This is a genomic window from Bacteroidales bacterium (assembly GCA_029210725.1).
In the GTDB taxonomy this organism is placed as follows: Bacteria; Bacteroidota; Bacteroidia; order Bacteroidales.
This window is the reverse complement of the sequence record JARGFM010000014.1, coordinates 1-110,464: the sequence shown is the minus strand read 5'-3', so window position 1 is coordinate 110,464 and position 110,464 is coordinate 1. Positions and strand designations below refer to the sequence as shown.

Genomic DNA, 110,464 nt, shown 5'->3' with positions numbered 1-110,464 from the left:
AAGCTGAAAACTGAAAGCAAGATTTTTATGAATGTGATCAAGATGATATGTTACAGGGCCGAAACTGCTGTAGCTTCTATTATAGCACCATACCTGGCCAATGCAGAAAAAGAAAAAAGGATGGTAGTCAAACAAATCATACAGGCCAATGCAGATGTAGTCCCGGACTATAAGAACAAGACCCTCCAGGTAATACTCTATTCTTTATCGGCTAATCGATATAATCGTGCAGCTGCTGAACTTGCAGACCTATTGAACCAAACAGAAACCACATTTCCAGGATCAGATTTACGGATGGTTTTCAAAATTTCCGCTAATTTAGATTGCGACAAGTAAGGAGTTCTGAAATTATTCTTTATCATTGTATATAAGGGGGTTGTTCTGAACAACTTGAATTTACTGACTTTTCAGCATTTTCAATGAACAATTCCCTTTTATTTATGAATAATCCAGGTTAGAATAAGCTTGATTTAACAATTAATTTTAAGATCATCAGTGAAGAACTAAAAATAACTATGGTATGAAAAATCGCAGAACAAAAAATTTACTTGCATTATCGGCATTTGGCATGGTACTTATCACGATGATAGGATGTTCGGGCACCACCAAAAAGACCGAAGCAGAATCTGATTACGCCGGGGTACAAATCGGTGTAATTACTTATAGCTGGCGCAGCATGCCGAGCAGTCCCGAAGATATCATCAAATACTGCGGGCAGACCGGGATCTCCTCGCTGGAACTGATGGGAAATATAGCGGAAGAGTTTGCTGGTGCGCCGGCCGGACCGGAATTCCCACCGAACTTCAGGGAAATGAGTGAGGAAGAGAGAGAAGAATTCAGGAAACAAATGGAGGCCTATGGAGAGGAAATGGCCAACTGGAGAATCAACGAAGCCTCCCCGGAGAAATACCGGGAGCTGAAAGCCATGTTTGATGAGGCCGGAATCCATATCCACACAGTAAAATTCTCCCCGGCCACCTGGAGCGACGCAGAAATTGACTACGCATTTGAATCTGCCAGGATCCTGGGAGCCAGGGCCGTCACCAATGAAATTGGCCACGAGGCAGCCCGGCGCCTGGGACCCTTCGCAGAAAAACACGATATGTATGCCGTTTTCCACAACCATGGCCAGCCCGGCGATACGGCCTTTAATTTTGAAGATTACCTGGCATACTCCCCCAACAACATGCTGAACCTGGATGTGGGGCATTATTTCGGAGCAACGGGCCTGCATCCCAATGAACTGATCAGTAAGCTGCACAAGCGGATCTACAGCATCCACCTGAAAGACAAAACCGGTAAAGACGGCTATCCGCCCGACACCAATGCCAGGTGGGGACAGGGCGATACTCCCCTTGGAGATATCCTGAAACTGATTGAAGCAAACCAGTGGGATATCTACTGCGATATTGAGCTGGAATATGAGATCCCTGAAGGTTCGGATGCAGTGATTGAAACCGGTAAATGCGTGGACTATGCCCGGAAACTTCTGGCCGGTCCAGTCGAATAGCACGCCGTTTTTTTTGAGTAGGTATATTTTAAATCACATAATTAAATAGTGGATACAATGAAATACTTCATAACCATCATTCTGTTCTTTGCCACCTGCCTGGCAGGCTATTCCCAGCAGGGACAGAGAAGATCAGACAACGAACGGATGAAACAGGACGGATACAGACCCGGGGAGGATTCACTTCTGAGGATGAACCATTTTATGACAGAAATATGGGATCCGGAAGTCCCCCTTGTTCAGGCGGCTCAAAACCCCGGTGATGCACCCTCGGATGCGATAATTCTGTTTGACGGAACAGACATCCACCAGGAATGGGAAGAGACTGCCGGATGGGGACCCAACAGTGGGTTCAAAGCTGCCACCTGGATCATTGAAAACGGAGCCATGCAATCTACCCGGGGATCAGGATCACTCAGTACCAAAAGAACCTTTAGTGATTTTCAGTTACATATTGAATGGAAAACACCTTCCGAGATTACAGGGAGCGGACAGGGCAGAGGAAACAGCGGTGTCTATCTTCAGGGTTTATATGAACTTCAGATTCTGGATAGTTATAAGAACCGCACCTACCGGAACGGGCAGGCCGGCAGCCTTTATAAACAGTATGCCCCCCTGGTAAATGCAAGCAGAAAACCGGGAGAATGGCAATCCTACGATATTGTGTATACGGCTCCACGCTTCGCTGCGGACAGCACCAGCTATTTTGCTCCTCCCCGGGTTACCGTATTTCATAACGGGGTGCTTATCCAGAACAATGTGGCACTGAGGGGGCCTACTACCTATGTCGGAATTCCCGAATACCTGGTGAGAAAACATGGCCCGGGACGGATTATGTTGCAGCAACACGGGAATCCGGTTGCTTTCCGGAACATCTGGATACGGGAATTGTAGAATTCTTCTGAAGGAGAACCCTTCGCAAGGATCTGCATTTCTCCATATAATGCTTCCATGTAAGCGATAAACATTATCTTGCATGGTAAATCATCTAAGTTATGTTTACCCGGCGGATTTTCCTGCTCCTTATTCTTAGCCTGGCAAGCTATTTGCTTAGAGCTCAGCCCAGTCTTTTCGGACTGCAGTACATCCAGAACTATCATTACGCAGAAACCGGGGGAGGAGAACAAAACTGGGGCATCGCCAGGGACCAGCGGGGCCTGATTTACGTTGCGAATAACGACAATGGCATTCTGGAATTTGACGGCAGCTCCTGGAGAACCATACCGGTTCCCGGAAGTGCCGCAGTCAGGTCAGTGGTGGCCGGGAATGACGGGTTCATTTATGCAGGCCTGGATGGGGATTTCGGCAGGCTTGAGCCCGACCGCAGGGGACATCTGCAATACAGATCCCTGCTGGATTCGGCCGGGAGAGAGATGTACTCGGAGGTCGCATTCTGGAGGACTTATTACAGGGAAGATCAGGTATATTTCTGCGGCATGCAGTCCATCCTGGTCTACGCTCCAGCCCTGGAGGAGATCTCTGTCATTGACCCCCCTCCCAATGCCTTTCTTACCTTCTTCCTGGGTCCTCAGATGTATAGCTCCAATTATGAAAGCGGACTGATGAAATTCGCCGGGGAGGGATTTTTACCGGTTAAGGGGGGCGGCCAGTTCAGAGGAAAAAACATCTCTGGCCTGGTTGCCATGGATTCGGGACAACTCCTGGTCAGCACCTTTTTCCATAAGTTGTATCTGCTCGACACCCTTCAGGGAACCGTCGACAGTACCTTTTTGGAGCCTGCCCTGATGGAGGAGCTTATTTCTGCCCAGATGATATTTTTGCAAAACCGCGAAAAAGATGTTTATATAGGCACCAGGGCAAACGGTTTATACATTCTGAACGACAGGTGGGAATTGAAGAAGAGGATATCTGAGAATGAAGGCTTGCTCGACAATGCCATTCCCTATTTTATTTTTGATGAGGATCCGGGAGGTGAACAGGCTCTCTGGATAGCACACTGGAAAGGGGTCAGCAGGGTGAACCTCCACTGCCCCTTCCACTCCGTTTCCGTGGGGCAGAGCAGCAGGGGCATGTACGGAAGAGGCAGGGGCGAGCTGATCACTGATCTGGATCAATTCGCCGGAGATTTTTTTGTTTCAACTCTGGACGGACTCCAACAGCAGCTGCATGATCAGTTGCGATTCAGACCCATACGGGGAGTCCGGGGAGAAATATACGACCTTCAGGTGATGGAACCTTCACCGGGAATTGAATACCTGCTAGCCATCGGCACAGACAGGACCTATTTGCTTGACAATAAAATGCAGATCAGTACGATTCCGGCAGGAGGACGAAAGCTTCTGGCTGACAGGAATAATCCCGGAATATTCTATACAGGGAGTGATCCCTTCAAAGCCTTCCAGTTTATAAACGGTCAGTGGAAAGAGGTCCTGAATGTTGAAATTAACCGGGAGATATTAAATATGAGCCAGGACCGCCAGGGTTTCATCTGGATCTCCAGCCGCCGGGGATTGCTCCGCCTGGAGCTAAAGGGGGAAAAAGAACCGGAACTCCGGAATTTTGGTGCAGCAAATGGATTACCGGCAGGAAGCCTGGAAGTATTCACCGATCCGGTTAGCCGGGAACTTCTGGTGGGCAGCAAAGAGGGGTTTTTCCGCTTCGATTATATGCAGGATACCCTGCTTTACGATTCTTTGTACAACAGCCTTCTTCCAGACGGGAAAAACAATATCAAGCTGATTCACAAAGGAGCCGACAATCTCTTCTGGTTCTCTTTCGAGAATGAAGATAGCGGCTGGAACATACTGGCAGCCAGGCAGAAAGATACAGGTTTTCAACAGGTTCACGAGCGGATCTTACGGGTTCTTTCCTCCAGGGTACCTACCGATGTGTTCTATACAGATTCTGAAAAACAACTGTGGTTTTCCAAAGCGGCCGAGCTTATTCATTTTGATGAAAGCCAGGTGGTCGACAGCATGCAAAGTTACCAGGTCCTGATGCGGAATGTCAAAATAAACGGGGACTCTTTGTTGTTCGACGGAACCTACTTCTCCACCAGCGCTTCGGGCCAGTTACTTCCGGAGACAGAACAAACCGGGGAGAGCCGTCCCAGGCTGAAACATGATTTCCGGGATATTGAATTCCTGTGGTCTGCCTTATACTTCCAGAACCAGAGACAAATGCAATACAGCTATTACCTGGAAGGATTCAGCAGGGATTGGTCTGAATGGAGCCGAGAAAGATCTGCAAAATACACCAATCTGCCCTATGGGAGATATGAAATGAAGGTTAAGGCCAGAAATGTTTTTGGTGATGAGAGTCCTTTATCCGTATACGAATTCAGCATCCTGAAACCCTGGTATGTAACCTTTGCAGCTGTTTTCCTGTATTTTATCCTGATCGCTTCCCTGGTCATTTTTGTAATTCTTTACACCCGTAAGCTCAAAACCAGGGCTGAGCTCCTTGAAAAGCAGAATAGAGAGATTGAGCTACAGAAACAGGAACTGGAGCTTTTGAATGAGGAGACAACCGCTCAGCGCGATGAGATTGAGAGACAGAGGGATTCCCTGTCGGAACAAAAAGAACTGATCGACCGGCAAAACAGTGCCATGACCGACAGTATTATTTATGCCAGGAGAATTCAGGATGCGGTGCTGCCCGCCAATGAAGTGATGCGCTTCCTGCTGCCAAAACATTTTGTATTTTACCTGCCCCGGGACATCGTAAGCGGAGACTTCTTCTGGGTGGATAAACGGGACGAAACCATTCTGGTTGCGGTAGCCGATTGTACCGGACACGGTGTACCGGGCGCATTTATGAGTATGCTGGGCATCTCTCTTCTGAATGAAATCTCCAGCAAGTTTACCGATAGCCCCACCAACGAAATCATGGATGAACTCCGCGACCTGGTAATTGCGGCCCTGGGGCAGACCGGGGACAGGTATGAAACCAAGGATGGCATTGAAATGAGCCTGGTGGCCATCAATACAAAAACCAGGGAGGTCCAGTTCACGGGAGCAAACCATAATCTGTATACCTTTCAGAAGGGAGAACTGGTCATTCTCAAAGGGGATCGCATGCCCGTGGGCATCCATTCCGAAAGCAGCACGCTTTTCTCGGTTAGCAATCTCCGGCTGAACCGGGGAGATACCCTTTACATGCTTTCAGATGGTTTCATCGACCAGTTCGGGGGAAAGCACAGGAAAAAATATGGAACACAACGTTTTAAAACCCTGCTTTCCCAGCTGCAAAACAGCATCATGCTTGATCAGAAAGCGGCCGTCGAAAAGGCCTATGAAGAATGGAAGGGGGTCAATGAACAGATCGACGATGTTTTGATGATCGGGATCAAGCTCTGAGGTAAAAAAAACCAAAAGCTGTTGTTATATAAACACTTGCTTTTGGCTTGGACTGTGCCCAGGACAAGAATCGAACTTGCACGACCAAAATCGGTCACTAGGCCCTCAACCTAGCGCGTCTACCAGTTCCGCCACCTGGGCAAAAAGAAATCAATAATGAAAAAGTGCCCAGAACAGGACTCGAACCTGCACGTACTTGCGTACACTAGTCCCTGAAACTAGCGCGTCTACCAATTCCGCCATCTGGGCAAGATGACTGTTAAATACAAAAAGAACCAAATAAGCACCCCCGGAAATTCTCGTTTCGGGGGTGCAAATATATTAAATTTTAATTTCTGCAGGAAAACTTATTACATTTTTATCTTTTTTCTCCCTCTGCAGTGGATTTATTCTCCTTGAACGGACGGTCCTGACCCGCGGCCTTAAGCTGCCCGGCTGCCCGGGAAGCAGGGATTCTTCCCTTGCGCTCTTCTTCAACCGCTGCCGCTTTCTTCTTATCGAAGGAGACATACTCCACGTAGGCTGTAAAGTAATGGTCGATACTGGGACCTGCTGAAAGGAGCTGTGTCTCAATCCAGTATTCATCTTCTTCACCCAGGAGCCAGTTTACATAGCCCGTATTCCCGTAACTGATATAGGCATCCACATAGTACTTTTGGTAGCTCAGGCCATCAATGGTAACCACTCCGAAGCTATTGGTATAAAAAGGTCCGAAGGCCAGATCCAGATTCCCGGTATCCCAGTCGGCCAGACTGCGAAACAGGTAAATCTCCGTTTCAGGAATATAAGTACCCTCATTATCAATGTCCTCCACCGTGATGGTAATTGCTGAACCAATCACTTCCATCGGAATCACGGCTGTGCTGATGTCTCCCTTAACGCCATAGGCACTTAGCCGGACATCGTAATAGCCGGGATCAACGAAGTAATGATCCACTACGGAAGTATTGTAAATAAAGCCATCATCCATATCCCACTCCACGCTTTCGGCATTGGTGGAATAACTAGTAAAACGCACCATTTCTCCCACATAGGCGGGGTTCAGGTCCACGGTCGCGTCGGCTAAAGGTTCTCTGTTGCAGCTTATCACCATCAGTGAAAGCAATGGTAGTATGTATATTAAACGTTTCATGGCAATTGGTTTTCTGGTTGTTGCTTTGGTAATTCCAAATAGCATGCCAAACTTGGATATTTGTAAGTGAAAGGTGTTTCCTTTCCAGCTGCAAAATAACTAAAACCCAAGGATCCCGGACCAATAAATTAAATTTTTTATCCATATTGTTTTCGTATCTTTGCGCTGTTTTTTAAAACGAAAATTTCAATGATCAACATCACTTTTCCCGACGGCTCTGTACGGCAGTATGAGCAGGGTGTGTCGGGACTCGATATAGCCAGAAGCCTTAGCAACAGCCTGGCACGGGAGGTGCTCTCCATCAATGTGAACGACGAGCTATGGGACCTGAACCGTCCCATCCGGAAAGATTCCACCATCAAACTTAACAAGTTTGACGATCCCGACGGGAAGCATGCCTTCTGGCACTCCTCTGCCCACCTGATGGCTGAAGCCATCGAGTCGCTTTATCCGGGCACCATGTTTGGTATCGGTCCTGCCATCGAAAACGGATTCTATTATGATGTGGATCCGGGGGAGGATGTGGTGATCACCGATGCCGACCTGCCAAAAATTGAAAAGAAGATGAAGGAACTGGCCTCTCAGAAACAGGAATATGCCAGAAAAGAGGTAAGCAAGCAGGAGGCCCTGCAATTTTTTGAGGATAAAGGTGATAAGTATAAGACTGAACTAATCAGCGAGCTGGAGGACGGGACCATCTCCTTTTACCACCAGGGTAGCTTCACAGACCTCTGCCGGGGACCGCACCTGGCCGACACCTCCCCCATCAAGGCGATTAAATTACTAAGTGTGGCCGGCGCTTACTGGAGAGGAGATGAAACCCGGAAACAACTGACCAGGATTTACGGGATAAGCTTCCCCAAAGCCCAAATGCTGGAAGAGTACCTGGAGTTTCTGGAACAGGCCAGGTTGCGTGACCACCGGAAACTGGGCAAGGAGCTAGAGCTCTTTACTTTTTCCCAGCGAGTGGGACCTGGTTTGCCGCTCTGGCTGCCAAAAGGGGCACAATTGAGGGAACGGCTGGAGAACTTCCTGAAAAAGGTTCAGCGGGAAACAGGTTACGAACAGGTGATCACTCCCCATATTGGCCAGAAAGAGTTATGGGTTACCTCCGGCCACTATGCCAAGTATGGGAAAGATAGTTTTCAACCCATCCGCACTCCCCAGGAAGGAGAAGAATTTCTGCTGAAGCCCATGAACTGCCCGGCCCACTGTGAGATCTACAAGGCAAAACCCCGGTCTTACAAGGATCTGCCCCTTCGCCTGGCTGAATTTGGAACTGTTTACCGCTATGAACAGAGCGGGGAGTTGCACGGACTTACCAGGGTACGCGGATTTACACAGGACGACGCACATATTTTCTGCCGTCCCGATCAGCTGAAAGAGGAGTTCCTGAAGGTGATCGATATCATTCTTTACATATTTAAAACCCTGGATTTTAAAGACTTTGTTACCCAGGTCTCACTCAGGGACCCGGAGGATAAAGAGAAATATATCGGCTCGGATGAAAATTGGGAGAAAGCTGAACAGGCTATTATCGAAGCCGTGGAAGCCAAGGGTATGAAAAATGTAGTGGTGGAATATGGCGAAGCTGCCTTTTACGGACCCAAACTGGACTTTATGGTGAAGGACGCCCTGGGCAGGAAATGGCAGCTGGGAACCATACAGGTAGACTACAATCTCCCCGAACGTTTTGAACTGGAGTATATCGGCGCTGATAATCATAAACATCAGCCTGTGATGATCCACCGTGCGCCTTTTGGTTCCATGGAGCGTTTTGTAGCAGTGCTCATCGAACATACTGCAGGAAAATTTCCTCTCTGGCTCACACCCGATCAGGCTGTCATATTGCCCATTAGTGAAAAATTTCATGATTATGCTGAAAAAGTTTCAAAGTTCCTTAAAAATTACGATATTCGCACCCTGATTGACGAGAGGAGTGAAAAGATAGGTAAGAAGATCAGGGATAACGAGTTAAAGCGCATTCCATATCTGCTTATCATAGGCGAAAAGGAACAGGAAAATGGTACAGTTTCCGTTCGAAGACAGGGAGAAGGTGATCAGGGAGAGATGAAACTGGAAGAATTTGCAAAATTCTTGCAGGCTGAGGTTAAAAATCAGTTAGAGTCCGTGGAGACCAATGTTTAACAAAAGATAGGAGGAACAAGCCATAGCAGGACCAAGCCATTATCGCAGACGCAGCAACGATAACCGCAATAAGGATAAGATTTCCTTTAGAACAAATCAGCAGATACGTGTCGCCTCAGTTCGACTTGTTGGTGATAATATTGAAAATCCAGGGGTTGTCTCCTTAGCGGAAGCCCTTAAGATTGCTGATTCGCTGGATCTCGACCTGGTTGAGATTTCACCCAAGGCCGATCCGCCTGTTTGCAGGGCCATCGACTATCAGAAGTTTCTCTACCAGCAAAAGAAGAAGCAGAAGGAAATGAAAGCCAAAACCACAAAGGTGGTGGTGAAGGAGATCCGGTTCGGTCCGAATACCGATGAACATGATTACAGTTTTAAACTGAAGCACGCTCATAAGTTTCTGGAAGAGGGTGCCAAACTGAAGGCTTTTGTATTCTTTAAAGGGAGATCTATTTTATATAAGGAAAAAGGTGAGATCCTGTTATTAAAGCTTGCCCAGGACCTGGAAGAGGTTGGGAAAGTTGAACAGCTCCCCAAACTCGAAGGGAAACGGATGACCATGTTTATGGCACCCAAAGTGTTGAAAAAGAAGTAGTTATTATAGATAAAGATAGGAACAATGCCAAAAATGAAGACGAATCCGGGAGCAAAGAAGCGATTCACGCTCACCGGAACCGGTAAAATCAAGAGGAAACATGCTTACAAGAGCCATATTCTTACCAAGAAGTCGAAGAAGCGCAAGCGGAACCTGACCTATTTTGGTGAAGTACATAAAGCTGATGAAGATAATATCAAGCGTTTGCTTGCTATGAAGTAAGATATGACCTGTTGATAGTGGTAATTTAGTTTAACCAGGATGTGGAGCCAGAAAGTGTCGTACCGACCGCCTGCATCCAAAAAGTAAAAAAAATGCCTAGAGTAAACAATGCTGTCGCGTCAAGACAGAAGAGAAAAAAAGTGATGAAGCAGACCAAGGGTTACTTTGGTCGCAGAAAAAATGTCTGGACAGTTTCCAAAAATGCATTTGAGAAGGGACTCAGCTATGCTTACAGGGACCGTCGAAAAAAGAAAGCGGAATTCAGAGCCCTCTGGATTCAGCGGATCAATGCAGCCGTGCGAGAGCATGACATGTCCTACTCCGAATTTATGGGTAAACTAAGTAGCGCCGGCATCGAGATCAACCGGAAAGTACTTGCCGATCTGGCCATGAATGATCCTAAAGCATTTGAGGCCATTGTAAAGAAAGTAAAATAATATACCTGCTTAAAAAAGAAGCCGTTCCTTAAAATGGGAGCGGCTTTTTTTGTTAGTGTCTTACTATGTTAGTATGTTCGTGTGTCAGAAAACTCCGGGGCTATGAATATTGCATTGATCGGATATGGAAAAATGGGCAGGACCGTGGAGGCCCTGGGGCTTGATCAGGGTTACTCCTTCCCGGTAATCATCGACGAAGATAATCGTTCTCTGCTCAAGCCTGATCACCTGCGGGGCATCGATGCCGCCATTGAGTTTTCCACTCCGTCGGCTGCACCGGCCAATATTTTGGAATGCATCCGCATGGGTGTGCCGGTAGTCTCCGGTACTACCGGATGGAACGAAAAAATCCCCGAGATAGAGGCATTTTGCCGGAAGAAGAACGGCACCTTCTTTTATGCCAGTAATTTCAGCATCGGGGTCCATATTCTTTTTGCACTGAACCGGAAACTTGCAGAGATCATGGATCAGTTTCCTGAATATGCGGTGTCCATGAGCGAAGTGCACCATGTACATAAAAAAGATGCTCCCAGCGGTACGGCGCTGACACTTGCACAGCAGATCATAAAAGCAAACAGTCATATCCAGGGCTGGTACCTGAAGGGATCGCCGGATGATGTGAATGGCCTGAAAGGCAGGCTGAGCATTGAAGCGATCAGGAAAGGAGAGGTCAAGGGGAAACACAGCATTCATTACGAGTCACCCGTCGACTCTCTTACGCTCAGTCATAATGCGATCACCCGGGATGCTTTCGCTTCCGGAGTGCTTCTTGCTGCCAGCTTTATCAAAGGAAAAAAGGGAGTTTTCGGAATGCATGATCTGTTAAACCTCTAAGGAGATGGACCGGGTGGCAAAGAGTTACCTGGGATTTTTCCTCTCCGGCCTGTGCTGGTCAATGCTGGTCATATGGATTGGACTGCTCTTCCTGCTTCCGCTTAACTTTGTTCTTTTCGATGTTTTTGTGAGCAGAAAGATCAACTGGTCCCTTGGTTTTCTCAGATTGCCCAGGACACTGATAACGATCCTGGAGTGGTTTTCGGTCTTCCTTCTTGCCCTGTTCAGCTCCCTGATTATCAAATTCCTTTTCCTGGAGGCTTACAAGATTCCTACTCCCTCTATGGAGGAGACACTCCTGGCCGGAGATTACATCTTTGTAAGTAAACTTGCCTATGGGCCCAGGCTTCCTGAAACCCCGCTGGCCATTCCTTTTTACCATAATAAGCTTCCTTCGGGAAAGAAATCCTATTCCGAAAAACTCAAAATGCCCCATAAACGATTAAAAGGCTTCTCCAGGGTAAAAAGAGAAGATATTATCGTCTTCAATTTCCCGGAAGGCGACAGTATGGTGGTCGAGTATCCGGGACAGAACTACTACTCCCTTGTCCGACAGTATGGCAGGGATTATATCCAGTCGGAATTCGATATAATTTCTCACCCGGTGGACAAACGGGAAAACTACATCAAAAGATGCATCGCCCTGCCGGGAGATACCCTGCTGATCTCCGGGGGACGAGTCAGGGTGAATGGTAAAATAAGACCGGAATTACCTCTCCAGAAGTATAAATACTATGTAACTACCTGGGGCGAACCCCTTCCCGATCAACTGCTTGATTCGTTAAAAATCCTTAAAAACTCCGTCACGTACAATCCGGTCAACTCCCTGCACGTTTTGTATTTGGCGAAGGAGAATGTGGCATCATTGAGATCTTTCCCCGAAGTGAGAAGCATCAGCAGATATACAGAACCCACCCTTTCTTTCCAGAACCAGGAGATCTTTCCACACAGTGGAACTTACAGATGGACCGGCGATAATTTTGGGCCTGTCCGGATTCCGGCCCGCGGCGACACCATCCGGCTTAATCTGCTAAACCTGCCCCTCTACCGTCGGATTATTGATGTATATGAACAGAACGATCTCAAAATTATGGACGAAGTGATTTATATCAACGGCAAACCCTCAGATACCTATAGAATACAGATGGATTACTACTTTGTATTGGGCGACAATCACCACAATTCAGCCGACTCCAGGTACTGGGGTTTTGTCCCCGAGGATCATCTCCTGGGCAAAGCAGTAGCGGTCCTGTTCTCCATCAAACCAGATACCCCGCTCATTGGTGGTTTAAGAAAAGAACGTATCTTTAGGTCCATTAAATAAACAGCGTAATGAATATTAGTAAATTACTGAAACACAAATATTTCAAGTTCGGACTGGCCCTCACGATTTACATCCTTTTTGTGATCTGGCTGAAAAACTACTGGTTCCTGTTTGGCATCCCTGTGGTATACGATATCTATGTAAGTAAAAAGGTTAACTGGTCCTTCTGGAAAAGCAGGAAGAAAAAGAACAATGTGATTGTTGAATGGCTCGATGCCCTGATCTTTGCAGTGGTTGCAGTTTCACTGATCAATATCTTCCTGTTTCAGAACTATAAGATTCCCACCCCTTCCATGGAGGGCAGCCTGCTGGTAGGGGACCACCTCTATGTCAGCAAAACTGCTTACGGACCCCGGACCCCTAACACCCCCCTGGCTATCCCCTTTCTTCCAAATACAGTACTTGGCGGAAAATCCTACCTGGAATGGATCGAGCGCCCGTATAAACGACTGAAAGGATTCAGCACTGTCAAAAGGGACGATATCGTAGTGTTCAATTTCCCTGCTTCCGATACAGTTGCCCTGGAGAAAGGAGATCACACACTATATGCCAGGGGCAATTTTGACTATTACGACCTGGTTCGTGATGAAGCATACAAGCTGATGCAGGCAGACCAGGCACAGAACAACCGTACACGGCCCATGAGGGTGTATGAAGATTATGTACGCAAACAAATTGCCGAAAAATATGATGTGGAAACCAGGCCCGTTGACCGGCGCGATAATTACATCAAGCGCTGCGTGGCCATTCCGGGGGAAACCCTCCAGGTGATCAACAACGAAGTTTATGTAAATGGGGAAAAGCAGAAATCTCATGAGGGAATCCAGCGCTGGTACAGGGTAAGAACCAATGGCACCCCTATCAATCCGCGTTCGCTGGAACCCTTTGGTGTTGGAAGGGATGCCGCAGATGTCAGAAACAATCCCAATTATACCTTCCCCCTGAGCAGTAATAATGCCGCGGAAATAGGGGCCCTGCCCGGTGTTATCAGTGTGGAAGCCGTCAATATGTTCACAGACGGGCAATACGACCGGGATATCTTTCCCCACGACCAAAGATATCCCTGGAACCTGGAGTTTTTCGGACCCCTGACCGTTCCTCAGAAAGGAATGTCTGTTGATCTGAACACGGAAACCCTTCCACTCTACCGGCGAATCATGGAGGCCTATGAGAAGAACAAGCTGGAGATCATTGGTGAACAGATTTACATCAACGGGGAACCAGCATCCACTTACACCTTCCAGATGGACTATTACTTCATGATGGGAGATAACCGGCACAATTCGGCCGATTCCCGTTTCTGGGGATTTGTGCCGGAAGACCATGTGATTGGAAAACCGCGCCTGATCTGGCTCAGTGTGGATAAAGAGTATGGAGGGGTCCGCTGGAACCGGATGTTCCGCATCGTCAGGGCCAGCAGGTAAATACCCTTCCATTGGTTTTTCCGGCTCTCTATAACGGACCCGTTAACTATTATGCCCGCCTTGTCAGGCAGAAGGAGATTGTGCTGGAACAGCACGAAAACTATAGCAAGCAAACCTACCGGAACCGTTGTTTGATCATGGGACCCAATGGAGTGATCCCTCTATCGATCCCGGTAAAACGGAAAAGTGGAATCAAAACCCTGTTTCGCGACATCCGGATCGACTACGACACCCCCTGGAACCAGATCCACTGGCGCAGCCTGGTTGCTTCCTATGCCTCTTCGCCTTTCTTTGAGTTTCTGGCCGATGAGATCCGTCCCTTTTACCAGAAGAAATCTGAGTTTCTGATAGACCTTAATCTTCAGCTTGTGGAACAATCCCTGAACATCCTGGGGCTGGATATCCCGCTAAGCTGTTCAGATAGCTTTAGCCCCATCTCTGCAGAGCATGACCCCAGGGATTTTATCCATCCTAAAAAAGACCAGGCGACCGAAGACCCCGCTTTCCATCCTCCGGAATATCACCAGGTCTTCTCGGACCGCCTGGGCTTCTGTCCCAACCTGAGTATCCTTGATCTGATCTTCAACCTGGGTCCGGATGCATTATCATACCTGCAACGCAGTCTCAGAACTTGAATCCTACAGTGAACATCAGGTTATTGCCATTGATGTCGTTGACAGAAATCTCATTGGCACCCGGCTCATAGGCGTACATGCCATATACTTCGGTCGTGGCAGAGTGGGTGTAGCTCAAGTCAAAAAAGACTCTGGGTGTCCTGACTCCAAGACCTCCCGAATAGACCCAGCTCTCTGCATTGTTCCTGCTATCTGTAAAGGGACTCATCAAATACTGCCCACCGGCACGCACATACAGGGTACCGAGCCTGATTTCAGCCCCGGCCTTCAGGTTATGGACTGCCTGGAAGGCCTGGCGAATCTCGTCGTTTTCATCAATAAACGGATAGTCATAGGCGCTCAGACGAGCCGCAGAATAGTCTGCATATTCATAGCCGGCCGAAACCGTGGCAAGTTTAAAAAGGATCAGGGAAACATGGGCGCTGGTCCTGAACGGAGTTTTCAGCTTGTAGTCGTAGATCCCGTTGGGCGATCCTTCTGAGGCATCCTGAATCCCCGAAGCACTGTCCCAGTAAGAGTCCATATCCGTGTACTTCTCATCGGTAAGCCGGTAATAGGTGGGCAGCTGAAAAGAAGCTCCGATCCTGAGCATCTGTATAGGCCTGAAAATCATACCGAAACGTGCTGTATAGCCCCATCCGTTTGTACTGTTATACTCTCTGAACCTGAAACTGTCAAAATCCAGAACGTGATTATCCTGATCAGTTTCGCTATGGTAGATATCTTCATAAAAGCGTACGGAATGAAATCCCACGGTTCCTCCAAAATAGAGAAGATTGCTGAAATTAAATGCCCCGGAAATGGAATACTCCCCAATATATCCCGATTGCAGAGAGGAACGATAGAGTTGCTGACCATAGCCGTCAAGCTGCATATCGTGCCAGTAGCTCTCAGAGGTCTCATCATAGGGCATCAGATAAGTGTCAAATGCCAGCTGTTCGTAAAAGGGGCTCAGGTTATCCGGGTCTGCATTGGCATGCCAGGTAAAATCGTCCAGCATAGAGCTGTACCGGCTGATCCCCCGGATGGTGGTGCTGTTGGTGAAGTTAACCAGGGTATTGTAGCCCAGTGCAAATGCCGCCCCCACAATTCCGCTGCTGCGGTCACGGGTCATGGCATTGACCATCCCGATGCTCCCCAGGTTAAATTTCAGGCGTGATTCATCGGCCACGGCTCCCTGGAAATCTGAGCTGGTATTCACCCAGTAAAAGGATGGGGAAAAAGAGAATTCAGAAGAACGGTAAAGCCCAAGCCCGGCCGGGTTGGTCAGCACCGAAGTGAAATCGCCACCCAGCGCACCAATGGCACCTCCCTGTGCAGCATACCTGGCTGTTCCAAAAGGATTGAACTGGGAAAATCTCAGGGCCTGCATCTCATTCTGGGCATTCACTGTAAGGATGGAACCCAGAAACAGCAAGGCCATATATGATAGTTTTTTCATAGCAATATCTGTTTTAATTCATAGGAAACCAGGAACCTTTGGGGGATCCCGGATTTGACTGACAGTTTAACGTCTGGACGAACCTGAAGACCTGGAAGATCCACCTGAACTCCGGCTGACTGAGCCGCTGGAAGAGCTGGCGCCTGAACTCCGGCTGACTGAGCCGCTGGAACGGCTGGCACCCGAACTAGGGCTGTAAGAGCTGGAGCTGCGGCTGGTACTGCTCGGACGGCTGTAAGAGCTGGAGCTGCGGCTGGTACTGCTCGGACGGCTGTAAGAGCTGCTGCTGCGGCTGGTACTGCTCGGACGGCTGATCGTGCTGCTCCGGCTGGGCGTGGTAACTGAGCGGTTTACGGCCGGGGTACGGCTCGGAACAGTGGACGGTGAATAATTCCTGTTTGGTACAGCACTCCGGTTATAGGTCGAAGTAGCACTGGTGCGGGGCTTGCTGTAGCTTGGGGTATAGGTTCCCCTTGTCGCAGCATTGCTGTTACGCTGCTGGGCATTGACCGACTGAGGCGTCCTGGTGGTCCGGACCGTATTGGCAGTCCCCCTCTGTACAGCCGTGGACGTATTGGTTCTCACCTGCCTCTGAGTCGCAGTGGCAGAAGATCTGCTTACCTGCCTGGGGGTAGTGGCGGACACTCTGGTATTGCTTCGTGTGGCAGTGGCTTCCCTTGTTGAGGACGTCGCGGTGCGGCTCCTGTACCTGGGATCGCCGGTTGTAGAGACCTTTGCACTGCCGGTGCTTACATCAGATCGTCTTGAATATCCGTAGTAGTGCCTGTTATCCATTCTGCCATAGCGGTAGCTGGCACCGTAAAGGTCACTGCTTCCATAGTAATATCCATGATAAAACCCATGGTTGTACCCACTCCAGTAGGAACCGCCATAATATGGATAATAACCGCCATAGTAGCCGCCCCAACCATAGGAATAGAAAGGATCATAATATCCGTAATAGGAGGGATAGTAAGGGTATCCGTAGGAGTATCTCATTCCCCATCCCGGGTATCCCCATCCCATGCTGATTCCCCAGCTGAACGGACTTCCGGTATACCAGTACATATCTGTGTAATAGGGATCATAGTAGTTCCAGCCATAGTAATTATCTGAGAACCTTCTCAGGCTGGATGAATAGTAATAGTCGGTGGGATCGGTATAATAATTGTAGTTATTAACCACTACCGGAGCACTCTCCTGGCCATACTGCCCCAGGGTATCGAATTCGCTGTATTGCTCGGCATAGAGTGCTTCGCTGCCCTCCGGTGTATAAGACTCGCCAAGCATCTCGGCTTCCTGTTGCAGCTTATATCTTTCGTAATCACTCAGGTTATCTCCGGCTGCTTCCGCTGATTTGCTGTAGTCCGGCTCCTGGTAAACGGGCTGTGCACTTATCGCCTCCTGAGCTGTCACTGCAGGCTCATCTGCAAGCACAGCGCTCGCCTGCCTCTCTGTACTATTGGGATTATAATAGATATCATCATATTCCGAAGTAGCGGCATATTTCGCTGAACTGCAGGATGCCAGAATAATAGCGGAACTGATTATGGCAAATGTTATAGTTTTCATGACGTTTCCTCCCGGTATTTTTGCCTCTGGTGTTTTGCCGTATACAAAACAAAGTTCGTGCCAAAAAAGAATAATACAGAACGATTATTTGCAATATACAAAATAATAAGAAGCTGCCGCCAAAGCTACCACTCCGGCGCAGAACGGTACATCTGGTGCATGGAGTGATTATAGAGAGGGGTGCGGCGTGGCTCGTAAGTATTGCCCATGCGGGGATTATCATATTGCGTATAAATCCAGAGCTCCCTGGAATTCCAAAGAATGATCTCATCCCGGGCATCCCCTGTAAGGTCTGTGGCCAGGTAACAGGAGACCGGGTGCCCATCCGGTGGGAAGGCCACTGACAGCTGTCCGTGCCCATCATACATCCCTCCTCTGACGGAGTCGGCTGAAGTGATGAAAAACTCCTCCCCATCCCCTTTCCAGTTAACACTCTGACATCTGAATTCACCCGATTCCGGGAGGAACCCGGTATGCAGCGTTCCATTTGCATCCAATACATGAGCCAGCCCCCGGCTGCCCCAGCCATTAGAGGTGACCACTTCCAGTCCGGGCGATTCCAGATTCAACTCAGCCACCCCCAGGTGACTTACATGACCCAGTATATGCTGCTTTAAAAGATGATCTTCAAAGTCATAATAGAGCAGTCCCCAGTCGCCTGCCGCATAAACCAGGCAGGGTATCCGCTGGTCGCCGTCTACCATTTCATAAACAGTAACCCCGTTACAGCGGTCGCCTATATGCACCCCCACATCATGGATCTGCTCTCCTTCGGAGCTGAGGACTGAATATCCCATCAGGACCTCGTGCCGGCCATCCCCGTCCATATCATATACCATCGGCTGGGATCCCGAGCTGGTATGCTGCTCCCAAATCAGATCTCCCTTTTCGTTCAGGGCCTTCAGAAGATGCTCGCGATCAGAAAGCAAGATGCAATTGTCCCTGCCGGAACCCAGCAGATCTGCAAAAATCAGTGAGTTAACATTCCCGGATCCGGGAATCATGATACGACGGGTCAGTTTTCCGGTATGACCCTCAAGGATATAGATCCGTCCCCTGCTAACAAAAATTACTTCGCGCGATCCGTCTCCGTCCAGATCATGAATCTGAACCGGTAACTCCACACCGGAACAGTCCTCATCTTTCAGAAGACTGCCGTATTGCCACATCAATTCGCCATCCAGGTTTATCACAGAAACTGATCCTACTCCCGATCCGGTAGCATCGGGCCTGACAAACACAATCTCCTTGTTTCCGTCCCCATCCAGGTCACCCAAACGGATATTCTGGTTGATACCGTAATCGCCCGTATCAAATCTCTTCCAGCGCACCATCTCCGGAAAATCACTCTGGTTCAGTTCCAGCCGCCTGTCGAGCTGCCTCTTTTTCCTTGACAGTTTTCGCAGCTCGCCACTGAGCAATTTCACCTCTACCCTGTGGAACCTGGCAGGCAGATCCGAAATCAGACCGATCTTGCCGGAAAGGGCCAGTCCCTCGGCATGCATATTGATAGAATCGTTCAGGATGGTGGAGACCTTGTTCCTGCGAACCGTGATGGTGGCATTCAACTCTTCTCCCGGACTCCAGACAAGCGGTCTGATATCCAGAATCCGCTCAATGGGCCTCAAAGGGGTTACTGATTGCTGCACATGTTTCAAAGTGACTGTATTCCCTTCAACACCAAAAAAAAAGAAATCGGCCGGGTGTTTGTAGCCAAATACTACGCCGCATTTATCAAACTTGGCCAGAGGAGTGAATTCGACCCGGATCGTATAGTCGCTCCATAATTCTTCTCCGGCCACAATTAAGGGATGAGTGACCAGACTCAATGGAGAATTCTTGTTGTTCAGATTGGTAAAGGTCTGAGCCAGATAGTTCTCTCCGTCTTCGTTGCGGATGACCCACGCCCTGTCAAACCCATCCTGCCTGAGGCTTGTGGCAACACTCCATTTACCAATATTTCCCCTTCGTTCATCATAACATATAGCCGGATCGGATGAATCAAAGTTAGGCCTGTTGCCTGGCTCAAGTTCCTGGAAGCCATCCGTAAAAACAGTAGTCTGGATCACATTACCGGAACAGGAGGAAATCAATATCAGAATGGCAATTTGTATAAACCTTGTTTTAATAAGGTCTCTATTCATTCCTTAGATAAACTTTTTGTAAATATACATTATATTTGACATTGGAAGGAAAAAACCGGAATGCGCTTTAGTCTTGCTCCAATATTTCTGATAGTCTGCCAATTACTTGCTGCACAGAAACCAGTGATTCTGTCCGATTTTGTACAGGAGCTAAGTATTTCTGATATGCAGCTGCAGTTTCTGGCAGATCCTCATTGCTCGGTCCTTCCCGCGGAACTGTTTTCAGGGATGATGGACCAGCAGTTCAAACCAGTTGATTACAATAACCCGGATCCTGCTCTGGTAAACAGTGCGACCGGAAGTTGCATCTGGTTCCGATTCTATTTTGTAAACCGGTCCACCCGTCAGTTCGCCTTTCACCTGCAGCGAAACGATATCTCTGAATTTGATGAGTATAAACTGTACCAGAAGTTCGACAACGGCATGGTGACGGTGCGCAACTCAGGCAACAAGCTTCATCCCAGGAAAAAAGATGTGAATATCAGCGGATCGGATGACCTTCGCCTCTATCTTCCACCGGGCCAGAACGATACTCTGTATCTGAGCGTAACCCTGGGGCCGGAATCTGTGCTTTCAGATCTTATATTTACCATTTCGACCCAACATAGTGTTCTTGCCCATGACCGTTCCAAACGTCTTGTTTTTGGAATCTTCACCGGGATTCTTCTGATTATGATCCTTTATCATATCCCTCTTTTTGTCCGGGGGCGTGAAAACTCCTACCTCTACTATATTCTCTATATCCTGGCCTTCTTTTTCTTTTTCATCAATAAGGAGGGTTATATATACGAGTTAATCCCCCGGTTGATTACCGCACCTATTACCATCTTCCTGCTGGAGATATTCCTCCTCTTTTATCTTTTATTCGGACGCGCCTATCTGGATACCCGGAATACCCTGCAATCCTGGGATACGATTCTTCTGATCGCGGTCTGGTTTACGGTGGGGGGGCTTATTCTTAACTTTGCCATAATCCTGCTCCAGGGACTGGGTGTGGATGTGCCCTTTGTGATAGAACTGGGCGGATTTGCCATTATGATCGTCTCGGCCATCGGCTGCCTCTTCCTGGCAGTGGTACCTGCCATGATCCTTACCAGGGAGAATTTCCAGCCCGCCAGGTACTTTCTGTTTGCCAATCTCTTCCTGATACTGGGAATTGCCACCAACTATGCACTGGCCGATTATGCCATAGGAAAACACAGCCTGGAATTTGGCGTCACCCTTCAAATTCTTGCCTTTTCCATTGGTTTGAGTGAACGCATCAACCTCCTGAAAAAAAGCCGGGAGGTGGCTCAGCGCAGAATCATTGATCAGCTCAAGGAAAATGCAGCGCTGAAAGACAAGGTGAACCGCGAACTGGAGGATAAGGTACAGGAACGCACCTTTGAAATACAGGCACAGAAGGAGCATATCGAAAAACAGAATAAAGAGATCAAATACAGCTTCGACTATGCCAAGAAAATTCAAAATACCGTTTTGCCGGGAGACGAAGTTTTTGAAACTCTTTTTAGCGAACATTTTATTTTTTTCAAACCCCGGGATATCGTAAGCGGTGATTTTTACTGGATCTCCCAGAGTGGACACCGGATAGTGCTTACAGCTGCCGACTGCACCGGGCATGGAGTCCCCGGGTCTTTAATGAGTATGCTTGGAATCACCATGTTGCATGAGATTGTAAATGAGAAGGGAGTGATGAACTCCGATATGATTCTGAACCAGCTCCGTCTGAGCATAGCACGCACCCTGAAGCAGGAAGGAAGAATCGGGGAGCAGAAAGACGGCATCGATATGGCTCTGGTTATATATGATATGCAGACCAGGAAACTGGAGTTCTCCGGGGCCAACAACCCCGTATATATTGTCAGAAATGGGGAAATGTTAGAGTATAAGGGAAACAATATGCCGGTGGCATACTATGAAAAGATGTCGGATTTCACGAGGCACACTATCGACATGAAACAGGGCGACCGGGTCTACATGTTCACCGACGGTTTCCCTGATCAGTTTGGAGGTCCGCAGGGAAAGAAATTCAAATACAGACCTTTCAAGGACCTGTTGCTGGAAGTGCATGAACGCCCCATGGAAGAGCAGCACCGGATCCTTAGCCTGATTTTTGAGGAGTGGAAAGGAGACCTGAGTCAGATTGATGATGTACTGGTGATCGGTTTACGGCTGTAAGACTTCAGCAGCTCGCCTTTTTTTCTTTTCTTTGTAGCTCTAAAAAAGCAAGATAATGGCCAAAGTATTAACCAGCAGGGAAGAGAATTACGCGCAGTGGTATAACGATCTGGTATTAAAGTCAGGACTCGCCGAGAACTCGGCAGTGAGGGGTTGTATGGTGATCAAACCTTACGGATATGCCATCTGGGAGAAGATGAAGGCCGAACTGGACCGGAAGTTTAAAGCAACCGGGCACGAGAACGCCTATTTTCCTCTGTTTATACCAAAGTCATTTTTCAGCAGGGAAGCCGACCATGTGGAGGGTTTTGCCAAGGAATGTGCCGTAGTCACACACTATCGACTGAAAGCCGATGAGAAAAATGGCGGACTTATGGTGGACCCCGAAGCAAAGCTGGAAGAGGAACTGATCGTCAGGCCTACCTCCGAGACCATTATATGGAACACCTATAAGAACTGGGTTCAATCGTACCGGGACCTGCCCATCCTGATTAACCAGTGGGCCAACGTGGTCCGGTGGGAGATGCGCACCCGGCTTTTTCTCCGAACGTCCGAGTTTCTGTGGCAGGAAGGCCATACGGCACATGCCACCCGGGAAGAGGCTGAAGAGGAGACCCTCCGGATGGTGAATATCTATGCCGAATTCTCGGAAAAATTCCTGGGCATTCCCGTACTGCTTGGGAGCAAAACCGAGTCAGAAAAATTTGCAGGAGCTGTTGAGACCCTGACCATTGAAGCACTGATGCAGGACGGGAAGGCCCTGCAGGCCGGTACCTCTCATTTCCTGGGACAAAACTTTGCCAAAGCCTTTGATGTGCAGTTTACGAACAGGGAGGGAAAACTGGACCACGTATGGGCTACTTCATGGGGAATGACTACCCGGATGATCGGAGCGCTGATCATGGCACATTCTGATAACCATGGTCTGGTACTTCCCCCCAGGGTGGCTCCAATTCAAGTGGTTATTGTGCCTATCTACCGGGGCAATGAGGAGCTGCCTTCCATAACAGAGGTGGCTAATAAGATCAAAAATGACCTTACGGTACTTGGTATCGAAGTGAAGTATGATGACCGCGATACACAGAAACCGGGCTGGAAATTTGCCGAATATGAATTGAAAGGGGTACCGGTGCGAATTGCCATTGGTCCTCGCGATATTGAAAACGGAACCGTGGAGCTCGCCCGCAGGGATACCCTGGAGAAGAAAGTGCTTCCCCAGGAAGGACTTGCCACCTATATCAAAGCACTGCTGGAGGATATCCAGGAGCATATCTATAACAAAGCGCTGGAATTCAGGAATGCCCATACACATCGCGTGGATACCTGGGATGAGCTTGTGGACGTGCTTGAAAACAAGGGTGGCTTTGCCCTGGCCCATTGGGACGGGAGCCCCGAGTCGGAAGAACGGATCAAGGAAACCAAGGCAACCATTCGTTGCCTGCCGCTGAACGCTGTAGAGGAAGAGGGCCGGTGCGTTGTTAGTGGCAAGCCTTCCAGGAAGAGGGTTGTCATTGCGAAAGCCTACTAACTTTTTTTACCAAATAAAAATCGCTCCCATGAAACTACATGCATTTGTCCCGCTCCTGTCTGCCACATTTATTCTGCTTTTCCAGGGGTGTAACCAGGAAAAAGGACTGTTCGAACTTTTTTCAGGCACCCTGCCCCGCTTTGAGATTGAAGATGAGGATGGAAGCAGGTACACGGATCCCCAATCTCTTTTTTTTACTTTGAAAGGCGATGTGGTCGAGCTGGAAGGCGAAGTCTACTCGATTCAGCAAAGTTCAGAAAATGAGGAGCAAATCAGCTACACCACCACTATTCCCATTCATAGTGAACTTACGGTGAGCGCTCTTACTTACCTTAAAACGGAAAAGAAACTGCTCCTCCGTTTTACTGAAACTGAAAAAGAACTCAGTCTCGAAAAATTCAGCGACCTCATGGAACGCAAAGCGAAAGAGTTTGCAGAGGTGGAGTTAAAAACCGACCTCTCTCATCTCTCAGATAATCAAAGAGAAATGATCGGATTGCTCTTCCAGGTTGCCGATATCATGGATGATATTTACTGGGCGCAGGTATTTCCCGACAGGGATGCCGCACTGGCCTCCATGGTGGATGAGCATGTGGCCCGTTTCTTTCAGATCAATTACGGGCCCTGGGAGCGTCTTAACGGAAACCTCCCCTTTCTCCCGGGTTACGGACCAAAACCCAGGGGTTCAGGATACTATCCGGCCGACATGAGCAAGGAGGAATTTGAATCCCTGGATGATCCTGAAAAAAGCAGCCTCTATACCCTGATCACCAGGGACCCGGATGGTTCCTTACAGGTGGTCCCCTACCATGAAGCCTATGCCGGGCAGCTAAAACAGGCCTCTGAATTACTGAAACAGGCCGCGGATTTAGCTGAAGATAAGGGGTTTAAGAAATACCTGAAACTCAGGGCCGATGCCTTGCTGACCGACGACTATTACCCCTCGGATATGGCCTGGATGGATATGAAGGAGAATGACATAGATTTTGTGGTGGGACCCATAGAAAACTATGAGGATGCACTCTACAATTACAAGGCAGCTCATGAATCCTTCATCCTTATAAAAGACAAAAGCTGGAGCGAAAAGCTGGCCTATATCAGCTCGGTTCTTCCACAAATGCAGAAGAGCCTGCCTGTTCCGGAGGTTTACAAACAGGAGGTTCCGGGCAGTCAATCCGATCTGGGAGCCTACGACGTGATCTATTATGCCGGCGATTGCAATGCAGGCAGCAAAACCATTGCCATAAACCTTCCCAATGACGAACGGGTGCAGGCCGGTAAAGGCTCCAGGAAACTTCAGCTGAAAAATGCCATCCGGTACAAGTTCGAGGAAATCCTCCTGCCCATCAGCAATGTATTGATTGCAGAGGAGCAGCGCGAACACGTCACCTTTGATGCATTTTTCGAGAATGTGATGTTCCATGAGGTGGCTCACGGACTGGGACTGAACCAGACCATCCATGGTTCAGGAACGGTTCGGTCGGCCCTGAAAGAGCAGTACAGTGCCCTGGAAGAGGGAAAAGCAGATATTCTCTCTTTGTTCCTGATCACCAAAATGTACGAAGAGGGTATGCTCGGTGAACGGGACCTGATGGATACCTATGTGACCTTTATGGCCAGTATCTTCCGCAGTATCCGTTTTGGAGTGGCCAGTTCACACGGCAAAGCGAATATGATCCGTTTCTACTATTTCCAGGAGATGGGGGCCTTCGCGAGGGATCTGAACGGTACTTACAGCATCAATTTTGAAGCGATGCAGCAGGCTATGTACGAACTGACGAATCTGATTCTGACCACCCAGGGCGATGGCGATTATGAACTGGCTAAAAGACTGGTGGAAGAGAAAGGCTTTATCCGTGAGGAGCTGCAATCGGACCTGGAGAGACTTGAATTGCTTCATATTCCTGTAGATATTGTTTTTAAACAGGGCCCCGGTGTAGTCGGCCTGCAGTAAAATCATGCTTGAGGGATTCAACAGCTTTCTGAGTGAACTGGATCTTTGCAGACCGGATCACCGGATTCTCCTGGCGGTAAGCGGAGGTATCGATTCGGTGGTGATGGCCCACCTTTTTAAAGTCTCAGGATATGAATGCAGCATTGCCCACTGCAACTTTCAGCTCAGGGGAGAGGATTCAGATCTGGATGAAATGCTGGTCCGTTCACTGGCCAGTTCTCTGGAAATCCCGATTAAGGTCAAACGATTTGATGTCCGGAAGGAAATGCAGCAAGAGGGCATCTCCCTGCAAATGGCCGCCAGGGATCTGCGTTATGCCTGGTTTGAAGAGTTGTTGACCGAACACGGCCTGGACCGCCTGGCTGCGGCTCACAACAAAAACGATGCAGTGGAAACCTTCTTCCTGAACCTGTCCCGGGGTTCGGGATTAAGAGGTTTAAAAGGCATCTCACCAAGACGCGGAAACATCATCAGACCGCTTCTCTTTGCCTCGCGTTCCCAGATTGAATCTTATCAGCAGCAGCATGCCATTGAATTCAGGGAAGATGCCAGTAACCAGGAGAGCAGGTACCAGAGAAACAAGATCAGGCACGGGGTACTTCCTGTGATGGAACAGATCAATCCGGGCTTTATGGAAACCATGGAGGGGAATATGAAACGGCTGGGTGAGATCTACGAGATCTTTCAAAACTCCGTTGAAAAGGTCCGGCGGGAACTCTTTAAGGGGAAGCATGGAAAGATCAGCATCGATACGGAAAAACTCAGGGCCCTGACCCCTCCGGAGACCTGGATATATGAACTTTTCTCTCCCTATGGATTTACACGTTCTCAGTGTGAGGGGATCAGGAAAATTATGGACTCCGGACCGGGCCGCCTGTCGATCTCCACGACTCACCGGCTCTATAAGGACCGTAATCTGATGATCCTGGTGCCATCGGACAGCGCTTCCTTCGAACGATATTACCTGGACGATCCGGAAAAACACTCCTCCCTGCCCTTTCCCATGGATATGGAGGTACTGGACCGGTCGGAGCTTCCGCTTATTCCGGACGATCCCGGGACAGCCTGCCTGGATCTGGACCTGATACAGTTTCCCCTCACCATCCGGCGCTGGCAGCACGGAGACTATTTCTTTCCGCTCGGCATGAACCAGATGAAGAAGCTCAGCGATTTCTTTGTGGACACAAAAGTCCCGGTCCCTGAAAAAGAACGCATATGGATCATGGCCTCCGGAAAAAAAATCGTATGGATCATGGGGCACCGAATCGACCATCGCTTCCGGATCACTCCTTCCACCAGCCGGGTGCTCCTTCTACGATTCCAGACCTAGATTATGCCTCAGGCCCTGGAAAAAAACCTTTAACTGCTCCGTGTCACGAGCTTTGATCATTTCTATCAAACGATCCATCTGTTCACTGATCCGTTCCACCTGTTTCAGGCTGTGGGGACTGAGCAGAATCTCGGTGAGCAGGAAATCGTCCTCCGAAAGCAATCCTTCAGCGATGCTGAAGTGTTTTTTAAAGGTGGTTCCCGGTGCCTCCTGCTCCTTCATGCAGGCAGCAAATACCATGGTGGATGAGAAAGGAATGGAGAGTGAATAGGCAATGGTCTTATCATGCTCCTCAAAGGAGTATTCATGAACCCTAATTTTCAGACTGCTGTAAAACTCCCTGAAAAAAGCCTTCCCTTCCTCATCCGATTCCTTGATAATTATGGCATTTTCATTGCTCAGGTCCTTTACATTTCCAAAAGTGGGACCAAACATGGGGTGGGTGGAAACAAAGCGCCGGTTCAGTTTTTTGTAATACTCAGCCAGTCCGCTCTTTACCGAAGTGATATCAGCCACAATACAGTCTTTGGGAAGATAGGAGACAATATCATCAAAAACGGAGAGGGTCTTATCCAGACTCACTGCATTGATCAGCAGGTCTGGTGAAAAGTCCATGATCTCCTCATAGTATAAAAATTTCCTGGAATTGAAGAAGTATTTCAGTTTACTTCGATCCACATCATAGATGCCCACCTCATCATCGAGGCAGAGCGACTCCACCAGCCACGAACCCATGTTTCCGGCTCCAATAATTGCTATTCGCATTCCGTTCTATTCAGATTTGTGTTTAAAAATTCGTTCAGCTTCCTGTGCCTGCAGCAAAAAATCGGCCATCACCAGCGCGGCAGCCGCCTCTACGACCACCGGAACCCTCAGCGCAATGCAGGTATCGTGTCTTCCTTCAATGCTGAGATCCTCCATTTGGCCCGTAGCCATATTCATAGTACGCTGGGTCCGGTGTGTGCTGGAGGTTGGTTTTACGGCCACCCTGAAATAAATCTCATTGCCGTTGGATATTCCCCCGTTGATTCCTCCTGCACGGTTGGTCCCGGTGGTTCCGCTGGTAGATATAAAATTATCATTATGTTCACTTCCGGTCATCTTTGCAGCCCGGAATCCGGCACCAAACTCAATTCCCTTTATAGCTGGAATGGAAAAGATCATATGACTCATCACTGCCTCCACCGAGTCAAAGAAGGGTTCTCCCAGTCCGGGCGGAACTCCGGATATCCTGCACTCCACAATCCCCCCGATGGAATCCTGGTTCTCGATGGCCCGGTTCAGGGCGGATTCAATATCGCTGCTGCCACCTGCCTCCAGGAGCGCGGATCTTACCTCCATGGGAGCAAGAATCTTTTTTGCCAGCACACCTGCAGCTACCAGTCCCAGGGTCAGACGTCCCGAAAAATGTCCGCCCCCCCGATAATCCTGGTACCCTCCGAATTTATGATGCGCGGTAAAATCTGCATGCCCGGGCCTGGGAATATCCTTCAGCTGGCTGTAGTCTCTCGACCGGGTGTTTGTATTTTCAAAAAGGACCATTAAGGGAGCACCGGTAGTATGGCCGTTAAAGACACCGCTTTTGATCCCCGGAATGTCAGGTTCCTGCCTGGGAGTGGTTCCTTTTGCACCGCTTTTCCTCCTGGAAAAATCCTCTTCAAAATCCGATGGTTTCAGTGGAATTCCTGCAGGAACCCCGTCCATCACAATACCCACAGACTCTCCGTGCGATTCGCCAAAAATACTGACTCTGAATAATCTACCGAATGTATTCATGAGTTATCAATCACTTTATATAGTTCATTTAACTGTTTTATACTGAGCTGTCCCGGAGCGGTCTCATCTGCTTCAGTGGTGGAGGCAAAGGTAAATACAGCGCCCAGATAGGGGGCCACTACCCGGGTAATCCTTCCCAGGGGCCCCATTCCAAGAATCACCTTCTTGCCAGGAAAGTCATAGAGACTCAGCAGCTTACGGATATCCTCCGGGGCGTTCACCCAGGTGGCAATTTTCGCGATCTCCGCTCCCTTTTCGTAACAGGCTTTCATCAATGATTCCAGGTCTTCCCGGTCTGCCGTCCTGATAAAATCGTGATGGGAAATAATCACCCTGGTTCCCGTCGTGCCGGCAGTGCCAATCAACTGCTCCATCGCTCCGCGATCCGACTCGAGCTCAATATCCACATAGTCGGCACCCAGCTTCATACCCGCCTGCAAAAGTCCTGTCCGCTCCGGATCACTGTAGACTCCGGGACGACAGGTAACAATGGTTTCCATGTTTTTTGGCATCAGAGGAAAGAGCCTCGACGGAGACTCTTTAATCAGGTCGAGTCTCAACTCTATCAGTCCGGCTCCCGATTTGATGGCCTCATCCAGACCGGATATATGGGCAACACTAGCACAGATCATTGACCTGGGATTTAAGTTCCGACAGTGCCATGGGCCTGATGATGGTATTCCCTAATCCTTTCAGCAGAACCAGATGTACATCCTCTCCGCTCTTTTTCTTGTCCTTCCTGATATTCTCGTAGATTTCACCAGGATCCAGCTTCATGCGGGCAGGCAGTCCGGCCGAAAGAACCATCTGCTCGACCCGGTCCACCTCCGGCGCCGACAGCAGGCCCTGCAGGTGAGAAAGCCTGGCTGCCAGGATCATCCCCACCCCCACCGCTTCGCCGTGCAATACGCCCTTGTGACGCTCAATGGCATGCCCGAAGGTATGCCCGAAATTAAGAATCTTCCGCAGACCAGATTCTCGTTCATCCTTCTGAACCACCTCACTTTTTATAGTAACTGAAGTACTCACCACATGTTCAAGCACTTCTCCCTTCTGGCCCAGCAGGGCTTCCATATGCTCCCCGAGGTAGTCCAGAAACCGGATATCCCGGATAAGTCCGTATTTGATCACTTCGGCAATCCCGGAGACATACTGCCTGGTTTCCAGGCTGGTCAGCAGGGAAAGGTCGCACCACACAAAAGAAGGTTGCCGGATATTTCCAATCATGTTCTTATAGCCATCGAGATTCACCCCGTTCTTGCCTCCTATGCTGGCATCCACCTGACCCAGCAGAGTGGTGGAGATAAATCCAAAAGGCATTCCTCTAAGAAAAGTGGAAGCCACAAAACCAGCCACGTCCGTGGCCAATCCACCCCCCACCCCAATCATCAGTGTGGAGCGGTCGGCCTCCAGAGTCACCAGCTGCCTGTAGATGGCCTCCACGCTTTGCAGGGTCTTGTGCGACTCTCCGGAAGGAATGGTAAGCGACCTGTAAGGCTCAAAAATATCGTGGTGATGAAGCAGCACAAGCTCATCTATCAGCAAAATGGGTTCCATCTCCAGCGCCTGAAGCCGGGAAGAAAGAAGCTCTCCAACAAGGATCTCGGAGGCCCCTCCGGATGTGGTCAGTCTTAGCTGATGCATGATCTTACTCTTGGTTCATCACCCTGGTCTGGTGATTGATAGACTCCTGGTGAATGGAACGGTACAATTTAATAATAAACTCTTCACTAAGCCCTTTTCTGTCACCAAGTTTTAACCTGGTTTTCAACATATCATCCCATCGTTTGGTCTGCAGAATGGTAATATTATTATCCTTCTTATAGCTTCCGATCTTCTCTGAAATTCCCATTCTCTCCTCCAGCAGATTAATGATCCTGTCGTCCAGCTTATCGATTTGATCGCGCAGTTCGGCCAGGGTAAGCATTAACTCCTCGTTGACCTCCGGATCCCGGAATACCAGACGGTCGAGGATCTGTTTCAATCCGTCGGGGGTTACCTGCTGCTTCGCATCGCTCAGGGCCTTATCCGGATTGCAGTGCGTTTCGATGATCAGTCCGTCGAAGTTCAGATCCATCGCCTTCTGGGAGATATCATACAGAAATTCCCGGTTTCCGCAGATGTGACTGGGATCTGTGATGATGGGCATCTCCGGGATCCTCCTGCGCAATTCAATGGGCACCTGCCACTGGGGAACATTCCGATACAGGGTTTTGTCATAGCTGGAAAACCCCCGGTGTATGGCAGCCATTTGTTTAATACCCGCGTTGTTGATCCGTTCAATAGCTCCGATCCAGAGATCCACATCCGGATTTACAGGATTCTTGATCATTACCGGAATATTCACTCCGCGAAGGGAGTCGGCAATATCCTGGACTGCAAAGGGATTTGCCGATGTACGGGCTCCGATCCAGATGATATCCACTCCGAACTTCAGGGCTTCATATACATGCTTTACATTGGCCACCTCGGTTGCAACCAGCATTCCGGTTTCCCGCTTTACCGTCTGTAACCATTTTAATCCAATGGAACCAACTCCTTCAAAGGCATTGGGCCTGGTACGGGGTTTCCATATTCCTGCCCTGAATATCTTAATTCCCATTTCTGCCAGGGGAACTGCTGTGTTCATCAACTGCTCCTCGGTTTCTGCACTACAGGGGCCTGCCATAATCACAGGCTTTTTAAATATTTCCCCATCCAAGGAAATGGGTTCAAGCGCTACATCAACTACCATAATTCCTGCTTATTCAATGACTGTTTTTCCTTTTCTATATTCACCCAGGATTCCAATGGACGGGGTAAAGGGTCCGATGGCCTCCAGGGATCTTTTATACATATCGTAATCATTTATCTCCACATCCACAAAGAACATGTATTCCCAATCCTTTCCAACTATGGGCATGGACTGTATTTTGGCCAGGTTGATCTCATAATAGGACAGGATGGATAGGATCTTTGAAAGGGATCCGAATTTATGCGCAACGGTAAAGAAAACGGAGGCCTTATTTACCTCCCCCGGCGGCGTACGCGTTCCGTTCTCTGAAAGGATCAGGAAGCGGGTATAGTTCATTTTATTGGTCTCGATGCTCCCGGCAATGATCTCCAATCCATATTTTTCAGCTGCCAGCCTGCTGGATATAGCTCCCAGGTCCCTGGCTCCCGTATCGGCAACCTCCTTCGCACTCAGGGCCGTATCCATACTTTCGATCAGGCGGATGTGGGGGTGCTTATCAAAAAAGTCCTGGCACTGCAATATGGCCATGGGATGGGAATAGACCTCCCTGATCTCCGAAATATTCACACCCGGAAGGGCCACGAGGTTCTGTTTTATTCTCAGGTAGATCTCCCCGGTAATATGCATGCTGGTGTTGATAATCAGGTTGTAGTTGGGGATAATACTGCCTGCCAGTGAATTTTCTATGGCCATGATTCCAAAATCACATTGCTGATCTTTCAAAGTGCTCACCATATCCCTGAAAGTATTTCTGGGAAGAATATCTATCTCCTCATTTTCAAAATAATGATGCGCAGCAATCTCGTGGAATGCCCCATAACCGCCCTGTATCGCTATTTTCTTCATTGGTCTAAAACAAAAAACCCGACTCAACAGCCGGGTATCGCAAGCATAAAAGAGTCCCGACCAGCTATCTGCAGGTAAAAAAGTAAAAATAATATACGGTACTTCTGAATGCCATGTAGCTTACAATCGGATGCAAACTTAAACAATTATTAGCAAATTAGCAAACTACCTTCCAAACTGTAAGGAGTAAGGAGCAAAACTAAAGTTTTATTAATATTGTCCTTGTGAAAACAGCGGAGAGATTTGAAAAAGTGATCGACTATTTTTTCAGGGAGATGCCGGTGGCAGAAACCGAACTGGAATATTCGGATCCCTATGAACTCCTGGTGGCGGTCATCCTCTCTGCCCAGTGTACCGATAAGCGGGTCAATCTGATTACCCCCTCCTTCTTCAGAATCTTTCCCGATGCGGCATCCCTGGCGGCTGCCAGGCAGGAGCAGGTACTGGAGTTAATAAAGACTTGTTCCTACCCCAACAACAAAGCCAGGCACCTGCTGGGAATGGCCCGCGTGCTGGATCAGAAGTTCCGGGGAATGGTCCCCGATACCCTGGAAGAACTGCAGGAATTGCCCGGTGTGGGACGCAAAACGGCCAATGTGATACTCTCTGTGGTTTTCCGGAAACCGGCCATGGCTGTGGATACGCATGTCTTCCGGGTAGCGGCGCGAATCGGACTCACCCGCAGGGCCAGGAACCCCTATGAAGCCGAGATGCAACTTGTCAGGTACATTCCCGAAGATAAGATTCCGCTGGCTCACCACTGGCTGATCCTTCATGGCCGTTATGTCTGTACCGCACGCAATCCGGCCTGTGATACATGTGGCATTCGCCAGATTTGCCGCTATGTTAATAAGAAGAAGAAACCCTGACCTAACTTTTACGTACATTTACTATGGCAAAAGCTCCGGTTATATATCAAAAAAGTATTATTTTTACTTAATAAGCATGCTTCTAACAAAGAAAAACAACCCTGCAAATAAAACCACTAAGCTATGAACCGTAACCTATTATCATCGGGTAGATTCTTCCTTCTTTTCCTGGTCGCCCTCGGACTTTTTCTGAGCGGATGTAAGCGGGGACCAAAAAGTGAAGGTGATGGCTCCGGGGAATTTGAAGCCACTGGTACGCTTGATGCAGAAACTCAGAAACAGTTGAATACAGCAAAGAGGATCTTCTATTCACTTCCTTCCCCTCTGGAGACTGCCATGTTAATAAAAAATGCCGGGGCGGAGTACAATGAGGAGTTAATGAATCCGACTTCCAATACCTCCAGGTACATCACCTCCAAAAGCAAAGCGCTGAACCTGGGGATTTACTCTACAGACTTAAGCTATGCCAGCCTCTTCGACCAGAGCCAGGCAACTCTGGACTATATCGGGGCGGCCAAGGAGATGGCAGACGGGCTAAATATCCTCGATGCCATCGACGAAGAGACAGTGACACGGCTGGAGGAGCAAATCAATAACCGGGATGCCATCATCGATATCATCTCCGAGACACTGATGAACTCCAGCTCCTTTCTTGAAGAGAATGATCTGGAAGGAACTGCATCGGTGATCCTGGTCGGAGGATGGGTGGAAGGGCTTTACATTGCCACCAGCCTGGTAAATGAAAATGACTTGGATGGTAATAAACTGGTTGAACGTATCGTAGATCAGAAACTATCGCTGGATATCATGGTCAACCTGCTGGAATCTTCACCGGAAGATAAAGATGCTCAGGAGGTCCTGGAAGATGTGAAAGCACTTAAGAGCATCTTCGATAAAATCACCATGAACCAGGGTGAGATCACCACCGTTGAAGATCCTGAAACCAACATAACCACGATCAAGTCAGAATCATCTTATAAGGTCACTCAACGGGTTTTTACTGAGTTGAAGGAAAAAGTTATTGAACTAAGAAGTAGCTATATATCTTAACACCATATATCATGACGAAGAAAGGCATACTCTTTATATCCCTGCTTGCTTGCATGATCTTTTTGCCAGTAGCAATGAATGCACAGTGCAAACAGTTCGCCAAAAATACCTGCAAGGCCAGCCTCGAACCTTATCAGCATGACGGAAATTACCATGCTGCCCTGTTGATCGAAGGTGAAGAAGCGGAGCTTTACAAGACCTTCTATTCGGACAGGGAATACAGGATCGGCGTGTGTGGTGCGAATAACCTGGAGCTTGTTGAATTCAAGGTACTCGATACAAGAAACGGCAAAGTTCTTTATGACAACAGCCTGAATGACTATGACTGGAAATGGGATTTTAACCTGGAATCGAGTCAGCAACTGAAGATCATGGTCAAAGTGCCTGTTCCTGAAGGAAATGTGGATGAACCGGAGGAGGGTTGTGTGGCCATCATGTTCGGATCCAAAGATGACTGACATTGCGCCACAAATGCTTTAAAAAAAATTACCTGAATGAGGGTTGACCGCGGAAACGGTCAACCTTTTTTTTTATATTGTCACTGCATAAACCAGCAATCCATTTTACCAAGCCAACAACTTTCTAACTAACACCCCAACTTTCCTATGAATCCCTCAGAGAATGATTATCACATGAGTTTCTTCAAGCCCAGCACTGAAAGTGCCAGACATAACAGAAACATGGTGGTACAGCTCGTTTTAATATGGGCTGTGGCCATCTTTGGTTTCCAGATCCTTTTGAAAATCCTGGAAAAACCAGTTCCGGAACCTTCCTATACCCAGTTTGAATCAAGCTGGCAGGCCATTGAAGCCGGAACAGCTACTGTGTCAGATTACCAGGAAGCCGGACAGGCGGTGCTTTCTGTACTGGGAAAAATAGCCCTGGATCCCGGTGATAAACTGCTCCTGAATCAAGCTTTGAGTCATTTTGCCTTCCAGATATCAGATCAGAAAGAGGATCTGAAGATGACTTTATCAGATTTTGAATCTTATGCCGGATCCATTACCGATATATCGGATGAAGCCTACGTGGCCATGAAAGATGAACTCATCCCTGTTCTGGCAGAACTCTTTGCTCTCAATGAACTGGATGTGCGTTCCAGGATCGCACCTCTCGAAGTAAAATCCGCACTGATGGAATCTTTTGAAGATACCGGCAGGGAACGGATGGTGGAAACCATGGGACTCTACCTGATACACAACAGGTCGGCCCTCACAGATACAAAATTTCTGGGTTTTCCCTTCCATTACTTCTATACCGCAGTATTTCTGTTGATACTTTTTGTGGGCTTATGCTGGCTCTACTGTGTAAGAACAGATATGTATAACAAAAGGTACGGTGTAGAAGACTGATCAACCGGTATTCATTTAAAAAAGATTCCAAACATGAAAAAAATTATATTACCCCTTGTTTTGCTCTCCTTTCCTGCCCTGCTTCAGGCAGCTACAGCTGCCACACAGCTGGAAGGCGGATTTAAGGTTGGACCTGCCATTATTTTAATAACCATACTGATCCTGTTCGTTTTGGTGGGAATTATCTTCCGTGCCAAGGACACCACCGATTTTTATGCGGCCGGACGAGGCATTTCCAAAGTTGGTTCGGGGATGGCCATTGCCTCCAACTGGATGAGTGCCGCTTCGTTTCTGGGAATGGCTGCTCTGATGTACGGTTCAGGATACCATGGCCTCTCCTATGTGGTGGGTTGGACCGGCGGCTATGTATTATTGCTGATCATGATGGCCGGTCAGATACGGAAATACGGAAAATATACCGCAGCCGATTTTATTGGTGACCGCTACTATTCAAAAAGCCTTCGGGCCGTTGGTGCCATTATTGCCATCCTGATATCCATCTCATACTGTGTGGGGCAGTTTGGCGGAATCGGTCTGATGTTCAAGTGGATCCTGGGAATCCAGTATCCTCTGGCTGTGATCATTGGTGGTACTGTAGTGCTGACCTATACCCTGATATCCGGGATGCTGGGAGTCACCAAGAATATGCAGATCCAGTATGTCATCATTATTATTTCTTTCCTGATCCCTCTCTTTATTCTGACCGCCAAGTTTGACTATTTCTGGCTGCTGCCTCAGATTGGGTACGGATCGGTGGTCTCCGATGCCATCACAGGCCTGCCCGTCAACGAGACCAAGGCACTGATTAACTCCCTGGGCCATGATTATGCCGTGGTTCCTGTGCCTGAATTTGCCATGCCCTGGGATCCGGCCACCGGTAAAACCTTTTTCCAGTGGATCGCCATTGCCTTTTCCCTGATGATCGGGACAGCCGGCCTTCCCCATGTAATCCAGAGGTTTTACGTGGTACCCAAGGCAAAGGATGCCAGATGGTCGGTGGTCTGGGGACTTTTCTTTATCTGCATTCTCTACTGGAGTGCACCGGCTTACGCCGCCTTTGGCAAGATCCTTTCCGCACACCCTGAAGTGGGAACGCTGGCCAAAGATGCCATTGTGGTCTACACGGCCCAGCTCGGTAATGTTCATCCGCTGATTGTGGGACTTCTGGCTGCCGGAGGTGTATCTGCCGCCTTCTCTACGGTATCGGGGCTGCTGGTGGCGGGTTCTTCAGCCTTTGCCCACGACCTCTATGTAAAAGTGATCAATCCTCAGGCAAGTCCCGGGAAACAGCTGCTTTACGCTCGGCTTGGGACCATACTGATGGCCATTATCGTCACCCTGATTGCTCTGAAGAATTTTGCACTGATCGGTCAGCTCGTAGCCGTAGCATTCTCACTGGCCGGCTGTACCATATTCCCTCTTTTCCTGCTGGGAATCTGGTGGAGCGGATCCAACAGGTCGGGTGCCATTGCCGGTCTGATTACCGGCGGGACCGTGTCCATCATAGCCATTACCTATTTTATTGCAGGAAAATCGGGAGTAACTCTTCCAGCTCACGAATTCATTTCTTACTGGCTCGAAGCCTGGTATTTTGCCTGGTTCGGTGCTCCGCTGGCCATCATCGTACATATCATTGTATCACGAATGACCAAAGAAACACCCATTGAGATCAGGAAGTTCCTTATCGAACAGGTTCATAGTTAACAAAAGATGAACGCTGCTGCTCAACGCTCCACTGGCAGGCTCGTTGGGATCATGGCCGTCATTGTGGTGGCTGGGATCCTTGTGGCCCGGGCCTACTATGGGAACCTGAACCGCAATGTGGATCCGAGGATCCTTCATGCCAGAGAGCTTTACGAACAATATGACAGCGATGCCCGGTCGGGCGACTACTTCCGTATTTTCGTTCTGCTGGACTCCATCGCCGCCATCTACCGGGAAACCCCGCATTATGCCGGATCATTTGAACTGGGAGTCCTGCATAACAACAGAGCCGCTGCCCTGCTGACCATTGCCCTCTACCGGGACAGTATACCGGATGCGGTAAATCCCTTCACGGACCTGCCGCCCGACTCCCTGGTGTCCATGGCAGAAACCAACATCCGGACAGCCATGGACATCTACCGGGGATGGAACGAACGTTTCGAAGGAAAAGAGGAAGAAGAAATCAGGCAGATGATCGGGGAAGAATTCATGCAGGGAATGGAGCAAAGACATACGGGCCAGGCGGATAAATACCTCGATAACAGGGTGAAAGAGATCAGCAATGCCCTGCTTGAGAACCAGAGAAGACTTTCAGTTTGTTACACCAACCTGGGTCTGGTAAACCGTATCCGGAAAGACTATACCGAAGCTGTGACACAATATGAACAAGCCATCGATTTGTGGGACCGGAACCTGGATGCCGAAAACAACCTGAATAAACTGCTTGGCAGGCCTGTGAAAAAACGAAACCTGATTCAAAAAATGTTCCCTCCGAAAAAAGAGATATCAAGCAAATAACTAAACCTGACAGCATGAAACGATATACCCTTATCGCGATGGCTCTTCTCACCACCCTGGCCGTGAACGCCCAGGAAAAGGAAGAAGCTGCATTTGGCATCAAATTATCCGGATTTGTAAAAAACGATTTCTTCTGGGATTCCAGACAGACCGTCGCAGCCAGGGAGGGACACTTCCTGCTGTGGCCCTCCCCCCTGGATCGGGATGAAGCGGGAAATGATATCAACGGGAAAGCCAATTTCAACTTTCTGGCCATCCAGTCCCGGCTGAGCGGAAAAATCACCGGGCCCGACGCTTTCGGGGCGAAAACCTCCGGCCTGATTGAAGGGGATTTCTTTGCCCAGGCCAACGACAATATAAACCTTCTCAGGCTTCGTCACGCTCTTATCAAACTCAACTGGGAGCATCTGGAAGTTTTGGCGGGCCAGTTCTGGAACCCGCTCTTCGTAAACAGCTGTTTCCCGGGGACCGTCTCCTTCAATACGGGAACCCCGCTCCAGTCCTTTGCCCGGAATCCCCAGCTCAGGGTCACCTATCAGACAGGCGGACTAAGTTTCCTAGCTGCCGCTCTTTCCCAGCGCGACTTTACTTCCCTGGGGGAAAACGGGGCAAGCTCCGAGTATCTCAGAAACAGTGCGGTACCAGATATGCACCTGCAGGTTCATTTCGCTGCCGGCCATGAATCAAAAGTGAGCTTCCTGGCTGGTGCGGGCGCCGCCTATAAGACCATTGTGCCACGCCTGTCCAGTACATCGCTGAGCGGGGTGAGCTACCGGGTCGACGAGAAGGTCGGAGGTCTTACCGCCATGGCCTTTACAAAAGTGGTGACCGGCCCACTTACTGCCAAATTGCAGGTCCGCTATGGGGAGAATATCTCAGACGTGCTGGCCATCAGTGGTTTTGCCATCACCGGAATTAATGATATTACCACCGGGGAGCGCTCCTACTCCCCCCTTAGAAGCATGACATTCTGGGGAGAGTTACATAGTAACGGGAACCCTCAGGTGGGTATTTTCGGCGGACTCACCAGCAATAACGGAAGCAAAGAGAGCATCCTGTTCCCGACGGCCGTTTATGGCAGGGCCACAAATATCCGAAGCCTTTACAGGATCGCTCCCCGTGTTATCTATAATGCCGGGAAGGTCAGATTAGCCATGGAGGTGGAATATACCTCTGCAGCCTATGGAGAAAACTATGATGAATTTTATATCCCCGCAGAAACAAGCCGTGCCGATAATCTGAGAATCCTGGCTGCCATCTACTATTTCTTCTAGTTCAGTTTAGACTTCAGGTAGGCTCCGGTATGGGAAGCTTTTTCGGGGATGTTCTCCGGAACTCCTTCATATACGACCGATCCGCCCCGGTCACCCCCTTCGGGTCCCAGGTCGATGATCCAGTCGGCATATTTGATTACTTCCAGATTATGCTCTATAACCAGGACCGTATGCCCCTTTTTGAGCAGTGACTCCAGAGAACGAAGCAGGAGGGATATATCGTGCATATGAAGTCCGGTGGTAGGCTCATCAAAAATGAACAGGATCTTCTCTTCGCTGGACTCCTTGCTCAGGAAGTAAGCCAGTTTGATGCGCTGACTCTCGCCACCGCTAAGGGTACTGGACGACTGACCAAGCTTCACATAGCCCAGTCCAACCTGCTGCAGTGGATTAAGCTTTTTAATGATTCTCTTCTCGGTGGATCCTGAAGCCTGATTGAAAAATTCGATGGCTTCATTAATGGTCATCTCCAGAAGGTCATAAATACTTTTTTCCCTGTACTTCACCTGGAGGATCTCCTCCTTGAAGCGCCTGCCCTGGCAACTCTCGCATACCAGACGAACATCTGCCATAAACTGCATCTCCACCTTGATCTCTCCCTCGCCCTGGCACTCTTCACACCTTCCTCCGTCAATATTGAAGGAGAAATGCGAAGCATTATATCCATGTATTTTTGAAGCCTGTTGGACTGCAAAAAGTTTTCTGATTTCGTCAAAAGCCTTCAGATAGGTGACCGGATTGGAACGGGAGGATTTTCCAATGGGATTCTGGTTGACAAACTCCACCCGGTCCAGCAGGTGCAGATCGCCGGTAAGAAGGTCGTGTTTTCCCGCTTTTTCCCCGGAGCCATTAAAATGCTTGTTCAGGGCAGGATAGAGAATGCGGCTTACCAGGCTCGACTTCCCCGAGCCGCTTACTCCGGTGATCACGGTAAAGATATTCAGGGGGAACTTCACATCGATCGCTTTCAAATTATTTTCCCTGGCTCCTTTGATTTCGAGGTAGTTATTCCATTTCCGCCTCTGAGGGGGTATGGCTATCTTATCCAAACCGTTCAAATACCTGGCAGTAAGGCTCTTCTTTTCTTTCAGTAAATCCTGGTGGTTGCCCTGAAACACCACCTTACCCCCGTTCCTGCCGGCAAGGGGTCCCATATCAATAATATGGTCGGCCGAACGGATAATCTCTTCATCATGCTCCACAATGACCACACTGTTTCCCAGTTGCTGCAACTCCCGCAGGACTCCGATCAGTTGCCGGGTATCGCGCGAATGAAGTCCGATGCTGGGTTCATCCAGAATATAGAGCGATCCCACCAGGCTGCTTCCCAGCGAAGTAGCCAGGTTGATCCGCTGGCTTTCGCCCCCGGATAAGGTCGATGAGAGGCGGTTCAGGGTCAGGTAACCCAGCCCCACATTGTTCATAAAAGTGAGCCTGCTGCTGATCTCCGTCAGCAGTCTTTCAGATACTTCAAGCTCCTTCCTGCTCAGTTTAGGGTGATTAAAAAACTGCTGAAGCTGCGAAATGGGCATAAGAACCAGGTCGCTGATCGTTTTCCCAGCCAGCTTCACATACATTGCCTCTTTACGCAGTCTGCTTCCCCGGCACTCCGGACAGACCGTCTTGCCCCGGTAGCGGGAGAGCATCACCCGGTACTGGATCTTGTACTTCTTCTCCTCCAGGTGTTCAAAGAAACGATGGATGCCTTTAAAGGAACGATTTCCATCCCAGAGCACTTTACGCTGATCCTCAGTGAGCTGGTAATAAGGAGTATGAATGGGGAAATCCAGCTGCTCAGCTTTCAAAATCAGCTTTTCCTTCCACTTCTTCATCTTCTCACCTCTCCAGCATACCACCGCATCCTCATATACAGACAGCTTCCTGTCGGGGATTACAAGTTCTTTATCGATCCCCATCACCTTTCCGTAGCCTTCACAAGCCGGACAGGCTCCAACGGGGTTGTTAAAGCTGAAAAGGTGTTCCGAGGGTTCCTCAAATTCCATTCCGTCGGCCTCAAACCTGGTGGAGAACTCTTCGCTACGCTTTGTTTCAGGGTCCCAGAGAATGCAGTGTCCATGACCAAGCTGAAGAGCTGTCTGTGCCGAATCTCCAAAACGGCTCACCGACTCCTCATCTTTCTGAACCACGATCCTGTCAACCACCAGGTGAAGCAGGAAAAAAGCATGATTGGTCTTTTTACCCTTCAGCGATTCCAGTTCAACAATCTTCTCTTCCACCCTGGCCCGGGTCATCCCTTGCTGAATAAAGATATCGAGCTGGTAATCCAGCTCCTTTTCCTGATTCAGGCAGACTGTTGAAAGCATCACGAGACGCTTTCCCTCCTCCTGTTTCAGGATGTAATCGACCACATCGCTGACCGAATGCCTCTTAACGATCCTGCCGGAAACGGGAGAATAGGTTTTGCCAATCCGGGCATACAACAATTTTATATAATCATAAATCTCTGTGGAAGTACCCACGGTGGAGCGGGGATTCCGGGAATTGACCCGTTGCTCAAGCGCCACTGCAGGAGGAATCCCGTGGATAAAATCGACATCAGGCTTATCGATGCGTCCCAGGAATTGCCTGGCATAGGCGGAGAGGCTCTCCACATACCTTCTCTGGCCCTCCGCATATAAGGTATCGAAAGCCAGGGAGCTTTTGCCAGAACCCGACAGACCGGTAATAACTACCAGTTGGTCCCTGGGGATCCTGATTTCCACGTTTTTCAGGTTATGTACCCTGGCCCCCCGTATATGTATTTCCTGCTCTTCTATGGCTGCTATGATTATGGCGCAAAAATACTATATTTTGCAGAAAGAATTATTTTTACTTACTTGCATCGTTAATCATTCATTAAAAACAGTCTGCCTATCGATACACCTTTACGCTAAACCAATAGAAACAAGCGTTTTGAAAGAAAGTATAACAAGCGACCAGCAACTGGTTCAGGCTTATATTAAAGGTGATCATTCAGCAATTGAAATCTTAATCAACAGGCACCGAAGCAAGGTTTATACCTATATCCTGCTTACCATTAAGAATCATCCGCTGGCCGAAGATCTTTTCCAGGAAACCTTCATCAAGGTAATTCAGTCGCTCAGAGCCGGCAAGTATAAGGATAACGGAAAATTCCTCTCCTGGGTCATACGTATTGCCCATAATCTGATTATTGATCATTTCAGGAAAGAGAAGCAGATGAATGCCATTTCCAATGATGATTCAGAGGTGGACCTTTTCAACAGTAAAAAACTCTCCGACGACAACATCGAGGAGCTGATTATTCACAGCCAGATCAAATCAGAGATCAGAGCACTTATCAATGAACTGCCGGACGACCAGAGAGAGGTGGTTCTTCTGCGTCACTATGGCGGACTCAGTTTCAAGGAGATTGCCGATCAGACCGATGTGAGCATCAATACGGCCCTGGGAAGAATGAGGTATGCCCTGATCAATCTCCGCAAGCTTATCGACGAAAAGAAGCTCTCGCTGACCGTTTATTGAGAAACTTTCAGACCTGCTTACAATATTCCTGAATCTTAGGCGTTTTTATAGAGAAAACCCAATAAAAAATGCCTATGGTAAAAATATCTACCCTGTTTCACCGGGTGGATGGATTTGATGAGCAGAATGCATCGTCCACAATCCCGGTCTTGCTGGATCCCGGTCTTGAAGACCAGTACCTGGAGAACCTGCTGAGACCCCTGAATTTCGACCCCGGGGAAGATCTGGTGAAATCCATTTTAGAGAAAATCTGAAGAGGGCCCTTACGGGCCCTTTTTTTATATGTGACGGAGGGAAACGGCGGCGGTGATCAAGAGGGCTGCCGTTTCAGTGCGCAACCTGGACTCTCCCAGGTGAAAGGGCAGATAAGCGGCCTGAAGCGCCTGACTTACCTCCTCTTCGGTGAAATCTCCCTCGGGTCCGATTAAAAAAGTACAGGCTTCCGAAGGCAACAGTTCATGGATGCTTCGTCGCTCAAGGGGGTAGCAGTGGGCAATCCCCAGGATTCCCCGGCGATCTGTTTTCAGAAACTTCTCCAGGCTTACAGCTTCATTCAATACAGGCTTATATGCCCTCAGTGACTGCTTCATGGCCGAAACCAGGATTTTCTCAAGACGTTCCGGTTTTAATGCTCTTCTTTCGCTTCTCTGACAAATCAAAGGAGTAATCTGACTAATGCCAATCTCGGTGGCTTTTTCAAGGAACCACTCAAAACGGTCCAGGTTCTTGGTGGGTGCCACTGCCAGATGAAGGGAATAAGGCAGCGGCCGGAAGTCCGGGTTATGTGAACGTATCTCTAACTTGCAATGTTTGGGATGATCCTCAACAATCACTGCCTCATACCAGCCTCCCTTTCCATCTACCAGGATTACCCCGTCGCCCCGGCTTAGCCGGAGTACCCGAATGGCATGTTTTGACTCCTGTTCCTCCAGTTCGAAAATGTCTCCGCGGATATGTGGATTATAAAAGAGGTGCATTCCTGAATTTTAAAACTAAAGTAGTAATTTAAGCGGCCAAACCCATCACCCGTGTTCAGAATAGGTGTTCTTTCAGATACTCATGGCTTCTACGATCCAAAGATTGCAGAGTATTTTTCTATGTGTGATGAAATCTGGCATGCCGGGGATATCGGTGATTTTGAGGTTGTAAGCCGGCTCCGTCGTATTGCTCCTGTGCTTGCCGTATACGGGAATATTGACGGCAGTGCCATCCGTTCCAGAGTTCCGGGTCACCAGCGTCAGATTCGTGAGGGACTGGATATCTGGATGACACACATCGGAGGGTATCCCGGGAACTATGATACCCGCGTAAAACCAGAAATATTTATCCGGCCACCCGGACTCTTTATCACAGGACATTCCCATATCCTCAAGGTCATGCCCGACAGGAAAAACGGCTTCCTGCATATCAATCCCGGTGCGGCAGGACGAAACGGCCTTCACCAGGTACGGACCCTGGTCCGTTTTGAAATAGAAAAGGGACGCGTGGGGAATCTGGATGTTATAGAACTGGGCAGCCGGTCGGGAGAAACTGTCGCCTGAGCCCTATTCCTCAAAGCTCAGGAAACGGTCGATAAACAAATCCAGTCTTCTCCTCGCGGCCAGACTGTATACATACGGAGCCTGCCCGACCTTTCCTTTGACCCTTCTGTCCCCGGCTTTGAGATCAAAAACGATTTGATTAAAACTGCGGTTGGAGGAGAGTACCTGGAGACCGCCCGGAGAATAGGCAATATAATACCAGGTATTATCGTCGGCTCTCAGGTAGATATCGAAGAGGTCACCTGAGCCTCTCTCCACAAGTTCCACATAAGCCTCAAGCTTTTTATTCACCTGGATATCTCCAATATTTCCTATTCCCACCATTCCCTTGTAGCGGAAGGAGTGGGAGTCCTGGTTCCATGTAAGAGGCAGATCGCTGAAGAAAATCGTATGCTTCCACCGGGGCGGAATCTCTTCATAGGCACCATAGAGCCCCATCTGCTTCTCCAGTTCGCTTGCCAGATCCCTGCCAAGCAGGTCTTTCATGGCCAGCTGGTAAAACGGATCCGTCAGATCCACCGGATCAAGCTGGGGCAGGCTGTCGATTTCTGCTCCCATCACCCGCAGAGCCTCCGTGGAGAAGGGGAAGTCCATACCCAGGACCAGGCGCGCCCCGAATTCTCCTTCGCTGATCCTGTGCGTGGTGTTCCCCGTCGAAACCATCTTCACCTGTCCAAATTCCAGATTCAGATTTACAGGACCTTCCCCGTAAACCTGGCAACTCTCCGTTTCCAGTCTCAGGTATTGGCCGGGCCAGCTCTGGTCCGCCAGTTTCTCTGGAGTGGAAATTACATAGTCCTCCCGGTCCGGATCATAGATCAGCTCCCCATAAGCCGAGCTAATACTGGCATCAAAGTAATCTTTCCTCCCTGAAAGGAAAGTAGAGTATATATGGGTGGAATCCCTGGTTATCATGGTGCCTGAAAATATCTTATTCAGATCGGTGTTCTGCATCTGTGCAGGTACAGGAATGCGGATATTTGCAGGATCAATGGCTGCGTTGAAACGCAACCAGGACTTGCCCAGATCACATTCATGAACCAGCCTGACTCCCCCATCAAAGGAGAGAAACAAGGTATCTACAGAAAGTTGAACCTCTCCCTGAAAGTCAAAATAAGGACTTAACATAAATGGGGCATCCTCAGCCACAGTCCCGGTCGCCAGGGTAAGGATGGAGGTATCGACCCAGATCTTATCAAAATAAACCTGATAAGCGTTCCCGAAGGCATCCAGATAATCATAGTATCCTGAAGCCTTATAGTCCTTCGCTCCGTTCACTGCAACGGATGCATTATAGATCTGGTACTGCCTCATGTTCTTGCTGGCCAGAATCCTGGCATTCTCAAGCTGGCTCATGGTGGCCCTGTATCCGACATCCAGTTCTTTTTCGTGAGGAAATACATAGGCATCCCCCACCTCGATGAACGGAACTCCGGATGCATGCAACAGCCTCGACCGGTAATTATAGACTGCCTGGGGGGAGACGAAATTCAGACTGTCCTGAAGGGGATGTGTGGAGGTATAGGTGGGTCCGTCGGTGATCAGAGAATCAATGCCGATATCCACGTGGTTCTCAGGCAAGAGTTTTTCCTGCGACATGGCAACCTGATCCTCATCCATATACCAGGTCATCTTATCCAGGCGGGTTTGATACAGGTTGTATGGCAATTCTATTAAGGTGGCATCTCCATTGGCCATGAACTCTCCCTTCCGCTGATCCAGGTCCACAAATACCTGTACATCATTCGTCAGGAACGGAAACTCATCAAAGGAACCGGCCGTCAGCTTCACACCACAGGAGTCGGCCCGGATTGTTCTGGAACTGTAACGGAATAAATCCGATTCTAAACGCGCATCCGGAAACCCGATCACCCCGTTTCCGGTCAGACCGGATGGGCTGAGTGCCAGATCCCCACCATGAAAAACGCTGTCTTTGAATACTTTAAACACCTCTTCCACTCTGGATATTTCAAGCAGGTTCTCCTCCGGAAACAATTTCAGATCAGCTTCACGGTTCTCCACATAGGGATATTCTGTGGCCTCTTGATGTTCCCGAAGCAGAAAATGCCTGGAACGTGCCATCATGGAGTCGGGGTGCATCATAAACAAATCCGACTCGGTGGTAGAGCTTAAATAATCCATGGTCCCATATCCGCGCAATCCCCCGCTGCTCATCTCAAGGTCGCTGTAGAGCTTCGCTACCCCACCGTAAATCTCAATGCCCTCTTCCGGAGTCTGCATATAAAAGCCCAGGGAGTTATCGTCCCTGAGTGTCATTTCCAGATCGATAGGAGGAAGTATGCCGGCAGAGATAAAGGTCCCCTTGGGAGCAATGGCTTCGGGACTGAAATTATCCAGGCTATCGATGGTGAAGGGTTCCATCCGGAAATAGAAATCCTCCCTGTGGTAAACCCCGTTCTGAATACTCATATCATCGAAATAGATATAGGAGCCCTCCAGACTTGTAAAGGTGGGATATTGCGGATAATTCGCCAGACCTGATTTATTCCTGGGATCATCGATCAGCAATTGCCCGGTCATTTCCTCCATGGCGTTCTCGATCCGTGCCAGGATAGGTTCGCCATACTGGTTCACTTCATCCGTGTAGATCGAGATCTTGAGTGAGTCGATCCGCTGCATGTCTATCTTGAAATTCTCGTAGTCGAAAAAAAAGTTCTTTCCGGAAATCTGAAACAGTCCGGCATCCACAAGGCCATCGAACTGGAAAGACCTGTTTCGCTTCATAACAATCCGGTTCTCTGTTGGAATCAATCTCACATTCTGTGAATCACTCAGGAAAATGACCGGGACACCCGAGATGGTCAGATCCCTTGTAAAGAGATCCAGCTGAGCATTGGAAGTCCCTTCGGTTCTTGAAAGGAAGCGGATCACATCATAATCTCTTTGCTTCATGGAGGCCGAGATATAGTCGAAGGTCTTCTGGCGGACGGTAATAAGGTTCGATTGGTCATCGTAGTAGACAAATCCGTCTTTCGTGAGACTCATGAGCAGGTGACGAACCTGGTATTCAGGATATCCGATATAACCCGCATAATTCGGCAGTGCAAAAGTCTCCCCTCCAAGCATCCTGGAATAGGTATAAAGCTGAGCCAGCGGATGTTCAAGATCCATGGCCTGCAAACCTGTATAGAATCCGTAGTCGAAGAAGGTATTTGACTCGAAGGTGGCACGTCCAACGGAAGTTCCCTGCAGGGCCTGAAACTTTATCAAGGATTCTCCCCTGTTCCAGCTGAGCTCATCAAAATTCATATCCAGCTTATGATACGAGTTGGAATAGGGGCCCAGTGACTTGAAGTCTTCCGACTTATTCAGCCGCAACTGGTCCCTGGCAACATCAAAAGTGAGTTCCAGGTCAGGATGAAAGATCGAGTCTTCTCCAAAAAAAATAGAGACTGAAGAGTGTGGCGCCCTGATAAACCTGCCATTCATGGAGACCCTGTCTGAGGTGAACCTCAGACGCAGGGTATCGCTGGCATATATTTCAAGCATTGCCGGCTCTTTTCCCACCGATGATCCGACCAGGTTGGAGCCCTCAATACTCAAGCCTCCCCGGTAGTTAATCCCCGGGACAAAATCATCGATCCTGTAGGAACTTTTATAGGAAGTGAACTTCGGGTAAACAATGGATGTAAGATCCTTGATAAGTGTCACCTTGTCTTCCAGTTTTCCCAGAGCAATTCCTTCAAACAGTGCCGGGTAATACAGTTTTGCAGAATCGGCCGTATAGCCGGGCGTTCTCAGATTTATCTGAAAGTCACCCAAAACAGCATTCATTTCATTATCTGGCATACCCACCCTTTCCCAGCTTACCATGCCATGCGTCCCATACCAGTGAAGTTCAAAGGGATCTATATAACCGGTGGCGTCCCGTATTTGAATAAAATCCCTGCCGGAATAACAGGCCAGGGTTACGTCCTCAAAACGGACCCTTATCTTCTCATCCAGATAAAACTGAAATGATGGTGTGGCCACCCTCCAGGTAATGGTATTCGAGTCAAACACAATATTCTCGTCCAGCAGGGAGAAAGAGAGGGAGAGCCACTGATCAATCTCCCTGATCGATACATCGGGGCTCCGCAGCAGCCGGGAAGTTCCTTCCAGCCACAAATCATATCCGTGGGAAGTCTTGCCTTCCGTAAAAAACTCCATCATGATCCTCTGGTAGTTGATGAAGTGAGGTCGCGGTCTGCACTTGCGCTTAAGCAGCAGGTTGGACACATCGATAATCTCCAGTTGCTGCTCATAGGAAAGAGAATCAAAAACATTCAGAAATCTCTTAAAATCAATAATTTCCTCCGACTCCAGGTGAGCCCCGGTGAAAGTAAGCAACTCTGAAACAAAGAGCCCCGTATCTCTGGAAAACTCCCGGATGGACTGTGCATTAATCAGTTTTCCAAGAAGAAGAAGTACAATGATGATGGTGGCCGTTTTTTTCATAGTTAGCCTTCCGTGTTCCATGGCTTGGTAAATGTGAGGGATATCCAGTTGGATTCCTCACTGGTATTACGGTGTTCCAGCCTGCACCTGTATGCCTCATTGAGAACATATTGCACATCCTCCGCCAGAATACCGCTCAGAAGCATCACTCCCCCGGCGATCAGGTGCCGGGTATAGATCCTCAGGTCACGCACCAGGGTATTCCGCGTGATATTTGCAAGAATCAGATCAAATATCTCCTCCTTAAGAGTCCCGGCATCTCCCAGGCGTACTTCCATGGCTGAAGTTCCGTTCCTGCTTACATTTTCCAGAGCATTTTCATAAGCCCACTGATCATTGTCCACTCCCAGTACCCGCCCGGCGCCCATCTTGCAGGCATAGATCCCAAGCACTCCAGTTCCGCACCCCATGTCCAGAATCCGCTTTCCCTCCAGCTGATGGTTTCCCATCTCCCTGATCATCAACCTGGTGGTATAGTGATGACCGGTCCCAAAGGACATCTTTGGTTCGATAATGATGGTACAGGACCGGTCCTTGGATGAATCATGAAACGGGGCCCGGATCAGTATCCTTTCACCAATGAGCACCGGGTCGAATTTCTTCTCCCATTCCTGGTTCCAGTTCTGATCCTCCGTAAGGTGAAAACGGTACTGGACCTTTATCTTTAAGGCTGCCAGCTCATCCAACAACCGATTGAAGCGATCTTCCCTGTATTGCTTCTCCTCAATGTAAGCCTGGATATCGTCATCACCCTCTATGAATCCCTCGAACCCGATCTGCCCCATCTTGGCGAACAGAATCTCCTTATCACCCTTGCTCCACGATCTGGCCGGTATAACAAATTCAAGGAATGCCATAGAGGCTTTTAAACTTAATAAGAGTTAACAATAGCCAGGAAGTCTTCCGCCTTCAGTGAAGCTCCCCCGATTAAGCCTCCATCCACATCGGGATTGGCAAAAAGTTCTGCTGCATTGGTGGGATTACAGCTTCCCCCGTACAGGATGGTCATATTCTCAGCTACCTCTCTGTCGAACAACTCCACCAGAAGATCCCTGATGTATTTATGCATCTCCTGCGCCTGCTTGGGAGTGGCTACAACCCCCGTACCAATGGCCCAGACAGGCTCATAGGCCAAAACCACCTGCTTCATTTCTTCTTTGTTCAAACCAGACAGCCCTACCGTGACCTGCTCCCTGATCACATCAAAAAGCGTACCGCTTTCACGCTCCTCCAGGACCTCTCCACAACAATAAATAGCTTTCAGACCCTTTGAAATGGCCAGTTTTATCTTCTTATTAAGAAGATCATTTTTCTCCCCGAAATAACTCCGTCTCTCAGAATGTCCCAGAATGACATATTCGACCCCAGATGAAATAAGCATATCGGGAGAAACCTCCCCGGTATAGGCGCCGGACTCCTCGGACGCACAGTTCTGGGCACACAGCTTTACATTAGCGATCAAATCATTCACCCGGCTCAGATGGGTATATGGAGGAGCTATTATCAGCAGTGCATCACTGCTCTTCTCTTTTTCCAGTCTTTCAACAGCTTTTGCCAGTTCCATCCCCTCTTTCAGAAGGGTATTCATTTTCCAGTTTCCTGCAACAATTTTCTTTCTCATTTCAATTTTGTCGTTAATGATTCTTATTTAAAAATAGTAAATATTCAATAAGCTCAGGAGCTCCGCTTGTTTATAACTTCACCGGGTAGAATTGGCCCGAGATAAACATCAGCAGGAGCAGGGCCAGGACAAAGGCCAGACTTACTCCCCTTTCACGCCTGTCAGCCCCGTCTTTCCAGAGCAACTCCGGAGTGAACTGTTCGAATTCGACCAGATCAAAAGAGAAGCCGTCCAGCAGCCCTGATTCCATCATCATCTGAGTCTCTTCATCCTGAGGAGCCGAAGCGTTTCCAAGCAACTCGGTCCACTGCGGATAAAGCTGCTCCAGGAGAGGGAGATCCCTGTAGCCCCATTTTGCCAGGATGGTGCCATTTTTCACCAGCATAAAACCTGGATTGGAACGTACAATGGTCTTCAGCATAATATCATCCCCTGCCAGAAAGGGATAGCCCAGTCCCAGCTCTGCAGAGATCCTCTCCACCTCTGAGGTGGTGGATGCAGTGACGGCGTAAAAAGAGAAGTCGCCGGCAAAGGACTGAAGCTGGAACCATTCCCCTGCCCGGAACAGGGCCTGCTCATCCGCAGCACTCAGATCATAACTTAGCATGATCATGCTGTATTCCCGGTCGGCGAGAATCGCATCCACCAGATCGTTCCCGTAATCATCCAAAATCGCAAAATCATGGATCGGGGGTTCATATCCCCTTTTCACCAGCTTCGATTCGCTGGTCACGAATTCCCATTGAGCCGTATCTTTCGGATAATTCTCCATGGTGAACGAATCCTCTTTCCCGGTCGCCCTGTTCCTGTAGATTAAAGTGGTTGAATATTCATCCACAGCCACACCCTCGGGAATCTTCATCTCTTCACCGATGACGGTGCCAGCATCGTAGGGTCTGAAATCGATCAGGGGCAAATGCCGGTAGTTCCAGACAGAGAAGGCGGACGCCATGACAAAGAAGCTTCCCACAACGATCCATTCTCCGACTGCAGGACCTCCGCCAGCATCTGCCTTCCTGGAAACATAGAGGAACAGCACAAATACCATAAGCACCACATTCTTAAAAAATGTCTGCCAGTTGGTCAGGATCAGGGCATCGCCGAAGCAACCGCAGTCCGAGACCGGATTAAAGATGGCAAGAATCAGGGTAAGCAGGGTAAAAAAGGACATAAACCACATCAATACCTGGTACATGGTCTTCCTGCGATATCCCAGAAGCAAGGTGATCCCAAGCACCAGTTCAAAAGCGGAGAGAAAGATTCCCAGGGGAAGTGTCAGAAAATCCAGAAATCCCAGTTTAAAAGCCATAAAGTAATCGGCAAACTTATAGGCCGAGCCCAGTGGATCCAGCGCTTTAACAAAGCCACTGAAAATGAACACCACCCCGACCACGACGCGGCTCAGCAAACGAAGGTATTTCATCACAGTAATTCTATTTGTTGAATTAATAGACTTGAAATATCACCCGGCGGGAGCATGTTTCCATCAGGATCCATACAGTCCAGGATCATCAGATCATCCACATGTTCACGGAGTGAGAGATATATCTGCCTGACCTGCTCCTGAAAACCGAGATTCTCTTCATGAATATCCCGCTCTCCCTTCAAATAGGCCCGGTCCTCTCCGTTTCTTGCTAAATTCAGTTGTTTCCTGGTAAACTCGAAAGGAACATTCAGATAGAGGTTCAGATCGGGTTTCGGCAGTTGATTATATCCAAATTCGAAGTCCAGGATCCAATCCCTTAACCTGTTCTGCTCTTTCCTGCTGGCCAGTTTGGCACACTGAAATGCAATATTGGAATAGACATAACGGTCCACGATCACCAGGTTCCCTTCATCCATCCACTGCCTGATCTTTTCAGAAGCATCCGCCCTGTCACCGGCGAATATCAGCGCCACAAGGTAGGGGTCAACCTGGTCATTGGCCCCCATCTCACCACGCAGGAACCTGGCCACCAGATCCCCGTATACACCCTCTTCCAGTCTTGGAAAATGAAGATAACGGTATGGAACTGTTTTCTTTTCCAGGTATTCCCTCAACAGTTTTAGCTGTGTGGATTTACCCGAACCATCCAAGCCTTCAATCACCAGGAAACGCATGAATCAATTGTGGATTTTTTAGTGTAATTTTAAACCAGTTTCCAAACATACAAAAATATAGGAGCAACCTACAGAGAATCGATGAAGAACTTCTCCACACCCACTCCACTATTCTCAAAGAACCTTTCGCTGAATCTGGGGGGAAGCATCATGGACCTTTCCACTCCGCGTGTGATGGGAATCATCAATGTTACTCCGGACTCCTTTTACCAGGACAGCAGGGTAGCCAACCCGGAACTGGCAGTTGAGAGAGCCAGAGAAATGATCGGCCAGGGAGCCGATATCCTGGATGTGGGTGCCGTCTCATCCAGGCCTGGCGCAGAAGAAATACAGGAATATGAGGAAGTGGCAAGATTGTCGCCCGTCCTGGAAGCTTTAAGGCAGCACTTTCCGGATTTTCCCCTGTCGATAGATACCTGGAGATCCGGGGTCGCCCGTCTGGTTCAAGAGAGATTCGGCGTACAGATGATCAATGACATCTCGGCCGGAAATATGGATCCGGATATGTTTCCTACCATGGCTCAGCTGGGAATTCCTTATGTCATGATGCATATGCAGGGAACACCTCTGACCATGCAGGAAGAGCCTGCCTATGAAAATATGGTGGATGAACTCCTGCAATTCTTTGCTGAAAGGGTTTATAAACTGAGAAAACTCGGATTAAATGATATCCTTATTGACCCGGGTTTTGGATTTGGAAAAACCCTGGAACAGAACTTTGAGCTATTGAAACAGTTTGACTCATTTCAAATGCTCGAACTGCCATTAATGGCCGGTGTATCTCGCAAATCAATGATTTACAAAATGTTGGAATCCGATCCGGATCATGCCCTCAACGGTACTACGGCCGCTCATATGGCACTCCTGATGAAGGGAGCCCATTTTCTCAGGGTCCACGATGTGTCGGCAGCAAAAGAAACAGTAAAGATCTTCCGGCAGATTTACTAAATTTGGGCTCAGAACCTATGATGCTCACCGCTTTTATACATATCCGCCTTCTGGATATCTTTGATATCTTCCTGGTCGCTGTCCTCTTCTACCAGCTTTATCTGATGATCAGGGGAACAGTGGCCTACAGCATCACCCTGGCCATTGCAGCCATCTATATTTTCTGGTGGGCCGTGCGTGCCATGCAGATGGAGCTGCTCAGCACCATCCTGGGTTCAGTCCTGGGAGTCGGTGTCATTGCACTGATCATTGTTTTTCAGCAGGAAATCCGAAGGTTCCTGATTTTTATCGGATCCCGTTATGTGGATGGGAATCGCATCAGTGTGGAAAAGATTCTGAACCTCCGTTTCGAAACCAAGGCCCAGGTCAAGATACGGTCCATTATGAAAGCAGTGATGCAATTTTCGCTGGAGAAGACAGGAGCATTGATCGTGATTAAGAAAAAATCTAATCTGGATATGTATGCCGAAACCGGAGATGTACTCAACGCCGAGACATCCAGCAGACTTTTCGTAAGCATTTTCAACAAGAACAGTCCCTTGCATGATGGCGCTGTCATTGTGGAAAACGATAAAGTGAAGGCCGCCAGGGTGATTCTCCCGGTCACTGATAAAATGGATCTCCCACCCGAGTATGGCTTACGGCACCGGGCCGGACTGGGTATTTCCGAGGTAAGCGACTGTCTGGTAATTATCGTATCGGAGGAAACCGGACAGATTTCCATGGCAGAAAACGGAATCCTTCAGAAAAATATCCCTTCCAGGGTTCTGAGACAGAAACTGGAAAAGGATTTTGCATAAAGCCTAGTTTCTGCCGATAAGTGACTTCTCCTCACGCCGGAGCAGGCGCATAATATTTGTCCGGTGTGTGATCATAACCAGTACCAGCACCACCAGAGAGAAAATCTGCATGCTCAGGTACTCCGATCTGAAAACCCAGATGACCCAGACCGGATAGGTAAGCACGGCAATCAGTGAGCCCAGTGCCGATATCCTGCTAATGAGGAAGACCAGCAAATAGATCCCCATGGCTGCCAGAGCGGCATAGGGATGCAAGGCCAGAGCGACTCCGGTAATGGTGGCTACCCCCTTTCCCCCCCTGAATCCGGCAAAAACGGGAAAGATATGACCAATCACCGCTGCCAGGCCCAGACCTATTCTCAGGATCATCCATAGCTCCGTACCGGGGAAAACCTCGTGTTGTAAAAGAGCCAGGGCGACGGCCAGGTATCCTTTGGCCATATCCAGGAGCAGCACCAGGATTCCCGGAGCTTTTCCAAGTACGCGAAAGGCATTGGTGGCTCCGGCATTTCCGCTTCCATGTTCCCGCAGGTCTATTCCCTTCATGGCTCTGCCCAACCAGACCGAGCTTGGTATGGATCCCAGCAGGTAAGCCAGTCCAATCATAAAAATCAACAGAAACATATTATAGCACAGATGATAAGTTCAATGAGCTCTCTTGTCTGATGTGATGCATGGATTAAAGTTGCGGCCCGGCTGCAACCAGAGCCCTGCCCTCCTCGTTGTCGGTGAATTGTTTGAAGTTATTGAAAAACAATTCAGCCAGGTGTTTTGCTTTTTCCTCCCATTCAGCCGGATCTTCATAAGTATCTCTTGGATCCAGTACATCGCCCGAAATACCGGGTAATTCCAGAGGCACTTCCAGATTAAAAATCGGAATCATATGCGTTTCAGCCTTGTCCACGGTCCCGTCGAGGATCATATCAATGATGCACCGGGTATCTTTTATGGAGATCCGCTTCCCGGTACCATTCCACCCGGTGTTAACCAGGTAGGCTTTGGAACCTGCAGCTTCCATCCTTTTTATCAGTTCCTCTCCGTATTTGGTGGGGTGAAGGGTCAGGAAGGCAGCCCCGAAACAGGCTGAGAAAGAGGGCACCGGATCGGTGATTCCGCGTTCCGTACCGGCCAGTTTAGCGGTAAAACCCGACAGAAAATGGTATTTGGTCTGCTCCGGTGTCAGTTTTGATACCGGAGGCATAACCCCGAAGGCATCTGCCGTCAGGAAGATCACCCTGCTGGCGTGTCCTCCTCTGGAGACAGGCTTCACAATGTTGTCAATATGGTAGATCGGATAAGACACCCTGGTATTCTGTGTCTTGGAAGCGTCATCAAAATCAACTTTACCATCCGGGGCCACGATGACATTTTCCAGAAGCGCATCGCGCCTTATGGCATGATAGATATCCGGTTCACTCTCCTCGCTCAGATGAATGGTCTTGGCATAGCAGCCCCCTTCAAAATTGAAGATACCATCGTCATCCCAGCCATGCTCATCATCCCCGATCAGGACTCTTTTCGGATCGGTGGACAGGGTGGTTTTTCCGGTCCCCGAGAGTCCGAAAAAAATGGCAGTATTCCCGTCACTGCCCACATTGGCGGAGCAGTGCATGGCAGCAATCCCTTTCAGGGGAAGGTAGTATTTCATGATGGAGAAAATTCCTTTTTTCATCTCACCCCCGTACCAGGACCCACCGATAACCCCCATACGCTCGGTGAGGTTAAAGAATACGAATACTTCAGAATTAAGCCCCTGCTCCTTCCATTCCGGATTTACGGTTTTTGCGGCATTAAGAACCACAAAATCAGGTTCAAATGTTTCCAGTTCCGCTTCGCTGGGGCGTATAAACATATTCTTGACAAAATGAGCCTGCCAGGCTACTTCCATAATAAATCTGACCTTAAGCCTGCTGTCTTCGTTGGCACCACAAAAACAATCCATTACAAAAAGCCTTTTACCCGAGAGCTGGGAAGAAGCCAGTTTATATCCATGATCCCAGACCTGCTTGCTGATCGGTTTATTGTCGGAGGATCTGGCCTGTTCAGATTTCCACCAGACCGTGTCCCGGGTGGTATCATCCATAACCACGTACTTATCTTTGGGCGAACGACCGGTAAATATCCCTGTATCCACTTTTACAGCACCAAACTCACTCTCCACTCCCACTTCAAATCCTTCCAGGGCGGGATTCATTTCCTCTTCATACAGCTGCTCATAAGAAGGGTTGTAGACCACGTCGGCCGTCCCAGTGATGTCATACTGTGTAAGTTTCAACTTGTTCAAAATATCTACCATCGTGTTTCAAATTATAATTTTTTGAATTGATTTTGTTCAAATATGTAAGATTTTCAGAGCTTGTCCTGATATACATCTATACGAATATCCTAAAAAAAAGCGGCAAAATCAAACTTTGCCGCTTTATTGGTATATTAAAAATCCCGTTTTGTCATCCTAGCGCAGATTGGCCTGTGCTGCAGCCAGCCTGGCTATAGGAACGCGGAACGGAGAACAACTAACATAATCCATTCCAACACGGTGGCAGAATTCCACGGAATCCGGATCTCCTCCATGCTCTCCGCAGATACCCACTTTCAGCTTGGGATTGGTGGAACGTCCTTTAGAAACGCCCATTTCGACCAGCTGCCCGACACCTTCCTGATCGAGGGTCTGGAAAGGATCGTTCTTTAACAGTCCTTTTTCAATATAGATGGGCAGGAATTTACCGGCATCGTCCCTGGAATAGCCAAAGGCCATCTGGGTCAGGTCGTTGGTTCCAAAGGAGAAAAACTCGGCATGCTCAGCAACCAGGTCAGCAGTCATCGCAGCCCTGGGGATCTCAATCATGGTACCCACCTGGAAGTCGCATCTGGCTCCTTTCTCTTCGAATACTTTCTCGGCAGTGGCACGGATAATCTCTTCCTGCATCTTAAACTCTTTCCAGGTACCGATAAGCGGAACCATGATCTCGGGACGTGCATCCAGACCCTTCCGGGTCAGATTTACAGCCGCTTCAATAATGGCCCTGGCCTGCATCTCGGTAATCTCCGGATAGGTATTCCCCAGACGGCATCCACGGTGCCCCAGCATGGGGTTGAATTCATGGAGGTCCTCCACCAGTGCCTGAATGTCCGCCACGCTTATTCCCATCTCATCAGCCATAACCTTCTGGTTGGCCTCATCGTGGGGAACAAATTCATGCAGCGGCGGATCCAGCAAGCGGATGGTCACTCCGTATCCGGCCATGGCTTCCAGGATTCCCTCGAAGTCTTCACGCTGATAGGGCAGCAACTTATCCAGTGCTTTGCGGCGTTCCACTTCTGTTGTGGCCAGGATCATCTCCCTCATGGCCTTAATGCGCTCACCATCAAAGAACATATGCTCGGTACGGGTCAGCCCAATCCCCTTGGCTCCGAAATCACGAGCAACCTTTGCATCATGAGGAGTATCAGCGTTGGTACGTACATCCATCCGGGTGTGCTTTTCGGCCAGCTCCAGAATTGCTCCGAAATCACCACTCAGTTCAGGATCTATGGTTGCCACTTTTCCTTCCAGCACATTACCCGTCGATCCGTTCAGCGAGATCCAGTCTCCCTCCTTGAATACCTTACCGGCAGCGGTCATGGTACGGGCTTTGTAATCAATTTTTACACCACCGGCACCGGAAACACAGCATTTACCCATTCCACGGGCAACCACAGCAGCGTGGGAGGTCATTCCGCCCCGTGCGGTCAGAATGCCTTTGGCAATGTTCATGCCTTCCAGATCCTCAGGAGAAGTCTCTATCCTTACGAGGATGGAAACAGGATATTTATTTGCTTCGTCGGCAAAGAATACGATTTGTCCGGTTGCAGCACCGGGGGAAGCCGGCAGTCCCTGTGCCAGAACTGTAGCAGAAGCTAGGGCACCCTTCTCAAATACAGGGTGAAGCAGCTCGTCCAGTTTGGCAGGTTCCTGGCGAAGCAGGGCCGTTTTCTCGTCGATTTTACCTTCACGCAGCATGTCCATGGCAACCTTTACCATGGCAGCGCCGGTACGTTTTCCGTTACGGGTTTGAAGCAGCCACAATTTTCCTTCCTGGATGGTAAACTCCAGATCCTGCATATCTTTGAAATAATCTTCCAGTTTCTGCTCGGTCTCATGCAGTTCAGCGTATACCTGGGGCATTACCTCTTCCAGTGACGGATAGGTGGAAGCACGTTCCTCTTCAGAAACTCCGGCAAGCCTGGCCCACCTCAGCGAACCCTCTTTGGTGATCTGACGGGGTGTACGAACTCCAGCTACCACATCTTCACCCTGGGCATCGATCAGGTATTCCCCGTTAAAGATATCCTCTCCGGTTCCGGCATCGCGGGTAAAGGCAACCCCTGTTCCGGATGTTTCTCCCATATTTCCGTAGACCATGGCCTGGACATTTACAGCAGTACCCCAGTCTCCGGGAATCTGGTTCATGGTACGGTAATACTTAGCCCTCGGTGTCTCCCAGCTGTCAAATACAGCCATAACAGCGCCCCAGAGCTGCTCCCATGGATCCACCGGGAAATCATGTCCGGTCTGCTTCTTGACAGCAACCTTAAACTTCTCAACCAGTTCCTTCAGGTCTTCCACCGTTAGTTCGTTGTCGTTCTCCACGCCACGTGCTTCTTTCACCTCTTCCATGATCGCCTCGAAAGGATCAATGTCCTCTTTGGATTCGGGCTTCATTCCCAGAACCACATCTCCGTACATCTGTACGAAACGGCGGTAGCTGTCCCAGGCAAATTTTTCATTGCCCGTTTTTTTAATGAGACCTTTTACAGCATTCTCATTCATCCCAAGATTCAGGACCGTGTCCATCATTCCCGGCATGGAAACTCTTGCTCCGGAACGCACTGAAACCAGGCAGGGATTCTCATTGCTTCCGAACCTGGTTCCCATGATATCTTCAATGTTTTTAACAGCGGCCTCTACTTCCAGCTTAATCAGTTCAACCACTTTGTCCTGACCAAGCTCATTATATTCAGTACAAACCTCGGTAGTAATCGTAAATCCTGGAGGAACCGGTACACCAATCAGGTTCATTTCTGCAAGGTTGGCACCTTTGCCACCCAGGAGGTTTTTCATGTCGGCCTTGCCTTCAGCTTTTCTGTCACCGAAAGTATATACGCGTTTTACATCTGACATTGGAAATTTTCTTTTAGTTATTAATAATGAGCTATTTATATGAAATATCTTTAATTTTCAAAGACACAAAGGTACCTAAAAAAAAGATAAAACTGTTCTAAATAATGTTAATTCGAAGTAGCGGCTGCTCAGGCGAACTGCCTGACAGCCTCTAACATGGCCACCACATTTTGTAAGGGAACATTGGCCTGCATGTTGTGCACCGTATTAAAAACAAAACCGCCGCCGGGAGCCAGGATTTCACACTGCCTGTGTACATGAGCCTTTACTTCATCCGGAGTTCCGAAGGGAAGGACTTTCTGGGTATCCACGCCGCCTCCCCAGAATACCAGCCGGTCTCCATACTTCTCCTTCAGCAATGCCGGATCCATTCCGGCCGCATTGATCTGTACCGGGTTGATAATATCAAAGCCTGATGCAATAAAACTCTCCATAAAAGGTTCCACAGCCCCGCAACTATGCTTAAAGGTTTTCCAGGGGGTATTTTTATGGATCCAGTCATTCATCTTTCTGTAGTAAGGAGCGTAAAGCTCCTCATAGGTTTCGACGGAACAGAAGGAGGAGTCCTGGGTGCCGAAATCGGTCCCGCAGATATAGGCCACATCCACCTGATCGCCTGCCAGATCTTTAAGCATGGCCAGGTTTTTCAGGGCAATATCAGTTTGTTTCTCAAATACATAATGAAGGTATTCGGGCCGCATCAGGGTCGACATGTACCAGTCGGCCACATCCCGGATCCCTTTGGGAGCCTTCAGGTTCAGCCCGGGAACCAAAGCAATGTCGCCGATTCCCGTACCCCCGAAATTGGCCAGCAGGCCTTTACCTTTTTGGGCCGCCTCCGGAATCATTCGTCTCCAGTAGTCCAGATCGGATGCACCCATCAGAGCAAACTCCTCGACATTGTCCTCCGGATCCAGTTTGCTTTCTTCCAGTGGTTCCTGACGGTTGACTGCATCAAAGAAATAGGCTGCCCAGGGCATCTTGGCACTGGGAGCTACCGTTTTATCCCCCTGTGGATATAGCAGGGTATCTCCCTTATGATCCACTGAAACGGTAAAAGAACCAGGCACCAGTACCACCTGACCCCAGGGCGTTAGGTACTCTTTCCAATCGGTCAGGGCATTTCCAAACATATCCGAAGGGGGTGAAACACCAATTACATCCACTCCCATGGCCTCCTGCAAATCGTCTTCCACTGCACCCAGCATCTGAAAAGGCTCGATAACCTTTACAGGTCCCTTTCCCAGGCCGAAATGCTCCCTGAGCTGCTCCACCAGGCGAACATGGATTCCGGTAACCGGGCTGGCCCCGAAATCAACCACCAAACCTCCGGGCTCCTGATGATTCAGCGTTTTTTGCAGCTTTGCTCGTGAATTTGTCATGTATAAGAAATATTTTGAAAGATCCGAAAACCACAAGACAATTTAGCGATTATCCTGAAAAATACTAAACCTTCTTTCTGTTTGGGCTAGCGGAGGCGAATTCATACATTTGAATTCATATTTATTACTTGCCAAACTCAAATCATGGAAAGACGAGATTTTATCCGAAAGAGCGTGCTGGGAACAGCAGCGATTACCGTTGTTCCCAGACATGTTCTCGGGGGACCCGGCTACACGGCCCCCAGCGACCAGCTAACCAAAGCTATTGTGGGTGTAGGTGGAATTGGTTACAATCACCATTTTACACGCGAAGGACGCCTGGTTGCCATTTGTGATGTCGACCGGCTGCACCTGGAGCGCGCCAGTCAAAGGGCCGGCTCCGGGGTAAAAAGCTATTCTGATTTCCGTGAGCTCCTGCTTCAGAAAGACATCGATATCGTACACATTGCCACCCCTCCACACTGGCACGGAACCATGTCGGTGATGGCTGCAGAAGCAGGAAAAGATATCTGGTGTGAAAAGCCAATGACCAGAACAATCGGGGAAGGGAAACGAGTGATTGAGGCGGTGCAGAACAATGGCCGCATGTTCAGGTTGAACACCTGGTTCCGGTTCAGAGGCGGTTTCTATGGACTGGGAACCACGGTGAAACCATTGAAGAAGATTGTAGATAGCGGTATTCTGGGTTGGCCCCTGAAGGTAACGGTCTCCGGGATCACAGGCTACGACTGGAAATTTTACTGGAGCGGCGACAAGAACCTAAGTCCCATGCCGGTGCCCGGACACCTGGATTACAATATGTGGCTGGGGCCTGCCCCCGTTAAACCCTACAACCCCCTGAGGGTGCACTCCAAGTTCCGAGGATTCTGGGATTATGACGGAGGCGGACTGGGAGATATGGGTCAGCACTACCTTGATCCGGTTCAGTATATGCTCAACAAGGACCATACCAGCCCCATCAAAGTGGAAGTGGATGCTCCGCAGCAGCACAACGATGCGGTGGGTTCCTGGCGCAGGATCACCTATACCTATGAAGATGGCTGCCAGATCATCCTGGACGGGGAGAACAGGGACAAGGATGCGGCCTATATAGAGGGTCCCAATGGGAAGATATACCGCGGTTTCCGTTCTACCATTCCAAATATCCAGCAGCTTGCAGCCACCCTGCCCGATCCGGAACCTCAGATTACCTCCTTCCATGAATCGGTCCGGACCCGTCAGAAATTTGCGCTTAACGAAATGAACGGTCACCGCTCCTGTACCATGGTCAACATGGGAGTGGCAGCGCTCCGCCTTGGACGCACCCTCCACTTCGATCCTGTGAAACAGGAGTTTATAAATGATGAAGGAGCCAACCGCCTGATCTATCCCGAAATGCGTTCCCCCTGGAATATTTAAGAAACAGCTATGACTTTTAAGATATCAAATATGAAAGATATAAGATTTTTTCTCCCTGCACTTTTGGCCCTGCTGCTGGTTTCCAATCCACTTATGGCACAGGACAGGCGCACCCTGGATACCCAGGTGGCCGACCTGCTGGCACAGGTGCCTGCCAACGATCAGCAGAAGCTCAACGATCAGATGCAATCCATGCTCAGCCTGGAGGAAGCAGCCCTGCAGATGATTCTGGACCTGGTCATTCCCCCGGGATCGGGTGACGACACCAGGGCGCGGGTGGCCATTGAAAGCCTCTCCCGCTATCTCAGTCAGACCGGGATTGAAAAAGACCGGGAACGGTGGGAGGCCTTGATCCTGGAGCAAATAGAGAAAAGGGAGGATCCCCTGGTAAAAAGCTTTTTTATCAGACAACTCAACTATTCCGGAAGCGAAGCTTCCCTGACCCATCTGGCCAGCTATCTGACTGATCCAAAGCTTCAGGATCCAGTGATCAGGGCCATACGGGATATCCATCCGGAGGCAGCTGCAGACCTGTTCGCAGCCCGGCTGGACCAAAGCGGGGGCCGGACACAGATAGCCCTGGTAAACGCCCTTAAAAACACCGGGGACAGCAGACATGCCAGTGCGGTTGCCCCGCTGGCAGGTTCAAACTCTCCGGAGCTTCAGCGAAGTGTACTGGCCTGCCTGGCCGAACTGGGAAATCCTGATTCCTATGATCTCTTAAGCGATGCCGCCAAAAAGGCGGGATATCTGCCGGAACCCACGAATGCCACCGGCAGCCTGATCGCATTTGCCCGGACCCTGTCAGAGCAAAACAGGCAGGGACTAAGCCTGAAAATCTGCAAAACCGTCATAAAAAAATGTACAACTCCGGAGCAGATCCATTTTAAAAGCGCCGCCCTGATTGCAGCAGCCGGAACCGGAGCCATAGAAAAAAATGTCGCCCTGCTGGTGGATGCCATGAAAGTGAAGAACAAATCCTACCGGATGAGCGCCATCCGTTATGCAACAGCCAATCACACACCGGTCGGCCCCTGGGAAGCTGCCCTGAGCAGCACCGGAAACATGGAGGTGAAAGCGGAGATCCTCAGCCTCTTCGGAATGCTTCAGAGTCCTGAAACCGCAGATCTGGTTTCAGGATACCTGGACGATCCGGATCCGGCAATCCGTCAGCAGGCGGCAAAATCGCTGGCCCTGATCAAAAAAGACAAAGCCGTCCCCGAACTCATAGCCTACGCACTTTCACACCCTGGAGATCCGGATAGCAAAACGGTCAAAGAGGCCCTGCTGCAGACTCTGAATATGAGTCAGCTCCCCCTGCTGAGCAAGCAGCTGGACGGTGCTCCTGAAGAGACAAAGGTATTATTCATAGAGTTAATTGCTGCCAGGGGCGATCCCGGCTCCTTCGACCTGCTGTACAGCCAGATCTCCCAGGCGGAAGCAATCAGGTCTGCCTCCCTGGAGAATCTCCATTTGGTCGCTGACCAGGGAGACCTGGGCGATTTAATAAAATTATTCGACCAGCTGGAAGATAAGGATGAAATTGCAGCCGTGGAGACTGCTCTAGTAGCTGCCATCAACAGGGGCAACCATAAAGAGGTGACCACCCAGGCACTCTTATTGCATGCAGCCAGGACCTATTCCATGGAGAAATATATCGGAGTGCTGGCAACAATTGGCGGCAGGGAGGCTCTGGATGCGGTATACGAATCCTATGGCAGCAATAAGGAAGAGACCAGAAAGAGGGCCTTCTCAGGCCTGATCCGGTCCAACGATATCTATGCCGCCACTCCCCTGTTCGAGATTTGTTCCAGCTCCACCGATACTCAGGAGAAGGAAGCGGCCTTTAAAAGTTATGTGAGGATTGTATCTGGGTCTACTCTTCCCGATGACCAGAAACTGCTCCTGCTGAGAAAGATCCAGGCCCTTGCAGGCAGTCCTGCCGAACACGGCCTGTTGATCAGGGCCCTGGGCGGAGTAAAGACCTTTCTGAGTTTTGTGACCCTCAGCGGCTACCTGGAACAGGATTCACTGAAGAGTCAGGCCGCCAATGCCCTGGTAAATGTGGTGCTGCCGGGCAACGGACTGGACAAGGAACTTACAGGGAAGATTGTCCGGGAGAAACTTCTGCTTGCCAGGGATATAATTTCCGGCCCTGACAGCGAATACCTGAAGATCGACATTCAGAACTACCTGGATAAGATGCCGGACGAAACAGGCTTTGTCTCCTTATTTAACGGGACCGATCTTTCCGGCTGGCAGGGACTGGCTGCCGATCCGCTTAAAAAGGCCGGACTCTCCGCAGAGGAGCTTAAGAAACTCCAGGAAGAGGCCAATGAGAACCTGAAGAAGAATTGGAGCGTCAAAGACCATTGTATTGTCTTTAACGGCGAGGGATCGAATTTGTGCAGTATAAAGGACTATGAATCCTTCGAAATGATCGTGGACTGGAGAATCACCAGGAAAGGGGATTCAGGGATCTACCTGCGCGGCAGCCCCCAGGTGCAGATCTGGGATACCTCCAGGGTGGAGGCAGGTGCCCAGGTGGGATCGGGAGGCCTCTACAACAACCAGGAACATGAAAGCAAACCACTTCTGGTGGCGGATAATCCCATCGGCGACTGGAATACCTTCCGGATCATTATGATCGATGAGCGTGTGACGGTTTACCTGAACGGACAGCTGGTAGTGGATCATGTGGTCATGGAGAACTACTGGGACAGAAGCATCCCCATCTATCCCACCGGGCCCATCGAGCTGCAGGCCCATGGCACCGACCTGGCCTTCAGGGACCTCTATATCAGAGAACTGGGGAAAAACCAGAACAGCCTGACTGAAGAAGAAAAGGCAGATGGATTCGTGAGCCTGTTTAACGGCAGGGATCTTTCCAACTGGGCCGGCAATAAGCACTCTTACTCGGTGGAGGATGGAACCATCGTGATCCGTCCGGCTCAAAGCGGAGGAAACCTCTATACGGAAAAGGAATATTCGGACTTTATATTCCGTTTCGAGTTTAAATTGACTCCTGGCGCTAATAACGGACTGGGAATCCGGACCCCCATGGAGGGCGATGCCGCCTATGTGGGATATGAGCTGCAAATTCTGGATAACACTGCCGAAGTATATTCCCGGCTGCAGCCCTACCAGTACCATGGTTCGGTCTACGGGATCATCCCGGCCAAAAGGGGCTATCTGAAACCTGTCGGCGAATGGAACAGCCAGGAAGTCTACCTCAAAGGAGATCAGATCAGGATTACCCTCAATGGAACATTGATCCTGGAGGGAGACCTGAAAGAGGCCAGTAAAAACGGAACGCCAGATCGTAAGGAACATCCGGGGCTCAAGCGAAGCAGCGGCCATATCGGTTTCCTGGGACATGGCTCCCAGCTCTGGTTCCGGAACATCCGGATTAAGGAGCTTTAGTTGTTGACGCTTACCTCAGGGTCAGTACTATAATTGTATCTACAGGTTTTACCCTCCCTTTGGGAAGAGTAAGAGTGATTCCGTCTTCGGTTCTCTTTACATCAGCTCTGGAACCATCGTCGAAGTATACGGCAGACCTGATACGACCTGGGTCAATCCCACTTAGCTCAATGGCCCGCCCTCTGTAATCCAGAATATGGAGGTAGAGTACATTGTCCTTTGTAGTGATGGCGCCCCACTCCTGAGGCTTCACCGGGCCTTTCCTGGTCCCGTATATGGTTTCGCCATAGCTCTCCAGCCATTTCCCGACAGCCATCAGGGTATCCACGTTTTCGGGCTGGATCTTTCCATTGGGCATGGGTCCCGTATTCAGCAGGAAATTGGCCCCGTATCCGGCGGCACGAACCATGGTATGGATCAGCTCTTCGACCGATTTATAGTTCTGATCGATGATATTGAATCCCCAGGAGCCATTCATGGTCTCGCACATCTCCAGGGGCACCTCCTCAGAGATCCCTGTATTGTTGAATCCCATGGAGTTCTCCCCCGGCAGGTCACGCTCAAACATCATGAAATCCTCACCCGGGAAGGGCATCTTATGGTGGTTGCTGCCAATCAGTGCCCCGGGCTGAAGCTTATGTATAAGTGCATAAGTTTCAACCAGTCGCCAGTCGGCTTCAGGCTTGTCCCACATACCATCGAACCAGATCCCGCCGATCTCCCCGTACTGGGTCAGCAACTCAGTAAGCTGGGTATTCATGTAATTGATGTAGGCATTAAAATCGCCCGATTGGGACCGGTCTGCGATCCCCGTGCCTGTCCGCCCGTGCGGAAAGTAATCCGGATGGTGCCAGTCCAGCTGCGAGTGGTAGAAAAAGAGTTTGATTCCCTGCTTATCACACTCTTCCTTCAGCATCCCGATCACATCCCTGCCATAGGGGGTGGCATCCACGATATTATAATCGCTCACCCTGGAATCGTACATGGCAAAGCCGTCATGGTGCTTGCTGGTAATGGTAATGTACTTCATGCCGGCTTTTTTGACCATGGAAACCCACTGGGCCGGATCAAACTGAGTGGGATTAAAAAAACCGGGCAGTTTTTCATATTGCACAATGGGAATATTCTTTCGTTCCATGATCCATTCCGCGATACCCGGGTCGCCACCGCCACCCATTATGGAGTAAACCCCCCAATGCACAAAGAGGCCGTATTTGGCATCCTGAAACCACTCCCGGTTATCCAGATTCTCCTGGCTGGGCACATAGCCCTCCTGGGCCCACACGGAGCAGCTAAGAACACCTGAAATCAGAGTCAGTAAAAACAGTCGGGTTGATAAATATTGCATGCTGATATGGTTTTATAGTAAATGATACATCTGATACAGGGCTGCAGTCACTCCTTCACCGGAGCTCATCATTCGGGCACCTAAAGCCCTTAACAAGATAGATAATATTCCTCAAATGATCTTATCTGAAGATGAAATAACTTAAGGTTGATAAGCAAAAAACAGTCTTTCTGTGCTGCTTCTGAATAAAGGATTTTATGTAAGTTTATAGGATGTGATATCCGTTTTCAAACAAGAAAAGAGTTTCATACATGAAATCTGAGAGAAGCATCCTGCGAATCCGGGCTCTTACCCTGTTGTTAATGAACGCATTTGGATTGGCCGGACAGCTTAGAATCCGGGAAGAGATGCTTTCCATACCCACTTATGAGGCAGAACTGTCCGATACAGTTGAAACTCCCCGGAAAGCGGCTGCGTTCTGCCTCATCGCCCTGGGTCACCGGCTGTCCGGAGATTCCGAAAAAGCCATGGAGGCATTGAACCTGGCCCTGGTACTGAAAAACAGCATTCTGTGGGCAAATTTTCTGTCAAGAAACAATCAAATCCTTCATAATTAAAAAACTCCAACACGATGATGAAAACTCTCTGGATTACCCTGCTTCTGTTAATAATTGTTGATAATACACTTATAGCCCAGGAAAATGTGTATGACGGACCCGCTGCCAGGATGGAAAATGGCAGACTACAAGTCAGTAAAAACGGGCGCTTTCTGGAGCATGCCAATGGCAAGGCTTTCTTCTACCTCGGGGAAACTGCCTGGGAACTGTTTCACCGGCTCTCCTGTCAGGAGGCAGAAATCTTCCTGGAAAATCGCAGGGAGAAGGGTTTTACCGTGATCCAGGCCGTCATCCTGGCTGAAGAAAACGGCCTGATAGCACCCTCCGTGAACGGCGAGGTCCCCTTGCTCGATATGGATCCGTCCCGGCCCAATGAGGACTATTTCCGCTTTGTGGATTCCATTGTGGAAATGGCCGCAGCAAAAGGTCTGTACATGGGCCTGCTTCCCACCTGGGGAGATAAGGTCGACAAACAGTGGGGACAGGGTCCGGTCATCTTTAACCAGGAGAATGCTTTTCTGTACGGGGCCTTTCTGGGAGAACGATACAGGGACCATCCCAATATTATCTGGATCATTGGCGGAGACCGCCCGTGTAAAGGCAATGAACCGGTCTGGGAGGCACTGGCCAGGGGGATCCGTTCGACCGATGGAAATCACCTGATGACCTTTCATCCCATGGGCTCCAGGTCTTCCTCGGAGTGTTTTCACCAGGCTGAATGGCTCGATTTCAATATGCACCAATCGGGACACAGCGACCGCTACATTCCCAATTACCGGAAGATCCATGCCGATTATGCCCTGGATCCGCCCAAACCTTGCATGGATGCCGAACCCATCTATGAATCGCACCCCTTTGGATGGAATCCGAAAAACGGGACTGCCGGAGAAGATGAGGTACGCCGGGCTGCCTACTGGGCCCTCTTTTCCGGTGCACACGGACATACCTACGGGAACCACTGTATCTGGCAGTTCTACTCCGCTAAAGTGAAAGCGGTCAACTACCCTCCCATGCCCTGGTACGAAGCCATGGATCTTCCAGGCGCATGGGATATGCTGCATGTAAGACAACTGATGGAATCCAGGCCCATGCTGGAACGCTATCCGGATCAGTCTGTTATTTCCGGAAATGCCGGCGGAACCGTGAATCATATTGCCGCAACACAGGGGGATGGCTATGCCTTTGTTTATCTTCCGTCCAACTTCGGGGTTGTCATAGAATTCTCGAGAATCAAAGGGGATGCCTTCAAGACCTGGTGGTACAATCCCCGTACAGGCGAAAGCACGTTTATCCGGGAGGTGCAGGGTGAACCCAGAGAACGATTTACGGTTCCGCTTGCGGGGGTCGACTGGGTGCTGGTGATCGATGATGCCTCCAAAAACTTCCCCGAACCCGGGACACTCTGACCGGCCATTTCAACGATACACTAATCCATTAACTTAGCTTTCATGATTATTATTCACAACTACTTCGTGGCCATCTCCCTGACCATCGTGGCCATGATTACCCTGGGCTCCTGCATATCAGGCAATAAATCCGAAAACAATTCCGGGCTGAACGATCAGACAGCTGCTGTACTGGCCGATGAAATGAAAGAGAGTCTGTTCCTTTATATCCTGAACCCCTGGTATCCAAGAAATATCGACACGGTCTCTGGAGGTTATATTTCTGCTTTCAACCATGACTGGTCCCTGTCGGAGGACTCCCAGATGAAGGCTCTGGTTCAGCAGGCAAGGCATCTCTGGACCACCGCCCATGTTGCGGAAAATTACCCTGACAGCACCAGGTACCTGGAGTATGCCGCTCACGGTTTCTCCTTTCTGCAAGAAACGATGTGGGACAAGGAATCAGGTGGATTTCATGCCTATTGCAATCGGGATGGAACAGGCATCCCTGAACGCATCCATGAGAAACGGATCTATGGCCAGGCTTTTGCTGTTTATGCCCTGGCGCAGTATTACCGTGTAAGCCAGGATCCGGATGCGCTGGTGCTGGCTAAAAAAGCCTTTCAATGGATGGAGGACCATGCCCACGATCCGCTACATGGAGGATACTACGAGTTCCTGTGGCGAAACGGAACACCCATGACCGGGCAGGACTCCCTCCGGGTGACCCTGGGAGATACCCCCGGCATCGGATTAAAGGATTACAACAGTTCCATCCATATCATGGAAGCCTTCACGGAATTATACCGTATCTGGCCCGATGCGCTCGTCAGGACAAGGCTGGAGGAGATGTTCCTGCTCATCAGGGATACCTTTACGCATCCCGATGGCTATCTGCAGTTATACTTCTACCCCGACTGGACCCTGGTACCGGAGGAGGAGATGGAAAAGCGCTCCCCTGACAACCACTGGTACACCCGGCATTTCACTTATGGTCACGATGTTGAAAGCGCTTTCCTTCTTCTGGAAACGGCTCACGCACTGGGACTGGAGGAGGATGAAAAGACACACAGGATCGCAAAGAAGCTGGTGGATCATTCTCTGGAATCGGGCTGGGACCGGGAAGCCGGTGGTTTTTTTGATGCAGGCAGGGAGCTGGATGGAAAAATCACCATCATAAACCGGAACAAATCCTGGTGGGGACTGGTGGAAGGGATGAACGCACTGCTTCTGATGCACCGGCTCTACCCGGATGATCCCGCGGACTACGGTCAGAAGTTCCTGAAATCCTGGGAGCACATCGATGCCTGGCTGATCGATAAAGAACATGGCGGATGGTACAATGCAGCCCTGGATACCTCTCCTGAAAGTGCTATGCAGGGCAAAAGTCATATCTGGAAGACCACCTATCACAATACCCGTGGAATGCTTAGCTGCATTCACATGCTTCGCAGGTCCGAAGCCGGTACCCGGAAAGCTTCCAGGCCGGAACCACCCAACATCGTCTTTATCCTGGCCGATGATATGGGCCATTCCGATCCGGGTTGTTATGGGTCAGAAATACTGGAGACCCCCCATATTGATGCCCTGGCAGCCGGGGGGCTCCGCTTTACCAACTTTTACAACACAGGCAGGTGCTGGCCCACCCGGACCAGCCTGCTCTCCGGATACTACTCCCACCAGGTCCTTTCTGACCCTATGCCGGGAGTGGACTATTCGGATGCCTCCGTGCTGCCGGTAAACAGCACCTGGCTCCCTGCTATCCTGAAAAGACAAGGATACCACACCTACCACTCGGGCAAATGGCACATCCTGAGAAAAGTCCCCGTGCAAAGCCAGATGAGCCATGCAGAGGTGGGATTTGACCACTCCTACCGGACCGAGGATGGCAGGCACCTGCGTCCCCGCCACCTTTGGGAGGATGGAAAAGAGATCCCTCTCCCGGAGGAGGGCTCGGACTATGAGGCATCCGTGGCTATTGTGGATCATGCCATCCGGTACCTGGAAGAACACCATCGGGAACACAGCCAGGAACCATTTTTCGAGTATATTGCCTTTATCGCCCCCCACTTTCCCCTGCAGGCCCTTCAGGAAGATATCGACAAGTACCGGGAGAAGTATCTTCCGGGATGGGATAAGATCCGGAAAATGAGGACCGAAAACAGAAAAGCGCTTGGATTTGAGGTACATCAGGTGAATCCCCTGGAGCCGGAGCGCTTTGCCCCCTGGAACCTCACTCCGGAAGAGCTGATTACCCGGATCGATTCCGCGGAGACAGGCAGGGCCGAAGCACCCGGTATCAGTCTGCTGCCTGTTCTCCAACAGGATATCGAGTCCGACAGGCCTCCCATCTTTTTCCACCACGAAAATAAAAAAGTGCTCAGGGACGGAAACTGGAAGATCGTTACCATCGAGGATGGTGGCGAATGGGAGCTTTATGATTTATCAAAGGACCGCGGTGAGACCAACAACCTGGCAGAGCGTCATCCGGAGAAACTCCGCGAGCTGGTTTCCCTGTGGGAAGCCCGGCGAAAACAAATCATCGGAGAGATAGGCGCCACAGACCTTTTATAGAGCAGGCAGGGAAACAGAACTGATTCCCTCTGCTCCTATAACCTGCCCTTCCTATTTGTAAAGGGGGCCATAGGCCTCACAGGCCCGGTAGTCGGCCCCCTCCTTATCCATTCCAAAGGCTGACCAGGCGCTGGGCCTGAAGATTTGCTCTTCGGGCACATTGTGCATACAGACCGGGATCCGGAGCATGGCGGCCAGGGCCATCAGCCTGGAACCGAGGTGCCCGTAAGAGAAAGCACCATGGTTGGCGCCCCAGTTGGCCATGACCGAATAGACATCCCTGAAGTTCCCCTCCCCTGTCAGACGCGGAACAAACCAGGTAGTTGGCCAGGTGGGATTGGTTCTTTCGGTAAGGGTATGATGCACTTCCTCCGGCAGGTCGATGGTATACCCTTCGGCAATCTGAAGGGCAGGTCCGAGTCCCCTGATGATATTGATCCGGCTCATGGTAATGGGCATGCCGCCCCGGGTATTAAAGGTAGAAGAGAATCCGCCCCCCCAGAAATAGCCCAGATCGGCCGGGCCCCAGGTAGTGCTTTCCAGACATTTCCGGGCCTCTTCCTCACTGATATCATACCAGGGTTTCATGGCAGGTTTCCCTTCGATAAGCTGCTCCCCGGAGCCATCCAGGGCCGAGGGCCCCGAATTGATCAGGTGGATAAATCCATTCCCGGCCTCGGCGCTCAGTTCAAATCCAGTAACCCGTTTTACCGCTTCGGGACTCCAGTAGGTACGTACATCGCTGAATACCTGGGCGGCGCCGGTCAGCAGGTGACCAAAAAGCATGGAAACCCCGTTCAGGCTGTCATTCTCGGTGGCCAGCATATAGGGCTGACGAATGCCGTTCCAGTCAAAGGAAGAACAAAGAATGGCCTCCATAAAGTCCCCGTTGGGGAAATGATCGGTCCACTGACGCTGCCCCTGGAATCCTGCTGCAATGGCATTGTGCCCCATGGCCTCCTCTCCAAAGCCCAGCTTCTTTAATTTTGGATTTCCCACCATCAGGTCGCGCCCGATCAGGGCCATTTTGGCCACAAATTCCCACTCTTCTGCTTTCTTTCCGGCTGGTTTCTGCTTTTCGGGCGGATTGTAATCCTTGCCCTCCTTACAGTTCTTCCGGATCCACTGTTGTGCCACACTCAATTCTTCCGGATCATAGATGCCTTCCTGAATTCTCCGGGTAAACTCCGACATATCCACATATTCACAGCGCATTCCCAGATACTCTTCAAAGAAGCGGGAATCCACCATAGAGCCCGCGATTCCCATGGATACACTGCCCATGGAGAGATAGGATTTTCCTTTCATGGTGGCCACTGCCAGGCCAGCCTGGACAAAGGTGAGGATCTTCTCTTGTACATCTTCAGGAATGCTTGTGTCGTCCGGATCCTGCACATCCTTTCCATATATCCCAAAGGCTGGAAGACCTTTTTGATTATGTCCGGCCAGGGCTGCAGCCAGGTAGACAGCTCCCGGACGCTCCGTTCCGTTATATCCCCAGATAGCCTTCGGAAGCAGGGGATCCATATCGATGGTCTCACTTCCGTAGCACCAGCAGGGGCTTACGGTCAGGCTCACTCCCACACCGGCCCGGGCAAATTTATCGGCCGCTGCAGCGGCTTCTGCCACTCCCCCGATACAGCTGTCGGCCAGCACGCACTCCACCCTGGAACCGTCGGCATGTCTGAGTTTTGATTCAATCAAGGTGGCCGCACTCCGGGCCATATTTTTGGTTTGATCCTCCAGGGACTCCCTGATCCCTTTCTGACGTCCGTCGATGGCGGGCCTGATTCCCACTTTAGGGGCTGTTCCCAGTAATCTTCCAGTACTCATGATTTTTTTATGTTTTAAGTGACAGATATAAGTTGTATCGTTGCTCTGCCCGGGGCAGTATGGCCCCGGGGCGGTATCTTTTCAGCCTGCATGATTTTTTAACCAGATCCCTTCCTTCCTGCAGATCCCCGAGCTTTCCCATGGCAATGCCCTGAATGATCAAATTGCCCATGGCCGCTCCTTCCACCGGACCGGATATGACCTCCCGCTGACAAATGGAGGCTATGCGCTGGCAGAGATAATCCGACTGGCTTCCCCCACCCACCAGGTGCAGGACCTCGATGGACCTCTGAGAGAGCATTTCCAGCTGCTCCATGTAGTACCTGAAGGAGAAGCAGAGACTATCATAGGCACAGGAGATATAATCGCTGAAATTCTCCGGAACAGGCTGACCCGATCTTTCAAAAAAACGGTCAAAGGCCATTTTCATATCGGGGGGGTGGTAGAATCCGGCATCCTCCGGATCTATAAGCTGACTGACAGGTTTATCTTCCCGGACCATCTCCTCCATCTGTGCAAAAGAGATATCCGCAGACAGCTGCTTCTTCAATCCCTGCAGCAACCAGAGGCCCACAATGTTCTTCAGGGGACGGTAGCCGTTCCCGTAGGCTCTTTCATTGGTAATTCCCAGCTCCATGGCCTCCTCACTGAGCAGGGGCCGGGACGATTCTATGCCCACGATGCACCAGGTGCCCGCCGAAATAAAAGCAAAATCAGGATTTTCCACCGGCAGGGCGGCCACCACACAGGCCGTATCATGTCCGCATACGGCCACATTTTCCAGCTGAATATGACCCGCTTCCGCTATGGTAACCCTTCCCAGCCTGGTCCCGGAAGGAATCACTTCTCCAAGTTTTTCCTCTTCCAACCCGAGCCTGGAAAGAATTTCATGATCCCACTGAGCTCCATCTACCTGCAGGATCTGAGACGTGGAGGAAATGCTCAGTTCATTCAGCGCCGAACCAGATAGAATATAAGAGATATAAGCGGGGATAAAGAGAATTTTTGAGCACCGCTCCAGCACCTTTTGTTCCCTGACAGACCATAGCTGAAAAAGCGTGTTGAACAGGTAAAAATTAATCCCGGTGCGTAAAAAGGTATCCCGGTCACTCATGTGCTTTCTCCACTGCTCCCGCATTCCTGCCGTACGCTTGTCCCTGTAGGCCACAGGGGTATCCACCAGTTCTCCATGGGCATCTATCAGAACATAGTCCGCTCCCCAGGAATCGACACCGATACTTTGAGGAGCCTCCCCGGATGCCTCTATGGCTTTGGCTATCCCCTTTTTGATTTCGCGGATGATATGATCCATGTCCCAGGTGTCCCGTCCATCCGCTTCCTGAATCTCATGATGGATCCTGCATATTTCATCCAGTTCAAGACTCTCCCCGCTCAGCGAGCCAAGCATCACCCGGATGCTGCCGGCCCCCATATCGATGGCGATCGCTTTAAAAACCTCTCCTTCTGAGCTCATTTCCCGGACTACATGAATCTGCAAGATAGAAAGGATTATAAGCCTTTTAAATGGAAAATTCTCTTAGTTTTGTGTACAAACCAACCATTTCCTCCATGTTCAGGTTCCAGGAAATACCCCCGGAAGGCGATCCCTCAGGAAGGATCCAGGAATTTCAGGAAGTCCTGCCAAGACTCTTATGCTGCAGGTACTGGTGGATGTCTGAATGGAAAAGCCAGCAAATGTCCTTTCCATACTGGAGGCTGTACTGGAACCGTTCGGGACGAGCCTGGGTTGTGTACAATAAAACAATTTACCTGGATGCTGACAGGCTGGTACTGATCCCCCCGAACACACCCTTTGCTTCAGATATCGATCACTCCAGGGTCCCGCCCGGTCAGCCCTATTCCCTCAGAGGCGGACGGGTCGAAAGCAGGGCCATGGAAAAAGCCATGCTGGAGAAGGGAACCGTTCTGCATATGTTCATTCATTTTACCCTGGGCTACCCCTATGATACCATTTCACCGGATATTTTTGTCTTCGAAAACTCTTCGCTGCAGCGTAAACTGCTTATGTCAATAAGCAGGCAGCTTATAGCCGGTCAGGTCAGGTTTGAACAGACCGGCAGCCTGGAGTTATACTCCCTGCTCTTCTCCCTGCTTCACCAGTTGCCTTCGACCACCTGGAAAAAGCAGAAGCTGGATCGCAGAATTCTGCAGGGTATCCGGTATATGGAGCAACACATCAGGGATACAGAGATAAGCAACAAGCTTCTTGCACAAAGGGGAGGCATGTCGGTCAATGCCTTTGCAAGACTGTTCAAGCAACAAACGGTCTATTCTCCCCACAAATATCTGGTTCGCATGCGCGTGGAAAAGGCCTGCAACATGCTACATCACAGCGACCTGAGCATCGACCAGATTGCCGCGGCCTGCGGGTTCTCCGACCGGTATTATTTCACCCGGATCTTTAGCCGTACCATGAAAGTATCGCCCGGGGCCTACAGAAAGAATATTATGCCGGGAAAATATACTAATATTAAGCCATGAGGAAACAAACAGATCAAAAGCGGAAAACACCATTTTGTATAAAAAAATGGCGTATGGAAAGGATAGCTAAGGTTCTGAACGGGATAAGTCTGGCCTTCCTTTGTTTACTTTTTTTAAGCGGCCTTGCCGCATGAACCGGTAATCAGATCCCGGGCATATCAATTATTACAGATGAAACATATGGTAGTCCTGTAGAATATGGCATTGCAAAACTTTCCTCCCAGCTGGATCAGAATAATATTTCCTATGAGAAAGTCAGTGATTTAAGCAAAGCCCGGGGTGAAATCCTCGTGGTAGCCGGCTTATCCGGTGGGACGGGCGAAGCTGCAAAGTTGTTGTCGGATACAAAAAGGCAAAAACCGGAGCTGCCCGAAGCATTTTCTATCTGGAATATGGAGATCCGGGGGAAAGCGGCCTGGGTACTGACAGGATATGATGACCGTGGATTAATGTATTCCCTCCTGGATGCAGCAGAATGCCTGCAATGGAGCAATGATATCAAAGCCCCGTTCAATGAACTGGAAGACACCTTTGAGCAAGCTGATGTTAGCACCCGGGCTGTTTCCCTGTATACCATGAATCGTGCCTACTGGGAAAGCCGGTTCTACGATGAGGCTTATTGGGCCGGCTACATGGACATGCTGGCAAAGAACCGCTGAGAATGCATAATGAGTCGGGCCTGAAAAGGGGAGAAGAGATGGAAATATTCTGGACCGAAGTGTTTGGAATGATGAAAGCGACAGCACCCGGACTCCAGGTCGAACTGCGGGCCAAAGAACTGCCGGAATCCATTATTCAAATTGCGAGAGAACTGAAGCTGGACTTTACGGTCACCACTAAATACTGGATGGAGCAGCTTGGTCTCCCCTTCCATCCGACCCATATTAACCGGGAAAATCAATTAGAGCGCAGGCATGGCTATGCAGATATGCTCCGGTATCCGCAAGAATACAAAATCCTCTGGCGCCTCTGGAGCGGTGGAACCCAGCGAGTGCTCCTTTGGGGCGACCCCGGATATGTGCGGCGTTTTTCTGAAAGCACCCACCTGTACGATGGAGTCGGTTTCGAAATCAATGAACCTCTGGCCACTAAAATGGAAGCCCAGCCCCATGATGAAGAACCCTTTGATTTATTGAACCTTCCTTACAGGTACTACGACTATGAGTTCGAGCGCTACTGGCATTTCTTTCAGGTATTTGGCCGTCTCTCCTATAATCCGGACACCTCTCCGGAAGTCTGGATCCGGGAATTTAATCATCGTTTTGGCAAGGAAGCGGGACCCCATATTCAGGAAGCGCTTCACAAGGCCAGTGCCATTCTGCCCAGAGTGATGGCAGCCTGTGCTCCCTACGGGAAATTCCCCACCACCATGGGCTGGGCAGAGATGCAACGCTTTGGTGATCTGCCCCAGTTGCCAATGCTGAAGGAATTGATATACAGCAGTTTGCCAGCTTTTATACAGAGGCAAAACTGCTTATCGAAAATGGAGCAAGTGTTAAAACACTGCCTTCAACCACGTCCTTGTGGTTCCTTCAAAGACATCAGGAGATTGAAGAACTCATGGGCAAGGCCAGGCTTGAGCTGTCAGGCAATCAGAACAAGGAATTCCAGTCCACCCTGTGCGACCTGAGCATTCTTTCCAACCTGGCCCTCTTTCATTCCCGCAGGATTCCTGCCGCGGTTTCTTATTGCATCTTTGAACGTACCGGCGATCCGCATGCCCTGGATGATGCCATTGCTTACGAAAGCAAAGCCATTGAAGCCTGGGAAAATATAGTGGCCGCCACAGCTGATATCTATGCTTCCGATATTAAGATGGGGGTACAGGAATACTTATTCATGGACATTCACCATCATCTTACCGGACACTGGAGGGATGAATTAGGCTACCTTGAGAACGGACTGGAAAAACTTAAATCCCAAAGAAGTACCTTAGGTATGGAAAAGACAGCCAGAACGGCTCCCTTATACCAGGCAGCTCCTGAACATGATCCCCGGGCTTTGTTCCAGATTCAACATCAGGCAGTCAGAACAGCCCCCCTGAATGAAAACATCACCATCCGGGCGACTGTCACTGCTCCTTCAGGGATCCGATGGGTGCGGCTCCGCTACCGCTCTGTGAACCAGCATTTGGATTACAAGACTTTAGACATGACCCCCGAAGCAGGGAGCGATTCCTATGAGGCCACCGTCCCGGCCGGGGAAATGGATGAAAAATACGATTTTATGTATTTCCTTGAAGTGATGAATACGAATGGTTATGGCCGCATGTATCCTGATTTTAATGTTGAAACGCCCTATATTATTGTAAAGCTGGAGCGTTGAAGAAAAAGCCGGCAGAATGAAGTTCCTGGCCATAAGGTGCCGGATCGCCGGAATCCAGCGTTTAGGGTTTTTCGGATAGCAAGAGTTCTTCCGCCTCTACGGACCAAAGTCCGCCGTACCGGTCGCAGATATCGGCCAGTTTGCGAAACAGAGGCTTGCTTTCACCCAGTTTCCTGAAATCGGCAATGGCCGTAAGAGGCAGCTCAATGTGCGTATAAATCAGCTTTTTGCCCCCGGATATCTCAGGAAGGTTGAGGGTTGCCTGCGGCACGGCATCCAGTCCCCCGATATGAGTGATCAGTCCGGATGTATCCATCCCCTTCTCCATCAAAGCCAGCGACTCCCTGATATCGTCCGTATTCCCTCCGCTGGTTCCCACTATATGGGTATAGGCATAGTGGACGTTGTAGAAATTCAGTTTTGCACTGAAATCCGGGTCGGACGGACCCGCAAAGAAGTTCAGGCAGCCATCAAAAGCCAGCAATTTATCGGCCTCTTCAACGACAGAGGCGACCGGGGCAAAAACAAATACATCATTGTAGCCCTCCCCTTTGTTGAGGCCTTTGATATAAGACGCGGGATCGCTGAGCATACCTGTATTTACGTAGTGCAAGCCGATACCCCGGGCCAGGGCCATGGATGGAGGAAAAAGCTCTTCGGCCCGCCTGAGCCGCTCCGGATCAATATCGGTGACCACCAGTAAGGAGGGTTTCCGGTCCTGACGGTTCAGTACATAGCTGATGGCAGCAAGTCCCATCGGCCCCACCCCGGCCAGAATGGCCATTTTTCCGCCATCCACAATCTCCATGTCGTGGACATAGGTGCCGGGCTTGATATGGTAGTTGGCATGCATGGCCCCGATAACGCAGGAATAAGGCTCCGCCATGGATGCCTGGTAATAGCCAGGACCCTTGTAAACCAGCAGACAGCCCATTTCCATTACCTCCCTGGGAATCACCACATAAGTGGCATCCCCTCCCAGAAACTGATAGGAATAACCGGGGGCCCCCAGGATTCCCACCGGTCCGTCCGGGTAATTAAGCGCCGGCTGGATGGCAAATTTATCCCCCGCCTTAAACTGCCCGCTCCACCTGGCCCCCACCTCCACAAGCTCTCCGGCAAATTCATGCCCGATAATCACCGGGTTCTCTGAAACATCATCAGGAATCCGTTTATGGGCTGTTCCCTGGATGGCCGCTTTGTAGGAAGACATGCACAGGCTGTCACTGACCACCTTTGCCAGGATTTCATCCTTCTGAATGGCAGGTAGTTCAAACTCTTCCATCCTCAAATCTCTTTTGCCATATAAGCGGACCGCCTTGGTTTTCATAGACTCGTGTTTATCAGGATATAAAATCGAGGATCCGGGCCGGATCACTAATTAACTCTCCCATTCCCTCCACCGGTGTGCCGGCCAGCCGGCCATAGCCCCAGGTGACCCCCAGGGGAACCATTCCTGCAGCCTGTGCCGTAAGGATATCGTTGTCCGAATCTCCCACAAAAAGGATCTTTTCAGAGGCCATCCCCCATTGTTCTGCAATCTCAAATGCTGCTGCCGGATCGGGCTTGCGGTGCACCTCCTCACGCTGGCCCAGTACTGGATCAAAGGGCCATGAAGACAGGTAGAACTCACATACCCTACGGGTCAGCAGATGAGGCTTGTTTGAAAGCACAGAAATCTTAATCCTATGATCCACCAGCTTATCCAGCATAGCCGGGACCCCTTCATATACCCGGCTCCTGTCGTGCAGGTTCTCTGCATAGATCTCCTTAAATTCCGACACATAGGCCCTTAGCTGTTTCTCACCGACCGGTTCCCCCAGCGCCCTCTCAACAAACTTCACGGCGCCATTCCCGATCCATTTCAGATAATAATCCAGATCATGTCCGGGCAGTCCGTGCCTGGCAAACATCTCATTGGCCGCCCCTGCAATATCTTCAATGGTATGGATCAGTGTTCCGTCCAGGTCAAAAATAATTCCTTCGATTTTCATTCCTCTGCCTTAACTTAGCATGACCTGTCCGCCGGTTACCGGAATGGCCTGTCCCGTTTCATACTCCTGGTCGATCACATATTTAATAGCCTTCACCACATCCTCCACCCTGCATCCTCGCCCTGCCGGAACCATGGACTCATAATGACGTTTCACATCCATGATTGTTTTGGCACCACTGACCTTGGCTGCTTTCAGATACTGAACAAACAGCCCTTTCTCCGGATCGGACCACAGGGGCCCTTCGAAATAATTGCCCGGACAAATGGCATTGACCTTGATCCTGTCGCCGATCAGTTCCATGGCAAAGGAATGAGTCAGTCCGATCCCTGCAAATTTGCTGCCCGAATAGGCAAAATTCTTTTTACTTCCCTCCAGACCCGATTTGGAGTTTATCTGGATGATATCGCCATAGTTATCGCCCGAGAACCTGTTCTGCAGCTTCATGACGGGGACCACGGCTTTTACACTGTTGTAATAGCCCTTGTAGTTGACCCCGGTCACCAGATCGAACTCACTTTCTTCCAGCTCGTCAATGGCTCCGGCCCTTAACACGCCGGCGTTGCTGATCATCACATCCAATCCTCCGAATTCCAGGACCGTCTCATATACCGCCTGCTCCATGGACTCCAGGCTGCTTACATCCGCCTCAATAAACCAGGCTCTGTTAGGCGACCTGTGCTGGTTCAGCTCCCCTGCCAGACGCGTTCCCTCCTGCCTGTTGATATCCATAATGACCACATTGGCCCCTTCTCCGAACAGCTGCCGGGCTATGCCTTCCCCAAAGCCCATGGCTCCTCCGGTTATGGCTATCACTTTATTGTAAAGAGGTTTACGAGACTGGGGCGAAGCCACCGCCTCGGGAAGTCCGGCCCCCCGGCCCTCCTTGCGGACCGTGGCCAGCTTCTGCTCTACCTTGGATTTATTGGAAGACAGGCCCAGCAGTCCAAGCTCTTCGATAAAAATATACTCTCCGATATCCGCTTTGGAAGCTTCAATCTGTTTCAGAAGCTCTTCAGGCTCCCCCCTGAATACCGAAATGGTGCGTCCCAGGCGAATGGTGATCTTTTCGGGATCGCGTTCGGTAAGTTGATCCAGCAGTACAAAGCTTCCACTCTTCAGAGCATTTTCAGACAAAATCATCCGGATGGCGGGAACCAGTGCAAGGACACTTTCTTTTTTCTGTTCCATCATATTGGTTTTATTCTGTTGTTTTAAAATAGTGATTCAGTACCGCCCTTCCCAGTTCCTCCATCTGATCACGCAGCAAGGGCCTGTAAGCCGGACCTTCCTGAGCCGTAAGGTACTGATGCGCTGCCTGGTAGGCGGCACCATTAAAGGATATTTCAAGCAGACTGTTTTCCAGGGCTACGCCGTTTTTACAGCTGACCGTCAGGGGCCTCATGGCTGTTGTATTATGCTCGGTTCCAAAGGAAACCACAAAGCCATTCTCATAGAAGTATCCGGCGTACTCCTTTAAAACCTCTGCCCTGTTGCGCAGGGGAATCAGCTCCACAGAATTAAAGCCCCACTTTTTCAGCACACTCAGCAAGTTCACCCGGTCACTCTCAAAGGGAGTGATCCCGCTCCCGGCCCCATCCAGCAACATGGGATAGGTAGGGATCCCGCCCGCAGCTCTGATGATCTCCATAATCTCATCCAGCTTTAAAAAGGCTTTCTCATCTTCCGGCACGAAAGCGGGGGATCCTGCCTTCAGCAGCCTGGTCCGAAGTTCCTCCTCGATGCCGGCAATATCTTCACGTTTTTTTTCAGTGGGCAGGCCGCCATAAACCCGTTCCAGCAGTTTATAAAAGGAATCATCATTTGCTGATGCTGCTTCAAGCTTCAGCCGCAAGGCTTTGGCCACATGCCTCTCCCGGAGCAAATGAAGGGCATGTTCCTTCATGATCCCTTCCACCGAAATGGAGATGCCGGTCCTCTGAAACTCCAGCCAGGCCTTAAGCAGACCGATCATCTTTTCGACCTGCTTATTACTCTCAAGGACCACCCTGTTTAATTTCTCCTGCTGGCTTGCAGGAAGTATGGAGGGAAATGCCAGTCCCTTGCCACTGATATAGGTCCGCCCCGGATTACTGGGATCATTCACCCTGATTCCTGCCTCCTGCTCCTCTTTGCTGATACCGATAAGCTCCACATTCAGGAGGGGAAAGAGCCGGTACTTCCGGCACTTTTCAATAAACTCCCCATAGCCGTCAGTCACATAAAAATCATTGATTCCCAATATCCTGACACCTTCTTCTCCGGCCATCTTAACGGCCTCTTCCATGCTTCCGAATGCACTGAATGAACAGGGAGTATGAATGTGGTTGTTGACCTTTAAAGCCCGGAGAGGCTTAGCCGCCTGGTAGGAATTCAACAGGGAAAGCTGTTTGGGAAACTGCTTTAAATAACTCATCAGTTCTTCCGGTTTTAAACCCCCAGCCTGCTTCTTCGCAACTGTTCGCCCCTGGTAAAGTTCTGGGAGCATACATGATTCTTTAAAGGTACGATCTTCTCATGAATAGCATCGATAATCCAGAAAGCCTGAGGAAAGAAATAATCCTCCAGCTCATAGGCAGGGGTTATCCAGTTCCGCGAACCCACCACTACCGGCGGGGCATCCAGGTCATCAAAAGCAAGTTCTGTAATGTTCTGGGCCACATCCTTCAGGTAGGATCCCCGTTCACTGGCGTCGCTGACCAGGACAATGCGACCCGTCTTTTTCAAGGAACTCAGGACCAGATCGTAATTGAAGGGTACCAGGGAGCGGGCGTCAATAATCTCTGCCGACATCCCGTATTTCTCCTGGAGCGTACCGGCTGCCTTCATGGCGCGGTACAGGGTGGCTCCGATGGTCAGGATGGTAATATCCTCCCCTTTTCGTTTGATATCGGGTTCGCCAATGGGGATCTCATAGTATCCTTCCGGAACACCCTCCTTATGGAACTCCTCCCCGATGCCATACAGCCTCTGGCTCTCAAAAAAGATCACCGGATCGGTTCCCTGCAGGGCGGCATTCATCAAGCCCTTCGCATCGTAGGGGGTGGCAGGGAATACCACTTTGATCCCTGGTATGTGGGCCACCAGGGAGGACCAGTCCTGGGAGTGCTGGGCCCCGTATTTGGAACCTACCGACACCCTCAGCACTACCGGCATTTTAATCAGATTTCCACTCATGGCCTGCCACTTGGGCAACTGGTTAAAAACCTCGTCGCCGGAACGCCCCAGGAAATCACAATACATGATCTCCGGAATAACCCGCCCCCCGCACATGCCATATCCAATGGCGGTACCCACGATGGCCCCTTCCGAAATGGGAGAATTGAAAAGCCGGTTATAGGGCAGGGCCTCGGTGAGTCCCCGGTATACCGCAAAGGCTCCTCCCCAGTCACGATTTTCCTCCCCGTAGGCCACCAGGGTCGGATCCTTGTAAAAGCGATCGATGATGGCCTCGAAGAGCCCGTCCCTGAACTGGTACTGTTTCATGGCCGAATGTGCCCGGCCCTCCTTATCAAAGGCAAATCTCTCTTTTCGGGCAATTTGTATGACCCTTGGATTCTCCTCCATGGGGTGGTTCACTTCGGGAACTCCCTCCTCCATGCGGTCGACGGACTGGTTGGAGAACATCATCTCCCCGATCAGACCGGGATTGGAGATCAGGTCCATTCGTGGAGACAGCTGATCATCAATGGATAGTTTAAATGCATCCATGATGAGCTCATCGCAGGCTGCCTTGATCTGATCCAGATCTGCCTGAGCGGCCAGGCCGGCATCCATAAGTTCCCGGCCATAGGAGACAATGGAATCGACCGATTCCCATGCCTCAACCTCTTCCCGGGAGCGGTAAGAGGAGGAGTCGGACGGAGAGTGCCCGCTGTAGCGGTAGGTCAGCACATCCAGAAAGACCGGACCCTTTTTCTCTTCAATGATCTTCATCTTCCGCTCATAGGCATCGATCACCGCCAGGGGATTGTATCCATCTACACGCTCTGCATGCATCTTCTCCGCATTCAGAGCTGCTCCCACCCTGGCTGCTATGGCATATCCCATGGTTTCCCCGCAGGTCTGTCCCCCCATGCCGTACTGGTTGTTCATAATATTGAAAATGATCGGCAAACCGCCCTTCATATCCCCTTCCCACAGCTCCCTGAACTGGTCCATGGCTGCAAAGGTCATTCCTTCCCATACTGGACCGCATCCCAGGGATGCATCACCAATATTTGCCACCACAATGCCAGGTTTCCGGTTCACTTTCTTATAGAGTGCCGCTCCAACGGCAATATCGCCCGAACCACCCACAATGGCGTTGTTGGGATAAATCCCAAAGGGCGTAAAGAAAGCGTGCATGGAGCCGCCCAGTCCCTTATTAAAACCGGTCTCCCGGGCAAAAATTTCGGCCAGGGTGCCGTATACCAGGAATTTAAGAGCCAGTGACCTGATATCACCCTGATGTCCTTTCTCTACGATACCCAGGATGCGGCCATCAAAAAAATCCTTCATGATCCCGTAGAGCTTATCCTCATCCAGCTTCTGAATGGCAGAAAGCCCTTTGGCCAGGATTTCTCCGTGAGAGCGGTGCGAGCCAAAAATATAATCATCGATACCCAGCTTATAAGCCATGCCCACCGCCGCTGCTTCCTGCCCGATGGAGAGGTGAGCCGGACCGGGATGGGAATGACTGATCCCCTTGTATTCCCCGGTGGTCTTGATCAGGTTCAGCATACTCTCAAACTCCCTGATAATCTGCATATCCCGGTAAATACGGATCAGATCTTCCCCGGAGAAACCCGACAGCTCATCTTTGACCGATCTGCGGTAGCTGTTTACGGGAATGGAACCCAGTTCCAGGACCTGGCTCTGCCTGAGCTCCGACGGGTTGATATATTGTTTCTTTGGCATGGGAATGGTTTATAGGTTTTCGTTATGTAAAGCTATGTCTATCTGAGAAGATCGGGGGAAAGTTGCTCGATCTGCTTTTTAATCTCGGCCAGGAACAGGGTGGCCGGTCCACCATCGAGTGCCCGGTGGTCATAAGTCAGGGACAATCCGATAAAAGGCTGGAAAGCAAATGTTCCGTCGGCCAGGATAGCGGGTCGCTGAATAATGGTATTCACACCCAGGATCCCTACCTGGGGGAGGTTTATAAGCGGAGTAAACATCTCCACCCCATAGTTGCCCAGGTTAGATACGGTGAAAGTGGCTGCTTCCGGCACAATCAGGTCGGGAGAAATACTTCCCTTTTTGGAACTGCCGGCGATTTCCTTCAGCCTGACCGAGAGTTCCGGCAGGTTATAACGATCGGCGTTTAACAGGACCGGAACCATCAATCCGCGATCCGTATCAACGGCCAGACCCAGATTTACCTGTTCGAAGATCCGGATATGCTGCCCCAGGAAATGAGCATTGGCTCCGCGATGCAACAGGAGACTTTGAATAAGCGCGTAGCAGACCATATCGTTCAGGGTGATGTTGCAGGGATAGCCACCCTCCAGCCGGAGCTTTACCTCTCGCCTCAGCTGCAACATGGCAGAGGCATTGGCACTGAGATGGTGAGTAAGCTGAGCCGAATTCTGCAAGGACCTGTGCATGGCACCGGCAATGATCTTTCTGACATTACTGAGAGGTACATCCGAAAAGGAGCCCGTTCCCTGACTGACAGACCGTGGGTGGGGATCTGAAGAGGGTGAGACCAGATCTTCCACCTTATACTTTCCGCAGCCGGGAAAGTCAGAGGAGACCGTCAGTCCCCCGGCCTCCATTTTCTTTTGAGCCAGTGGAGTGAGTCGTTTACCCTGCCTGATTGCTTCCACAATATCCCGCTCGATAATCCGCCCACCGGGACCGGTGCCTGACACCCCTTCCAGGACAACCCGTTTCTCCCGGGCCAGCTTCCGGGCCCTGGGGGAAATGGAGGAAGCATCTTTCACTGCCTGAGATAGGGAAACAGCTTCCGTAAAGGGGCCTGTGGAAGCAGGCTCCATCCTGCTGCCTGAAGACTCCTCCGGCCGGAATGTTTCAAAAGCTTCCCCCTCGGCTCCGATCACTGCCACATTCAGCAATACAGGCACCTCGTCACCCTCTTCATAGAAACGGGCCAGCAGGATTCCATCCTCAGGAGCCTCCTCTTCAAAGACGGCCTTATCTGTTTCGTAAGCAAACAGCAGGTCTCCCCTGGAGATGCTTTCCCCCACAGCCTTATACCATTCGGTGAGAATGCAACTCTCTACGGACTGTCCCTGCCTGGGCATGATAACTGCATGGGCCATTTGATTATGCTTTATAAGGGTTAAAAGTATTACTTGTATATACAAGTGCAAATATAATAGCTTTTTCTGAATATAAAAATAAAATATCCAATGAAAGTGATAATTACATATATTATTGATTTATAATTTTTTATGTCATTATATTAAGAAGTATTGGTAAAATATTTCCATATACATATATTTACAACTATATTTGTGGATATTTACAAATCCAGTGTTTCGGAACCATGGCTCTAAAAGAAGTTCCCTCCTACCGGAGATTGTATGAAAAGCTGCGTAAACTGATGGAGGATGGCACTTACAAGCGGGGGGACCTGCTTCCGTCCGAAAATGAATTGTGTGCTGCCCACCACCTGACGCGCCCCACAGTGCGCAAGGCCCTGGATATGCTGGTAAACGAGGGTTTCATCCTCCGGCACCAGGGCCTGGGCTCCATCGTCCAGGGACAGTCCAAAGGGATCGGAATCCTCTCCCTGACCGGAACCACTTCTGCCATCGGCCAGGAAAACCTGACTACCCGGATCATTGTAAAACCAAAAATCATCCGCTGGGAGCAGGCCTTTGGTTTTGAATTAAGCGAACAGGAGAAGAGCATGGGCTGTATCTATATGGAACGCCTGAGACTGATAAATGACCGTCCGGTATTCTATGATATCACCATGATTCCCAACCTGAACCTGCCCAGATTTACCTCCCGGACCTTTGAAAACCGCTCCCTCTTCGAAATTCTCAGGAAAAACTACCAGTTGGAGGTAAAAGGGGGGGAACAAAAGATACAGGCCATTACCGCCGATGAGAGGATCCGGAAACATTTTGCTGTTGCCAGGGACCATCCCATCCTCCGGATCGACCGGAAAATGGAGACCAATCGCGTGGGTTTCTCCTTTTTCAGCCAGATATTCTGCAATACAAGTGATTACAGCCTAACCGGCCGGTTTTAAATGGAAGGCAGCTTCCAGGGAGCACGATAATCGGCCTGGGTAAGGGCGGCAGCTTTCTCATCACCGATCACCTCACCTTTCTCTCCATCCCAGAATATCTTATGCCCGGTTCTCAGGGCCAGGTTTCCAAGCTGGGCAATCCTGGCAATATGTCCCCCGATCTCCACACTGGCATTGGGTGTTTCCCTGGTTTTCAAACACTCCAGGAAATTCTTCACATGCAGGTCCAATCCGCTTGCTCCGGTCTTTTTGATAAGGGGTACCGCTTCCATCCGGGCTTTACCCTCAGGAGCTTCCGCAATCACTTCCCATCCCTGACGGTCTACCACCAGGGTTCCGTTCTCTCCGATATAGGATACCCCATGCTCTCGCCCGTAGTTTCCCTGACCAATTCCCAGGGTGGACTCCCAGAGCAGGGCAAAATCATTAAACTCATACATGGCGAACTGGGTATCGGGTGTCTGCCTGGCATCATCCGGAAAGGCATATTTACCTCCCGAGGACATCACCGAATTGGGCACATACTCATTCATCCCGTACAGGGCATAATCCAGCAGGTGTACGCCCCAGTCGGTCATTAATCCGCCTGCATAATCCCAGTACCACCGGAAGTTAAAATGAAAGCGGTTGATATTGAAGGGACGCCCGGGGGCAGGACCCAGCCAAAAATCATAATCGACCCCCTCAGGCACCGGTCCGTCAGCCTGAACTGGCAGATAGTGTTTCCAGTCCAGATAAACCCAGGCTTTCACGGTCCTGATTCTCCCCAGTTTCCCGCTATGTACAAAGTCAACCGCATTTTTCCAGTGAGGATCGCTTCGCTGCCACTGTCCCACCTGTACCACACTCCCGTATTTCTTCTGCGCGGCAATCATCAGATCGATCTCCTCAATGGAATTGGCAATGGGTTTTTCCACATACACATCCAGACCCGCCTGACAGGCCTCAATCATGGGCAGGGTGTGCCAGTGGTCCGGTGTGCCAATAATAACAGCATCCAGATCCTTATGCTCCAGTAACTTCCTGTAATCATCGTAAAGTATTGCTTTCTTCCCCTGGATCTCCTCCACCTCGGCGGCGCGTTTCTCCAGGACATTCCGGTCCACATCGCAAAGTGCCAGGCATTCCACTCCGTCCATCTTCAGAAAAGAACGCAGATCCGACATGCCCATTCCGTTGAGACCGATGGCCCCAACGTTGACTCTTTCATTGGCCCCCAGGATCCGGGAAGTTGCACGCAGTGTGCCTGGAAGTACAGTTATCAGTCCTGTTGCGGCTGCAACGCCCGCGCTTTTCTGGATAAAATCTCTTCTTTTCATGGGTAGCATTTAAACGGTTATCGTAAGGAGCAGAAAGTTAATAAAATTCCGGAACACATTTTGTAGTGAACAAAGTATACCAGTTCTTATAAACCTAAAAAAATGATAAAAAGATACCACCTGCCAGCCATGCTTTTCTTCCTGATTAGCTCTACGACACTTCTGTTAGCCCAGAAATCGGTCTATACTTTTCCCTTTGAAAACAGCTACAGGCTCCCGCCCATGGAGGTCCGGATCAATACGGAAGAGATTGCCAGCACTTACCAGACCCTGGGAAACCTCTATACGACAGAGATTACAGGATTGGGGAATGAGACCCTGGAGCAGACCTCCACTTCCATGATCTCAGATGTGAAGGCAGTGGATGCCATCCGCTTCCTGGAATTCTATTTAAAAGATCAGCTCCTAGCCCCGGGAGAGCCTGAAAGCGGTTCCCTGGAGATGAGCATCATTTATTACAATTCACGAAGCCGGGTGAACCCGGGAACCATCTTTGACATTCTGACTCTCGGAATTGGCGCCTTCCTTGGAATTCCTTTTTCCACGGGAGTCACGGATCTGGAGGTGGAAGCCGTATTCTATGATCAAAGCAATCAGATCCTTGCCACCCACCGGGGGGTGGGCAGGGCCAAAGTGGCTGAAACGCTCTACAACCAGAACTATTCCAGGCGTACTCAGCATCAGAAAGCCCTGAAAAAGGCCTTAAATGATCTGAACCAGAAGATTATGGCCGATCCGGATCTGACTGGCAGAGAGCTCTGATCCGGCCAGTTAGCATGTGATCCGGCTTACTCCTCAACAAAAAACGGGATATTTGCGGTAGCAGATCTGTTCCCCTCATCTGTAACATATACGAAGAGTCTGTATGCTCCGGGATTTTTGGGTGCCTCCACCTCTATTTCAGCCTTCGGGACTTCCGTGGATAACAGGGTCTCCGGAGTGCTTTCATAGTCGCCCCCCATTCCCAGATCGGTACTTTCCGGAAGAATTTCCCAGCGATACATCATGGGGTCGTTTTCAGGATCCGAAGCAAGTACCCTGGCCACATATTTCCCTCCGGCCTTTAATCTGGTATTATCATAGGCCGTTTTCCCGTCCAGGGTAAAGGATTTGAGCATGGGACAACGATTTTCGGGCCATTCTCCTGTCCATAGGTATTGCATGGCATCGACCGTCTCCGTGACATGGCCATTGGCCAGGAACATGCCATACCAGGTCGGGGTGCGTTCCTGCTTCTGGGCCCAGAGAAATACGTAGGAACCCATACAAAAAACGGGATCAGATTCAATAGCCAGCTTATATCGTTCAATAAATGCTTCGGCCTTCTCCCTGCTGGTTTGCTCAATGGCCACATCCCACCCGGTTCTGGCCACTTCCCAGTGACCGGTGGCTCCCCATTCGGTAACCATATAGGGTCCTTCCCATCCCGCATCACTGATGCGTTGCTGGAGATTCACAATATCGCCATACATCTGAATGGACAAAAAATCGATATCCGTACAGTGTTCCCTGATGTAATCCACCTCCCGTTTGCCGATTCCGGCCATGGTGGTGGTGGTGGGATGATTCGGGTCTGTTTTGTGAATCATCAGGGAAATGTCGTTGACTGCATCATAGACCTTGAGGTTCTCTGCCTCCAGGTTCAGTTCATTTCCAATGGCCCAGCCCAGCAGTGCCGGATGGTCCTTCAGGCGTTCCACTTCTCCCCGGATAAAATCAAACTGCTTTTGCACGGCCTCGCTGTCATTGTAGTCAAAGCCGTGCCGCTCCCGCGCTACATCCAGGCCCATCAACACCATTAACCCGTTCTGTTCTGCACGGTCAAGCACTTCCAGGGCATCCTCGTTTTCATTTCGTGTGCGCCAGGTCCTGAATGAATTTCCGCCATATTCGGCCAGGGCTTCGATATTGCCAAACTCCAGCCCCGCCCCTTCAACAAAAAACTCCTGATTATCCACATAGAGGCGATAATAGCCCGAATCGTTGGTCTTAAGTTCCACCTTTCGGGCCGTGCTCCCGCTGCCAGTATTGCAGGCGGAAATCACCGTCACGGCCAAACACAGAAAAATAATCTGCTGTATTCTTTTCATATCTGAAAATCTTTAGTCATGTATTCTGTTTCCAATTGCCAGTTTATCTACTAGAGTTCCCGTACCCGGATATTTCTGAACTTCACCGACATATGCACCCCCCCGTGCAGCTGCAGGCCAATGGGGCCCTCATCCGGCAGGACAAGACCGGTATAGTCTACCATGGGCTCCCCGTTCAGAAGGGTCTGGATACGTTTTCCGGTCACGATCACTTTCAAATGATTCCACTCCCCAGTCCGGTGGATTTCAGCCACCTGATCGGTCTGTCCGGGATAACCACCCCTCTCATCTTCCGGGGCATAGATGCAGGCGGTCATATCCTTCTGCAGCGATCTGGAGATCCCGATCTGGGCCTGGTGGCTCAGTCCCCGTAAAAAAATCCCCGAATCATAGTCACCGCTTAGGGCCAGATACTCCAGTTCCACCTCGAAGTCCCGGAATACGCGGGTGGTCCAGATGATGGAGGCCTGTTCTCCGGGGTTCTCGCCCAGCAACTCTCCATCCACAGCTTTCCAGTCTCCGGATTGCTCTGCCGGATCGCACTCCCACCCTTCCAGGCTCTTGCCGTCAAAAAGGGCTTCCCTGGAGTTGCAGCCGGCCAGAAGCAGGACGGCCATACAGATGACAGCTGTCTTTTGTATATTTTTCATCTCTTTGAATTTCAATATATTAGCATATATTCATTTAATATCTCTTATACTACCTGCGGGATCACATAGGGATGCCTGTACTTTCGGGTAAGCAGCATATTGGCCTGCTGGTTATCCATAAAGCTCTCAAATTCCCCGTTAAATTCAAGGGTTTCACTCACCCGGTAGGCAATATTGCCCAGGTGTGGCAGACAGGTAGACATATGACCTTCCAGGATATCGCAGGTAAGGTCGGAGCGCCTGCCCGATCTGAGTGCTGCTATGAAGTTGGAGAAATGTCCTCCGCCACCCGGGGCAGCCAGAAAGCTCCGGTCTCCGCCAACTGCTGCATCCGTGGCTTCCATGCCAGATCCGGCAAACGGGGTCTCCTCACGTTCCCGGTATGCCTTCCAGCTGGATCCGTTGATCTCCATCCATCCTTCGGTGCCGTAGAACAGGTTTCCTATCCGGACTCCGGAGGGTGCTTCACTATTGGTATAACGTCCCCGGGTTTCAAATTCCAGGATCTTTCCATCCTCATATTCGAAGAGGGATGTCTGGGTATTGGGCGTCTCCTGGGAACACTCCCGGGGAGAGATTCCAAAAATACCGCCCATGGACTGCACTTTCACCGGGTGTACCTTCTTTCCCAATCCCCAGCGGGCAATGTCGAACTGGTGGGGACCCTGGTTCCCGGTATCTCCGTTTCCGGTATTCCAGTGCCAGTGCCAGTTATAATGTCCCCTCTTTTCATTGTATGGACGATAGGATGCCGGCCCCAGCCACAGATCATAATCCAGTGTTCCAGGGGCTTCACTATCGGGCGAAATACCAAAGGAGTCCCTGGGCTTGAAGCAGGTCCCACGCGCCATAAAGACATCGCCTATCCCTCCGGAATGCATAAAGTTCATAGCCTGCATCACATTGGAAATAGAGCGGTTCTGGAATCCCACCTGCACCATACGATCATACTTCCTGGCGGCTTCCACCATTTTTCTTCCTTCCCAGATATTGTGTGAACTGGGTTTCTCCACATAGACATGCTTCCCGGCCTGGCAGGCCCATACAGTTCCCAGCGCATGCCAGTGGTTGGGCGTGGCCATGGCCACTGCATCGATCTCCGGATCTTCAAAAATCTTCCTCAGGTCCTGCACTGCATCGGGCTTGCTTCCTTTCTGGTTTTTGGCCACCAGCTCCCTGGATGCTTCATGATATTGAGTATCCACATCACATACCGTCTTAACAAATACACCTTCTCCATACATCTCTGAGAAGCCATGCATTAAGTCCTTTCCACGTCCCCGGAGTCCGATCACGCCCATATGAATACGCTCGTTGGCACCCAGGATCCTGCCATAGGATCTGGCAGATACTGCACTAAGGCCTACTGAAACTCCGGCAGCTCCGAGGGCCGTTTTCTTAATAAAAGTTCGTCTGTTTTCCATAATAATCTTGTTGGTCTGTTTAGTACTTAGTTCTTTGTTTATGGCTTAAATATAGATTTTGTTATATGAAGTTCATCACGGCCGTGTCTTCAAATCCGGATTCGGACCTGATATGCAGTGTTGCCTCCCCCGATTGTCCGGGAATACTGCGCAGGACCGCAACTGCTTTCCCGTAGAAGAGCGGATGGGTTTTATCGGTAAAAACATCATGCCCCATCTGGTTCCCGTTGGCCACCCCCATCAGCCTGGCAGCCCCTTCCACCGAGAATTCCAGCAGGTCCATGGCCAGGGGGGTTACCCGGCCCTTTGCATCGACCATCTCAACGGTGACATAACACAGATCCATTCCATCGGCTTCCAGGCGGGTCCGGTCAGGTGTCAGGCGAAGTTCAAAGGGCTCGCCGGCGGTTTCCACCATGGATTCTCCGATTTTTTCCCCATCCTTGTAGGCTACCGCCTTCAATTCCCCGGGTTCGTAAGGCACCTCCATCCAGCGCAGGCGATAGGCATCCACGATTTCAAAATAGGGAAAATCCGGGTCATCCGCATCTACCGAATAGTCAAAATTCCGGGCTGCTTCCCGGGAGCTCCTAACCGCAGTCGGATCCAGCTTCTTCCGCCGGCCCAAACTCTCTCCATTCAGGAAGAGTTCTGCTTCATCCCCGTCTGTATAAAGAATCACCGGAATGGCCTGGCCTTCCTGTCCCAGCCAGTTCCAGTGCGGCGACAGGAATACCGTGTGCTCCTTTTTGTTCCAGAGACTCCGGTAGTTGTAATAAGAGTCCTTGGGAAGTCCTGCGAGATCAACGATTCCAAAATAACTGCTGCGTGCCTCATAGCCCTCTTTCGTGGGAAGAAAACCACCCGCTGCCCAGGGGGCATCCAAATTCATCACCGGAGTGGGTTCGCCCAGGTAATCAAATCCCGTCCAGACAAACTCCCCGGCTATAAAGGTATCAATGCGCATGTACTCAAATTCTATCTCCGGAATATCCGACCATCTGGCGGAGGTAAGCATATAGGCGGTCATCTCTCCATCGTCGGTAAAATCCGTCTTGCTTTCGGGAACAGGCAGCTTATAAGCTCCCCGGGTACCAAAGGCGGAAGCGGATTCACTGTAAATCAGAGGCATTTCCGGGTAGGCCTTCCGGGTAGATACATACCTCCTGCCATAGTTCCAGCCCGAGGTCTCCAGGGCATCCAGAATATGCTTCCCTTCTCCCGAGGCCGAGGGAATATGACAGCCCATGGTAATGGGCCTGGTGGTATCGTAAGCTTCAAAATAACGGACCATACCGGCCACGTGCTGCGCGGCCAGGCCATCGCTGTCGCTTAACAGGTCGGGTATCTCATTGCCTATGGACCAGAGAAATACACTGGGATGGTTCCGGTCGCGGAGAACAAAGTTCCTGACTTCCCTTTCCGCATACTTATCCACATATTCCGCCGTGGAACAGTCCACCCCCGCCGTGGGGCCGTATTTGTCAAATAACTCATTAAACACAATGATGCCCATTTGGTCGCACAGCTCCAGAACTTCCGGCGCACAGGCATTGTGGCTGGTTCGCAGGGCATTCACCCCCATATTTTTCATAATTTCCAGCTGCCGTTCCATGGCCCTGGGAAAAAATGCCGCACCCAGTGGTCCATGATCGTGGTGCAGGTTGACCCCGTATAACTGAACCCGCCTGCCATTGAGGTGGAACCCATCGTCGGCGGTCCATTGAAAAGTCCTGATTCCAAATGTCTCAGATACTCTTTGAACCCTCTTGCCGGCCCTTAGCAGTTCGGCCACACAGGTATACAGCTCCGGATGTTCGGTATCCCAGATAGCCGGGTTATCAAGGGAGAAGTCGAATTCGGCCCGTACCCCAGCACCGGGTGTCAGCTTCATTACCTTTTCCACATGCGACACGGTCACCCCGGCAGGATCCAGAATGCTGAGTTCAAGCTTAAGCTTCTCCTCTGAGGGTGAACTGTTTTCAAGCTCCACAAGGGTACGGATCAGGGCTCTCTCTTCCGAGACTTCCGGGGTAGTCACACAAATCCCCCAAACCGGAATATGCATTGGTTCCACCAGGCGCATTCCCACCTTCCGGTAGATCCCGGCACCCGGATACCAGCGGGACCCGTGTTCGCGGGTATCGGCATGCACCACCAGGACATTGGATTCTCCAAAGCGAGCAGCTTCGGTGGCATCTATCCAAAAGGAGTTATAGCCATAAATCCAGGAGCCCACCTTCTGGCCATTGAGATAGATTTCAGGACTGGCCATGACCCCGTCAAACAGGAATTGAAGCCTTTTTCCCTCCGCCTCAGCAGGCAGTTCGAAACTCTTCCGGTACCAGCCTTCTCCCTGCCAGGGCAGCTTGCCTGTGTTACCACTTGATTTCAATGGACCAAAAGGGCCACTGATGGCCCAGTCGTGAGGCAGGTCGACCACTTCCCAGTCCGTATCGTCAAAATCCGCTGCAATGGCAGCCTGCTGATCGCCTTTGGCAAATCTCCAGTCAAAATTGAAACGCTGGTCCCATTCCGGATCCAGGACTTCAGGGGAGCCTGGTGAACAGGCAGTAAAACCCAGGAATGCCAGCAAACCCAGCGTGCCTGCAGCTCTTTTCATTAGATTCATTTCGGGCCTATTTGAGAATTAAGGTATCAAGATACTTTATAAAATCAAGCTTTGCCAATCCGGGCCCATCTATAATGGGAGTCGGGTACCTTTCCTCCGGTATTTTATTATATTTATTGATTGGACCGGAACTAAAAACATCCAGGCATGAAAAAAGAAAAACGACTCAAAGCAATTCTGTTTGATATGGACGGAGTGCTGCTCGATTCGGAGGCCTATATATGCCAGGCCGGCATCAGGATGTTCAGGGATAAGGGGTACGAGGTTTCGGCCGATGATTTTCTGGAGTTTACCGGAATGGGAGAAAACAGATACCTGGGAGGGGTGGCCGAAAAACACGGGATCCCCTTTGAAGTGGAGAGGGACAAGGCCCGGACCTATGAGATTTACGGGCAGATCGTGGCCGGAAAACTGAAACCCTTTGAGGGAGTGCCGGAGTTTATCGGCAGGTGCCGTTCCAGGGGACTGAAAATGGCGGTAGCTTCCAGTGCAGATCCGCCCAAGGTGGAAATCAACCTGGCCGAGATCGGGATCCCTGCTTCCACTTTCGGAACGGTGGTTACCGGGCTGGATATTGAACACAAGAAACCATCGCCCGACATTTTCCTGAAAGCTGCTGCAAATCTGGGAGTGGATGCATCCGAATGCCTGGTGATAGAAGATGCGGTAAGCGGAGTGGCAGCCGGAAAGGCGGCCGGGGCCAAAGTTCTGGCACTGACCACCTCCTTTACGGCGGAAGAGCTCGCCGGAGCTGACTGGACCGCCGGCCTGCTCAGCGAGGTGGGTGACGAGGTACTGGACTGGTAAAACCTCAGGGCTTCACTTCACGGAGGCCCAGATCGAGATGGACCGCAGCTTCCTTCCAGATTTTAGCGGATATGACCAGGGCCGCTCCCAGAGAACTGGCATTATCTATTTCTGACGTATAAACCTGCTTTCCCGGGAAAGCCAGACATAGAATGGTCCTGAATATGGGATTCCTGGCAAAGCCGCCTGAGATATACAGATGTTTCGTCCTGTCTTCCCCGGGAAGGATCAGTTCAATGGATTTTACCACCTGTACAGACAGGTCAACCATCAAGCGCGTATAGGCCTCCTCAAAAGAACCAAATTGTCCCGGATCTGCCTGAGTATCCACCCTTCCCTCCGGAATTCCATTCCGGAAAAAGAGCTGCCCCTCCTTTCCCTGTTTCCAGTATTCGCTGATCAGACGGATCCCGGGCTGAATATTTTTCCAGGCCGTCGATCCCGGGGAGAAATGCTCCAGGATCCGTTCCACATTCAAATCGTGAATTCGTCCCAGGAAAAAACGGGACGATTTCACTGCTTTCCCATGTACACCCAGAAAACAAAGGCAGTCCTTCCTTAATTCTTCCCTGCTGAGCGGATCCTGATTAAAGGGATTCATGTTGATGCACCAGGTCCCGGTTGAGACCAGGATAAAGGGCTCAGCTGCCGCCATCAGATAAGGGGCAAGTGCGGAGGAGCTGTCGTGGATCCCCACCCCGCTTTCCACCAGAATTCCTCCCCGGTCCACCAGAAAGCTTTCTGATACAGGTGCCGGAGGGGGCAGGGATATTCCCTCCTCCTTTAACCAGGAGTGGTAGGCCATCCGTTCGAAATCCCACATCATGGTATGGCAGCCGATGGAGGTATGTTCCGAAACCACCTGTCCATGAACCAGTCTGGAAAGGTACTGGGGAAAGTGCAAAATCTGAGCAACCTTTGCAAAAACCTCCGGTTTTTTCCTTTTCAGCCAAAGCAACTGCAGCCCTGAATTGAGCATTCCCAGTACCGGGGATGCCGTTTGCCTGGAAAACGCTTCCTCACCTCCATAGCGATCGTAAAAACCTTCCATCGCCTCTTCAGGCAGCGGCTTCAGATAATTGTATACGGGGGTCAGTCTCTTACCTTCTTTATCGAGGTAAACCAGGGTGGCTCCATAGCTGGTGAAATTAATTCCCTTTACCAGGTATTCCCCCCCTGTGATCGTGTCCTCTATCGTCTGCCCGATCCACTGCTCCAGCTTTTCCGCATCATCACACGGAAAACCTTCATCGTCCAAAGTCTCCTGAAAAATGTATTCCTCCTCTCGAACCACCTTCAGGTTCCTGTCGAAAAGAAGCATCTTCTTGTGGGTCTTCCCCACATCAAAGATCAGTATGACTTCTTCTTTCGCCATCCCATCAGGGGAGATAGAAAACTTCTTCCAGTTCTTCCGATACCGGTGAATTATCGGGATTCACCTCCATGATATCGGCCATATGATCCCACCACCTCTGAACAATCTCTTTCTGACCTTCCTTCAGGTACATTTTAAATGCTACACGCTTCATTCCAAATCTCTTTTTGCCACCTTCCGGCGATAGTTTTCCACCTCCCAGTTATCAATAAAACGGATCTGTTCAGCTGTCATAAAGTGGGGACCGCCATACTGCTCTGAGAGATAGGAGATTTTCATCAGATCCGTGAATACTTCCTGAACTGTTTCCAGCGATTTTGTATTCTCTTCCACAAGAGTAAGTCCGCCTCCCTCCTGCAGGATTACTTTGGGATAATAGCCATGCCTTTTTTCAAATTGCTCAATCAGCCCGGCTATTTCGCCGGGTTTCACATCCGGTTCCAGGCGGAGATAATTTGACTTGCAGTAAACAATGATATCGGGAGAGAAAGGTTTCGATACCTTAGCCAGGCTCTCCTGGTTCCGGGTAAAATGGCTGACCAGATCGCAGTTCACAGATCTGGTCAATAAAGACCGAACAGAGAAATAAGCGGAAAGTGACTCAATGACCGGCGAGCGATAATCGGTGCATTCGACAGATGGCAGCGTAAGATCCTTTCCTTCCTTAATCCCGGTATCGATCTCACCATATAGTTCCTTAATCTCTTCCACGCTGTCGGCACCCACAAAGACCCCATGGTTCTGAAGAAATATAATCCGGGGATCCTGGCCGTATGCTGCCCGGTAATCCCCTATCCGCTGCTGCATTTTTTTAAAGAGGATGTAACCCGGATCGGTATACTCCACCATCAGAGCCCTGTCTCCGAAACGCCGCTCCACCTCCTCCGTCGCATGACTGGCGCACATCAGGGCATTTACCAGGGTTGGATGGGTATGAATCACATAGCTATAATCGATCAGGTTGTGCAAAGAGGTTTCCACCGAAGGCCGAAGATTTTTGGGCGAGAGAACGGCCTCATTGATGCGTGCCTTCACCTCTTCCTCCCGAATAGCCGCATCTTCACTGAAGGTTTGGGACCCGATCAGGGCCAGTTTTTCCCTTGACAGGGATACAAAGCCCTCTTCCCCGATCCCCGCCAGCGGAATTCCGCTGGCCTTGATCCAGAGGGTATCTTTGGTTTTAAAGGAGGTATTTCCGCCCCCGGCAATTACGTAGGCCGGATTATCCCCGTAATAGCGTGAAATCTCTATCAGTTGGTCCAGCCGGCTCATCTGCTCTCCTTTCTTTTACTTAATACTTCTTTCTCATAACGCTGTACCTCCGCAATATAGGACTCGCCAACCGGAACCCCCTCCTGCCGGCAGAAATAATCCCAGACTGCCCCGAAAGGCTTCGTTTTCATCAGCTCCAGCAAGGCCAGGCGTTCAAAGTTCTTTCCCTCATTTTCATATTGAAGCAGCGTATCCCGGGGCTCCAGAAGTGCATAAAGCATCGCCTGCTGTGCCGCCCTGGTCCCAATGACATAGGCCCCGATCCGGTTTATGCTTGCATCAAAGAAATCCAGGCCCATATGAACCCGCTTAAATGCCCCGGAACGGATAATCTCCTGGGCAATGAGCAGGATATCGTCATTCAAGGTAACCACATGATCGCTGTCCCACCTTACCGGCCGGGTGACATGCAGCATCAGCTCATCCATGAACTGGAGGCAGGCCGAGATTTTGTCTCCAACCTGCTCCGTGGGATGAAAATGACCATTATCGAGGCAGATCAGTTTATGATTCTGCACGGCATAGGCCAGGTAAAAATCGTGAGAACCCACGGTCATGGATTCCGCCCCAATTCCAAACAGTTTGCTTTCAATGGAATCCTTGAGATATTCGTCCGGATAATCCACCTTATAGATCTCATCCAGGGACCTCTTCAGAAGGGCCCGGTGGGTAAAGCGGTCTACCGGAACATCCTTGGAACCATCGGGGATCCAGATATTGTGAATGCAGGTTTTCCCCAGCTGTTTTCCCATCTCAGCACCAATGGCCCTGCTCCTCCGGGTATGTTCCACCCAGAAAGCCCGGATCTTTTCATCCTTGCTGGAGAGGGTAAAACCATCCTCCGCCCTGGGATGGGAGAAACAGGTACAGTTAAAATCCAGTCCGATATCCTGTTCGGCTGCCCAGTCGATCCACCCCTGAAAATGGGCCGCTTCAATCTGATCGCGGTCCACAAAACGATCTCCGAATTCCCCGTAACTGGCATGCAGATTTAATCGTTGCTTTCCCGGAAGCAGCTGCAGTACCTTTTCCAGGTCAGAGCGCATCTCTTCCACGCTTCCGGCTTTCCCCGGATAATTGCCTGTAACGGCAATACCTCCACCGCCCAGGGCTGCACCGGGGGTTTCAAAACCACCCACATCATCGCTTTGCCAGCAATGCAGCGAAATTTCGAATTCCTTCAGGTGCTCCAGTGCCTGGTCGCTATCCACCCCGAGGGCAGCATACTGCTCTCTGGCCAGTTGATAACTCAGTTCGATGGTATCTGTATGGGTCATAAATGGCAATTTTGATATAAAAATAGGTGTTTCCGCTTCCATCATCAATGGATAAATTGCTCCTATTGTTGCACATTTTGGGATAGTTTACATACATTTAGGAGGTGAACGATTTTTTTAAATACCTGACTCCGGGAGAGGAGGACAGGGCCTGGGGCATCTTTATCAACGATGCCGGAAAGGCGAATATCCTCCCTGATGCCCCTTTCTATCCCAGTCAGGAACATCCTACAGAATATCATTTTACCTGGGAGAAAGGCCGGATTCTGAACGAATTCCAGATCAACTACATCACCCACGGTTCGGGAGTGTATGAAACCCGGTCGGGCCGTTATCCGGTTAAGGCCGGATCCCTGCTGGTGACGCGCCCCGGGACCTGGCACCGCTACCGTCCCGACAGAAAGAGTGGCTGGACAGAGAATTATGCCGGCTTTGATGGCCGGATACCCAGGGAAATCTTCAGCCAGGGCCGGCCCTGGGCCGGGAAACCGGTCCATTATATCGGAAACCGGGAGGAGTTTATTGATACTTACCATAGGATATTTGAGATTGTGCTGGAGGAAAAGCCAGGTTTTCAACAGGTTGCATCCGGAATGATCATGAAACTCCTGGGTTTTATGGTCTCCCTGGAAAAGCAGCGCAACTTTTCGGGTAAACGGATGGAAAAAGTGATCCGGGAGGTTTGCTTCGAGATCCGGGAGAATATCGGGAAAGAGATTGATTTCAAGGGCTATGCAGAGCAGAACAATATGGGTTACTCCTATTTCCGGAAGATGTTCAAACAGTACACGGGTATTGCACCCGTGCAATACCAGCTGGATCTGAAGATTCGTCGAGCCCGGGAGATGCTGGCTTCGACCGATTTAAGTATCAAGGAGATCGCTTTTGAACTGGGATTCCAGTCCATTCACTACTTCAGCAGGATATTTAAGAAGAAAACCGGGGTGGCGCCCTCCCAAATAAGGAAAACCACCTGATCAGGTCCAAAAAGTACAAATAAAAGGACAGAATGTACATTGTAATGAAAAAGAGGGTGGCTTATCTTGTTTGCACATTTTGATAACTATACCATGGCTTCTAAATCTGCTATTTCCAAACGGCTTGACAGCCTGTATGAGTTTGACCGGGAACCGGTCACCAAAAACAAGCTCCAGGGACTGGGCAATTTCCTGGGACTGTATGCCGGCGAGCATGTGGCCGGCACCGAATTTGTCATTGGCATGCTTTTCGTGGCCCATGGAGTCTCTGTAAGAGATATGTTCCTGGGCGGCCTGATCGGAAACCTGCTGGCCATTGCCAGCTGGGCCTTCCTGACGGCTCCCATCGCAGTCAGGGTGAGGCTGTCCCTCTACTGGCAATTGAAAAAGATCTGCGGAACATCGCTGGTCTTCATATACAACATAGTTAATGCCCTGATGTTTTGTTTCCTGGCCGGGGCCATGGTGGCCGTGGCTGCCACTGCGGTGGGCATTCCCTTTGGAATCCAGATGCCCGCACTCAACGATTTCTTCCCCAACAGTGCCGGATGGGTCCTTACCGTATTGGGAGTAGGTGCGGTGATCACGGTCATGGCCATACTCGGTTTTGACGCCCTGGCGCGTTTTGCCAAGGTGGCTGCCCCATGGATGTTCCTGATCTTTGTCGCTGCAGCCATTGCCGTGCTCCCCAAATTAGAGATAACGCCCGGTGCAGGCAATTTCTGGGAGGTGGCCAGGGAGAGTATCTGGACCGGTGTGGCCAAAGAGGGGCAATCTCAGTTCACCTTCTGGCACGTGGTGTGCTTCACCTGGTTTGCCAATGCTGCCATGCACCTGGGCATGTCTGATCTGACCATCCTGCGCTATGCCAGAAAATGGCAGTATGGATTTGCTTCCACGGTTGGGATGTTCCTGGGGCATTATGTGGCCTGGATCGCCTCCGGGATCCTTTATGCGGCTGCCCATTCAGATGCTCCCGGGGTGGTAGCCTATGAGGCCATCGGACTGGCTGGCGCCGTCTGCGTGGTTGTTGCCGGATGGACCACAGCCAATCCGACTCTTTACAGAGCAGGGATGGCCCTGCAGGTGGCTTTGGGCTGGTCCCGGTGGAAAGTGACCCTGCTGGCCGGTGCCATCACCACCACGGCTGCCCTGTTCCCTGCCCTGGTTATGAAATTGCTGGATTTCGTGGCCATTTACGGGCTTCTGCTGGTACCCATGGGAGCCGTCATCCTGGCCGATTTCTATCTGATCCCTAAACTGGGTCTGCAGCCCTTCTATGCCGAGAAGAAAAAGATCGATTTCAACGTGGCCGCAGCAGCCACCTGGTTCTCTATGCTGGCGCTTGCACTTTCTCTTCGCATCTTCCTGAAGATCGAGGTATTCTTTCTTCCGGCCCCCATATGGATCCTCTCCCTGGGAGCCTTTCTGCTGTTTAGTAAATGGTATCAAAAAGAAATTAAACCCGAATCAAAATGAAGTACTTCTATATCCTGCTTGCAGCTGCAGGCCTTTTGCTGTTGCTGATCCCCGCCATCCTGTTCTATTTTGATGTTTTAGAAGCAGAACAGATGAAAAACTATATGTTCATCGGTACGCTGCTGTGGTTCTCCGGAGCCATCCCGTGGCTCGGGAAAAAGACATCCAAAAACGATGAATAATGACAAAAGTTAGTTTTAAAACCTTAAAAAAACTCCAGAACGGATCCGATATCAGGGGGGTGGCCCTGAAAGGTGTTCCTGGAGAAGACGTGAATCTGACTCCCGGAGTAGCCACCCGCCTGGGCCGGGCCTTTGCCATCTGGCTCCGGAGGAACAACCCGGGTTCCGGGAAGGTGGCCGTCGGAACCGATTCCAGGATATCCGGAGCAGCACTGAAACAGGCTTTTATCAAAGGCCTGCGGAGCGAAGGATTTGATGTTTTGGATTGCGGCCTTGCCTCCACTCCTGCCATGTTTATGACCACCATTTTTCCGGATCACGGGGTTGACGGGGGCGTGATGCTTACGGCCAGCCATCTGCCCTTCAACCGGAACGGAATGAAATTTTTCACTGCCTCGGGTGGCTTTGACAAGGATCATATTCATGAACTGCTGCAGATAGCAGCAGAAAGAATCCCGGAGTCCGAAGCAGAAGAAGGTCAACTGGAAAAGTATGATTTTATTTCAGAATACTCGGCTTTCCTGGTGGATACCATCCGAAAGGGAATGAATGATCCGGACCACTATCAGACGCCCTTAAAGGGCCTCAAAATCATTGTGGATGCAGGAAACGGAGCCGGGGGCTTTTTTGCCGGCCAGGTACTGCAAGCACTGGGAGCCGACACCTCCGGAAGCCAGTTCCTGCAACCGGACGGCCGCTTCCCCAACCATGTCCCCAATCCGGAGGACGGGGAAGCCATGGCCTCCATCTGTGAGGCAGTGGTCCGGGAGAAGGCCGACCTGGGGATTATTTTTGATACCGATGTGGACCGTTCGGCCCTGGTGGATGCAGCCGGGAATGCCATAAACCGCAATGAACTGATTGCCCTGATCTCGGCCGTGATCCTCGAGGAGCATCCCGGTACGGTGATCGTTACGGATTCCATTACTTCGGCCGGACTGAAGTGGTTTATTGAAGATCATCTGGGGGGTATCCATCACAGGTTCAGAAGGGGATATAAAAATGTGATCAATGAATCCATACGCTTGAACCAGGAAGGTAGCGAGTCCTGGCTGGCTATTGAGACTTCCGGTCACGCTGCACTGAAAGAGAATCATTTCCTGGACGACGGGGCTTTCCTGGTAGCCAAGCTGTTGATCCGGATGGCCGGACTGAAGCGCCTGAAAAAAACACTCACCGACCTGATTGCCCCATTGCCCCGCTCCCTGGAAAGCCGGGAGTACCGTCTGAAAATCAGGGCGGAGGACTTTGCCGGATATGGTTCACACCTACTGGAAGAGCTGGCAAGAATGATTGAAGCAGAGGACGAATGGCAGCCTGAGATTCCTAATTATGAAGGTCTTCGCATTCAATGCAGGGCCAAAGAGGAGTCCGGATGGTTTCTGCTCAGGATGTCACAGCACGACCCCGTTTTGCCCCTGAATATCGAATCATCCGAAGAAGGGGGTGTGGACCGCATCAGGGCCCGTCTGGAAAAACTGCTTGCAGGTTTCGACAGCCTGGATATCCGTGCCCTGCAATCAAAATCATGATCCGTTCTCTAAGCCTCCGTGAAATTCTATTAGAGGGACGGAAATTTCCAGGGTGCCCTGTACCCGGGTGTCAGCAGGGCATTGGCCTTCTCTGAGCTGGTAATTTTACGCTGCTTTTCATCATACACCACCCGGTCGCCGGCCCAGAAGGCAATGTTCCCCAGGTGGGCATAGAGAGCCGAACGGTGGCCAAATTCGATCTCTGCATTCAGCGGATCGCCGTAACGGATGGCCCGTATAAAATTTTCACAGTGGTTCAGATGCGACTTATAGTCACTGCGCTGTTCAGGCAGTGCTTCCATACGCCATTCCTCTCCATCCTTCTCAGGAAAGATCCTCCATTTGTCACGGTCCGCCACCAGGGTGCCATTGCTTCCAATGAACTTCACCCCGTAACTCTGTCCATACGGTCCGCTCTCCACCCCCCCATTGTGTTCCCATATCATATTATAGCCATCCATCTCGTAGAGCACAGTGAGGGTATCGGGCATCTCCAGGGCCCGGTCGCGGTTTGCAAAATTGCCCCCCAGGGCCTGGACCGACTTTGGGGCGGTCCCTACTTCCATGGCCCAGAGTCCCATATCGATCAGGTGAACCCCCCAGTCGCTTAAAAGTCCTCCCCCGTAATCCCTGAACATCCTCCAGGAACCATGGAAGCGGTTTTTATTAAAGGGCCTTTGGGGAGCCGGTCCCAGCCAGCGGTCATAATCGACGCCCTCCGGAACCTCCGAATCGGGTACCGGCATATTGCCCGCCCCGTACCTGAAGTTTCCCCAGAACTTCACCTGGCGGATGGTTCCCAGCTTTCCCGATTTTACAAAATCGATGGCCCTGTGCCAGTGTGCACCACTGCGCTGCTGCTGGCCCACCTGCACCAGGGTTTTATATCGCCTGGCCGCATCCAGCATCACATTAATCTCGCCCACTGAATTGGCCAGCGGTTTCTCCACATACACCTGCTTCCCTGCCTGGCAGGCCTCCACCGCGGGCAGGCAGTGCCAGTGATCGGGTGTTCCGATGATCACCGCATCAATGTCCTTATCCTCCAGGACCACCCGGTAGTCCGTGGTGATCGCCGGCAACGGCCCTCCTGCTTTTCGTAATTGTTCCACCTTATCCGCCAGCACGGATTGATCCACATCACAAAGCGTATGACACTCCACATTGGGTTGTTTCAGGATATCCTCCAGATCGTACCAGCCCATGTTCCGGGCCCCGATAAGGGCCACCCTGATCCTGTCGTTGGCCCCCGGCACCCGGGAGGGGGACAAAACGGAAGCTGAAAGCGTCGTTGACATTCCGATACCGGCTGCAGCTGCGGCCGAGGTTTTAATAAATGATCTGCGGTTTGACATGCGAAGAAGTTATTTGCTCAAACATACGTATTACACCCGGCAAATTATAACAAATCCTTTAAATATTTATTACTTTTATTGCTCTTCAAAAATTTAACTGCCAGCATGAATAATCCAGCTTTACACAGACGCACCTTTCTTAAGAAAGCAGCTGCTGCTGTTGCCGGAATCACCATTATCCCCAGCCATGTGATGGGAAAAGCACTGGGACACGTGGCTCCCAGCGATAAATTAAATATCGCCGGCATCGGAATCGGCGGTAAGGGCAGGGTCAATCTCAGGGCCATGTCCAGCGAAAATATAGTGGCCCTCTGCGACGTGGACTGGAAATATGCACAGGCTTGTTTTGATGATTATCCTGCCGCAAGGCGTTACTGGGACTGGCGCATCATGCTGGAGGAGATGGGAGATGATATCGATGCTCTGATGATCGCCACTTCGGACCATACCCATGCGGCCATTGCGGCGACAGCCATGAAGATGGGCAAGCATATCTACTGCCAGAAACCCCTCACCCACTCGGTCTACGAATCCAGGCTTTTAACCAGGCTTGCCCGCGAATACCGGGTAGCTACCCAGATGGGTAACCAGGGGAACTCTGCTCCCGAAGCACGTACCGTGGAGGAATGGATCCAGGCTGGAGAGATTGGAGAGGTCAGGGAGGTCCATGCATGGACCAACCGGCCCATCTGGCCGCAGGGACTGGAAAGGCCCAAAGAGGTGATGAAAGCCCCCGACACCATGAACTGGGACCTCTTTATTGGCCCGGCCCCCATGCGGCCCTTCCATGAGATCTATACCCCCTGGAACTGGAGGGGATGGTGGGACTTCGGAACGGGAGCCCTGGGCGATATGGCCTGTCACATCCTGAATCCCGTTTTCAGTTCGCTCAAACTGGGCTACCCCACCAGGGTACAGGGATCATCCACCCTGGTCAATACGGAGTCGGCTCCCCAGGCCGAAAAAGTGGAGTATACCTTCCCCGAAAGGGAGGGCCTGCCCGAAGTCAGGGTAAGCTGGTACGATGGTGGAATGATGCCCTCGCGGCCGGTGGAACTGGCCGATGGAGAACCCATGATGGAAGATGAAATGGGAGGATGCCTCTTCGTGGGTTCCAAAGACAAACTGATCTGCAACCTGGGCGGGATCAATCCCCGCCTGCTTTCGGGCCGCAAGCCCGAGGTACCCGAAACTCTTCGAAGAGTGAATAATTATCCGGTTGGCGGTATCCAGGACGGGCCGCACGAACAGGACTGGATCAGGGCCTGCAAGGAGGATCCGGACAACCGGCTGGAGCCTTTTTCCAACTTTGATATGGCCGGGCCATTTAATGAAATGATCGTCATGGGGGTTCTGGCCGTTCGCCTCCAGAGCCTCGACCGGGAACTCCAGTGGGATGGGCCCAATATGAAATTCACCAACATCACCAGCAGCGATGAGCTGCGGGTGATCTCATCGGACGACTTCCATATCATTGACGGCCACCCCCATTTTGACACCCGTTATGTCACCCTCAATGCCGAAGAGACCGTTAAAGAATATATCAGGCACAACTACAGGGAAGGTTGGACCCTTCCGGAATAAAACAAGTTCAAAACCTTAGACTATGAAATCGATTAAACTCTTTACCATTACTGCAATAGCCATATTCGTAAGCAGTTGCAACCAGCAGGGCAAACCCAAAACGGAGGAAGGAGAAGCTGCCGAAGTACAAACTTCGGAAGAAGCAGTTTTCAATACCCTCAGCGCCGAAGAGGAAAAAGAAGGATGGACCCTCTTATTTGACGGGAAGACCACCGAGGGCTGGCATAACTGGAACGAGGAACTCATCTCGGGATGGATCGTGGAAGACGGCTGCCTGGTCGGAGAGGGACTGGGAGGCGATATAGGCGGGGATATTATCTCTGAGAAGGAATATGACAATTTTCATCTGAAGTGGGAATGGAAACTGGGCCCTCATGGCAACAGCGGGGTCATGTACCATGTCATAGAGGATGCCAGGTATCAGGCTGCCTATGAAACCGGACCCGAGTACCAGATGATCGAGGACGATGACTTCCGGGATGAAGAAGGGAATCCTTATCCCCTGGAAGAGTGGCAGAAAACTGCCGCCGACTATGCCATGTACCTGCCCAACGACCAGAAGCAGGTAAACCTGCGGGACTGGAACAGTTCTGAAATAGTCTTCACCCCGGAAAAGGCGGAATACTGGCTGAACGGCAAAAAGGTGTTGGAGTTTGTTCCCTGGAGCGAGGATTGGAACGAACGACGCAACAGCGGTAAGTGGGATGCCTATCCCGATTACGGCTTGTCCGGAACCGGAAAGATCTGCCTCCAGGACCATGGCAGCAAAGTATGGTTCCGGAACATTAAGATCAAGGAGCTTTAGTGAAAGGAAGCACCTACCTGTGGTTCATCTCCATGGTGGCCACCATCGGGGGATTGATGTTCGGCTTTGACCTGGGTATCATCTCCGGTGCCATTCCCTTTATCCAGCCCTATTTTGGCTGGAACGAGTTGCAACTGGGCTGGGGCGTCAGCTCCATCCTGGTGGGAGCCATCATCGGGGCATTCGGCACAGGAGCCCTGACCGAAAAATACGGCCGCAAGCGGCTGTTAATATCCGTAGCCCTGTTTTTCGCCATCTCCTGCACGGGAATGGCGCTGGCCGGATCGCAGGTCTTTTTTATCTCCTTCAGGGTGCTGGGGGGAGTGGCCGTGGGAGCCGTTTCGGTTCTGTCTCCCATGTATGTGGCAGAGGTGGCTCCCCCAAAGATCCGGGGAACGCTGATCACCATATACCAGCTGGCCATCACTCTGGGAATCCTGATCTCCTACCTGATCAACTTTGCCCTGCACGATATGGAGAATAACTGGCGGTGGATGTTTGCCACCGGTCTGCTCCCATCGGTCATTTTCTTTGTGGGTCTGATATTTATCCCGGAAAGTCCGCGCTGGCTGGTGAAAGCCGGCTTCAGGGAGAAGGCACGCGTGGTACTCGAACGCATAGGAGGATCCGGGTTTGCGGAATCAGAGATTACTGAAATTGAACTTAGTCTGAAGGACACCGGAACAGGCTCTGCATTCCGCATGCTTTTTGCCCCCCGCTACCGGAAGGTGATTATCCTGGGCCTGCTGCTGGCCGTATTCGTGCAAATCAGCGGGATCAATACGGTGGTGGATTATGCACCCAAAATACTGATCGCTGCGGGACTGGAGATCCGGAATGCCCTGCTGCAAACCTCCCTGATCGGCCTGGTCAACTTCGCCTTTACCTTCTTCGCCGTCTGGCTGATCGACCGGCTGGGGCGCCGGACCTTTTATATCATCGGATCATCGGGGATGGCCGTGACCCTGCTAATGCTGGCCGCTGCCTTTCATTTTGAGCTGAATCCCATCTTTACCACCATTTGCATCATGCTGTTCATCGCTTTTTTTGCCTCCTGCATAGGACCCGCATTCTGGACCCTGGTGGCAGAGATGTTCCCCAACCGGATCAGGGGACAGGCGGTGGCACTGGCCTCCTTCACCCAGTGGGTGTTTACCTTCCTGGTGGTCCTGCTCTTCCCCTATGTGCTGGATGCCCTGGGCGGCTCAGTCACCTTTCTGTTCCTGGCCACCATGTCTTTCATCCAGCTGCTGATTGCCTGGTTCTTCCTCAGGGAGACCAAGGGCAAATCCCTGGAAGAGATAGAAGGGCTATGGTCTTAAAAATCGGTGACAACAAGGCTTCTGGTATCGTTCAAGAGCCTTTCTAAAGAAGCCCGGAGCCTTCTGCGGGATTTTGGAAAGACATGCAAAACCATCAATTTATATTGTTCGATTCCTGGTGGCACCACCGCCAAACCGCGAAAGCCCCCGAAGATCACGCATCTGAGGGGGCTTTGCATTTTATGTTGACGGTAGTGTGGATGGTTTTTTGATTCGTTCAATATTCGAAAGAGGTCAACTTAAGAATTGACTCTTCAAACTCTTTGATCTTAACTTTAAATTCGTCCTCATCTTCAATATCGGGTGAATTATCAATGATCATCTTGTACATTCCAAAAGTTGAATATATACTAATAAGCAATTTGAAATATTCAGTTGCTACGTACTCCAGATCTTTAGAAAACTCCTCCTTACTAATCCTTATCTTTTGTTCTTTTGGTAAATGTTTTAATCCAATAGGAGGATCTTCATTTGGGTATCCTCCATTGTGTTTTACCCTATTACTGATCCAATTAATGCGTTTTACTGTCCAGTCCCAATGCCAGTTTTTGACTTTATAATTAAACTTCTCATATACAAATAATTCCAAATCCCCATTTTCATTATTAAAAGCAGCATCAATTTCAGCAATTAACTCTTTATGGAAATTTTCAATTTTTGTAAAAAGGCCCACATATCCCAACCTTATTATTTCATAGTGGTTCTCTTTTAACTCATCTTCGCTTATTTGAATGAGATTTTTATAAAATGAGTTCCTCATCTCCTTCTTTGCCAAAACAATAGCTTTGTTAGTAGCAGGAATATAGTATTGTAGAAAAAGCCCCTTAAAATCATTTATTTCCGACGCCTTCTTGAGAATAAAATTAAATAACCTATTCGCCTCTGGGCCTGTTTGAGTTAATGAGAAATTAGGGATCTTCGCAAACTCTTGGGCAAGATTCTCAATAAGGAGGTCAATACTATTTCTTTTCTTCTTAGTCAATCCTTAGCTTTTTAATAAACTGATAAGACTATGGATTATAATTCAAACTATTCTATTGGTTTCTATGTGGCTGGTTATGAACGTAATCTTCTCATCCAAATTGGTGCAAGTGATATAAACTCGTATAACTATTTAGGGTCTGCTGAAAAAGTCATTTAATAAAACATTATTTCTCGGCCCTGAGTACTGACGATTGTCCGTTGCTCCGC

The 110,464-nt window shown here is 50.2% G+C and carries 88 protein-coding genes and 2 tRNA genes; 47 read left to right on the top strand and 43 right to left on the bottom strand.

Features of this window, described 5'->3' with window-relative positions; translation table 11 throughout:
* The 4 genes from P1P86_09745 to P1P86_09730 all read left to right on the top strand — a co-directional run.
* The coding region (locus P1P86_09745; protein MDF1575459.1) for a hypothetical protein at positions 1-336 on the top strand (336 nt) is incomplete at its 5' end.
* Positions 337-520: 184 nt separating this feature from the next.
* Positions 521-1,510, top strand: a complete 990-nt coding sequence (locus P1P86_09740) for a sugar phosphate isomerase/epimerase (protein MDF1575458.1) — start codon at positions 521-523, stop codon at positions 1,508-1,510.
* A gap of 57 nt (positions 1,511-1,567) precedes the next feature.
* The gene (locus P1P86_09735; GenBank protein ID MDF1575457.1) at positions 1,568-2,404 is read left to right on the top strand and encodes a DUF1080 domain-containing protein; all 837 of its coding nucleotides are present in this window, start codon (positions 1,568-1,570) and stop codon (positions 2,402-2,404) included.
* Between the two features lie 101 nt (positions 2,405-2,505).
* Positions 2,506-5,829, top strand: a complete 3,324-nt coding sequence (locus P1P86_09730; GenBank protein ID MDF1575456.1) for a SpoIIE family protein phosphatase — start codon at positions 2,506-2,508, stop codon at positions 5,827-5,829.
* A gap of 55 nt (positions 5,830-5,884) precedes the next feature.
* Here the strand turns inward: P1P86_09730 and P1P86_09725 are convergent.
* From P1P86_09725 to P1P86_09715, 3 genes are all read right to left on the bottom strand, one after another.
* A tRNA-Leu gene (locus P1P86_09725) sits at positions 5,885-5,970 on the bottom strand.
* A 24-nt stretch (positions 5,971-5,994) separates the two neighbouring features.
* Positions 5,995-6,078 (bottom strand) — tRNA-Leu (locus P1P86_09720).
* A gap of 109 nt (positions 6,079-6,187) precedes the next feature.
* A complete protein-coding gene (locus P1P86_09715) occupies positions 6,188-6,961 on the bottom strand; it encodes a PKD domain-containing protein (protein MDF1575455.1) in 774 nt (257 codons plus the stop codon).
* 189 nt (positions 6,962-7,150) lie between these two features.
* Here P1P86_09715 and thrS point away from each other — a divergent pair, with 189 nt between their 5' ends.
* From thrS to P1P86_09675, 8 genes are all read left to right on the top strand, one after another.
* Positions 7,151-9,109 (top strand): threonine--tRNA ligase, encoded by a 1,959-nt coding sequence (gene thrS / locus P1P86_09710; GenBank protein ID MDF1575454.1) that lies wholly within the window; start codon positions 7,151-7,153, stop codon positions 9,107-9,109.
* 79 nt (positions 9,110-9,188) lie between these two features.
* The gene (gene infC / locus P1P86_09705; GenBank protein MDF1575453.1) at positions 9,189-9,704 is read left to right on the top strand and encodes a translation initiation factor IF-3; all 516 of its coding nucleotides are present in this window, start codon (positions 9,189-9,191) and stop codon (positions 9,702-9,704) included.
* Between the two features lie 24 nt (positions 9,705-9,728).
* Complete coding sequence (gene rpmI, locus P1P86_09700; GenBank protein MDF1575452.1) at positions 9,729-9,926, top strand: 50S ribosomal protein L35; 198 nt, start codon at positions 9,729-9,731, stop codon at positions 9,924-9,926.
* A gap of 92 nt (positions 9,927-10,018) precedes the next feature.
* Positions 10,019-10,363 carry a 50S ribosomal protein L20 gene (gene rplT, locus P1P86_09695; protein ID MDF1575451.1) on the top strand — a complete coding sequence of 115 codons (345 nt, stop codon included), beginning with the start codon at positions 10,019-10,021 and terminating at the stop codon, positions 10,361-10,363.
* Between the two features lie 102 nt (positions 10,364-10,465).
* Positions 10,466-11,197 (top strand): 4-hydroxy-tetrahydrodipicolinate reductase, encoded by a 732-nt coding sequence (dapB, locus tag P1P86_09690; GenBank protein MDF1575450.1) that lies wholly within the window; start codon positions 10,466-10,468, stop codon positions 11,195-11,197.
* 4 nt (positions 11,198-11,201) lie between these two features.
* On the top strand, positions 11,202-12,521 hold the full coding sequence (gene lepB, locus P1P86_09685) for a signal peptidase I (protein MDF1575449.1): 1,320 nt from the start codon (positions 11,202-11,204) through the stop codon (positions 12,519-12,521).
* An 8-nt stretch (positions 12,522-12,529) separates the two neighbouring features.
* A complete protein-coding gene (lepB, locus tag P1P86_09680; protein MDF1575448.1) occupies positions 12,530-13,945 on the top strand; it encodes a signal peptidase I in 1,416 nt (471 codons plus the stop codon).
* Between the two features lie 11 nt (positions 13,946-13,956).
* A complete protein-coding gene (locus P1P86_09675) occupies positions 13,957-14,580 on the top strand; it encodes a WbqC family protein (protein MDF1575447.1) in 624 nt (207 codons plus the stop codon).
* Here P1P86_09675 and P1P86_09670 read toward each other — a convergent pair.
* From P1P86_09670 to P1P86_09660, 3 genes are all read right to left on the bottom strand, one after another.
* Positions 14,570-16,021, bottom strand: coding sequence for a hypothetical protein (locus tag P1P86_09670; GenBank protein MDF1575446.1), 1,452 nt, complete (start codon positions 16,019-16,021; stop codon positions 14,570-14,572). The two genes, P1P86_09675 and P1P86_09670, sit on opposite strands and share 11 nt — an antisense overlap.
* A gap of 66 nt (positions 16,022-16,087) precedes the next feature.
* Positions 16,088-17,593, bottom strand: a complete 1,506-nt coding sequence (locus P1P86_09665; GenBank protein MDF1575445.1) for a hypothetical protein — start codon at positions 17,591-17,593, stop codon at positions 16,088-16,090.
* Between the two features lie 125 nt (positions 17,594-17,718).
* Positions 17,719-19,737 (bottom strand): hypothetical protein, encoded by a 2,019-nt coding sequence (locus P1P86_09660; GenBank protein MDF1575444.1) that lies wholly within the window; start codon positions 19,735-19,737, stop codon positions 17,719-17,721.
* A 165-nt stretch (positions 19,738-19,902) separates the two neighbouring features.
* Here P1P86_09660 and P1P86_09655 point away from each other — a divergent pair, with 165 nt between their 5' ends.
* The 4 genes from P1P86_09655 to tilS are packed head-to-tail and all read left to right on the top strand — an operon-like array spanning position 19,903 to position 26,727.
* Positions 19,903-21,915, top strand: a complete 2,013-nt coding sequence (locus P1P86_09655) for a 7TM diverse intracellular signaling domain-containing protein (GenBank protein ID MDF1575443.1) — start codon at positions 19,903-19,905, stop codon at positions 21,913-21,915.
* 55 nt (positions 21,916-21,970) lie between these two features.
* Positions 21,971-23,443: a proline--tRNA ligase gene (gene proS / locus P1P86_09650; protein MDF1575442.1), complete on the top strand. Its 1,473-nt coding sequence runs from the start codon at positions 21,971-21,973 to the stop codon at positions 23,441-23,443.
* Positions 23,444-23,471: 28 nt separating this feature from the next.
* Positions 23,472-25,397 (top strand): Zn-dependent hydrolase, encoded by a 1,926-nt coding sequence (locus P1P86_09645; protein ID MDF1575441.1) that lies wholly within the window; start codon positions 23,472-23,474, stop codon positions 25,395-25,397.
* A gap of 4 nt (positions 25,398-25,401) precedes the next feature.
* Positions 25,402-26,727 carry a tRNA lysidine(34) synthetase TilS gene (gene tilS / locus P1P86_09640; GenBank protein ID MDF1575440.1) on the top strand — a complete coding sequence of 442 codons (1,326 nt, stop codon included), beginning with the start codon at positions 25,402-25,404 and terminating at the stop codon, positions 26,725-26,727.
* On the opposite strand, the gene P1P86_09635 is transcribed toward tilS, so the two are convergent.
* The 6 genes from P1P86_09635 to P1P86_09610 are packed head-to-tail and all read right to left on the bottom strand — an operon-like array spanning position 26,710 to position 32,083.
* Positions 26,710-27,492, bottom strand: coding sequence for a prephenate dehydrogenase/arogenate dehydrogenase family protein (locus P1P86_09635; protein ID MDF1575439.1), 783 nt, complete (start codon positions 27,490-27,492; stop codon positions 26,710-26,712). The genes tilS and P1P86_09635 overlap by 18 nt on opposite strands.
* Before the next feature lie 6 nt (positions 27,493-27,498).
* Positions 27,499-28,503: a chorismate synthase gene (locus P1P86_09630; protein MDF1575438.1), complete on the bottom strand. Its 1,005-nt coding sequence runs from the start codon at positions 28,501-28,503 to the stop codon at positions 27,499-27,501.
* Positions 28,500-29,135: a type I 3-dehydroquinate dehydratase gene (locus P1P86_09625; protein MDF1575437.1), complete on the bottom strand. Its 636-nt coding sequence runs from the start codon at positions 29,133-29,135 to the stop codon at positions 28,500-28,502. Before P1P86_09625 ends, P1P86_09630 begins: the two co-directional genes overlap by 4 nt.
* Complete coding sequence (gene aroB, locus P1P86_09620; GenBank protein MDF1575436.1) at positions 29,122-30,147, bottom strand: 3-dehydroquinate synthase; 1,026 nt, start codon at positions 30,145-30,147, stop codon at positions 29,122-29,124. Before aroB ends, P1P86_09625 begins: the two co-directional genes overlap by 14 nt.
* A 4-nt stretch (positions 30,148-30,151) precedes the next feature.
* On the bottom strand, positions 30,152-31,237 hold the full coding sequence (locus P1P86_09615) for a bifunctional 3-deoxy-7-phosphoheptulonate synthase/chorismate mutase type II (GenBank protein MDF1575435.1): 1,086 nt from the start codon (positions 31,235-31,237) through the stop codon (positions 30,152-30,154).
* Between the two features lie 9 nt (positions 31,238-31,246).
* Complete coding sequence (locus P1P86_09610) at positions 31,247-32,083, bottom strand: prephenate dehydratase (GenBank protein MDF1575434.1); 837 nt, start codon at positions 32,081-32,083, stop codon at positions 31,247-31,249.
* Positions 32,084-32,307: 224 nt separating this feature from the next.
* Between P1P86_09610 and nth the strand changes: the two genes are divergently transcribed.
* From nth to P1P86_09575, 7 genes are all read left to right on the top strand, one after another.
* The gene (nth, locus tag P1P86_09605; protein MDF1575433.1) at positions 32,308-32,952 is read left to right on the top strand and encodes an endonuclease III; all 645 of its coding nucleotides are present in this window, start codon (positions 32,308-32,310) and stop codon (positions 32,950-32,952) included.
* A 123-nt stretch (positions 32,953-33,075) separates the two neighbouring features.
* Complete coding sequence (locus P1P86_09600) at positions 33,076-34,002, top strand: hypothetical protein (GenBank protein ID MDF1575432.1); 927 nt, start codon at positions 33,076-33,078, stop codon at positions 34,000-34,002.
* A gap of 11 nt (positions 34,003-34,013) precedes the next feature.
* Positions 34,014-34,460 carry a hypothetical protein gene (locus P1P86_09595; protein ID MDF1575431.1) on the top strand — a complete coding sequence of 149 codons (447 nt, stop codon included), beginning with the start codon at positions 34,014-34,016 and terminating at the stop codon, positions 34,458-34,460.
* A 174-nt stretch (positions 34,461-34,634) separates the two neighbouring features.
* Positions 34,635-35,354, top strand: a complete 720-nt coding sequence (locus tag P1P86_09590; protein ID MDF1575430.1) for a DUF4212 domain-containing protein — start codon at positions 34,635-34,637, stop codon at positions 35,352-35,354.
* Between the two features lie 33 nt (positions 35,355-35,387).
* Positions 35,388-37,058 carry a VC_2705 family sodium/solute symporter gene (locus P1P86_09585; protein ID MDF1575429.1) on the top strand — a complete coding sequence of 557 codons (1,671 nt, stop codon included), beginning with the start codon at positions 35,388-35,390 and terminating at the stop codon, positions 37,056-37,058.
* 6 nt (positions 37,059-37,064) lie between these two features.
* Positions 37,065-37,856, top strand: coding sequence for a hypothetical protein (locus P1P86_09580; GenBank protein ID MDF1575428.1), 792 nt, complete (start codon positions 37,065-37,067; stop codon positions 37,854-37,856).
* 14 nt (positions 37,857-37,870) lie between these two features.
* Complete coding sequence (locus P1P86_09575) at positions 37,871-39,130, top strand: hypothetical protein (protein ID MDF1575427.1); 1,260 nt, start codon at positions 37,871-37,873, stop codon at positions 39,128-39,130.
* Here the strand turns inward: P1P86_09575 and uvrA are convergent.
* Positions 39,127-41,907, bottom strand: a complete 2,781-nt coding sequence (uvrA, locus tag P1P86_09570) for an excinuclease ABC subunit UvrA (GenBank protein ID MDF1575426.1) — start codon at positions 41,905-41,907, stop codon at positions 39,127-39,129. The two genes, P1P86_09575 and uvrA, sit on opposite strands and share 4 nt — an antisense overlap.
* A 136-nt stretch (positions 41,908-42,043) precedes the next feature.
* Here uvrA and P1P86_09565 point away from each other — a divergent pair, with 136 nt between their 5' ends.
* Both P1P86_09565 and P1P86_09560 read left to right on the top strand, forming a co-directional pair.
* Positions 42,044-42,634, top strand: coding sequence for a sigma-70 family RNA polymerase sigma factor (locus P1P86_09565; GenBank protein ID MDF1575425.1), 591 nt, complete (start codon positions 42,044-42,046; stop codon positions 42,632-42,634).
* Positions 42,635-42,708: 74 nt separating this feature from the next.
* Positions 42,709-42,888 carry a hypothetical protein gene (locus tag P1P86_09560; GenBank protein ID MDF1575424.1) on the top strand — a complete coding sequence of 60 codons (180 nt, stop codon included), beginning with the start codon at positions 42,709-42,711 and terminating at the stop codon, positions 42,886-42,888.
* Positions 42,889-42,912: 24 nt separating this feature from the next.
* Here the strand turns inward: P1P86_09560 and P1P86_09555 are convergent, their stop codons facing one another.
* On the bottom strand, positions 42,913-43,611 hold the full coding sequence (locus P1P86_09555) for a 16S rRNA (uracil(1498)-N(3))-methyltransferase (GenBank protein MDF1575423.1): 699 nt from the start codon (positions 43,609-43,611) through the stop codon (positions 42,913-42,915).
* A gap of 51 nt (positions 43,612-43,662) precedes the next feature.
* Here P1P86_09555 and P1P86_09550 point away from each other — a divergent pair, with 51 nt between their 5' ends.
* Positions 43,663-44,175 carry a metallophosphoesterase family protein gene (locus tag P1P86_09550; GenBank protein MDF1575422.1) on the top strand — a complete coding sequence of 171 codons (513 nt, stop codon included), beginning with the start codon at positions 43,663-43,665 and terminating at the stop codon, positions 44,173-44,175.
* A gap of 3 nt (positions 44,176-44,178) precedes the next feature.
* Here P1P86_09550 and P1P86_09545 read toward each other — a convergent pair whose 3' ends face one another.
* From P1P86_09545 to tmk, 5 genes are all read right to left on the bottom strand, one after another.
* Complete coding sequence (locus P1P86_09545) at positions 44,179-48,654, bottom strand: hypothetical protein (GenBank protein MDF1575421.1); 4,476 nt, start codon at positions 48,652-48,654, stop codon at positions 44,179-44,181.
* Positions 48,636-49,490: a 50S ribosomal protein L11 methyltransferase gene (gene prmA, locus P1P86_09540; GenBank protein MDF1575420.1), complete on the bottom strand. Its 855-nt coding sequence runs from the start codon at positions 49,488-49,490 to the stop codon at positions 48,636-48,638. Before prmA ends, P1P86_09545 begins: the two co-directional genes overlap by 19 nt.
* A gap of 14 nt (positions 49,491-49,504) precedes the next feature.
* Positions 49,505-50,254 (bottom strand): triose-phosphate isomerase, encoded by a 750-nt coding sequence (tpiA, locus tag P1P86_09535; GenBank protein ID MDF1575419.1) that lies wholly within the window; start codon positions 50,252-50,254, stop codon positions 49,505-49,507.
* Between the two features lie 70 nt (positions 50,255-50,324).
* Positions 50,325-51,677 (bottom strand): DoxX family protein, encoded by a 1,353-nt coding sequence (locus P1P86_09530; protein ID MDF1575418.1) that lies wholly within the window; start codon positions 51,675-51,677, stop codon positions 50,325-50,327.
* On the bottom strand, positions 51,677-52,354 hold the full coding sequence (gene tmk, locus P1P86_09525) for a dTMP kinase (GenBank protein MDF1575417.1): 678 nt from the start codon (positions 52,352-52,354) through the stop codon (positions 51,677-51,679). The genes P1P86_09530 and tmk overlap by 1 nt, the downstream gene beginning before the upstream one ends.
* An 81-nt stretch (positions 52,355-52,435) precedes the next feature.
* Here tmk and folP point away from each other — a divergent pair, with 81 nt between their 5' ends.
* Both folP and cdaA read left to right on the top strand, forming a co-directional pair.
* Positions 52,436-53,302, top strand: coding sequence for a dihydropteroate synthase (gene folP, locus P1P86_09520; GenBank protein ID MDF1575416.1), 867 nt, complete (start codon positions 52,436-52,438; stop codon positions 53,300-53,302).
* Between the two features lie 2 nt (positions 53,303-53,304).
* Positions 53,305-54,102 (top strand): diadenylate cyclase CdaA, encoded by a 798-nt coding sequence (gene cdaA / locus P1P86_09515; GenBank protein MDF1575415.1) that lies wholly within the window; start codon positions 53,305-53,307, stop codon positions 54,100-54,102.
* Between the two features lie 3 nt (positions 54,103-54,105).
* Here cdaA and plsY read toward each other — a convergent pair whose 3' ends face one another.
* From plsY to P1P86_09495, 4 genes are all read right to left on the bottom strand, one after another.
* Positions 54,106-54,726: a glycerol-3-phosphate 1-O-acyltransferase PlsY gene (gene plsY / locus P1P86_09510; GenBank protein MDF1575414.1), complete on the bottom strand. Its 621-nt coding sequence runs from the start codon at positions 54,724-54,726 to the stop codon at positions 54,106-54,108.
* A gap of 55 nt (positions 54,727-54,781) precedes the next feature.
* Positions 54,782-56,386: a phosphoenolpyruvate carboxykinase (ATP) gene (gene pckA, locus P1P86_09505; protein ID MDF1575413.1), complete on the bottom strand. Its 1,605-nt coding sequence runs from the start codon at positions 56,384-56,386 to the stop codon at positions 54,782-54,784.
* 168 nt (positions 56,387-56,554) lie between these two features.
* On the bottom strand, positions 56,555-59,263 hold the full coding sequence (ppdK, locus tag P1P86_09500; protein MDF1575412.1) for a pyruvate, phosphate dikinase: 2,709 nt from the start codon (positions 59,261-59,263) through the stop codon (positions 56,555-56,557).
* Positions 59,264-59,391: 128 nt separating this feature from the next.
* On the bottom strand, positions 59,392-60,645 hold the full coding sequence (locus P1P86_09495; protein ID MDF1575411.1) for a uroporphyrinogen decarboxylase family protein: 1,254 nt from the start codon (positions 60,643-60,645) through the stop codon (positions 59,392-59,394).
* Between the two features lie 144 nt (positions 60,646-60,789).
* On the opposite strand from P1P86_09495, the gene P1P86_09490 reads away from it, so the two are divergent.
* Positions 60,790-62,043, top strand: coding sequence for a Gfo/Idh/MocA family oxidoreductase (locus tag P1P86_09490; GenBank protein MDF1575410.1), 1,254 nt, complete (start codon positions 60,790-60,792; stop codon positions 62,041-62,043).
* Positions 62,044-62,073: 30 nt separating this feature from the next.
* The gene (locus P1P86_09485; GenBank protein ID MDF1575409.1) at positions 62,074-65,466 is read left to right on the top strand and encodes a DUF1080 domain-containing protein; all 3,393 of its coding nucleotides are present in this window, start codon (positions 62,074-62,076) and stop codon (positions 65,464-65,466) included.
* Positions 65,467-65,476: 10 nt separating this feature from the next.
* On the opposite strand, the gene P1P86_09480 is transcribed toward P1P86_09485, so the two are convergent.
* Positions 65,477-66,814, bottom strand: coding sequence for an alpha-L-fucosidase (locus P1P86_09480; GenBank protein ID MDF1575408.1), 1,338 nt, complete (start codon positions 66,812-66,814; stop codon positions 65,477-65,479).
* A gap of 251 nt (positions 66,815-67,065) precedes the next feature.
* On the opposite strand from P1P86_09480, the gene P1P86_09475 reads away from it, so the two are divergent.
* From P1P86_09475 to P1P86_09465, 3 genes are read left to right on the top strand one after another with little or no spacing between them, the layout of a single operon-like run.
* Positions 67,066-67,371 carry a hypothetical protein gene (locus tag P1P86_09475; GenBank protein MDF1575407.1) on the top strand — a complete coding sequence of 102 codons (306 nt, stop codon included), beginning with the start codon at positions 67,066-67,068 and terminating at the stop codon, positions 67,369-67,371.
* Positions 67,372-67,385: 14 nt separating this feature from the next.
* The gene (locus tag P1P86_09470) at positions 67,386-68,777 is read left to right on the top strand and encodes a glycoside hydrolase family 140 protein (GenBank protein MDF1575406.1); all 1,392 of its coding nucleotides are present in this window, start codon (positions 67,386-67,388) and stop codon (positions 68,775-68,777) included.
* 42 nt (positions 68,778-68,819) lie between these two features.
* Entirely contained in the window at positions 68,820-71,330 is a 2,511-nt protein-coding gene (locus P1P86_09465; GenBank protein ID MDF1575405.1) for a sulfatase-like hydrolase/transferase, read from the top strand.
* Positions 71,331-71,381: 51 nt separating this feature from the next.
* Here the strand turns inward: P1P86_09465 and P1P86_09460 are convergent, their stop codons facing one another.
* A complete protein-coding gene (locus tag P1P86_09460) occupies positions 71,382-73,145 on the bottom strand; it encodes an L-fucose isomerase (protein ID MDF1575404.1) in 1,764 nt (587 codons plus the stop codon).
* 25 nt (positions 73,146-73,170) lie between these two features.
* On the bottom strand, positions 73,171-74,661 hold the full coding sequence (locus P1P86_09455) for an FGGY family carbohydrate kinase (GenBank protein ID MDF1575403.1): 1,491 nt from the start codon (positions 74,659-74,661) through the stop codon (positions 73,171-73,173).
* Positions 74,662-74,687: 26 nt separating this feature from the next.
* Between P1P86_09455 and P1P86_09450 the strand changes: the two genes are divergently transcribed.
* The 4 genes from P1P86_09450 (at position 74,688) to P1P86_09435 (ending at position 77,990) form a co-directional block, all read left to right on the top strand.
* On the top strand, positions 74,688-75,665 hold the full coding sequence (locus P1P86_09450; protein MDF1575402.1) for an AraC family transcriptional regulator: 978 nt from the start codon (positions 74,688-74,690) through the stop codon (positions 75,663-75,665).
* A 335-nt stretch (positions 75,666-76,000) separates the two neighbouring features.
* Positions 76,001-76,324 carry a hypothetical protein gene (locus P1P86_09445; GenBank protein MDF1575401.1) on the top strand — a complete coding sequence of 108 codons (324 nt, stop codon included), beginning with the start codon at positions 76,001-76,003 and terminating at the stop codon, positions 76,322-76,324.
* Between the two features lie 2 nt (positions 76,325-76,326).
* Positions 76,327-77,295 (top strand): hypothetical protein, encoded by a 969-nt coding sequence (locus tag P1P86_09440; protein ID MDF1575400.1) that lies wholly within the window; start codon positions 76,327-76,329, stop codon positions 77,293-77,295.
* A complete protein-coding gene (locus P1P86_09435; protein MDF1575399.1) occupies positions 77,226-77,990 on the top strand; it encodes a hypothetical protein in 765 nt (254 codons plus the stop codon). The genes P1P86_09440 and P1P86_09435 overlap by 70 nt, the downstream gene beginning before the upstream one ends.
* Before the next feature lie 61 nt (positions 77,991-78,051).
* On the opposite strand, the gene P1P86_09430 is transcribed toward P1P86_09435, so the two are convergent.
* The 6 genes from P1P86_09430 to P1P86_09405 are packed head-to-tail and all read right to left on the bottom strand — an operon-like array spanning position 78,052 to position 86,250.
* Positions 78,052-79,320: a zinc-binding dehydrogenase gene (locus tag P1P86_09430; protein ID MDF1575398.1), complete on the bottom strand. Its 1,269-nt coding sequence runs from the start codon at positions 79,318-79,320 to the stop codon at positions 78,052-78,054.
* 13 nt (positions 79,321-79,333) lie between these two features.
* Positions 79,334-79,984, bottom strand: a complete 651-nt coding sequence (locus P1P86_09425; protein MDF1575397.1) for an HAD-IA family hydrolase — start codon at positions 79,982-79,984, stop codon at positions 79,334-79,336.
* Between the two features lie 9 nt (positions 79,985-79,993).
* Positions 79,994-81,175 (bottom strand): SDR family NAD(P)-dependent oxidoreductase, encoded by a 1,182-nt coding sequence (locus P1P86_09420; GenBank protein MDF1575396.1) that lies wholly within the window; start codon positions 81,173-81,175, stop codon positions 79,994-79,996.
* Positions 81,176-81,185: 10 nt separating this feature from the next.
* Positions 81,186-82,400, bottom strand: coding sequence for a PHP domain-containing protein (locus tag P1P86_09415; GenBank protein MDF1575395.1), 1,215 nt, complete (start codon positions 82,398-82,400; stop codon positions 81,186-81,188).
* A 14-nt stretch (positions 82,401-82,414) separates the two neighbouring features.
* Complete coding sequence (locus P1P86_09410) at positions 82,415-84,883, bottom strand: thiamine pyrophosphate-dependent enzyme (GenBank protein ID MDF1575394.1); 2,469 nt, start codon at positions 84,881-84,883, stop codon at positions 82,415-82,417.
* A 38-nt stretch (positions 84,884-84,921) separates the two neighbouring features.
* Entirely contained in the window at positions 84,922-86,250 is a 1,329-nt protein-coding gene (locus P1P86_09405) for a dihydrolipoamide acetyltransferase family protein (protein ID MDF1575393.1), read from the bottom strand.
* A 227-nt stretch (positions 86,251-86,477) separates the two neighbouring features.
* Here P1P86_09405 and P1P86_09400 point away from each other — a divergent pair, with 227 nt between their 5' ends.
* Positions 86,478-87,191 (top strand): GntR family transcriptional regulator, encoded by a 714-nt coding sequence (locus tag P1P86_09400; protein MDF1575392.1) that lies wholly within the window; start codon positions 86,478-86,480, stop codon positions 87,189-87,191.
* On the opposite strand, the gene P1P86_09395 is transcribed toward P1P86_09400, so the two are convergent.
* A complete protein-coding gene (locus P1P86_09395) occupies positions 87,188-88,510 on the bottom strand; it encodes a Gfo/Idh/MocA family oxidoreductase (protein MDF1575391.1) in 1,323 nt (440 codons plus the stop codon). The genes P1P86_09400 and P1P86_09395 overlap by 4 nt on opposite strands.
* Before the next feature lie 102 nt (positions 88,511-88,612).
* Between P1P86_09395 and P1P86_09390 the strand changes: the two genes are divergently transcribed.
* Positions 88,613-89,272, top strand: a complete 660-nt coding sequence (locus P1P86_09390) for a hypothetical protein (GenBank protein ID MDF1575390.1) — start codon at positions 88,613-88,615, stop codon at positions 89,270-89,272.
* A 26-nt stretch (positions 89,273-89,298) separates the two neighbouring features.
* Here the strand turns inward: P1P86_09390 and P1P86_09385 are convergent, their stop codons facing one another.
* The 4 genes from P1P86_09385 to P1P86_09370 form a co-directional block, all read right to left on the bottom strand.
* The gene (locus tag P1P86_09385; GenBank protein ID MDF1575389.1) at positions 89,299-90,600 is read right to left on the bottom strand and encodes a glycoside hydrolase family 2 TIM barrel-domain containing protein; all 1,302 of its coding nucleotides are present in this window, start codon (positions 90,598-90,600) and stop codon (positions 89,299-89,301) included.
* A 50-nt stretch (positions 90,601-90,650) separates the two neighbouring features.
* On the bottom strand, positions 90,651-91,250 hold the full coding sequence (locus P1P86_09380; protein MDF1575388.1) for a DUF1080 domain-containing protein: 600 nt from the start codon (positions 91,248-91,250) through the stop codon (positions 90,651-90,653).
* 44 nt (positions 91,251-91,294) lie between these two features.
* Positions 91,295-92,674, bottom strand: coding sequence for a Gfo/Idh/MocA family oxidoreductase (locus tag P1P86_09375; GenBank protein MDF1575387.1), 1,380 nt, complete (start codon positions 92,672-92,674; stop codon positions 91,295-91,297).
* A gap of 61 nt (positions 92,675-92,735) precedes the next feature.
* Positions 92,736-95,306 carry a glycoside hydrolase family 2 TIM barrel-domain containing protein gene (locus P1P86_09370; protein MDF1575386.1) on the bottom strand — a complete coding sequence of 857 codons (2,571 nt, stop codon included), beginning with the start codon at positions 95,304-95,306 and terminating at the stop codon, positions 92,736-92,738.
* Between the two features lie 147 nt (positions 95,307-95,453).
* On the opposite strand from P1P86_09370, the gene P1P86_09365 reads away from it, so the two are divergent.
* Entirely contained in the window at positions 95,454-96,113 is a 660-nt protein-coding gene (locus tag P1P86_09365) for an HAD-IA family hydrolase (protein MDF1575385.1), read from the top strand.
* A 4-nt stretch (positions 96,114-96,117) separates the two neighbouring features.
* On the opposite strand, the gene P1P86_09360 is transcribed toward P1P86_09365, so the two are convergent.
* From P1P86_09360 to P1P86_09345, 4 genes are read right to left on the bottom strand one after another with little or no spacing between them, the layout of a single operon-like run.
* Complete coding sequence (locus P1P86_09360) at positions 96,118-97,488, bottom strand: FGGY family carbohydrate kinase (GenBank protein MDF1575384.1); 1,371 nt, start codon at positions 97,486-97,488, stop codon at positions 96,118-96,120.
* 4 nt (positions 97,489-97,492) lie between these two features.
* On the bottom strand, positions 97,493-97,642 hold the full coding sequence (locus P1P86_09355; GenBank protein MDF1575383.1) for an L-rhamnose mutarotase: 150 nt from the start codon (positions 97,640-97,642) through the stop codon (positions 97,493-97,495).
* Entirely contained in the window at positions 97,639-98,760 is a 1,122-nt protein-coding gene (locus tag P1P86_09350; GenBank protein ID MDF1575382.1) for a class II aldolase/adducin family protein, read from the bottom strand. Before P1P86_09350 ends, P1P86_09355 begins: the two co-directional genes overlap by 4 nt.
* Positions 98,757-100,037, bottom strand: coding sequence for an L-rhamnose isomerase (locus P1P86_09345; GenBank protein ID MDF1575381.1), 1,281 nt, complete (start codon positions 100,035-100,037; stop codon positions 98,757-98,759). Before P1P86_09345 ends, P1P86_09350 begins: the two co-directional genes overlap by 4 nt.
* A gap of 104 nt (positions 100,038-100,141) precedes the next feature.
* Between P1P86_09345 and P1P86_09340 the strand changes: the two genes are divergently transcribed.
* The 4 genes from P1P86_09340 to P1P86_09325 all read left to right on the top strand — a co-directional run bounded on the left by P1P86_09340 (position 100,142) and on the right by P1P86_09325 (position 104,207).
* Positions 100,142-101,014 carry an AraC family transcriptional regulator gene (locus P1P86_09340; GenBank protein MDF1575380.1) on the top strand — a complete coding sequence of 291 codons (873 nt, stop codon included), beginning with the start codon at positions 100,142-100,144 and terminating at the stop codon, positions 101,012-101,014.
* 93 nt (positions 101,015-101,107) lie between these two features.
* A complete protein-coding gene (locus P1P86_09335; protein MDF1575379.1) occupies positions 101,108-102,493 on the top strand; it encodes a hypothetical protein in 1,386 nt (461 codons plus the stop codon).
* Positions 102,490-102,675, top strand: coding sequence for a hypothetical protein (locus P1P86_09330; protein MDF1575378.1), 186 nt, complete (start codon positions 102,490-102,492; stop codon positions 102,673-102,675). Before P1P86_09335 ends, P1P86_09330 begins: the two co-directional genes overlap by 4 nt.
* Complete coding sequence (locus tag P1P86_09325; GenBank protein ID MDF1575377.1) at positions 102,675-104,207, top strand: phosphomannomutase/phosphoglucomutase; 1,533 nt, start codon at positions 102,675-102,677, stop codon at positions 104,205-104,207. Before P1P86_09330 ends, P1P86_09325 begins: the two co-directional genes overlap by 1 nt.
* A 29-nt stretch (positions 104,208-104,236) precedes the next feature.
* On the opposite strand, the gene P1P86_09320 is transcribed toward P1P86_09325, so the two are convergent.
* Positions 104,237-105,562: a Gfo/Idh/MocA family oxidoreductase gene (locus P1P86_09320; protein ID MDF1575376.1), complete on the bottom strand. Its 1,326-nt coding sequence runs from the start codon at positions 105,560-105,562 to the stop codon at positions 104,237-104,239.
* 105 nt (positions 105,563-105,667) lie between these two features.
* Between P1P86_09320 and P1P86_09315 the strand changes: the two genes are divergently transcribed.
* From P1P86_09315 to P1P86_09305, 3 genes are read left to right on the top strand one after another with little or no spacing between them, the layout of a single operon-like run.
* The gene (locus P1P86_09315) at positions 105,668-107,146 is read left to right on the top strand and encodes a Gfo/Idh/MocA family oxidoreductase (protein ID MDF1575375.1); all 1,479 of its coding nucleotides are present in this window, start codon (positions 105,668-105,670) and stop codon (positions 107,144-107,146) included.
* Positions 107,147-107,168: 22 nt separating this feature from the next.
* Complete coding sequence (locus P1P86_09310) at positions 107,169-107,951, top strand: DUF1080 domain-containing protein (protein MDF1575374.1); 783 nt, start codon at positions 107,169-107,171, stop codon at positions 107,949-107,951.
* On the top strand, positions 107,951-109,273 hold the full coding sequence (locus P1P86_09305) for a sugar porter family MFS transporter (protein ID MDF1575373.1): 1,323 nt from the start codon (positions 107,951-107,953) through the stop codon (positions 109,271-109,273). The genes P1P86_09310 and P1P86_09305 overlap by 1 nt, the downstream gene beginning before the upstream one ends.
* A 217-nt stretch (positions 109,274-109,490) precedes the next feature.
* Here P1P86_09305 and P1P86_09300 read toward each other — a convergent pair whose 3' ends face one another.
* Positions 109,491-110,255: a hypothetical protein gene (locus P1P86_09300; protein MDF1575372.1), complete on the bottom strand. Its 765-nt coding sequence runs from the start codon at positions 110,253-110,255 to the stop codon at positions 109,491-109,493.
* Positions 110,256-110,464: the final 209 nt, after the last annotated feature.

Excerpts from the sequence above, each read along its gene's own strand:
- P1P86_09740 (MDF1575458.1), top strand. The coding sequence starts at position 521 with ATGAAAAATCGCAGAACAAAAAATTTACTTGCATTATCGGCATTTGGC.
- P1P86_09735 (MDF1575457.1), top strand. The coding sequence starts at position 1,568 with ATGAAATACTTCATAACCATCATTCTGTTCTTTGCCACCTGCCTGGCA.
- P1P86_09730 (MDF1575456.1), top strand. The coding sequence starts at position 2,506 with ATGTTTACCCGGCGGATTTTCCTGCTCCTTATTCTTAGCCTGGCAAGC.
- P1P86_09715 (MDF1575455.1), bottom strand. The coding sequence starts at position 6,961 with ATGAAACGTTTAATATACATACTACCATTGCTTTCACTGATGGTGATA.
- thrS (MDF1575454.1), top strand. The coding sequence starts at position 7,151 with ATGATCAACATCACTTTTCCCGACGGCTCTGTACGGCAGTATGAGCAG.
- rpmI (MDF1575452.1), top strand. The coding sequence starts at position 9,729 with ATGCCAAAAATGAAGACGAATCCGGGAGCAAAGAAGCGATTCACGCTC.
- rplT (MDF1575451.1), top strand. The coding sequence starts at position 10,019 with ATGCCTAGAGTAAACAATGCTGTCGCGTCAAGACAGAAGAGAAAAAAA.
- dapB (MDF1575450.1), top strand. The coding sequence starts at position 10,466 with ATGAATATTGCATTGATCGGATATGGAAAAATGGGCAGGACCGTGGAG.
- lepB (MDF1575449.1), top strand. The coding sequence starts at position 11,202 with ATGGACCGGGTGGCAAAGAGTTACCTGGGATTTTTCCTCTCCGGCCTG.
- lepB (MDF1575448.1), top strand. The coding sequence starts at position 12,530 with ATGAATATTAGTAAATTACTGAAACACAAATATTTCAAGTTCGGACTG.
- P1P86_09670 (MDF1575446.1), bottom strand. The coding sequence starts at position 16,021 with ATGAAAAAACTATCATATATGGCCTTGCTGTTTCTGGGTTCCATCCTT.
- P1P86_09665 (MDF1575445.1), bottom strand. The coding sequence starts at position 17,593 with ATGAAAACTATAACATTTGCCATAATCAGTTCCGCTATTATTCTGGCA.
- P1P86_09660 (MDF1575444.1), bottom strand. The coding sequence starts at position 19,737 with ATGAATAGAGACCTTATTAAAACAAGGTTTATACAAATTGCCATTCTG.
- P1P86_09655 (MDF1575443.1), top strand. The coding sequence starts at position 19,903 with ATGCAGCTGCAGTTTCTGGCAGATCCTCATTGCTCGGTCCTTCCCGCG.
- proS (MDF1575442.1), top strand. The coding sequence starts at position 21,971 with ATGGCCAAAGTATTAACCAGCAGGGAAGAGAATTACGCGCAGTGGTAT.
- P1P86_09645 (MDF1575441.1), top strand. The coding sequence starts at position 23,472 with ATGAAACTACATGCATTTGTCCCGCTCCTGTCTGCCACATTTATTCTG.
- tilS (MDF1575440.1), top strand. The coding sequence starts at position 25,402 with ATGCTTGAGGGATTCAACAGCTTTCTGAGTGAACTGGATCTTTGCAGA.
- P1P86_09635 (MDF1575439.1), bottom strand. The coding sequence starts at position 27,492 with ATGCGAATAGCAATTATTGGAGCCGGAAACATGGGTTCGTGGCTGGTG.
- P1P86_09630 (MDF1575438.1), bottom strand. The coding sequence starts at position 28,503 with ATGAATACATTCGGTAGATTATTCAGAGTCAGTATTTTTGGCGAATCG.
- P1P86_09625 (MDF1575437.1), bottom strand. The coding sequence starts at position 29,135 with ATGATCTGTGCTAGTGTTGCCCATATATCCGGTCTGGATGAGGCCATC.
- aroB (MDF1575436.1), bottom strand. The coding sequence starts at position 30,147 with ATGCATCAGCTAAGACTGACCACATCCGGAGGGGCCTCCGAGATCCTT.
- P1P86_09615 (MDF1575435.1), bottom strand. The coding sequence starts at position 31,237 with ATGGTAGTTGATGTAGCGCTTGAACCCATTTCCTTGGATGGGGAAATA.
- P1P86_09610 (MDF1575434.1), bottom strand. The coding sequence starts at position 32,083 with ATGAAGAAAATAGCGATACAGGGCGGTTATGGGGCATTCCACGAGATT.
- P1P86_09600 (MDF1575432.1), top strand. The coding sequence starts at position 33,076 with ATGAACCGTAACCTATTATCATCGGGTAGATTCTTCCTTCTTTTCCTG.
- P1P86_09595 (MDF1575431.1), top strand. The coding sequence starts at position 34,014 with ATGACGAAGAAAGGCATACTCTTTATATCCCTGCTTGCTTGCATGATC.
- P1P86_09590 (MDF1575430.1), top strand. The coding sequence starts at position 34,635 with ATGAGTTTCTTCAAGCCCAGCACTGAAAGTGCCAGACATAACAGAAAC.
- P1P86_09585 (MDF1575429.1), top strand. The coding sequence starts at position 35,388 with ATGAAAAAAATTATATTACCCCTTGTTTTGCTCTCCTTTCCTGCCCTG.
- P1P86_09580 (MDF1575428.1), top strand. The coding sequence starts at position 37,065 with ATGAACGCTGCTGCTCAACGCTCCACTGGCAGGCTCGTTGGGATCATG.
- P1P86_09575 (MDF1575427.1), top strand. The coding sequence starts at position 37,871 with ATGAAACGATATACCCTTATCGCGATGGCTCTTCTCACCACCCTGGCC.
- P1P86_09560 (MDF1575424.1), top strand. The coding sequence starts at position 42,709 with ATGGTAAAAATATCTACCCTGTTTCACCGGGTGGATGGATTTGATGAG.
- P1P86_09555 (MDF1575423.1), bottom strand. The coding sequence starts at position 43,611 with ATGCACCTCTTTTATAATCCACATATCCGCGGAGACATTTTCGAACTG.
- P1P86_09545 (MDF1575421.1), bottom strand. The coding sequence starts at position 48,654 with ATGGAACACGGAAGGCTAACTATGAAAAAAACGGCCACCATCATCATT.
- prmA (MDF1575420.1), bottom strand. The coding sequence starts at position 49,490 with ATGGCATTCCTTGAATTTGTTATACCGGCCAGATCGTGGAGCAAGGGT.
- tpiA (MDF1575419.1), bottom strand. The coding sequence starts at position 50,254 with ATGAGAAAGAAAATTGTTGCAGGAAACTGGAAAATGAATACCCTTCTG.
- P1P86_09530 (MDF1575418.1), bottom strand. The coding sequence starts at position 51,677 with ATGAAATACCTTCGTTTGCTGAGCCGCGTCGTGGTCGGGGTGGTGTTC.
- tmk (MDF1575417.1), bottom strand. The coding sequence starts at position 52,354 with ATGCGTTTCCTGGTGATTGAAGGCTTGGATGGTTCGGGTAAATCCACA.
- folP (MDF1575416.1), top strand. The coding sequence starts at position 52,436 with ATGAAGAACTTCTCCACACCCACTCCACTATTCTCAAAGAACCTTTCG.
- plsY (MDF1575414.1), bottom strand. The coding sequence starts at position 54,726 with ATGTTTCTGTTGATTTTTATGATTGGACTGGCTTACCTGCTGGGATCC.
- ppdK (MDF1575412.1), bottom strand. The coding sequence starts at position 59,263 with ATGTCAGATGTAAAACGCGTATATACTTTCGGTGACAGAAAAGCTGAA.
- P1P86_09495 (MDF1575411.1), bottom strand. The coding sequence starts at position 60,645 with ATGACAAATTCACGAGCAAAGCTGCAAAAAACGCTGAATCATCAGGAG.
- P1P86_09490 (MDF1575410.1), top strand. The coding sequence starts at position 60,790 with ATGGAAAGACGAGATTTTATCCGAAAGAGCGTGCTGGGAACAGCAGCG.
- P1P86_09485 (MDF1575409.1), top strand. The coding sequence starts at position 62,074 with ATGAAAGATATAAGATTTTTTCTCCCTGCACTTTTGGCCCTGCTGCTG.
- P1P86_09480 (MDF1575408.1), bottom strand. The coding sequence starts at position 66,814 with ATGCAATATTTATCAACCCGACTGTTTTTACTGACTCTGATTTCAGGT.
- P1P86_09475 (MDF1575407.1), top strand. The coding sequence starts at position 67,066 with ATGAAATCTGAGAGAAGCATCCTGCGAATCCGGGCTCTTACCCTGTTG.
- P1P86_09470 (MDF1575406.1), top strand. The coding sequence starts at position 67,386 with ATGATGAAAACTCTCTGGATTACCCTGCTTCTGTTAATAATTGTTGAT.
- P1P86_09465 (MDF1575405.1), top strand. The coding sequence starts at position 68,820 with ATGATTATTATTCACAACTACTTCGTGGCCATCTCCCTGACCATCGTG.
- P1P86_09450 (MDF1575402.1), top strand. The coding sequence starts at position 74,688 with ATGGAAAATTCTCTTAGTTTTGTGTACAAACCAACCATTTCCTCCATG.
- P1P86_09440 (MDF1575400.1), top strand. The coding sequence starts at position 76,327 with ATGCATAATGAGTCGGGCCTGAAAAGGGGAGAAGAGATGGAAATATTC.
- P1P86_09435 (MDF1575399.1), top strand. The coding sequence starts at position 77,226 with ATGGGCAAGGCCAGGCTTGAGCTGTCAGGCAATCAGAACAAGGAATTC.
- P1P86_09430 (MDF1575398.1), bottom strand. The coding sequence starts at position 79,320 with ATGAAAACCAAGGCGGTCCGCTTATATGGCAAAAGAGATTTGAGGATG.
- P1P86_09425 (MDF1575397.1), bottom strand. The coding sequence starts at position 79,984 with ATGAAAATCGAAGGAATTATTTTTGACCTGGACGGAACACTGATCCAT.
- P1P86_09420 (MDF1575396.1), bottom strand. The coding sequence starts at position 81,175 with ATGGAACAGAAAAAAGAAAGTGTCCTTGCACTGGTTCCCGCCATCCGG.
- P1P86_09415 (MDF1575395.1), bottom strand. The coding sequence starts at position 82,400 with ATGAGTTATTTAAAGCAGTTTCCCAAACAGCTTTCCCTGTTGAATTCC.
- P1P86_09410 (MDF1575394.1), bottom strand. The coding sequence starts at position 84,883 with ATGCCAAAGAAACAATATATCAACCCGTCGGAGCTCAGGCAGAGCCAG.
- P1P86_09405 (MDF1575393.1), bottom strand. The coding sequence starts at position 86,250 with ATGGCCCATGCAGTTATCATGCCCAGGCAGGGACAGTCCGTAGAGAGT.
- P1P86_09400 (MDF1575392.1), top strand. The coding sequence starts at position 86,478 with ATGGCTCTAAAAGAAGTTCCCTCCTACCGGAGATTGTATGAAAAGCTG.
- P1P86_09395 (MDF1575391.1), bottom strand. The coding sequence starts at position 88,510 with ATGAAAAGAAGAGATTTTATCCAGAAAAGCGCGGGCGTTGCAGCCGCA.
- P1P86_09390 (MDF1575390.1), top strand. The coding sequence starts at position 88,613 with ATGATAAAAAGATACCACCTGCCAGCCATGCTTTTCTTCCTGATTAGC.
- P1P86_09385 (MDF1575389.1), bottom strand. The coding sequence starts at position 90,600 with ATGAAAAGAATACAGCAGATTATTTTTCTGTGTTTGGCCGTGACGGTG.
- P1P86_09380 (MDF1575388.1), bottom strand. The coding sequence starts at position 91,250 with ATGAAAAATATACAAAAGACAGCTGTCATCTGTATGGCCGTCCTGCTT.
- P1P86_09375 (MDF1575387.1), bottom strand. The coding sequence starts at position 92,674 with ATGGAAAACAGACGAACTTTTATTAAGAAAACGGCCCTCGGAGCTGCC.
- P1P86_09370 (MDF1575386.1), bottom strand. The coding sequence starts at position 95,306 with ATGAATCTAATGAAAAGAGCTGCAGGCACGCTGGGTTTGCTGGCATTC.
- P1P86_09365 (MDF1575385.1), top strand. The coding sequence starts at position 95,454 with ATGAAAAAAGAAAAACGACTCAAAGCAATTCTGTTTGATATGGACGGA.
- P1P86_09360 (MDF1575384.1), bottom strand. The coding sequence starts at position 97,488 with ATGGCGAAAGAAGAAGTCATACTGATCTTTGATGTGGGGAAGACCCAC.
- P1P86_09355 (MDF1575383.1), bottom strand. The coding sequence starts at position 97,642 with ATGAAGCGTGTAGCATTTAAAATGTACCTGAAGGAAGGTCAGAAAGAG.
- P1P86_09350 (MDF1575382.1), bottom strand. The coding sequence starts at position 98,760 with ATGAGCCGGCTGGACCAACTGATAGAGATTTCACGCTATTACGGGGAT.
- P1P86_09345 (MDF1575381.1), bottom strand. The coding sequence starts at position 100,037 with ATGACCCATACAGATACCATCGAACTGAGTTATCAACTGGCCAGAGAG.
- P1P86_09335 (MDF1575379.1), top strand. The coding sequence starts at position 101,108 with ATGGCTTCTAAATCTGCTATTTCCAAACGGCTTGACAGCCTGTATGAG.
- P1P86_09330 (MDF1575378.1), top strand. The coding sequence starts at position 102,490 with ATGAAGTACTTCTATATCCTGCTTGCAGCTGCAGGCCTTTTGCTGTTG.
- P1P86_09325 (MDF1575377.1), top strand. The coding sequence starts at position 102,675 with ATGACAAAAGTTAGTTTTAAAACCTTAAAAAAACTCCAGAACGGATCC.
- P1P86_09320 (MDF1575376.1), bottom strand. The coding sequence starts at position 105,562 with ATGTCAAACCGCAGATCATTTATTAAAACCTCGGCCGCAGCTGCAGCC.
- P1P86_09315 (MDF1575375.1), top strand. The coding sequence starts at position 105,668 with ATGAATAATCCAGCTTTACACAGACGCACCTTTCTTAAGAAAGCAGCT.
- P1P86_09310 (MDF1575374.1), top strand. The coding sequence starts at position 107,169 with ATGAAATCGATTAAACTCTTTACCATTACTGCAATAGCCATATTCGTA.